The organism is Cerasicoccus maritimus (assembly GCA_031296935.1).
GTDB lineage: Bacteria > Verrucomicrobiota > Verrucomicrobiia > Opitutales > Cerasicoccaceae > Cerasicoccus > Cerasicoccus maritimus.
In genome coordinates, this window is sequence record JAVDPD010000001.1 from 1 (window position 1) to 114421 (window position 114421).

At 57.5% G+C, this 114421-nt stretch carries 104 protein-coding genes; 43 read left to right on the forward strand and 61 right to left on the reverse strand.

From position 1 onward, the window contains the following. The first annotated feature begins 221 nt into the window (after positions 1-221). Positions 222-1217 carry an MDR family NADPH-dependent oxidoreductase gene (locus RBB62_RS00005; protein ID WP_309395772.1) on the forward strand — a complete coding sequence of 332 codons (996 nt, stop codon included), beginning with the start codon at positions 222-224 and terminating at the stop codon, positions 1215-1217. A 104-nt stretch (positions 1218-1321) separates the two neighbouring features. Here RBB62_RS00005 and cheB read toward each other — a convergent pair whose 3' ends face one another. The 8 genes from cheB to RBB62_RS00045 form a co-directional block, all read right to left on the reverse strand. Then, on the reverse strand, positions 1322-2362 hold the full coding sequence (gene cheB, locus RBB62_RS00010; RefSeq protein ID WP_309395774.1) for a chemotaxis response regulator protein-glutamate methylesterase: 1041 nt from the start codon (positions 2360-2362) through the stop codon (positions 1322-1324). Between the two features lie 159 nt (positions 2363-2521). Beyond that, positions 2522-5317: a hybrid sensor histidine kinase/response regulator gene (locus RBB62_RS00015; RefSeq protein WP_309395776.1), complete on the reverse strand. Its 2796-nt coding sequence runs from the start codon at positions 5315-5317 to the stop codon at positions 2522-2524. Continuing rightward, complete coding sequence (locus RBB62_RS00020; protein ID WP_309395778.1) at positions 5314-5907, reverse strand: chemotaxis protein CheW; 594 nt, start codon at positions 5905-5907, stop codon at positions 5314-5316. The genes RBB62_RS00015 and RBB62_RS00020 overlap by 4 nt, the downstream gene beginning before the upstream one ends. Next, positions 5904-7163: a CheR family methyltransferase gene (locus RBB62_RS00025; protein ID WP_309395781.1), complete on the reverse strand. Its 1260-nt coding sequence runs from the start codon at positions 7161-7163 to the stop codon at positions 5904-5906. Before RBB62_RS00025 ends, RBB62_RS00020 begins: the two co-directional genes overlap by 4 nt. Further along, on the reverse strand, positions 7160-7633 hold the full coding sequence (locus tag RBB62_RS00030; RefSeq protein ID WP_309395784.1) for a chemotaxis protein CheW: 474 nt from the start codon (positions 7631-7633) through the stop codon (positions 7160-7162). The genes RBB62_RS00025 and RBB62_RS00030 overlap by 4 nt, the downstream gene beginning before the upstream one ends. 3 nt (positions 7634-7636) lie before the next feature. Beyond that, positions 7637-9955 (reverse strand): methyl-accepting chemotaxis protein, encoded by a 2319-nt coding sequence (locus RBB62_RS00035; RefSeq protein WP_309395786.1) that lies wholly within the window; start codon positions 9953-9955, stop codon positions 7637-7639. Then, positions 9952-12204: a methyl-accepting chemotaxis protein gene (locus RBB62_RS00040; protein ID WP_309395788.1), complete on the reverse strand. Its 2253-nt coding sequence runs from the start codon at positions 12202-12204 to the stop codon at positions 9952-9954. The genes RBB62_RS00035 and RBB62_RS00040 overlap by 4 nt, the downstream gene beginning before the upstream one ends. Before the next feature lie 104 nt (positions 12205-12308). After that, entirely contained in the window at positions 12309-12857 is a 549-nt protein-coding gene (locus tag RBB62_RS00045; protein ID WP_309395790.1) for a hypothetical protein, read from the reverse strand. Between the two features lie 118 nt (positions 12858-12975). Between RBB62_RS00045 and hisC the strand changes: the two genes are divergently transcribed. Together hisC and RBB62_RS00055 are read left to right on the forward strand one after the other, a co-directional pair. Beyond that, positions 12976-14103 (forward strand): histidinol-phosphate transaminase, encoded by a 1128-nt coding sequence (gene hisC / locus RBB62_RS00050; RefSeq protein WP_309395792.1) that lies wholly within the window; start codon positions 12976-12978, stop codon positions 14101-14103. Positions 14104-14105: 2 nt separating this feature from the next. Then, positions 14106-15419 carry a hemolysin family protein gene (locus RBB62_RS00055; protein ID WP_309395794.1) on the forward strand — a complete coding sequence of 438 codons (1314 nt, stop codon included), beginning with the start codon at positions 14106-14108 and terminating at the stop codon, positions 15417-15419. A gap of 120 nt (positions 15420-15539) precedes the next feature. On the opposite strand, the gene RBB62_RS00060 is transcribed toward RBB62_RS00055, so the two are convergent. From RBB62_RS00060 to RBB62_RS00095, 8 genes are all read right to left on the reverse strand, one after another. Next, positions 15540-16664 (reverse strand): SPFH domain-containing protein, encoded by a 1125-nt coding sequence (locus tag RBB62_RS00060; protein ID WP_309395796.1) that lies wholly within the window; start codon positions 16662-16664, stop codon positions 15540-15542. A 31-nt stretch (positions 16665-16695) separates the two neighbouring features. Next, positions 16696-17118 carry a GxxExxY protein gene (locus tag RBB62_RS00065; RefSeq protein WP_309395798.1) on the reverse strand — a complete coding sequence of 141 codons (423 nt, stop codon included), beginning with the start codon at positions 17116-17118 and terminating at the stop codon, positions 16696-16698. Positions 17119-17161: 43 nt separating this feature from the next. Then, positions 17162-18298 (reverse strand): SPFH domain-containing protein, encoded by a 1137-nt coding sequence (locus RBB62_RS00070; RefSeq protein ID WP_309395800.1) that lies wholly within the window; start codon positions 18296-18298, stop codon positions 17162-17164. Between the two features lie 22 nt (positions 18299-18320). After that, positions 18321-19232, reverse strand: a complete 912-nt coding sequence (locus RBB62_RS00075) for a hypothetical protein (RefSeq protein ID WP_309395801.1) — start codon at positions 19230-19232, stop codon at positions 18321-18323. Positions 19233-19338: 106 nt separating this feature from the next. Continuing rightward, positions 19339-21069, reverse strand: a complete 1731-nt coding sequence (gene menD, locus RBB62_RS00080; protein ID WP_309395803.1) for a 2-succinyl-5-enolpyruvyl-6-hydroxy-3-cyclohexene-1-carboxylic-acid synthase — start codon at positions 21067-21069, stop codon at positions 19339-19341. Then, complete coding sequence (locus RBB62_RS00085; protein WP_309395805.1) at positions 21069-22493, reverse strand: isochorismate synthase; 1425 nt, start codon at positions 22491-22493, stop codon at positions 21069-21071. Before RBB62_RS00085 ends, menD begins: the two co-directional genes overlap by 1 nt. A 112-nt stretch (positions 22494-22605) precedes the next feature. After that, positions 22606-24141, reverse strand: coding sequence for a methionine--tRNA ligase (gene metG, locus RBB62_RS00090; RefSeq protein WP_309395807.1), 1536 nt, complete (start codon positions 24139-24141; stop codon positions 22606-22608). Positions 24142-24288: 147 nt separating this feature from the next. Continuing rightward, positions 24289-24543 carry a 2Fe-2S iron-sulfur cluster-binding protein gene (locus RBB62_RS00095; protein WP_309395809.1) on the reverse strand — a complete coding sequence of 85 codons (255 nt, stop codon included), beginning with the start codon at positions 24541-24543 and terminating at the stop codon, positions 24289-24291. Between the two features lie 97 nt (positions 24544-24640). Here RBB62_RS00095 and RBB62_RS00100 point away from each other — a divergent pair, with 97 nt between their 5' ends. Further along, positions 24641-24928 (forward strand): Smr/MutS family protein, encoded by a 288-nt coding sequence (locus RBB62_RS00100; protein WP_309395811.1) that lies wholly within the window; start codon positions 24641-24643, stop codon positions 24926-24928. Between the two features lie 174 nt (positions 24929-25102). Here the strand turns inward: RBB62_RS00100 and RBB62_RS00105 are convergent, their stop codons facing one another. Both RBB62_RS00105 and RBB62_RS00110 read right to left on the reverse strand, forming a co-directional pair. Further along, positions 25103-25549: a hypothetical protein gene (locus RBB62_RS00105; protein ID WP_309395813.1), complete on the reverse strand. Its 447-nt coding sequence runs from the start codon at positions 25547-25549 to the stop codon at positions 25103-25105. A 113-nt stretch (positions 25550-25662) separates the two neighbouring features. Further along, positions 25663-26802 (reverse strand): 5-(carboxyamino)imidazole ribonucleotide synthase, encoded by a 1140-nt coding sequence (locus tag RBB62_RS00110; protein ID WP_309395815.1) that lies wholly within the window; start codon positions 26800-26802, stop codon positions 25663-25665. A 117-nt stretch (positions 26803-26919) separates the two neighbouring features. Between RBB62_RS00110 and RBB62_RS00115 the strand changes: the two genes are divergently transcribed. Then, complete coding sequence (locus RBB62_RS00115; protein ID WP_309395817.1) at positions 26920-27366, forward strand: c-type cytochrome; 447 nt, start codon at positions 26920-26922, stop codon at positions 27364-27366. Positions 27367-27647: 281 nt separating this feature from the next. Here RBB62_RS00115 and RBB62_RS00120 read toward each other — a convergent pair whose 3' ends face one another. Then, the gene (locus RBB62_RS00120; RefSeq protein WP_309395819.1) at positions 27648-28379 is read right to left on the reverse strand and encodes a hypothetical protein; all 732 of its coding nucleotides are present in this window, start codon (positions 28377-28379) and stop codon (positions 27648-27650) included. A gap of 332 nt (positions 28380-28711) precedes the next feature. Here RBB62_RS00120 and RBB62_RS00125 point away from each other — a divergent pair, with 332 nt between their 5' ends. Next, positions 28712-30892, forward strand: coding sequence for a chondroitinase-B domain-containing protein (locus tag RBB62_RS00125; protein ID WP_309395821.1), 2181 nt, complete (start codon positions 28712-28714; stop codon positions 30890-30892). A gap of 128 nt (positions 30893-31020) precedes the next feature. On the opposite strand, the gene RBB62_RS00130 is transcribed toward RBB62_RS00125, so the two are convergent. Beyond that, a complete protein-coding gene (locus RBB62_RS00130; protein WP_309395823.1) occupies positions 31021-31251 on the reverse strand; it encodes a hypothetical protein in 231 nt (76 codons plus the stop codon). Positions 31252-31423: 172 nt separating this feature from the next. On the opposite strand from RBB62_RS00130, the gene fusA reads away from it, so the two are divergent. The 3 genes from fusA to RBB62_RS00145 all read left to right on the forward strand — a co-directional run bounded on the left by fusA (position 31424) and on the right by RBB62_RS00145 (position 34805). Continuing rightward, on the forward strand, positions 31424-33529 hold the full coding sequence (fusA, locus tag RBB62_RS00135) for an elongation factor G (protein WP_309395825.1): 2106 nt from the start codon (positions 31424-31426) through the stop codon (positions 33527-33529). A 169-nt stretch (positions 33530-33698) separates the two neighbouring features. Continuing rightward, complete coding sequence (locus RBB62_RS00140) at positions 33699-34061, forward strand: winged helix-turn-helix transcriptional regulator (protein WP_309395827.1); 363 nt, start codon at positions 33699-33701, stop codon at positions 34059-34061. A gap of 96 nt (positions 34062-34157) precedes the next feature. Continuing rightward, the gene (locus RBB62_RS00145) at positions 34158-34805 is read left to right on the forward strand and encodes an FMN-dependent NADH-azoreductase (RefSeq protein WP_309395829.1); all 648 of its coding nucleotides are present in this window, start codon (positions 34158-34160) and stop codon (positions 34803-34805) included. Here RBB62_RS00145 and RBB62_RS00150 read toward each other — a convergent pair whose 3' ends face one another. From RBB62_RS00150 to RBB62_RS00160, 3 genes are all read right to left on the reverse strand, one after another. Next, positions 34806-35282, reverse strand: a complete 477-nt coding sequence (locus RBB62_RS00150; protein WP_309395831.1) for a DUF6882 domain-containing protein — start codon at positions 35280-35282, stop codon at positions 34806-34808. Between the two features lie 280 nt (positions 35283-35562). Beyond that, positions 35563-36153, reverse strand: a complete 591-nt coding sequence (locus tag RBB62_RS00155) for a uridine kinase family protein (protein ID WP_309395833.1) — start codon at positions 36151-36153, stop codon at positions 35563-35565. 318 nt (positions 36154-36471) lie between these two features. Further along, positions 36472-37485 carry an SAM-dependent methyltransferase gene (locus RBB62_RS00160; protein WP_309395835.1) on the reverse strand — a complete coding sequence of 338 codons (1014 nt, stop codon included), beginning with the start codon at positions 37483-37485 and terminating at the stop codon, positions 36472-36474. Between the two features lie 832 nt (positions 37486-38317). On the opposite strand from RBB62_RS00160, the gene RBB62_RS00165 reads away from it, so the two are divergent. After that, positions 38318-38752, forward strand: a complete 435-nt coding sequence (locus tag RBB62_RS00165) for a hypothetical protein (RefSeq protein ID WP_309395837.1) — start codon at positions 38318-38320, stop codon at positions 38750-38752. Positions 38753-38848: 96 nt separating this feature from the next. Beyond that, on the forward strand, positions 38849-41038 hold the full coding sequence (locus RBB62_RS00170; protein WP_309395839.1) for a protein-disulfide reductase DsbD family protein: 2190 nt from the start codon (positions 38849-38851) through the stop codon (positions 41036-41038). A gap of 379 nt (positions 41039-41417) precedes the next feature. On the opposite strand, the gene rlmB is transcribed toward RBB62_RS00170, so the two are convergent. Both rlmB and RBB62_RS00180 read right to left on the reverse strand, forming a co-directional pair. After that, entirely contained in the window at positions 41418-41990 is a 573-nt protein-coding gene (gene rlmB, locus RBB62_RS00175) for a 23S rRNA (guanosine(2251)-2'-O)-methyltransferase RlmB (protein WP_309395840.1), read from the reverse strand. A 221-nt stretch (positions 41991-42211) separates the two neighbouring features. After that, positions 42212-43552: a glycosyltransferase gene (locus tag RBB62_RS00180; RefSeq protein ID WP_309395841.1), complete on the reverse strand. Its 1341-nt coding sequence runs from the start codon at positions 43550-43552 to the stop codon at positions 42212-42214. Positions 43553-43802: 250 nt separating this feature from the next. Between RBB62_RS00180 and RBB62_RS00185 the strand changes: the two genes are divergently transcribed. The 3 genes from RBB62_RS00185 to msrA all read left to right on the forward strand — a co-directional run bounded on the left by RBB62_RS00185 (position 43803) and on the right by msrA (position 46313). Next, entirely contained in the window at positions 43803-44477 is a 675-nt protein-coding gene (locus RBB62_RS00185; RefSeq protein ID WP_309395842.1) for a hypothetical protein, read from the forward strand. Between the two features lie 13 nt (positions 44478-44490). Beyond that, entirely contained in the window at positions 44491-45621 is a 1131-nt protein-coding gene (locus tag RBB62_RS00190; protein WP_309395844.1) for a hypothetical protein, read from the forward strand. 158 nt (positions 45622-45779) lie between these two features. Then, complete coding sequence (msrA, locus tag RBB62_RS00195) at positions 45780-46313, forward strand: peptide-methionine (S)-S-oxide reductase MsrA (RefSeq protein WP_309395846.1); 534 nt, start codon at positions 45780-45782, stop codon at positions 46311-46313. Between the two features lie 22 nt (positions 46314-46335). Here msrA and RBB62_RS00200 read toward each other — a convergent pair whose 3' ends face one another. Further along, entirely contained in the window at positions 46336-46905 is a 570-nt protein-coding gene (locus RBB62_RS00200; RefSeq protein WP_309395848.1) for a hypothetical protein, read from the reverse strand. Positions 46906-47102: 197 nt separating this feature from the next. Between RBB62_RS00200 and RBB62_RS00205 the strand changes: the two genes are divergently transcribed. The 3 genes from RBB62_RS00205 to RBB62_RS00215 all read left to right on the forward strand — a co-directional run bounded on the left by RBB62_RS00205 (position 47103) and on the right by RBB62_RS00215 (position 51573). Beyond that, positions 47103-50153, forward strand: coding sequence for a PEP-CTERM sorting domain-containing protein (locus RBB62_RS00205; RefSeq protein WP_309395850.1), 3051 nt, complete (start codon positions 47103-47105; stop codon positions 50151-50153). A gap of 138 nt (positions 50154-50291) precedes the next feature. After that, positions 50292-50483: a hypothetical protein gene (locus tag RBB62_RS00210; RefSeq protein ID WP_309395852.1), complete on the forward strand. Its 192-nt coding sequence runs from the start codon at positions 50292-50294 to the stop codon at positions 50481-50483. A 10-nt stretch (positions 50484-50493) separates the two neighbouring features. Then, positions 50494-51573 (forward strand): sulfotransferase family protein, encoded by a 1080-nt coding sequence (locus tag RBB62_RS00215; protein WP_309395854.1) that lies wholly within the window; start codon positions 50494-50496, stop codon positions 51571-51573. Positions 51574-51585: 12 nt separating this feature from the next. Here the strand turns inward: RBB62_RS00215 and RBB62_RS00220 are convergent, their stop codons facing one another. From RBB62_RS00220 to RBB62_RS00245, 6 genes are read right to left on the reverse strand one after another with little or no spacing between them, the layout of a single operon-like run. Further along, on the reverse strand, positions 51586-52302 hold the full coding sequence (locus RBB62_RS00220; RefSeq protein WP_309395856.1) for a hypothetical protein: 717 nt from the start codon (positions 52300-52302) through the stop codon (positions 51586-51588). A gap of 24 nt (positions 52303-52326) precedes the next feature. Continuing rightward, entirely contained in the window at positions 52327-53064 is a 738-nt protein-coding gene (locus RBB62_RS00225) for a DUF2059 domain-containing protein (RefSeq protein WP_309395858.1), read from the reverse strand. 9 nt (positions 53065-53073) lie between these two features. Continuing rightward, positions 53074-54096, reverse strand: a complete 1023-nt coding sequence (floA, locus tag RBB62_RS00230; protein ID WP_309395860.1) for a flotillin-like protein FloA — start codon at positions 54094-54096, stop codon at positions 53074-53076. Positions 54097-54141: 45 nt separating this feature from the next. Further along, positions 54142-54624, reverse strand: coding sequence for an NfeD family protein (locus RBB62_RS00235; protein ID WP_309395861.1), 483 nt, complete (start codon positions 54622-54624; stop codon positions 54142-54144). A 13-nt stretch (positions 54625-54637) separates the two neighbouring features. Further along, positions 54638-55051, reverse strand: coding sequence for a hypothetical protein (locus RBB62_RS00240; RefSeq protein ID WP_309395862.1), 414 nt, complete (start codon positions 55049-55051; stop codon positions 54638-54640). 10 nt (positions 55052-55061) lie between these two features. Further along, positions 55062-56612, reverse strand: a complete 1551-nt coding sequence (locus tag RBB62_RS00245; protein ID WP_309395863.1) for an NfeD family protein — start codon at positions 56610-56612, stop codon at positions 55062-55064. 261 nt (positions 56613-56873) lie between these two features. Here RBB62_RS00245 and RBB62_RS00250 point away from each other — a divergent pair, with 261 nt between their 5' ends. Next, positions 56874-57794: an aldose epimerase family protein gene (locus RBB62_RS00250; protein WP_309395865.1), complete on the forward strand. Its 921-nt coding sequence runs from the start codon at positions 56874-56876 to the stop codon at positions 57792-57794. 184 nt (positions 57795-57978) lie between these two features. Here RBB62_RS00250 and RBB62_RS00255 read toward each other — a convergent pair whose 3' ends face one another. Next, positions 57979-58230, reverse strand: a complete 252-nt coding sequence (locus RBB62_RS00255; RefSeq protein ID WP_309395867.1) for a hypothetical protein — start codon at positions 58228-58230, stop codon at positions 57979-57981. A 440-nt stretch (positions 58231-58670) separates the two neighbouring features. Here RBB62_RS00255 and RBB62_RS00260 point away from each other — a divergent pair, with 440 nt between their 5' ends. Then, positions 58671-59414 (forward strand): glycerophosphodiester phosphodiesterase, encoded by a 744-nt coding sequence (locus tag RBB62_RS00260; protein WP_309395869.1) that lies wholly within the window; start codon positions 58671-58673, stop codon positions 59412-59414. Positions 59415-59588: 174 nt separating this feature from the next. Here the strand turns inward: RBB62_RS00260 and RBB62_RS00265 are convergent, their stop codons facing one another. Then, entirely contained in the window at positions 59589-60545 is a 957-nt protein-coding gene (locus RBB62_RS00265) for a dTDP-4-dehydrorhamnose reductase family protein (RefSeq protein WP_309395870.1), read from the reverse strand. A gap of 176 nt (positions 60546-60721) precedes the next feature. Then, a complete protein-coding gene (gene fabV, locus RBB62_RS00270) occupies positions 60722-61906 on the reverse strand; it encodes an enoyl-ACP reductase FabV (RefSeq protein WP_309395872.1) in 1185 nt (394 codons plus the stop codon). Between the two features lie 454 nt (positions 61907-62360). Here fabV and ppnP point away from each other — a divergent pair, with 454 nt between their 5' ends. After that, positions 62361-62681, forward strand: coding sequence for a pyrimidine/purine nucleoside phosphorylase (gene ppnP, locus RBB62_RS00275; protein ID WP_343219057.1), 321 nt, complete (start codon positions 62361-62363; stop codon positions 62679-62681). 122 nt (positions 62682-62803) lie between these two features. On the opposite strand, the gene RBB62_RS00280 is transcribed toward ppnP, so the two are convergent. Then, entirely contained in the window at positions 62804-63049 is a 246-nt protein-coding gene (locus RBB62_RS00280; protein WP_309395876.1) for a ferredoxin, read from the reverse strand. Further along, on the reverse strand, positions 63046-64317 hold the full coding sequence (locus RBB62_RS00285) for a peptidase U32 family protein (RefSeq protein ID WP_309395878.1): 1272 nt from the start codon (positions 64315-64317) through the stop codon (positions 63046-63048). The genes RBB62_RS00280 and RBB62_RS00285 overlap by 4 nt, the downstream gene beginning before the upstream one ends. A gap of 78 nt (positions 64318-64395) precedes the next feature. Here RBB62_RS00285 and RBB62_RS00290 point away from each other — a divergent pair, with 78 nt between their 5' ends. Next, the gene (locus tag RBB62_RS00290; protein ID WP_309395880.1) at positions 64396-64554 is read left to right on the forward strand and encodes a hypothetical protein; all 159 of its coding nucleotides are present in this window, start codon (positions 64396-64398) and stop codon (positions 64552-64554) included. A 72-nt stretch (positions 64555-64626) separates the two neighbouring features. On the opposite strand, the gene RBB62_RS00295 is transcribed toward RBB62_RS00290, so the two are convergent. The 6 genes from RBB62_RS00295 to RBB62_RS00320 all read right to left on the reverse strand — a co-directional run bounded on the left by RBB62_RS00295 (position 64627) and on the right by RBB62_RS00320 (position 69687). Beyond that, a complete protein-coding gene (locus RBB62_RS00295; RefSeq protein ID WP_309395882.1) occupies positions 64627-65181 on the reverse strand; it encodes a transglycosylase SLT domain-containing protein in 555 nt (184 codons plus the stop codon). 97 nt (positions 65182-65278) lie between these two features. Further along, positions 65279-66328 carry an N-acetylneuraminate synthase family protein gene (locus RBB62_RS00300; RefSeq protein WP_309395884.1) on the reverse strand — a complete coding sequence of 350 codons (1050 nt, stop codon included), beginning with the start codon at positions 66326-66328 and terminating at the stop codon, positions 65279-65281. 115 nt (positions 66329-66443) lie between these two features. Then, positions 66444-67841, reverse strand: a complete 1398-nt coding sequence (locus RBB62_RS00305) for a PDZ domain-containing protein (RefSeq protein WP_309395886.1) — start codon at positions 67839-67841, stop codon at positions 66444-66446. A 210-nt stretch (positions 67842-68051) separates the two neighbouring features. After that, positions 68052-68327 (reverse strand): hypothetical protein, encoded by a 276-nt coding sequence (locus RBB62_RS00310; protein ID WP_309395888.1) that lies wholly within the window; start codon positions 68325-68327, stop codon positions 68052-68054. Between the two features lie 6 nt (positions 68328-68333). Continuing rightward, complete coding sequence (locus tag RBB62_RS00315; protein WP_309395890.1) at positions 68334-68732, reverse strand: hypothetical protein; 399 nt, start codon at positions 68730-68732, stop codon at positions 68334-68336. 82 nt (positions 68733-68814) lie between these two features. Further along, complete coding sequence (locus tag RBB62_RS00320; protein ID WP_309395891.1) at positions 68815-69687, reverse strand: GNAT family N-acetyltransferase; 873 nt, start codon at positions 69685-69687, stop codon at positions 68815-68817. Positions 69688-69832: 145 nt separating this feature from the next. On the opposite strand from RBB62_RS00320, the gene RBB62_RS00325 reads away from it, so the two are divergent. Continuing rightward, the gene (locus RBB62_RS00325) at positions 69833-71449 is read left to right on the forward strand and encodes a Na/Pi cotransporter family protein (protein WP_309395893.1); all 1617 of its coding nucleotides are present in this window, start codon (positions 69833-69835) and stop codon (positions 71447-71449) included. Positions 71450-71557: 108 nt separating this feature from the next. On the opposite strand, the gene RBB62_RS00330 is transcribed toward RBB62_RS00325, so the two are convergent. The 3 genes from RBB62_RS00330 to RBB62_RS00340 all read right to left on the reverse strand — a co-directional run bounded on the left by RBB62_RS00330 (position 71558) and on the right by RBB62_RS00340 (position 74953). Beyond that, positions 71558-73096 carry a pyridoxal-phosphate dependent enzyme gene (locus tag RBB62_RS00330; protein ID WP_309395895.1) on the reverse strand — a complete coding sequence of 513 codons (1539 nt, stop codon included), beginning with the start codon at positions 73094-73096 and terminating at the stop codon, positions 71558-71560. A 338-nt stretch (positions 73097-73434) separates the two neighbouring features. After that, positions 73435-73782 (reverse strand): phenylpyruvate tautomerase MIF-related protein, encoded by a 348-nt coding sequence (locus RBB62_RS00335; RefSeq protein WP_309395897.1) that lies wholly within the window; start codon positions 73780-73782, stop codon positions 73435-73437. 43 nt (positions 73783-73825) lie between these two features. Continuing rightward, positions 73826-74953: a hypothetical protein gene (locus tag RBB62_RS00340; RefSeq protein ID WP_309395898.1), complete on the reverse strand. Its 1128-nt coding sequence runs from the start codon at positions 74951-74953 to the stop codon at positions 73826-73828. A 186-nt stretch (positions 74954-75139) separates the two neighbouring features. Between RBB62_RS00340 and RBB62_RS00345 the strand changes: the two genes are divergently transcribed. Beyond that, entirely contained in the window at positions 75140-75862 is a 723-nt protein-coding gene (locus tag RBB62_RS00345) for a cytidylate kinase-like family protein (RefSeq protein ID WP_309395900.1), read from the forward strand. A 1-nt stretch (position 75863) separates the two neighbouring features. Here RBB62_RS00345 and RBB62_RS00350 read toward each other — a convergent pair whose 3' ends face one another. After that, on the reverse strand, positions 75864-76301 hold the full coding sequence (locus RBB62_RS00350) for a DUF5069 domain-containing protein (RefSeq protein ID WP_309395902.1): 438 nt from the start codon (positions 76299-76301) through the stop codon (positions 75864-75866). 117 nt (positions 76302-76418) lie between these two features. On the opposite strand from RBB62_RS00350, the gene RBB62_RS00355 reads away from it, so the two are divergent. Next, positions 76419-77048 carry a hypothetical protein gene (locus RBB62_RS00355; RefSeq protein WP_309395903.1) on the forward strand — a complete coding sequence of 210 codons (630 nt, stop codon included), beginning with the start codon at positions 76419-76421 and terminating at the stop codon, positions 77046-77048. 71 nt (positions 77049-77119) lie between these two features. Next, positions 77120-78937: a site-2 protease family protein gene (locus RBB62_RS00360; RefSeq protein ID WP_309395904.1), complete on the forward strand. Its 1818-nt coding sequence runs from the start codon at positions 77120-77122 to the stop codon at positions 78935-78937. Positions 78938-79102: 165 nt separating this feature from the next. Here RBB62_RS00360 and purB read toward each other — a convergent pair whose 3' ends face one another. From purB to RBB62_RS00375, 3 genes are all read right to left on the reverse strand, one after another. Beyond that, a complete protein-coding gene (purB, locus tag RBB62_RS00365) occupies positions 79103-80530 on the reverse strand; it encodes an adenylosuccinate lyase (protein ID WP_309395905.1) in 1428 nt (475 codons plus the stop codon). 236 nt (positions 80531-80766) lie between these two features. Next, positions 80767-81219: a gamma-glutamylcyclotransferase family protein gene (locus tag RBB62_RS00370; RefSeq protein ID WP_309395906.1), complete on the reverse strand. Its 453-nt coding sequence runs from the start codon at positions 81217-81219 to the stop codon at positions 80767-80769. Positions 81220-81323: 104 nt separating this feature from the next. Next, positions 81324-82112, reverse strand: coding sequence for a secretin N-terminal domain-containing protein (locus tag RBB62_RS00375; RefSeq protein ID WP_309395908.1), 789 nt, complete (start codon positions 82110-82112; stop codon positions 81324-81326). 460 nt (positions 82113-82572) lie between these two features. Here RBB62_RS00375 and miaB point away from each other — a divergent pair, with 460 nt between their 5' ends. Then, positions 82573-83940: a tRNA (N6-isopentenyl adenosine(37)-C2)-methylthiotransferase MiaB gene (gene miaB / locus RBB62_RS00380; protein WP_309395909.1), complete on the forward strand. Its 1368-nt coding sequence runs from the start codon at positions 82573-82575 to the stop codon at positions 83938-83940. A 104-nt stretch (positions 83941-84044) separates the two neighbouring features. Here miaB and RBB62_RS00385 read toward each other — a convergent pair whose 3' ends face one another. The 4 genes from RBB62_RS00385 to RBB62_RS00400 form a co-directional block, all read right to left on the reverse strand. Beyond that, complete coding sequence (locus RBB62_RS00385) at positions 84045-84506, reverse strand: carboxypeptidase-like regulatory domain-containing protein (protein ID WP_309395910.1); 462 nt, start codon at positions 84504-84506, stop codon at positions 84045-84047. Positions 84507-84589: 83 nt separating this feature from the next. Then, positions 84590-85048 carry a hypothetical protein gene (locus RBB62_RS00390; RefSeq protein WP_309395912.1) on the reverse strand — a complete coding sequence of 153 codons (459 nt, stop codon included), beginning with the start codon at positions 85046-85048 and terminating at the stop codon, positions 84590-84592. Between the two features lie 952 nt (positions 85049-86000). Then, entirely contained in the window at positions 86001-86690 is a 690-nt protein-coding gene (locus tag RBB62_RS00395; RefSeq protein WP_309395914.1) for a thioredoxin family protein, read from the reverse strand. 132 nt (positions 86691-86822) lie between these two features. After that, positions 86823-87299: a hypothetical protein gene (locus RBB62_RS00400; RefSeq protein WP_309395916.1), complete on the reverse strand. Its 477-nt coding sequence runs from the start codon at positions 87297-87299 to the stop codon at positions 86823-86825. Positions 87300-87517: 218 nt separating this feature from the next. Here RBB62_RS00400 and RBB62_RS00405 point away from each other — a divergent pair, with 218 nt between their 5' ends. The 5 genes from RBB62_RS00405 (at position 87518) to RBB62_RS00425 (ending at position 94685) form a co-directional block, all read left to right on the forward strand. Beyond that, positions 87518-89032: a sulfatase gene (locus tag RBB62_RS00405; RefSeq protein WP_309395918.1), complete on the forward strand. Its 1515-nt coding sequence runs from the start codon at positions 87518-87520 to the stop codon at positions 89030-89032. 108 nt (positions 89033-89140) lie between these two features. Continuing rightward, positions 89141-89428: a hypothetical protein gene (locus RBB62_RS00410; protein WP_309395921.1), complete on the forward strand. Its 288-nt coding sequence runs from the start codon at positions 89141-89143 to the stop codon at positions 89426-89428. A gap of 15 nt (positions 89429-89443) precedes the next feature. Next, the gene (locus tag RBB62_RS00415) at positions 89444-91204 is read left to right on the forward strand and encodes an SGNH/GDSL hydrolase family protein (RefSeq protein WP_309395923.1); all 1761 of its coding nucleotides are present in this window, start codon (positions 89444-89446) and stop codon (positions 91202-91204) included. Then, on the forward strand, positions 91201-92331 hold the full coding sequence (locus RBB62_RS00420) for a glycoside hydrolase family 5 protein (protein WP_309395924.1): 1131 nt from the start codon (positions 91201-91203) through the stop codon (positions 92329-92331). Before RBB62_RS00415 ends, RBB62_RS00420 begins: the two co-directional genes overlap by 4 nt. Before the next feature lie 149 nt (positions 92332-92480). Beyond that, the gene (locus RBB62_RS00425; protein WP_309395926.1) at positions 92481-94685 is read left to right on the forward strand and encodes a glycoside hydrolase family 5 protein; all 2205 of its coding nucleotides are present in this window, start codon (positions 92481-92483) and stop codon (positions 94683-94685) included. Between the two features lie 304 nt (positions 94686-94989). Here RBB62_RS00425 and RBB62_RS00430 read toward each other — a convergent pair whose 3' ends face one another. Beyond that, positions 94990-97644, reverse strand: coding sequence for a glycoside hydrolase family 5 protein (locus RBB62_RS00430; RefSeq protein ID WP_309395928.1), 2655 nt, complete (start codon positions 97642-97644; stop codon positions 94990-94992). A 368-nt stretch (positions 97645-98012) separates the two neighbouring features. On the opposite strand from RBB62_RS00430, the gene RBB62_RS00435 reads away from it, so the two are divergent. The 3 genes from RBB62_RS00435 (at position 98013) to RBB62_RS00445 (ending at position 101923) form a co-directional block, all read left to right on the forward strand. Beyond that, positions 98013-99044, forward strand: a complete 1032-nt coding sequence (locus RBB62_RS00435; protein ID WP_309395930.1) for a hypothetical protein — start codon at positions 98013-98015, stop codon at positions 99042-99044. A gap of 386 nt (positions 99045-99430) precedes the next feature. Further along, positions 99431-100501 carry a LacI family DNA-binding transcriptional regulator gene (locus RBB62_RS00440; protein WP_309395932.1) on the forward strand — a complete coding sequence of 357 codons (1071 nt, stop codon included), beginning with the start codon at positions 99431-99433 and terminating at the stop codon, positions 100499-100501. A gap of 216 nt (positions 100502-100717) precedes the next feature. After that, the gene (locus RBB62_RS00445; protein ID WP_309395934.1) at positions 100718-101923 is read left to right on the forward strand and encodes a PEP-CTERM sorting domain-containing protein; all 1206 of its coding nucleotides are present in this window, start codon (positions 100718-100720) and stop codon (positions 101921-101923) included. Between the two features lie 150 nt (positions 101924-102073). On the opposite strand, the gene RBB62_RS00450 is transcribed toward RBB62_RS00445, so the two are convergent. Both RBB62_RS00450 and RBB62_RS00455 read right to left on the reverse strand, forming a co-directional pair. After that, positions 102074-102835 carry an SDR family oxidoreductase gene (locus RBB62_RS00450; protein ID WP_309395936.1) on the reverse strand — a complete coding sequence of 254 codons (762 nt, stop codon included), beginning with the start codon at positions 102833-102835 and terminating at the stop codon, positions 102074-102076. Positions 102836-102942: 107 nt separating this feature from the next. Next, on the reverse strand, positions 102943-103497 hold the full coding sequence (locus RBB62_RS00455; RefSeq protein ID WP_309395938.1) for a 5-formyltetrahydrofolate cyclo-ligase: 555 nt from the start codon (positions 103495-103497) through the stop codon (positions 102943-102945). A gap of 52 nt (positions 103498-103549) precedes the next feature. On the opposite strand from RBB62_RS00455, the gene RBB62_RS00460 reads away from it, so the two are divergent. Beyond that, complete coding sequence (locus tag RBB62_RS00460; protein WP_309395940.1) at positions 103550-104089, forward strand: adenine phosphoribosyltransferase; 540 nt, start codon at positions 103550-103552, stop codon at positions 104087-104089. A gap of 104 nt (positions 104090-104193) precedes the next feature. Then, positions 104194-104727, forward strand: a complete 534-nt coding sequence (orn, locus tag RBB62_RS00465) for an oligoribonuclease (protein ID WP_309395942.1) — start codon at positions 104194-104196, stop codon at positions 104725-104727. Positions 104728-105244: 517 nt separating this feature from the next. Here orn and RBB62_RS00470 read toward each other — a convergent pair. Both RBB62_RS00470 and RBB62_RS00475 read right to left on the reverse strand, forming a co-directional pair. Continuing rightward, entirely contained in the window at positions 105245-105745 is a 501-nt protein-coding gene (locus RBB62_RS00470) for a hypothetical protein (protein WP_309395944.1), read from the reverse strand. Between the two features lie 116 nt (positions 105746-105861). Beyond that, the gene (locus RBB62_RS00475; protein ID WP_309395946.1) at positions 105862-106500 is read right to left on the reverse strand and encodes a hypothetical protein; all 639 of its coding nucleotides are present in this window, start codon (positions 106498-106500) and stop codon (positions 105862-105864) included. A gap of 146 nt (positions 106501-106646) precedes the next feature. On the opposite strand from RBB62_RS00475, the gene RBB62_RS00480 reads away from it, so the two are divergent. Together RBB62_RS00480 and RBB62_RS00485 are read left to right on the forward strand one after the other, a co-directional pair. Continuing rightward, positions 106647-106856 carry a hypothetical protein gene (locus RBB62_RS00480; RefSeq protein WP_309395948.1) on the forward strand — a complete coding sequence of 70 codons (210 nt, stop codon included), beginning with the start codon at positions 106647-106649 and terminating at the stop codon, positions 106854-106856. A 105-nt stretch (positions 106857-106961) separates the two neighbouring features. Beyond that, a complete protein-coding gene (locus RBB62_RS00485; RefSeq protein ID WP_309395949.1) occupies positions 106962-107387 on the forward strand; it encodes a helix-turn-helix domain-containing protein in 426 nt (141 codons plus the stop codon). Here RBB62_RS00485 and RBB62_RS00490 read toward each other — a convergent pair. Next, the gene (locus tag RBB62_RS00490) at positions 107338-107751 is read right to left on the reverse strand and encodes a response regulator (protein ID WP_309395951.1); all 414 of its coding nucleotides are present in this window, start codon (positions 107749-107751) and stop codon (positions 107338-107340) included. The two genes, RBB62_RS00485 and RBB62_RS00490, sit on opposite strands and share 50 nt — an antisense overlap. 163 nt (positions 107752-107914) lie before the next feature. Here RBB62_RS00490 and panC point away from each other — a divergent pair, with 163 nt between their 5' ends. The 3 genes from panC to RBB62_RS00505 are packed head-to-tail and all read left to right on the forward strand — an operon-like array spanning position 107915 to position 110318. Continuing rightward, positions 107915-108757, forward strand: a complete 843-nt coding sequence (gene panC / locus RBB62_RS00495; RefSeq protein ID WP_309395953.1) for a pantoate--beta-alanine ligase — start codon at positions 107915-107917, stop codon at positions 108755-108757. Positions 108758-108769: 12 nt separating this feature from the next. Continuing rightward, positions 108770-109273: a hypothetical protein gene (locus RBB62_RS00500; protein WP_309395955.1), complete on the forward strand. Its 504-nt coding sequence runs from the start codon at positions 108770-108772 to the stop codon at positions 109271-109273. A 10-nt stretch (positions 109274-109283) separates the two neighbouring features. Further along, positions 109284-110318 carry a M23 family metallopeptidase gene (locus RBB62_RS00505; RefSeq protein WP_309395956.1) on the forward strand — a complete coding sequence of 345 codons (1035 nt, stop codon included), beginning with the start codon at positions 109284-109286 and terminating at the stop codon, positions 110316-110318. Positions 110319-110445: 127 nt separating this feature from the next. Here the strand turns inward: RBB62_RS00505 and RBB62_RS00510 are convergent, their stop codons facing one another. Beyond that, positions 110446-111033, reverse strand: a complete 588-nt coding sequence (locus tag RBB62_RS00510) for a sigma-70 family RNA polymerase sigma factor (protein ID WP_309395957.1) — start codon at positions 111031-111033, stop codon at positions 110446-110448. 107 nt (positions 111034-111140) lie between these two features. Here RBB62_RS00510 and RBB62_RS00515 point away from each other — a divergent pair, with 107 nt between their 5' ends. Continuing rightward, positions 111141-113822 carry an MGH1-like glycoside hydrolase domain-containing protein gene (locus RBB62_RS00515; protein WP_309395958.1) on the forward strand — a complete coding sequence of 894 codons (2682 nt, stop codon included), beginning with the start codon at positions 111141-111143 and terminating at the stop codon, positions 113820-113822. Between the two features lie 48 nt (positions 113823-113870). Continuing rightward, a complete protein-coding gene (locus RBB62_RS00520) occupies positions 113871-114290 on the forward strand; it encodes a DoxX family protein (RefSeq protein ID WP_309395959.1) in 420 nt (139 codons plus the stop codon). The last annotated feature ends 131 nt before the right edge of the window (positions 114291-114421 follow it).

Consider the following 114421-nt stretch of genomic DNA (forward strand, 5'->3'; position numbering starts at 1 on the left):
CCAATAGACCACGCAGCGACCAACTCCTCGACAGACAAAGCTTTTTTAGGAAACTCTTAAAGCCGACAGGCTGCTAGGGCTTGCATAAGTTTAGCTGTCGGTAGGCTGGTGAGGGGCGATTGGCCGGATGTCAGCTTCTAGCGGGTAACATTCACGTTAATAGGCGGGGGTTTTTGCATTTCATTTTTGCATTCCAGGGTGGCGCATGTTTAGCTGTGCTTATGGAAATTAAAGCCCTGCGATATCATGAAACCGGTAAGCCCGCTGATGTGCTCCAGCTTGACACCTTGGAGCTTGGTCAGCCTGGGCCGGGAGAGGCGCTTGTCGCTCTGCGCGCAGCTGTGCTGCACCCATCCGATCTCGGCATGATCGGTGGCAGCTATGGCCGCTTACGCGATCTGCCAGCAGTTGCCGGCCGCGAAGGCGTGGGTGAAGTCCTGGCCGTGGGCGAAGGTGTGAAGCGTCTGAGCATCGGCGACCGTGTGAGGATGCCAGAGGAAAGCGTGCTCGTGGACGCGCTTTGCGCCAATGCCGATGATTTTGAAAAAGCTCCGGCCGATCTACCCGTGGAGCAGGCCTGCATGGCGTTCATCAACCCGCCGACCGCTTACCGCATCCTGAAGGACTTTGTCGACCTCAAGCCTGGTGACTGGATCATCCAGAACGCAGCGAACTCCGCCGTTGGCCAATGCGCCATCGGCCTGGCCAAGGAGCTCGGTCTGCACTCGATTAACCTCGTGCGCGATGTGGCGAAATGGGAAGGTCCGCTCAAGGCAATGGGCGCGGATGTAGTGCTCGCAGATGGCGAGGACTTCTTTAAGCAGTTTGGTGCGCTTACTGGCGGCGCAAAGCCCAAGCTGGGCCTCAACTCGATCGGTGGCGACAGCGTGATCAAAATGATTCGCTGCATGGCCGAGAGTGGTGTGGTCGTCACCTTTGGCGGTATGGTGGGCGACAAGGTTCGCTTCCCCACGCGTAACCTGATCTTCGACGATGTTTCGCTGCGGGGCTTCTGGATGGACCGCTGGGGCCGCAACGCCACCGCCGAACAACGCGGCGAAATGCAGCACGAGATCCACGAGCTGATTCGCAAGGGTGTGTTCAACATGACGATTGCCGGTAAGTATGCCCTGGCCGATGGTAAGCAAGCCTTCGAAGCCGCTCAAGCGGGCAGTCGTGACGGCAAGGTTATCGTTACCGGTGACTTCACGCTTTAATTTTCGCTGGTAGTGGCCAGCGCTTCCTTTGCTGGCCGCTCCTTTTCGCGATCTGGAATGGCCTCTCCGCCATGCGGGAATCCGGCTGCTGTGCAGTCCGCAGCTCAGTGGTCGCTCATTTGAGCTAGGCGGTTGAGGGCGGTGGGGCCGATCAAGTCGATGGGGAGAGTTTCGTGGGCGGCGTCGATCTCGACTGCGGCTTTAGGCATGCCGTAGACCACGCTACTTTCCTGGTCCTGTGCGATGGTGCGCCAGCCGCGTTCTCGGAGCATTTTGAGGCCTTCCGCGCCGTCGCGCCCCATGCCAGTGAGGATCATGGCCACGCCGGGTTTGGGCCAATGTGAGGCCAGACTTTTGAAAAAGACATCGACCGACGGGCGGTTGACGAGGTGCGTGGGCTCGACGGTAAATTCGAAAACGCCTCCCGTCCGAATGCGCATGTGTGCGTCGTGCCCGGCCATGTAGACATTGCCCGGTTCGGGGTGTTGGCCGTGTTGAGCCAGTTGGACATTTAGTGCGCATCGTGCGTTGAGCCACTCGGCCATGCCGGGCGCAAACTGTGGGTCCACATGCTGGACGATGCCGATAACGCCGGGAAAATCTGCGTCGAAATGGCTGAGCACATTGGCCAGAGCTTGTGGGCCGCCGGTCGAGGAGCCAATCGCGATGAAAGGCGGTCGGTCAAAGGCGCTTTTGCGGTTGATCGGAAAGGCCGGGCGCGTGAGGCCGGTGCTGTAGCTGGGCTGGGTTTTACCGGAGATGAGGCCGAGGCGCTGGATTTTCTCGAGTAGTGGCTGGGCGCCGTCGAGATTGCCGCCAGGCCCAAGGGTGGGCGTCACCGTGGCGTCTAGTGCGCCGTAGCCCATTGCTTCGTAAACGAGGTCGCCATTGGTTCCCATCGAGGCCGTGACGACGAGGATTGGCACCGGGGTGGCGGCCATGATTTCGTGGGTTGCTTCGGCGCCGTTCATGATCGGCATCACGAGGTCCATCAACACTAGGTCGGGCAAATCCGCCTGGCAATAATCCACGGCTTGCTGTCCGTTTTCCGCCGTCCACGCCACCGTGTGTTCACCGCTGGACTCCACCACCCGGCGTAAACACTCGAGGGCGAGATTCATATCGTTGACGAGGCCGATGCGCATGAGCAGGAAATACTACGACCATTTGTATCAACGACTTAACGGCGGGCGAACTTTTATTCGGGGAAAAATTGGCAGGCGGAAACAGGCCAGAAATTACCTTGCGCGGTTCGCGAAAGTTAGCAGCGGTATGACGAGGAATATCAGGGAAGGGCTCTTGGGCTAATCAATTAGGTCGCGGACGGCCTGGATGAAGGTGTCGTCCTGGAAGGAACTCTTCGTCAGGTAGTAATCGGCACCGGCTTCGAGGCCCTTCAGGCGGTCTTCTTCGCGGTCTTTATAAGAGACGACGATTACGGGCAAATTCTCCAGACGGTTGTCACCGCGAATCTTGGAAACGAACTCATAGCCGTTCATGCGCGGCATGTCGATGTCGCTCACGACGAGGTCGAACTCGCCCAGGCGGACGGCGTTCCAGCCATCGGCGCCATCCACGGCGACCTCCACGGCGTAGCCCGCATTTTCGAGGAGTTGGCGCTCGGTCTCGCGCACGGTAATGGAGTCGTCAACCACGAGGATACGCTTGCGGTTGCTGGCGTTGGCCACGGCTTCGCCGCGCTTGGTTTCGAGGCGCGCGCCGCCGGAGAGCAGTTTGTCGATGGAGGCAATGAGGTCCTCCACATCGAGGATTAAAATCGGCTCGCCGTTTTCCATCAGCGAAGCGGAGCTGACGCCCGGCACCTTGCCGAGACGCTTGTCCAACGGGCGGACTACAAGGTCGGCCTCGCCAATAAGGCGGTCCACCTCGATGCCATAGGGCTGGTTGCGGTCGTTGACAACGACTATATCCAAGTCCGGCGTAGTGGTGTTGATCGCGCCGGCAAAACCGAGAGCTGAGCGCGCCGGGGCCAGGCCGACGTTGTGCCCCTCCATCTCGAAATACTGGCGGTTCTCGACCATCTTGAGATCCTTGTAATCCATGCGCAGCGTGCGCGCAATGCGGCTCAGCGGGAAGGCGTAGGGCTCGCCATCGATCTCGGCCAACAGCGCGCGAATGACGGACCGCGTGATCGGCACTTGCAGGTGGAACGTCGTGCCGACGCCGACCTGCGTGTGGATGCGCGCCTGCCCGCCGATCTGCTGCATCAGGTTTTGGACGACGTCCAAGCCAACGCCGCGACCGGAAATTTCGGTGACCTTGCCCGCGGTCGAGAAACCGGGGAGGAACAGGAATTCCAGCACCTCTTCCTCGCTCATTTGGGCGACCATTTCCTGGGTGGCAAAATGCTTTTCGACGACCTTTTGGCGCAGCTTATCGCAGTCGATGCCGCGGCCGTTGTCTTTGACTTCGACGACGAGCATGCCGGCGCTGTGGCGGGCGCTGAGAGTCAGCGAGCCGGTCGGGTCTTTGCCCGCGGCGGTGCGGTCCTCGGGCATTTCGAGGCCGTGGTCGCAGGCGTTGCGGAGGATGTGGTTGAGGGGCGCTTCGAGGCGTTCGAGGATGTCGCGGTCGACCGGCGTGTCCTTGCCCTCGATGTCAAAACGCACCTGCTTGCCGAGCGTCCGCGCGACGTCGCGCACCATGCGGGGGAAGCCCTGCACACCGTCGTTAAACGGGCGCATGCGGCTGGCGAGCACCTCGCGGTAAAGCCGGTCGGAGAGCAGCGTGTTGCGGCGGGCAAAGGCGTCGAAATGCTCCAGCTGTTCGCGAACCAGGCCTAGCGCTCGCTCGCCGGATTGGCGAACCTGCTCGAAGTGCACGCGGGACTCGGGGTCGAGCTCCATGCGGTCCAGGATGCGCTCGCTGGCGTCGATGCGGTTACTCAGCTCGCTCTGTGCTTCCTTGAGGCGAAGCAGGGTATCGCGAAAATTTTCCAGCTGGCTCGTCTCGACAACGGTTTCCGCAGCGAGTCCCATTAGGCGGTTTAGGCTGTCGGCGGATACGCGGACCACGCTGTCGGTCTTTTTCTCGGGCTCAGCAGTGGCTGGCTTCGTGCGTTCGTGGCGAGCAGGCTTGCTGGGAGCAGGTGTTGCTGGAGCGACTGTCGGCTCAGGTGAGGCGGGGGGGGGCGGCGCAGGCTCGGGCTCGGGCTCAGGGGCGGCGGAGAGCAGTGTTTCGCCCGCGAGCGTGCGCTGTAGGTCGTCCATGATCGCCGAATAATCCTCGGCGTGCTTTTCCGGCCAGTCAGCCAAGGCTTCATCGGCGGCGGCTGAAAACTCCGTCAGGAAAGTCGCGGCGCGGGTAAAGTTTTCAATGTGCTCGGGGGCGAGTTTGATGTCGCCCTTCATCGCGGCGTTGAACGCGTCTTCGATGCCCTTGGCGATTTCGACAGCAGCCATGAGGCCGACGATCCTCGCGGCGCCTTTCATCGAGTGGGCAGCGCGCATGAGCGGCTCCATGTCGGACTCCTGAGCGGAGGCTGTATCGAAGCTGTCGAGGCCGTTTTTCAGCTCGCCCACTTGCTGCTCTGCCTCCATGCGGTAGAGATCGATCATGGAAAGATCGGGCGTCTGCTTGGGCGGTTTGATGACCTTGGCCGGCTTTGCGGTGGGCTTGGGCGCTGGTGCGTCCACGGCTGTTGTGGTCGAGGCTGGAGGTGCTTCAGCGACTCCGCCCTCGGCCTGAATTTTTGCGAGACCCTTGCAAACTTCGTCCGCCCAGGCGGCGTTGTCCTTGAGCCAATCAGCCATTTTATCCTCCGACTGCGATCCGGATTCGACGAGGATGTCCACAGCGTTGAAGAGCCAGTCGAGCTGGTCAGCGCCGAGGGTGACCTCGCCTTTGCCGGCGGCGACCATCAAGTCTTCGAGCTGGTGTGCGACTTTGCCCACGAGGTCGAGGCCCACGATTCGCGCGGCGCCCTTAAGCGAGTGCGCGGCGCGCATGAGGCCATCGATGTCGGCCGAGGCGGGGTCGGACTCCCACGCGACGAGCCCTTCGTTGAGCGCAGCGCCTTGCGTTTCGACCTCTTGCTGGTAGAGGTCGAGCATCGGGAAGCTCTGGGATTCGTCGCTCACAGGTATTTGGTTTTCAGGCTGTGGAAGATGAGTTCGTGGTCGAGCAGGCCGACTTTTTGTTCGCGCAAAATGAAGAGGCCGCGGGTAAAGGTGGCCATGGCTTTGCTGATTGTTACGGGGGAGTCCTGCAGGTTGCATTTCTCCAGCGCGTGGACGCCGTAGGCCTCGTCGGCGCGGAAAACAAACGGCCCGTCCGGCCCCTGGATCACGATCATGCGCGGGTGCACGCGGCGGGAGAGAATGTTTTCGCCACCGGTGTTTTCCAGTGTGAGCAGGGCGTGCAACGAGACGCAGAGCTGCAGCTCACCGCGGACATTCACGAGGCCGCGCAGGACGTCGTTCGTGCGCTGCGGAATGCGGTGGATCGTGGCGTCGGCAGTGATCTCCTTGACGATGCCAGCTTCCAGCGCGAGCCATTCGTCGAACAGGCGGAAGACCAGCACACCCTGGGTTTCGCGCTCTTGCTCGTCTTCCTTATCACGAAGGCGGTTTTGCCAGTCGGCCAGGTAGCCTTCGGGCGGCTCGCGGTCGAGCAGGCGGAGCATGGCTTCACGGTCTTGCTCGTCCATTTCGAAATCATCTTCGCTCATGCTTTCACCTCCTTGGGCTTGTCGGCGTTGCGGGCGCGCTTGCGCAGGCGCTCGGCGCCGGTGTGGTCTCCGCGTCGCTCAGCGAGCAGCGCCAAGTGAAAGAGCGACTGTGCATGACGGGCGTCGAGGTAAACCGCGCGGCGGAGCAGTGGTTCGGCTTTTTTGTAATCGCGCAGGCCGATGTAAATTTCCCCCAGCGTGCAAAATGCGTCGGCGACAGGTGGGGTTTGGCCAATGAGTTCGCTGGCAATCTTTTCCGCTTCCTGGAGGCGCCCGCTGTTGGCGAGTGTGCGGACCTGCACCCACTGGTCTTCAGGGGTCGCCTTGGACGGCGCTTGGGTGGCTGGCTCGGCCTGTTTCCGCGGGGCGGGTTTGCGGGCTGTGGCTTTGCGCGTTACATCGAGGTTGGCCAGCACGGAACCACGGGCGCCGGGAGCGCGCTTGACCGCGGGCTCGACCGGGCGACGCTCGAAACAGAACGCGCCGGTGGGGCCGACAGGCTTCATGTCCTGCGTGATCGCGCCCAGAGCGTCGGCATGCCCGGCAAAGATTACCCCACCGGGCGCGAGGCCGCGCATGAGGCCAGCCACGGCGCGGGCGCGGGACTGCGCGCAGAAATAAATCAGCACATTGCGGCAGAAAATGACGTCAAACGGGCGCTCGCCCATGAGGAAGTCCGGCGCCAGCAAGTTGCGCTGGCGGAAATTGACGTGCTCGCGGACTTCGCTTTTGACGCGGCGTCGGCCTTCGTCGGCGTCTTCAAAATAATGGGCGTATTGGTCGGCCAAACCACCGCGGAAGGCCATAGGACGAAACTCGCCGCGCCGCGCGTCTTCGAGGAAGCGCAGGCTCAAGTCGCCCGCTTCGATGCGGAAACTTTGCGGTGCAAAGCCAGCATCGAGTAGTGAGATGGCGATGGAGTAGGGCTCCTGGCCGGTCGCACAAGGCACGCTGAGGATGCGTAGTTGCTCGCCGGGGTTTTTCGGGCGCCACGTTTTGCGAGCCCATTCGGTGAGGAATTGGAAGGGCTTGCCGTCACGGAAGAACCAGGACTCGGGCACGAGCAGCTCGTCGGCAAAGGCGAGGAATTCTTCATGTGAGCGCAGCAGGTGCGAAAAGTATTCTTCCAACTCGAAGATGCCGGTGGCCTCCATGCGCTGACGCACGACGCTGTTTAGGCTCCCGCCGCGGAACACGCTTTCGTCGAGTCCGAATTGTTCGCGCAGATCCTGCGTTATGCGGTGGGGCAATTTCACGGAGCGGGCGTGGTGGAGTTGTCGTTAAAGAGAAGGTCGCGCACCTCGGCGGACAGGATGTCGGCAGGCTCGATGCATTGGACGATTTGGCCGTCTTTGGCGGTAAAGATGCGGCCGAGGTATTGGGCGTCGGGCGGGGTGACGCCGCTCTCGGCGAGGAAGTCGTCCGGCACTTCGAGGGTCTCGGTGACGCGTTCGGCCCAGAGGCCTAACAGCGCCGTATCGCCGTTTTTCTTGGGATATGAAATGAGCAAATACCGCGAGCTGAGGCCAGGTGAAATCGGCTGCTTGAGGATGAGCTGCCCTAGATCAATAACGGGGATGACTCGCCCGCGATACTCAAAGCGACCACCCACGTAGGCCGGCGCGCCGGGCACTGGCTTGAGCGGTAGGGCGGGGATCACGATTTCCACGCGCTCGGCGTCGATCGCAAAACACTGGTCGCCCAGATGGAACATCACGTTGAGCATGGGTTACTTCTTATCCTCCTTTCGCGGGGGGAAGGGGGCGCGGCCGGGGAACGGCGCCTTGGTGAGGATTGGCTTGCGCTCGGGCGCGGGCTTGCCCTCGGTGGTTGATGGCGGAAATGGGCTGCGGGCGGCTGAGGCCGCGGCGGCGCGCATCGGGAAGGGCATGTTGGTCATACCACTGGACGACTTTTCCTTCACCTTAAAGCGGGAGACTTCGCGGCGCAGGCCGTTGACCGCGGTGTGGAGCGCACGGGTGGCTTCGTCAAATTCCTTGAGGGATTCGGCAGTGCGAGCGGCGCCGTCGCGCAGGCTCGTCATGGCTTCGCTGATTTGCTGCGCGCCCTGGGTCTGCGCCTCCATGCCTTCGCTCACGGAGGCAAAGCGCGGCGCAATGCTCTGCACGCCGGTGATGATCTCGTCGAGACGTTCGCCGAGGTCGCCCACTTCTTCCACGCCGTGGCGGACGGACTCGTTGAACTTATCCATCTCCATGACGCCGGAGCTGACCGCGGCCTGCATCTCGTTGACCATCGAATCGATGTTGACCGTGGCGTTGGCAGTCTGGTGGGCGAGGCGGCGGATTTCGCGGGCGACGACGGAGAAGCCCTGTCCGTGTTCGCCAGCCTTCTCGGCCTCGATCGCGGCATTGAGCGAGAGCAGGTTCGTCTGCTCGGAAACTTTGCCAATGGTCGTGACGACCTTGGTGATGTTGTTGGCCTTCTCGCTGATCACGGCGAGTTTGGCCGCAATGGAGCTCGTGGCCGAGGACAGGTTGTCCATCGAGGCGGACATATCCATGAGCTGGCGGCGGCCGTCTTCGGCGATGGAGCCAGTGTCACTGGCGGAGCCGGCGACGTCGCGCATGGTGTCGAGCAGCTCACGCGAGGTGGCGGAAATCTGATTCACCGCTGAAGCGATTTGCTGGGTGGAGGCTCCGAAATCCTGAATCGTGACCTCCTGGCTTTTGGAGGCGCCGCTGATGCGCGTGGCCGTCGAGACGAGTTGAATCGTGGAGTTTTTGACCTGCAACAGGAGCTGATTCAGGTTGTCGACCATGAGCTCAATGGCTTTGAGGAGTTGGCCAGTTTCGTCGTTGGTGAGGACTTCTACTTCGTGCGTGAGGTTGCCCTCGGCGACGGCTTGAGCGAGGTCGTTGGCCTGCTGGATGCGCGCGCTGAAGCGGTTGGCGAAAATGACGATGACCAGCAGCACCGTGAGGACGCCGATCAAGCCCACGATGATGGCGCGCTTGATGTCTTCCCAAGTCGGGCCGGTGACCACGCTTTCGGGGACGGTCATGGCGATGCGCCAGCCACCAGTGGGAATGAAGGCGCTGGTAAGGAAGGACTGCTTGCCGGTTAATGGGTCGTCGAAAATGATAGACGGGCTATCCTGCCGGGTTTGCGAAATGCGGTCGAAGAGTGTGCGGTAAACTTGGTCGACACCCTCGTCCTGGAGGCGGATGCCGCGTTCGCTGTTAAACTCTAGCTTGCCGTCGGGGCTTTTCTCGAAGAGGTCGAGCATCACGCGGCCGTTGTCCTTGCCGCGTTGCACGTAAAAGCGATCGATGGGCATGGTGCGATATTGGTCACCGAGGGTGGTGGCAATGATGCGACCTCGGCTGCTGATCAGGTAGAGCTCGGCTCCCTGGTAGGGCTTGAGGTCTTCGAGCGTGTCGCTAAGGGTGTCCAGCGCACGGTCGATGCCAACGACACCCTGAAAGCGGCCATCGATGACGATGGGCGCCATCTGCTCGACGATCAGGTTGAGGTCATTGTAAATGTAGGGTTCGGTGACCAGGTATTTTAGGTCGGGGTTTTTGGTGAGCGCTTGACGCACGCCCTGGTAGTAAAGGCTGCTGTCCATTTCCACAAGGATCTCGGACTTGATGCGTCCGCCGTCGGTGAGGTCGCGGAACCAGTAAGGGATGAAGCGCCCGTCTTCGCCGATCCAGTTGGGAGGGTGTTCGAAGCTGGCGAGAAACTCGGCGTCATTCCCGTCGGCGTTTGGTTCATAGCCAATGGAGACGCCGACGAATGCAGGGTTGGCTTCGAGGACACGGCGCAGCAGAGCCACGGATTCGTTGCGCAGGCCAAACATGCCGCTCTCCTGAGCATTGGCGATGGTGCGAGAGACGGTGACGGCCTTAAGATTGGCTTGCTCGATGCGCAGGGCGATTTGCGCGATGTCGTCCGTCATCAGTTGTTGGTCCTTCTCGAGCATGCGCGTGTGGCCGCGGTAGATGTTATAGACCGCCACACTGCCAGCCGTCAGGATGACCGGCAGCAGCACGTAAACGAGGATCTTCGTGCGTAGGCTCATGATGGTTTGGCGTTGGATTCAGGGGCGTTGCCCTGATCGTCTTCGGTTTTAAATCGGGCGATGCCGCCATTGACGGCAGTGACCGCTAAATTGAGTTTGCCCGCGGCGCCCTGGAAGCCCTCCAGCGCAACCTTGGTTTGTTGCGCGGCGGCATTAAGTGAGGCGATGGCGTCGGAAATTTGCTCAGCGCCCTGGGTCTGCGCTTCCATGCCTTCCTGTACGGATTCGAAGCGTGGCGTGAGCGCCTCGACTTCGATGATGATGTTTTCCATCTGCCCGCTGAGGCGGTTGACGGTTTCCACGCCGGTGCGGACGGCTTCGTTAAACTTGTCCATCTCCATGACGCCGGCATTCACGCTGGATTGCATCTCCTTGACCATTTGCTCGATGTCGAGCGTGGCCACGGCCGTCTGGTCAGCCAGGCGGCGGATCTCCCGCGCGACAACGGCAAATCCGAGGCCAAACTCGCCCGCCTTTTCGGCCTCGATGGCCGCATTGAGCGAGAGCAGATTGGTCTGGTCGGCGACCTTGGCGATCGTAGTGACGACGTTGTTGATGTTGTTGGCCTTCTCGGCGATGATCGACAACTTGCCCGAGACCGACTGCGTGGCCACGGAGAGATCTGTGACGCCGTCGCGCATGCCGTCGAGGTGGCTGCGGCCTTCGCCGGCGACTTCCGCAGTTTGGCGGGCGCTGGTCGTGGCCTTTTTCATGGTCTGCGTGAGCTCGACCGAAGTGGTGGAAATTTCCCGCACGGCGGCCGCGATCTGTGTGCTGGAGGAACTGAAGTCTTGCGCGGCGCTGACCTGCTGTTGGGCGTTGGTATTGATATCTTCGGCAGAGCTGGTCAGCTGGCCAGAGGCACCCTTCATTTCAACGACGAGTTGCTGGAGGTTGCCAATCATACGCTGGATTGCCCGAAAGAGATCGCCGGTTTCATCACGGGCCTTGGACAGGTCGCGTCGGCTTTGGCAGCAATCGTTCATTTCCTGCTGGGCGTCGGCCAGTTCGCCGTCGGCCACGTGTCGGGCAATGCTGGTGAGGAATGAGATGGGCCGGGCAATGATGCCGCCCATCCAAGTGGCCATGAAGAAGATAAAAATGAGCAGGACGATTGCTCCAAAGAGTGTCGCGAAAAATATCTCGTCGAAGACTTTGGCGATCTGCTTATGCGGCTCTGAGAAGTCCTCGGCGAGCGCGGTAACGCCGAGCACCCAGTCCCACGGTTTGAAGTAAACATATTTGATCTCGAGCTTGTGTTCCTTGCCCTGAACGTCCTCCCACATGACGGATTTGGAGCCGGTGGCACCGCTGCGTTGCTCCGCCTTGGCAAGCGCGTCTTCGCGGATCTGTTCGAAGAAGCGCTGACCCTTGGCGTCGATGATGTCATTAATATTTTTGCCATGAGGGAAGGCTTCGCCAGTTAAAATAAACTCGCCAGCGCGGGCCTGGTCTTTGCCATACATGACCCAGCTGTAACCGTTGGGACCGATCTCGGCGTCGTAAATGGCTTTCTTGAGCGAGGCGGCTTCATCGCGGCGGACGCCCACATAAAGCATGCCGACGACGTAGCCGCTGTCATCAAAAATCGGGCGGTAAGCGGTGAGATACCAGCGGTTGACGACGTAGGCCGGGCCTTCGTAAACGGCGCGCTCGTTGACGACGCGGTGGATGACGGGGTTGGGCTCGCCGTCGGTGTTGATGGCCGGGATGTAGGTGCCCACAGCGCGGTGGGCGTTGGCGTTTTCCACATTGGTCGCCACGCGGAGCATGTCGCCCTCGGCGTTGATGCGCTGGAAGATCGTGCAGGTGCCGCCCACGAGGTCCTTCACTTGATCCACGACGGGGGAGGGCTCGGAAAAACTGGTGTTGGGTGTGATCGGAGTATCGCCGACGAACATCTGCGGCAGGCCGACCGCCTTGGTTTCCTGCGTGTATTGGTTGGTGGCCTGCCAAATGATTTTCTCGTCGCCAAAGTGGAGGCCGCCATTGTCCTCGAGGACGAAATCTGCGACGCCGAGCGTGCGGTTTACCTGAAGCTGGATGAGGTTATTCGCCACGCGACACAGGCCGTAAATATCTATGACGGCGTGGTTCAGGTTGTTGCTGATGATCGCGTCGATTTCGGCCTCGATGGTGCGCGTGCTCTTCTTATCCTGCGCAGCAATAAGGATAGCCAGGCCTAGCACTGGCAAGAGGGCCGAAAAGATCGCCAGACCCGCAACCTTTTGTCGCAAAAGTAGCTTCATCAAATAGTGAGATGGTAAAGTGACCGCCAATCCTGAGGCTCTTGCAAACTATTGGCAAGGCGAGAGTTGGGGAGAACTGGACGGCTTGGAGATGCCTATCGAGACTAGTGCGTGAGCAAATCGCCGCCAATGAGCTTCATTGTAATGGGGCGGGTTTTGGCGGAGAACGGACGTCCATCGGATCGTCGTACGCCATGAAGGGGGAATTGAATCGTTACCTCATCGCCAAGGTGCTTGAGCCAAGACTCCGGTGGGTAAAAAGTCAGGAGTCCTATACTGTCCATCTGTGGAACGATTTTGTAGCCGCATTCGCTTTCGTTGTTCTCGGTCCAAGTGCTGGCCGTGAGTAGGATGAATTGCTGGGGGTCTGGAAATTCGGGATAGGCGGTGGTTGGCTTTTCTCCCTCGAAATCATAGCTGAAACTTTGTTCGCCTACCTGAAGGAATAAGTCATCAGCGTAAAAATTAACTAGTGTGATAGTAAAATGAGGCCTACCCAATTCGTCGCGTCTCAATTCGAACTCTGGACCATTCATGATGTGCAATCCCTTCACGGGCTTCTCTTGCTCATAGCACAGCGGCATTTCAATTGGCTCGGCCTGAAGACTAATGTTGAGGAGGAGGATTAATGTTATCGGGGCTAGGAAGCGCATGGTCTATGATGATACGTATTAGAGTGACCGGGGGCGGTATGCAAGTTTGCAGGCTCAAGTAAGTCATCACTGCGCGCTTGCGTGCGTCTTAAAAATGGGCACTTTAGGCGCTTTCCCCATGAAATACTCAGATCTAGTTCGTCCAGACGTGCTCAAACAGCCAGTTTATGAGCCGGGCAGACCCATTGAAGACGTGGCACGAGAGTTCGGCCTCGAAGCAGCGTCGATCCTCAAGCTCGCGTCGAATGAAAATCCGCTGGGTCCATCACCAATGGGCATGGAGGCTGCGGAAAAAGCCTTGCGCGAAGCCCATCTCTACCCAGATGGCGGGTGTTGGAGGCTGCGCGAGGCGCTGTCCACGAAGTTTGATTTGGCGACCGACCAATTTATCATCACCAACGGTTCCAATGAGTTTGTGACGCTGCTTTGCCAGGCTTTTTGCGGGCCAGGTGATGAAGCCGTGATGGGCGCGCAGAGCTTTATTGCGTTCAAGATCGGTGTGCTGCTGGCGGGCGCGAAGCCTGTCGAAGTCCCGATGCCCGATATGCGGCACGACCTCGACGCGATGCTGGCGGCGGTTAACGACAAGACGAAGCTCGTTTACATCCCGTGCCCGAACAACCCCACTGGCGATTGCCTGACCCAGGAAGCGCTGGAGGCGTTTGTCGACCAGCTGCCGGACCACGTGATCTTCTGCTTTGATGAAGCTTACGCCGAATATTCCGACGACGCGCCGGACCTGCGTCCGCTCATTGCCAAGGGCAAGAAAGTCGTCTGCTGCCGCACGTTTTCCAAGATCTACGGCTTGGCCGCATTCCGCATTGGTTATGCTTACGGGGATGCCGAGCTGATCTCGCTGATCAATCGCCTGCGCGCGCCATTTAACGTGAATGCGATTGCCCAGGCCGCCGCGACGGCCGCGCTGAGAGACCACGATCACGTGGCCCGCGCCAAGCAGGTCAACGACGCCGGACTGAAGCAGCTAGTAGCAGGATTTGAGGCGCTGGGCTTGGAATACCGCGCTGAAGGTGGGAATTTCGTGTTGTTAAAGGTTGAAAATCCGGGGCAAATATTCGAAACCTTGCAGCAGGAAGGAATTATTGTTCGTCCGTTGAAACCATATCTGCTAACTCAACACATCCGGATAACTGTCGGCACGGAGACGCAAAACGCGCGTCTGCTAACGTGTTTGCAGGCTGTTCTAGAGGGGGAAGAATCGGGCGACTCCGCGAGTGAGCGCCCATAGAGGTGAAGACGACTTTAACGGAATTTCTCGCTCTTGGCGGCGGCTTGATTTGCCTGCTGTTTGTCAACGCATTGCTGGTCGCATGTGAGATCAGCCTCATCAAGCTGCGTTATGCGGACCCGGATGAGTTCGACCTTGAGCAACTGCGTTCGCGCAAACGCGTAGCCTACTTGCTGAACCAGACGGACTGGGCGGCTCCGGTCATGCGCTTTGGCATCATGGCTGTCACGGTGGCGCTCGGCCTCGTGCTGTTCCCGATGATCGGCTTTGCGATGCAGGAGATCACGTATTTCCAGGGGCAGCCTGGGGCGTCGATTAAAGCGATCATTGCATTCCTTGTGGCCGCGTCGGTGGTCAGCGTGTGCGGGTATTTGATCCCGCGCGCTTTCGCGCTTTCCAATCCGATGGGCGCGCTGCGGATGTCGTCCTGGTTCGTGATTGGCGCGGTGGCAGTCGTGCTACCCTGGTTCAAACTGCTGCGCGCAGTGGCCCGCCGCATCGTGACGCTGATGGGCTTCAACTTCGAGCACGACTTCAACGTGTTGGACTTCGAGGTGCAGATCCGCGCCCTCGCCGAAGACGAAGAACCGCCGTCGGCCTACCAGCGCAAGCTCCTCCGCAACAGCCTGCGTCTGCGTGACCTGGAGGTGTCCGACGTCATCTTGCCGCGCAATCAAGTGCAGCTGTTTTCGCTCGATAACTCACTGAATGAAAACCTCGCGCTCGCCCGCGAGACCGGGCACACGCGTTTCCCGCTTTGCGATGGCGACCTCGACCGCTGCGTTGGCCTGATCCACATCAAGGACATCTTCCGTTTCCCTGGCGACTTAAAGACCGTTAATCTCCGCAACATCGTCCGCAAGATCGAGCGCTTTAGTGCGGATACCAAGCTCGAAGAAGCACTCCAGCGCATGCTCGCGCAAAAGATTCACATGGCCCTCGTGAGCGATGAGTTTGGTGGTGCCCTTGGTGTGGTGACGCTGGAGACTATTTTGGAAGAACTCGTGGGCGACATCGAAGACGAGTTTGATATCCCCGAGACGGATGACTTCACCCAGACCGGCCCGGACGAATACCTCGTCGACGGCCTCATGGCGATTCACGATCTCGAAGAAGAGCTCGATGTGCAGATCGACACGGACGACGTTTCTACCGTCGGCGGTCTCATTACGAATGAACTGGGCCGCATCGCGGAAACCAACGAGACGCTCACGCTCGACGAATACGGCTTGGAAATCACCGTGAAGGAAGTCGACGAGCGCCGCGTGCTCTCGGCCGCCGTAAAGAAAATCCCCGTCGTGGAAGACGAGGATTGATTTAAACTTTGCATCGCAAAGTAAGAGCCCGCGAAATCACGCTTTGTATCGCAAAGTTAGTTTGCTAACTCGGCGAACGTCGCGCTCCTTCGCGGGCGATGACTATACTCTACACCTGAATTAATTGCTGCCCTGTGCAGCGCCCATCTGGTTGACCATCTGGTCCACATCGAGCAGCGGCACGGCGAGCGTGGAGATCGTCATGTCGCCAAGGTTCAGGTTGCCGATGGCTTCCAGGGCGACGAGGTTCTTGCCTCCGCTGCCTTGGACGGCTGCAGCGCGCAGACGTTCGCCTTCGGCTTGGGCTTCGCGCTCAAGTAGCATGCCTTTGGCGAGTAACTCTTGGGCGTAGAGATCGGCATCGGCTTGAGTGCGCGCGACCGTTACTTCGGCCTCGGCGCGAATGGTGGCGACTTCCTTGTCGGTCTCGGCTTTGAGGCGTAGCTGCTCGGCCTTTTTCTCTTCTTCAATCACGCGAACCATGGCTTCGGTCTCGGCGATGATTTTATTCGTCTCGCCTTTCTTTTCTTCGGCAATGGCGCGGGATTTATTGAGCTCCACATCCTGGTCGGCGAGCTTCTTATCGAGGATTTTGCGCTCGTAAGATTTATCAAAGGAGATGTCGCGGACAAGCAATGCAATGAGCTCAATGTGATTGCGGTCGAGTTCTTCCTGTAGGGCGACTTCCACGCTCTCGGTTTTTTCGCGGCGCACATCGGGCAGGTAAAACTCTTCCGTGCGCATGGTGCCGAAGACGTTGCGCAGCGTGTTTTGCACTTGGTCACGGACAATGCCCTTGTAGCGCATTTCGGTGTTAAAGGCCTTGTAAAGCTCATGCACTTCCCCTGGCTTGGGGCGATACTTCACCGTTACGTCGAGTTGGATCGTATAGCCGTCCTTCAGCTTGAGCTCGATGCGCTCTGGGCCGTCGGGCGGAAGCGTAGAGCTGCTCAGACGAAACAGCGAGTAGCGCACGCGCTGTTCCTGGCGCTCCTCCTGGGTAGTGAACTCGGTGGTCTGCACAGTGGAGTCGAAGACGTTCCAATTGTCGAGCATGGGCAGGTTGCGGTGCCAGCCGGCACCGTAGTCCACCGGCTGCACGCCCTTCTTGCCGAGCACGGCGTATTGCTGCGTGCGCACGCCGACTTCGCCCGGCTCGAGTTTGATCATAAACAAGGCGAACAACACGAACACCCCGAGCATGGCGATGATCACGCCGACTGATCCGATTTTGATGAATTTCATGATAAAAAGATGGTTGGGAATTTTGGGTTAACTACGAATGGCGCGAATGAGCGCGAATCCGTGAGGATGAATCATTAACAAAGCGCTCGTACTCTAATTTTTCCGACTGCCCGAAGTTGACGAGGAGGCCTAAAGTATAGCCGGTCGCTTTTAAGTAATTCAGAATTTGGGCGCGGTGTTCATCGGCCAGTGTTTTGGCTGCTTTGATTTCTATAATGATTTTTTCAAAGCATACAAAGTCGGCTTCATAGTGCTGTGTTAGTGACTGACCGCGGAAGGCTAATCTTAGTTTTTGCTTTGCGGTAAAGGGAATTCCGAGTCGTTCGAACTCTATTGTCAGACACTCCTGATAGACACTTTCCAGGAAACCGCTTCCCATTTCGTTGTGCACATTGAAACACGCGCCAACGATTTGGTAGCTTTCGTCTTTTAGTTCTATTGATTTCGTCGCCATAGATTCGCGCCCATTCGAGCCATTCGTAGTTTAAAAACACGTATTACTGGTTTTTATCCTTCTTGGCCTTGGTTGCGGCGGCGGCTTCATCCACGGTGGCGAAGCGTTCGGTTTCGCCGCTGATGGTGAAAGGCTGGCCGGTTAGGCTCATGCCTTGCAGGCGTTCAGCGTAGGCCATCTTGACGAGGTTGCGGCCGCCTTCGCCTTCCAGCGCATTGGCCATGACTTCGGTTGCCTGCGCCTGAGCTTTACCCTGCGCGAGGATTGCCTTGGCGTTTTGCTCCTGCGTGTAGAACTTCGCATCGGCACCACGCTCGGTTTCGATGGCGTAAGCTTCGGCGCCTTTGATGGCCTTGTTGGCTTCGGCTTCTGCTTGCACGATCAGCTGGCGCATTTGGCCCTCGAAAGTGGCGATAAGCACGTCCTTCTTCTTCGTGGCTTCCACGGTGCGGAAGATTTGATTTTGCTTCGCGGCGTTGGCTTTGGACATCTGTTCTTCCACTTCCTGGTCCGCGAGTTTCTTCGAGCGAATCTTCTCTTCGTACTCCGAGTGGAAGCGGAACTTCTCTGCAATGACGCGGGTGACTTCGAGGCCGAATGGCTTGAGCAGCTCGTTCATTTCCTGTTCGGTCTTGAGCGCTTTTTCATTACGTACGGAGGCGTCGTAAAACTGCTCTGTGGTCATCTCGCCAAAGACGGTGCGGCTGACGGAGCGTGCGTAGTCGCGCACCCACTTGACTTTATAGGCGTCACCGAGGCCGCTGGTTTCAACGACTTCTTCGATCTTGTCGCGACGGATTTGGTAGTTGATCGTCAGGTCGAGGAAGACGTCGCTGCCGTCGATGGTTTTAATGCGCAGGTCGTCGCGGGTGTCGCGCGCGCCGCGGGTGGCGTCGGCCGTCATCTCCAGTCGCTGCACGGTGGTGTCGAGCAGGAAGAAGCTGTTGAGAAAGCCGTTGTAGATGTAGGTGCCGGACTCGGGGATGACGGTGATGCCGCCGGTGAGGTTGTTAACCTTCACGCCGATTTCTGTGCCGCCGACTTTATCGACGCGCACGGTGAAGAGCAGCGCGATGGCGACCATGAATATCGCCACGAGCACAAGGATGATCGTGCCGCTAAAGTGCCGCAGGACGCTAGGCCGGCGCTGGCGCAGTGGAGGTGGTGTTTGGTAGGACATAGCTTGGTTGGGTTTATTGAAATTACGCGAGCTGCTTCGGCTCGATGACTTCCTGTGCCGTGAGAATTTTCCAGGTCGCGGCGGCGGCAATGCCGATGCCCAGCAACAAGAGGAAAAAGAAGTGAATGCGCAGAATAAAAGCTGCGGCGAGGCTGCCCAGCGCAATGGCAATCCAGGCCAGGAGCATCTTCATGATCTTGACTTCGAATTCGTCGCGTCGCGATGAAGGGTAACGGCGGATGGCTTCGTCGTTAGCGTGGTAGGCTTCGGCCGAGTATTGGATTTGTGGGAAGCGATAGCTGTATTGGCCGCCGGTTTCCTCCAGCACACAATACTTGGCCTTGGCCAGATACTTGAGCTTGTTTTTGACTTGGCCCAAGGTGAGGCGCGAGTGCCCGGCGACTTCCGCGAGGCGCACTGGGCCGTTGACCCCGGCGGTTACGTAAAGCAGCTCATGCTGCCACACGGCATTGGCCGGCCAGGCGTCGACTTGGGCGCGGTCGCGGATTTCGGCTTCGAGCCGCTTGCGTGTTTCGGGCGAGAAAATGGCGTCGGCATCGTTGAGCTCTTCGCCGGTGTAAATGTCTTTGCCGCCGATGGGCTCATCACTTTTTTCGCCAATCAGTTCGAAGAACTCATAAACGTTCAGGCCGTCGATACCGCCATGAAAAACGACTTGGCGGTCGACCATGCCGTCCATCACTTCGGTGACCATTTCCAGGGAAACGGGCAGGTAGGTGAGGACTTCGTTGGCGGTCACCCAGCCGCTGTTGCGGGCGGCAAGACGCTCGGCAAGGTTCTCCACGATGGCGGTGAGGAGTGGCATGGTTTTGGCGATTGAGCCTAGGCCCTCGCCATCGTCCCGCAAGCGTGGAGTCTCGATATTAGCATTCAGCATTTGAGCCAAACAGGTCTTAATAAGCAGTGTGTTCATTGGATTATCTCCAAAGACAGCTTACTCTTGCGGGCCATGCCGCGCCATTACAAGCGGAGGCGTTGATTATAATGAACGTAATCTCTGCCTAATGACTCTAACTATTTTACGCGGGTCCGAGCAACTCGCCTCGTTGGCGCATGTCGGCCTTGCGGTTGGTTTTCAGCTCAATGATCTGGATGCCGCTTTTGGGCAGCTTGCGCGCGAGGGTCTTGACGTCGTCCCAATTCTTCGGCGTGTGGTGGACAATGCCGTGCGCTGCGGCAAGTTTGGCGAAGTCGATGTTTTGCGGCGTCGCGAAAAAGCGTTCGAACGGTGGCTCGAATTCCGAGATTGGCAGCTTTTCAAAAATGCCGCCACCGTTGTTGTTGACTAAAAATATCGTCAGCGATCCCTTGAATTCCGGGTTCGTTAGCAGGCCGTTTGAGTCGTGCAAAAATGCGAGGTCGCCGGTGATCAGTACGCCGGGTTTGTCCGAGGCCTGCGCCATGCCGAGTGCCGTGGACAGCGTGCCATCGATGCCGTTGGCGCCGCGGTTGACCACAAACTCGAACGCCTTTTTGTTCGCGGGCCAGAAGAATTCGATGTCGCGAATTGGCATGCTGCTGGCCACGCAAATTGGTGTGCCGGCGGGCAGTGATCCGGCGAGCACGGGCGTGAGCTTGCTTTCGAAAAGCTCCGTGCAGTCGCGGAAGAATTTTTTGAAGAACCGCTGCTGTGCGTTTTCCATGACGACCCATTTGCCGACAAACTCAGTCTGCGGTTTTACTTTGTCTGGCAAAGTAAGTTGCGACGGGCGGATGGGAATCGTTTGCACCGGCGCGTAGCTGGCGTTGAGGTTGAGCTTGCTGGGGCTCAGGCGCCAACTGGGCAGCAGACTGCATTCGCGCAGGAAGCTGCGGAGTACTTTGCTGGTGGGCAACTGGCCAATGAAGAGCAGCGCGCCGGGGCGCAACTCGTGGCGCTTCATGGTGTCGCGCAGAATGGCGTCGTAGGCGGCGATGATGGTCTCGCATTCGCTGGTCAGTCCGCGTAGGCCAGTGGCGCCATCGCAAACGAGCGGCCAAGATTTTGCATTGCAAAGTTTAACAATGGCCTGGCGGTCTTCGTCGGTGTAGCGCGTCTCCGGCGGGCCAACGACCACGAGCACATCGTCTCGTTCGGCGAAGGGCAGGTCATCCGCAGCAAACTTCGACTCCAGCGGCGTAACCGGCGGCTCGGAAAACGGAAGCTTCTTTAAATCGATGGCGGGGAAGGGAGCGCCGAGCGGTCCTTCGACGGGTGCGAGCGGTTCGCGGAAAGGGATGTTCAGGTGGACGGGGCCGGGCTGCAGGTGCGTGGCCACTGCGCAGGTATGCTGCACCATGCGCACGAGGTAGGCGTGGCGCTCGTCGAGCTGGCGCTTCATCGGCGGCAGGCCGAGCTCGTGGTAGTAGTGCGCGTATTCGCCGAAGAGTTTGACTTGGTCGATGGCTTGGCCAGCAGCGCAGTCGCGTAGCTCGGGTGGGCGGTCGGCGGTCAGCACGATGAGCGGCGCGCCGCTGTAGTGCGCCTCGATGATGGCGGGCAAATAATTGGCGGGGGCGGTGCCGGAGGTGCACACGAGGGCCACAGGCTCGCCGGATTGTTTGGCGCAACCGAGAGCGAAAAACGCGGCGCTGCGCTCGTCGAGAATCGGGGTCGACTCAATGCGGTTATCCAGCGCGAAAGCGAGGGTGAGTGGGGTGGAGCGGGAGCCTGGGCTGATGATCGCTCGACGCAAGCCACAGCGGACCAGAGATTCCACGATGAGTCCGGCCCAGACGGTGTTGCGATTGGCGCGCAGTAGAGGGTGCATTACTGAAGAGAATCAAGCAACGGCTTCAATTTCAAATCTGTTTCTTGCGTTTCGATCTCCGGATCGGAGCCAGCGACGATGCCGCAGCCCGCGTAAAGGCGCGCGCGCTGGCCGTCGATGAGCGCGGAGCGGATGGCGACGACGAACTCGCCGTCGCCATGATAGTCGAACCAGCCAAGGCAACCGGCGTAGAGGCCACGGTCAAAGTTTTCGATGCGCGCAATGTCAGCGCGGGCGGCTTCGCGTGGCTGGCCGCCGACGGCGGGTGTCGGGTGGAGCTTGGAAGCGATGGCCAGGATGTCCTGATCTTGCGTCAGGTCGGTGCTGATCGGCGACCACAGGTGCTGCACGTTGGGCAGCTTGAGCAGGCGCGGATTGCTCGGCGGCTTCACGACCAGATCGACTTCGCCGAGGCGCTTGATGATGGCCTCGACGACGCACTGGTGCTCGTGCAAATCCTTCTCGCTGTTCATGAGCGCCGAGGAGTGGCGCGCGTCGTCGCGGACATTTTCACCGCGCGGCGCGGAGCCCGCGAGGGCCTCGGTGAACAAGCGGCCGGACTCGACACGGAGCAGGCGCTCGGGCGTGGCGCCGATGAAGCTCTGGCCTTCGCCGTTGGCAAAAGAAAACGCGTAGCACGACGGGAAACGGTCGCGCAGCTGCGCCAGCGTTTCGAGCGGGCGGAACGGTTGGTCGGCCTTCAGTTCGACCGCGCGGGCGAGCACGATCTTGCGGTAAACATTGATGTCGATGTTTTGCAGGGCATGGTCCACGGCGGAGGCAAACCAGCCTTCACCGCCGACGTCTTCGCGGTCCACGACGGAGGGCGGCGGGTTGTCGTCGCCGGACATTTCGTCGTAATCAAAGCGGCCGAACTTCGCGTGCGCGGCCAATACTTTGCGAGACAAAGTTGCGATGTCACTCTCGGGCTCGATGATCAGATTTGCCGTCGCGACATACTCGCCTAAGCGGCGCGCCACCTGCCACCGCGGGATGAAAATCGTGGCGGGCGCGAAGTAGGCGTCGTCTCCCTCCGCGTCGTCGCAGAAGGTGAAGGCGGTGAAGAAATGCGGGCCGGCGAAGGGGGCATCGAGGTCGCCGATGGCCACGGTGTTGTCCAATATGTGGTCGGCAAACTTGCGGACGATGGCGAAGCGGTCGGGCCCGGAGATTTCTTCTTCAAGCAATGCCTCGGCGCCGGCGATGGCTTCTTCCGTCTGTGGTCGCTCCAGGTAGAAGTGGCGCTCGGTCGGCTCGTAGATCGACTGCAACACCGCGAGCGGATCGAGGTGCTTCGCGCGCAGGGAAATACTCGCCAGCTGCGGATGCTGCTTCTGGCGCGCGCGCTCGCGCACGTGAAGCAAAAACTCCGCGAGCGCTTTCGGGTCGCGTTGCGAGAATTTATCCGGCGAGACGAGTTCCATCAGGCAAAGAGGTAGGGACGGTTGCCCTCAACCGTCCTTGTTTCAATTCGTTGGCCAATCTTATGTGGCGGACGGTTGAGGGCAACCGTCCCTACCTTTGGCGAAGTCATGCTTAGCCCTCGATGCGCGGGAAGAGAATCGTTTTCTCGCCGAGGCTGCGGCCTTCGAGCGTGCCGACATTAAACGTCAGGTTGCCTTCGTAGGCGGTTACCGAATCGGCGCCGACGAGCTCCAGAATCTGGGCGCTGATCGTTGGCATGACCGGGGTGAGCAGCGTGGCGGCGAGGCGCAGGGACTCAGCCACGTAAGCCAGCGAGGTGAGCACGCGCTCCTTGTCGGTCGCGTCTTCACTTTTGGCGAGCTTCCACGGTTGGCGCACTTCCAGATAGCGGTTGCACGCGCGGATGCAGACCCACGCGGTGTCGAGGCCGCGGTGGAATTGGAAACCTTCGTATTGCTCGATGACGGTCGCGGTGTTTTCGTCCCAGACCTTCTTGAGCTCCTGCTCGGGCTCTTCGTCGATGGTGGCTGCAGGGACCTTGCCGTCGGCGTAGCGTCCGCCCATGTTGAGCTGGCGCGAAACGAGGTTGCCGAGGTCGTTGCCGAGGTCGGTTTTGTAACGCGTGAGGAGGAGGTCAGCGGAGAAATCGCTGTCCTGCCCGACATTCATTTCGCGGATAAAGAAGTAGCGAACGGCGTCCGGGCCAACCTGGTCAGCGAGCTGAATCGGGTCGACGACGTTGCCGAGCGTCTTGGACATTTTCTCGCCGGAGATATTCCACCAGCCGTGCACCAGGAGCTGCTTCGGGATGGGGATGCCGGCGGCGTGCAGCATGATGGGCCAGTAAACGGCGTGCGGCGGCACAAGGATGTCCTTGCCGATCACGTGGAAGTTGGCGGGCCACTTTTCCGCAAAGCCGTCCTGGCCGTAGCCGACGGCGGAGATGTAGTTGGTCAGCGCGTCGAACCACACGTAGCACACGAAGTCTTCGTCGAACGGCAGCGGGATGCCCCACTCGAGGCGTTCCTTCGGGCGCGAAATGCAGAGGTCGTTCAGCGGCTCCTTGAGGAATTCCAGCACCTGCTTTTGGCGAAAGCGCGGGAAGACGAAGTCCTCATTGGTCTTGAGAAAATCGATGAGCCAGTCCTGATATTGGCTGAGCTTAAAGAAGTAGGCAGGCTCGGAGAACTCCTCGACTTCGCCGAAGATTTCCGGCCACTCGCCGTCGACCTTGTCCTTCTCCTGAAGGAACTGCTCCTGGCGCTTGCTGTAGAAGCCCTTGTAGTCGGCGCGGTAGATCTCGCCCTTGTCAAAGAGGTCCTGCAGGATCTGGCGGACGACATCCTTGTGCCGCGCCTGTGTGGTGCGGATGAAGTCGTCGTTGGAAATATTGAGCGTGGAGCAGAGGCCCTGGAATTTCTCGGCGATTGCGTCGCAGTATTCCTGCGGGGCGATGCCCTCCTTGTTGGCGGTCATTTGGACCTTTTGCCCATGTTCATCGAGGCCGGTCAGGAAGTACACGGCGTCTCCGCTCAATCGCCGGTGGCGGGCGATCACGTCGGTGAGCACTTTCTCATACGCGTGGCCGATGTGAGGCGAGCCATTGGCGTAATCGATTGCGGTGGTGATGTAGAATTGCTTGCTCATGGTTAATTCGGGCAAAGGAACCACTCAATCCGCTTGAGCGCGAAGCTCAACGGTAAAATATCGGGTAGGGACGGTTGCCCTCAACCGTCCTTTACGGGGAAATTTCCCAAAATACTCGTGGACGGTTGAGGCAACCGTCCCTACCGCCTAGGCGTCGATGACCACGTCGGTTTTTGGCGTGGAGCAGCACAGGAGAATGTTGCCTTCGTCGGGGTCGGCGGCGTGGCCAAAGGGGTAGTCGACCTCGCCGGACACGAGTTTGTGTTGGCACATGGTGCAATTGCCCGCGCGGCAGCCAAAATCCAAGTCGAGGCCCTGGGATTCCCCCAGTTCCAACAGGCTGTCTTCGACGGCGTCCCAGTCCGTGGTGACGCCACTTTTTTGAAAAGTGACTTTTGGCATGGGTGTAATAAAACCTATTAAAAACCGGATTACAAGCCTGTGTTGCAATTTGCTCGAGCAGGCTTGCGGTTGCTGCTTGGTGTGATTGAATTGCGAAATGGATGAGCCCGATTTCGATGACCCCATCGAGCTGCCGATCGACGGCGTGCTGGACTTGCACACGTTTTCTCCGCGCGATGTGAAGGAGCTGTTGCCAGCCTACTTTGAGGAATGCCTGGCGCGCGACATATTCCAAGTGCGCGTGATCCACGGCAAGGGCACGGGCGCGCTGCGAGAGCTGGTCCACGCGCAACTGCGCAAGAACGACATGGTCGCGAGCTTCCAGTTGGCTGGGGAATCCGGCGGCGGCTGGGGCGCAACGATCGTGGAGCTGAAGCGCGGCTAGGTAGACGCGGCAATTGGATGCGTGTTTTTTAACCGCTGAGAACGCAGAGGACGCGGAGATCGCAGAGCGTTAAACTTGGAATTCTATTTAAAGAATCCCTCCGTGCTCTCTGCGTTCTCCGCGTCCTCCGCGGTTAAAAATGTTTCAGGCTGACGGATATCCGTCAGGTTTTAGCTACTCCTTCGGCCAGACTTGGCCGCCCATGTCGAGCTTGGCCTGGATGTCTGCTTGGCTGTCGATGAAGGTGACGCCTTCCATGTCAGGGCCGATCTTTTTACCGATCACGTAGTATTCCGGGGAAATGTCGGGCAGCGTGAGCTTCACTTCGTCGCTGATCGGCGTGATGACTTGTGCGGCCATGCCTTCGGGTGCGGTCAGCTTGGAGATGACCCAAATTTCTTCGCCCACGACCCAGACGGAGTCGATCTTGATCGCGTAGCCGGCGGTCGGCGCTTGGAGCTCGATCTTGTAAGTGCGCTCGGTCACTTCGACGTCGCCGGATTGGTTGGCGGGTTTGGTGTCGGCGGGCAGTTCAATGAAAGGCTTTTCTTCCTTGGGCTCGCCACAGGCGGCCAGGAACAGGCTCGAGGTAATCATTGCGGGGATAAAGTATTTGCGCATGACAGTAAATTGAGCGCCTGAACGTCGGGAGGCAATCGGGAATTTAACCACCGAGGACGCGGAGAACTCAGAGATGTCGATTATTAGGCTCTGCGTCCTCTGCGGTTAATGTTCTAAATCAGCTTCGCAAAGAGCGCGTCCGCCGTGGCGATGGCTTCTTCGATGGTGTCCTTGAGGACCGTGAAGTGGCCCATTTTGCGGCCGGGGCGGGGCTCGCCCTTGTCGTAGAGGTGGAGCTTTACATCGGGGTCGGCCAAGAGTTCGGACCAATCCGGGTCGCCGTCATGCCAGACATCGCCGAGCAAATTGACCATCACCGTCGGGCGCAGGAGGCGGGTGTTGCCGAGCGGCAGGCCGGTGATCGCGCGGATGTGCTGCTCGAACTGGCTGGTCTGGCAGGCGTCGATGGAGTAGTGGCCGCTGTTGTGTGGGCGCGGTGCCATCTCGTTGACAATGACCTTGCCGCTGCCGCAGACAAACAACTCCACCGCCAATAGGCCGACCACGTCGATGGCCTCAGCCACGCGGAGCGCGAGCTCCACAGACGCAGTCAGCGTCAGTTCGTCGAGGCGGGCGGGCACGATGCTTTCGTGCAAAATATGGTTGCGGTGAATGTTCTCGGCGACGGGGAAACAGCTGGCCTGGCCGTCGGGGCCGCGGGCGACGATCACCGAGCACTCAGCCTCGAAGGGCACCCAGGCTTCGACGACGCCCAGCGGCATGTCGAGGCCCTGCCAGATCGCGGCGAAGTCGGCGTCGAGCTCGGTAATTTTCACCTGGCCCTTGCCGTCGTAGCCGAAGTCGGCGGTCTTTAAAACACAGGGCACGCCGAGTTCTTGCGCGGCTTGGGCGAGCTCCTCGGCGCTGGCGACGACGCGAAACGCCGCGCAGGGAATGTCGTTGGCCTTGAGGAATTCTTTTTCGCGGCGGCGGTTCTGGCAAATGTGCAGCACGTTCGCGCCGGGGCGGACGGGCGGGCCGGCGTTGGACACCGTGTCCACGGCCTCGCGGGCGACGTTTTCAAACTCAAGCGTCACGACATCGCAGGCTTCGGCAAATTCTTTGAGCGCTGCCTCGTCGTCGTAGGTAGAGTTGACCTCGCTGTCGGCGACCATTGCTGCGGCCCCGCCGGCCTTGGGCTCGAACACGCGGAAGCGGTAGCCCATTGCGCGGCCAGCCAGGATGCTCATGCGCCCCAGCTGTCCACCGCCCAGCATGCCGATCGTTGCGCCTGGCTGATAAATGTCGCTCATGACCCCAACAAGGTTTTCGCCCACGCCCGAAAGGCAAACGAATTTTTTCCAATCGGTAGGGCGGACGGGCAACGTATTCTGCTTGGCCTCGGGTGAGGCTGTGTTTCAATTGGCGGCATGAAATTGGCGGCATGTGCTTTGGTATTTGGGGTAGCAGGGGTGCTCGCGGGTTGCGGAGATTCGCCTTCGGGCGGCTCGAAGAAGGCTGCGCCGCCGCCGAAGCCGCTCACGCTGGACCAAGTCGAGCGCAATGGCGCGCAGCTATATGGGCTGCATTGCAAGGCCTGCCATGCGGATAAGGGGCAAGGCGTGCCGGGGATTTTTCCGCCGCTGGCTGGCAGCGCGCGTTTGGCATCGCCGCAGCATTTTGTCAATGGCCTGCTCTTTGGCTTTCCGCCGGTTGGGGAGCCGGGTACATCGCCGTGGATGGGCGAAATGCCGAAGTTCTCCCAGCTGAAAGACGAAGACATCGCCAAGCTCGCCACCTATGTGCGGCAAACGTGGGGTAATGCCACGGACGAAATTACGCCGGGGCAAGTTGCGCTGGAGCGGACGAATCGCTAGGGAGTGTTTTCAAATTAAAACTGCTGATGGAACGAATAAAAATGAATGCCGCGCCAGGCGGCTTGAACGAAGTGCACTGCAAGTGCGTGAGTGAAAAGCCAACGCTGCGACCTTTCATTTTGACCGTTCAGGCCCCGGATGGCTTTTTCCCATCAGCTTCGTTATCTTTCGGCCGAAAGGCTTCCAGCCTATTCAACCTCAGATGCCTCGCTGATTGGAAAAAATCCATGCCGCCATCAACAGCTTTAATTTGAAAACACTACCTGGGGCTAACGCCGCAATCAGTGGCGGCGACGCAAGATGGCCAGCGTGAGCATGCCGAGGCCAGCAATCGCTGCGTAGGTGCGTGGCTCGGGGATGGTCTCGACGGTCAGGACTGGAGCATAGCCGGGGGTGGTATTGTCTGCCGAGGCAAAGGCCGGTGGGTTGTTCGTGGGGCCTGATGGCGTGAGGCGGATGAAGGCATAGTCGCCTGCCGTGGCACCTCCGTCGTATTGATCCTGTAGCCAGCTCGCGAGCGAAATGCTGCCTGCGGCGCTGGTGTTGACAGCTTCGTCGCCAGGGAAAGGTTGGTTGGTTGTAAAGGTGTAGTAGTCGGATTGGATTAAGTCGCCATTACCTGGCGATGTGCCAAAGCCGTAGTCGGTCAGTTCCACAGCGTTGCTAGCGCTGGTGCGCATGCCGTAGATGGCGATGTCGTAAGGGTAGCCGCCGTCCGGCTGCAAATAGCCGCCATTGGTCAACTGGGTGTAGAGATTGGCGGTGCTGATTGCTTGCCCACCTAGATCGGGCAGCTCAAACACCAAGACGCCGACCAAGTCGCCTTGGTTGAATTGAAAGTTATCGTTAGCGAGCGAAAGGTTGGTCTGCGTGACAGACCGAAACACGGGTGCAAGAGAATCATTGAGCCCGATTCCGCGGTCTGAGGGGTCGCCGGTGACGTTGAACACGGCGGCATGGGTGGAGAGTGCGGCGCCTAACGCCAGTGTGGTGATTGGATATACAGATTTCATGCGGGGGTATTAGTATTTGATCTCATTTTGCGCGGTGCGGCTAATTGAGTCAAGAGGATAATACATCGATTGATTCGATTCTTGCCTCTGCTCATAAATGTGCCTTGGGCGAGGCACCGGTTTCGTTTACGGCGGAGGGTGGCGATCCGGCGCGAAGGGGATAGGCCTTGTGATCAACGTTTGCCTGTCGCTTAATAAATATTAAAATGGGCATTGACATGCCTGATGCGAAACGATTGCTTGTTGCTGGCTGGAAATTGCTCATTTCGCTGCTTTTGCTGCTGACCCCTGGCGCGCTGGCAGATGCTTCACCCCTAACTCCCTGAAAGAATATGAAGAACATGTTGACCCCGCATTGGCGCTTGGTGGCGCTTGGCGTAGGCCGATTGAAAGGCCACTCTCTACTCTCTTCCGCTGCTCAATTGAGTGGTTTTGCCCTGTTGACCATGACTTTTCTGACGCCGTTGCATGGCGCGACTTACACCGTTGATTCCGCGGCAGACGTTGCTGCGCTGATGACTGGTGTTGGCGCTCCGCAAGCAGTTTCAGGCGATGAAATCGTATGGGAAAATGGTGTGTATGACTCTGAATCCGTTACGCTTGCTGGCGTTGACGGCATCACGCTGCGAGCGGAAACGCCCGGCCAGGTCGTTTTTACGGGCAGCAGCTTCATCAACATCGGCAGCGATGACAGCACGGTGAGCGGTTTTGAAATTCAAATACCCGACGACATCGATCCTGCGCTGCCAGATGATTTCTACAACAAAAGCAACGTCTTCCAGTTCCGGGCGGGCGATAACGACGACCACGCGCACAACTCCCGAATCAGCAACTGCCGCATCCGCGACTTGCGCACCGGCGCCTCGTATTTGGGCGGGCACAGCTGGGTTGTTTTTTACGGTCGTGGCAACACTGTCGATAACTGCAACTTTGAAGGAAAACGCAGCGAAAGGTCGTTAATAATTATTTATTTTTACACCGAAACTGGCGGATCAGACCGCGGAGGCGAGCATTCGATCCTCAATAATCACTTTGTCGATCGCCCCATTGCGAACCCGGCGGACGATGATGGCAATGAGTGGGAAATCATCCGCATCGGCGACAGCAGCGCCGTTTGCATCGATGCCGGCATCCTGGTGGCGGACAACCTGTTCGAGCAGTGTGACGGCGAGATCGAGGTTGTTTCGAATAAGAACAGCGCAAACCTGTTCTTAAACAACACCTTCCGGGATTGCGATGGGCAGCTGACGATTCGTCAGGGCAGCGATTGTCTGATCGAGGGCAATTATTTTATTGGCACGGGCAGCACAAAGGAGGGCGGTATCCGCGTGACCGGCGAGGATCACGTGATCGTCAATAACTACTTTGAAGATCTGCAAGGCACGGGCCATCGCTCGGCGATTTCCGTGATGGCGGGGCAGCTGGATTGGGATCCGGGCAACGATTGCATTTCAGTGGGCGGTTACCGTCCGGTGGATGATGTGCTTATTGCCCACAATACGATGGTGGATTGCAAACGTCCCTTCGAGTTCGGCTCGGGGAGCAACAGCACACGCGATCAAGCCCCGGATAACGTGACCTTGGCCAATAACGCGGTTCACAGCTCCAGCTCGCATTCCTTGCTGACTTACACGATGGCGGCATCGGGCGTCAGCTACTCCGGCAATGTTTTCTACCACACCTCTGGCGTTGGTGAGCTCTTCTCCGGTGCCACGCCGAGCTACACTAGCGCGGACATATTATTTGACGACCCCGAGCTCTCGCCGGACGCCACACTTGGATTTTATCGGCCTAGCGGTAGCAGCCCAGTGCTCAATGCTGCGGTGGTCAACTATGCCGAGGCCGGTCAGGATATTCTGGGCAATGGCCGGCCGTCGACGGGGCGGGACGTTGGCGCGGAAGAAGTCTCAGGCGCCACGGTTACCGGCGCAAACCTGCGTCCGCTCGTCGCGACGGATGTCGGCTGCACCTGGGGGGACACGCCTGGTCCGGGCCCGGTTGTGTCGCAGACGGTGACCATCAACCCGGTGGACGACGCCTATGTGCGCGGGGGCATTCATGCGGACACCACCTTCGGTGCCACGGATTCCCAATCGCTCAAGGTTGAACTCTCCACCTCTAGTGATTACGACAAGCGCGCGTTCCTGAAGTTTGACCTCAGCGGCGTGACCGGCACGGTGACGAGCGCAACCGTCCGTCTGAAAATTGAGAGCATGAATACGGGCGTGAAAAACAACCTGCGCCCGGTCACTGACGACAGCTGGGGCGAGTGGTCCATCACCTGGAACAACAAGCCGGGCTACGGTAGCTCCTTCGGTACCTACACGCTGCCGGGTGCCGATCAGTGGATCGAGTGGGACGTGACTGATTTCATTAACGCGGAAGCGAGCGGCGATGGCGTGGCTTCATTTTGCGTGCTGCCGCATTCCTCCACGGTTTACCTGGATGCAGCTTACTACTCGGCGGAATGCGGCAGTGGCGACCGCCCGGAATTGGTGGTCACCTACGAGTAGGCTGGCTTTGCTTTGAAAACACTCCCTAGCACGTCGCCTGGGCTCGAGGGCTTCCGCCAGTTGGAGGCCCCGGGCCCGGGTTTTCATTGTCTCGGAGGCGGGAAAGTTATCCGCTTGACGGGTAGGCGTTAGTTGCCGATGGCGCCTTCCATCTGCTCTTCCTCATACTGGTTGAGCAAGCCACCCTCTTCCATGCCTTCGACGTCGTTGGATTGGCGTTGGCCAAGCTCTTTGGTGATGGCACCGGTGCTTTCGCTCATTGGCTCCTGTGAGAGCACTGCCTTCTCGCTGGCGTCTTCGTAAGATTTGCAGCCGACAATAAGCGCAAGGAGGGGCAAAATTAACAGAATGTGCTTCATGGGCGAGAGATTGACGACCCTGAACGCCTGGACAATGGAAAAATGCGCTCAGCGCCGAAAAAATGCCCCAAATGCGCGGCTTTAAGAGTTATGCTTGTCAAGCGCGCAAATTTTTGCTCCTTGGAGCGTTCTTTTGGCTCCATTAGCCGCGAAATCCAAACAGTAAACCACCGTGACAGATCTATCCATATACCGAAACATCGGCATCTTCGCCCACGTTGACGCCGGTAAAACGACGACGACCGAACGTATCCTGAAGCTCACCGGCAAAATTCACAAGCTGGGTGAAGTTCACGATGGCGCGGCGACGACTGACTTCATGGAGCAGGAACAGGAGCGCGGCATCACCATTCAGTCCGCCGCCACGACTTGCTTCTGGCCCGGCAGCACCCAGCAGTGGGAGCCGCATCGCTTTAACATTATCGACACCCCTGGGCACGTTGACTTCACCATCGAAGTTTACCGCTCCCTGAAGGTTCTCGACGGCGGTATCGGCGTGTTCTGTGGTTCTGGCGGTGTTGAGCCTCAGTCGGAAACCAACTGGCGCTACGCCAACGACTCCAAGGTCGCCCGCGTGATCTACGTCAACAAGCTCGACCGTATCGGTGCGAACTTCTACAACGTGGTCAAGCAGGTGAAGGAAGTCCTCGGCGCGAAGCCGCTCGTCATGGTTCTGCCGATTGGTGAAGAAAGCAAGTTCACCGGTGTGGTTGACCTGCTGACCCGCAAGGCTTGGGTTTGGGACGACTCCGGAGATCCAATGAACTACGAGCTTCAGGATGTTCCGGCCGACATGGTCGACGACGTCGAGAAGTACCGCGAAGAGCTCATCGAAACTGCTGTTGAGCAGGACGACGACATCATGGAGAAATACCTCGGTGGTGATGAGCCGACGATCGAAGAGATCAAGAAGTGCATCCGCAAGGGCACCATCGCGCTCGACTTCTTCCCGACTTACTGCGGTTCCTCCTTCAAGAACAAGGGCGTGCAAAACGTGCTCGATGGCGTGGTTGAGTTCCTGCCGAACCCGACCGAAGTTCCGCCTCAGCCGGAAATGGACCTCGAAGGTAATGAAACCGGTAAGGTCGCCACGGTTGCTGTCGACAAGCCTTTCCGCGCTCTCGCGTTCAAGATCATGGACGACAAGTATGGCGCCCTGACCTTTACCCGCATTTACTCCGGTAGCATCAAGAAGGGCGACACCGTTCTGAACACCTTCACCAAGAAGACGGAGCGCATCGGCCGCATTATCGAAATGCACGCTGACGAGCGCAACGAAGTCGACGGCGCACAGGCTGGCGACATCGTGGCTCTGCTCGGTATGAAGAACACTCAGACCGGTCACACCCTCGCCGATCAGGACGATCCTGGCACGCTTGAGCCGATGGTCTTCCCGGATCCCGTTATCAGCATCGCTATTGCTCCGAAGGACAAGGGTGCCGCTGAAAAGATGGGCATCGCCATCGGTAAGATGGTCGCTGAAGACCCGTCCTTCCGCGTTGAAACCGACGAAGACTCCGGCGAAACCATCCTTAAGGGCATGGGCGAGCTTCACCTGGACATTAAGGTAGACATCCTCAAGCGCACCTACGGTGTCGAGGCTACCGTTGGTAAACCGCAGGTCGCCTACCGCGAGTCCATCCAGAGCCCCGTCAACGACAGCTACACCCACAAGAAGCAGTCCGGTGGTTCCGGTCAGTTCGCTAAGATTGACTACACCATCGAGCCGGCTGAGCCGGGTGAAGGTTACTCCTTCGAGTCCAAGGTTGTTGGTGGTAACGTGCCGAAGGAATTCTGGCCGGCCGTTGACAAGGGCTTCAAGAGCTCGATCGAAAAGGGTGTCCTCGCTGGCTACCCGCTCGTCGACGTGAAGTTCACCTTGAACGATGGTGCCTTCCACGCGGTTGACTCCTCGGCGATTGCGTTCGAAGTGGCTGCCAAGGCCGCTTACCGTCAGTCGATCCCGAAGGCTGGTCCGCAGATCCTTGAGCCGATCATGAAGCTCGACGTGTTCGTGCCGGAAGACTACATCGGTGATGCCATTGGTGACCTCAACCGTCGCCGCGGTATGATCAAGTCTCAGGAGCCGACCAACACCGGTATCCGCATCAAGGCTGACGCGCCGCTCGGTGAAATGTTCGGTTACATCGGTGACCTGCGTGGCATGACCTCCGGTCGTGGTCAGTTCTCCATGGAGTTCTCGCACTACGCACCGGCTCCGCGCAACATCGCAGACGTTGTCATCGCCGAAGCCGCCAAGCGCAACGAGAAGAAGTAGCAACCTACGGTTGCATCCAATCATTTTCGCATTGCGAAAATCTATGGGTGCAGCGGCACGCTGCAGTTACTTTGTAAAACAAAGCTCCCGGTTAATTGCGGGAGCTTTTTGTTTTGGACGGCTTGGTCGTGAGCTTGCGTTGACGCCGAGGTGTGGTATCAGTGGGAGTATGAAAGGGCAGCCCAGTGGTCGACCGAAAGCGCCGGAGGTCGTTGACCCACTACAGGAGCAATGTGGTGTGCGTGCGGCTTTGGATGTCATCCGCGGGCGTTGGAAACCCTTCATTTTATACGAGCTGCATTTGCGCCGTTGCCGGTATTCGGAGCTACAGGCGGCAATGCCGCAAGTTTCTGCGCAAGCCCTAAGTAAGCAACTACGCGAGCTTGAGCGCGATGGCATTGTTGCGCGGCGGGTAACGGAGGACTCCCCTCCGCGCACCGTTTACGAATTGACCGAGTATGGCTGGACCTTGGGTGAGCTCATGGATCGTTTGGAAGAATGGGGAAACGACTTCCTTAAGCGTCGCGGCTAAGATAAAAAACACTCCCTAAGGCGTAACTCACAAAAGTGTGAGTAGCTCACATTTTTGGGACTACACCATGCCCGTGGGTTTGGTTATACTGGGTGCATGGAAACACTACTCGTCATTCAATCCAGCGGACGGCATACGCGGTCCATCACGCGGCGTCTCACTGGACGCTTCATAGAGCAATGGCGCGCCGCGCACCCCCAAGGCGTGGTCGTCGAGCGCGACGTTACGGACAACCCGCCGCCTGTGGTAAACGAAAGCTGGATCGCCGGCGCTTACTGTGCACCTGAAGAGCGCACCGGCGCCATGCGTGAGGCTTTGGCCGTGAGTGATGAGGTCGTCTCTGAAGTTCAGCGCGCGGACACCATCGTCATTGGAGCGCCAATTTATAATTTCGGTTTGCCTGCTCAGCTCAAGGCGTGGGTGGATCAGCTGGTGCGCGTCGGCGCTACCTTTCGCATCGACCCAACACAGCAACCCGCCTATCAGCCGCTGCTGGTAGCCAAGCCAGTGAAGGTGATCGTCTCTGCGGGAGACGCCGCGCTGCACCCTGGTGGCGAGCTTTGGGCAATGAATCACCTGGAGCCCTATTTGCAGACGGTGCTGGGATTTGTGGGGCTGACTGATGTTGAGTTCCTCCGCGTGGGTAACGCCGAGTTCCGCGACGACGCCATGCGTGCCTCCATCGAAGCGGTCGAGAACCGCATTACCAAAATCTGTCAGCCTGGAGACGCGTTGGCTGTCTAATTAACCCTCGGTCTGCACTGCCGCTTTTTCCACGATGCGGTAGTCGCCAAAAGTCATGAAGAGCACCAAGTTGCCCGTGGGGGCGCTGTAGGCGCCTTGGGCGTCGGCAAGCCCACAGGCCAGCGCGGTGAACTCCCAGCACTGCGCCTCGTCGTCAATTTTCACCTCAGCGGTCGTCAGCTCCGCAATGCCTTTTTCCTGACCATAGGCGCGGACTTTGTCGGCGTCTTCGGTCAGCGGCGGGCGCACGGTGTTGTTATCCCACGACCACTGCCAGACTTTTTCCGTCGGAAAATACGCGCCGATGATCTGCACCGGCGCGGAGATGAGCATGTCGTTGGGCGACTCAAAGCCGATTTGCCCTTCGACTTGGTCGAGGACAAATTTGGACTCGTTGAGGCCCCAGGCGATCTCGTGCGCCTGAGATTTTACCTGAAGATCCTCCAGGCACTGGGCGATGAATGCTTGATGCGTCATGACGCCCACCGTGCAGCTTATCCCGTGCCCCGACGCGCGGTAGGTAAATTCATAAGCGCGGGCAATGACGTCGAGAAGCGAGAGGGCGCGCGCTAATTCTGGTAAGTTCGCCCTTCGTCTAAAAGGTAGCGCAGGCGCGTTTCGCGCCGCACCCCATGCTGACGGCAAAGGTAGGGCACAGTCTCCAGACAAGCCGCCCGTTGTAGTGGCATTTTCGCAGTGCGAAAAGCAATCGGTCCAGCAGGATGCTGGCGGCTTGTCTGGAGACTGCGCCCTACCTTTAGTCGGCCAGCAACGCCCGCACCCGCGCGACCACCTGCGCCAGCGCGTCATCCCACTCCATCCCGTCGACGACTAAATCCGCCAACGCTTTTTGCGGCGCCACGTATTTTTCGTGCATCGGGCGGACGGAGGTCAGGTATTGCTCGACGACGTCATCCACATCGCGCCCGCGCTCATTGATGTCGCGCACCAGGCGCCGGGCCAGGCGAATATCGTTCGGGCAATCGACATACACGCTGAAGTCCAGCCGCTCGCGAATCGCAGGCCAATGCAGGGGGAACAGCCCTTCGATAATCAGCAACTCGAAGTCCGCGGAAAACGTCTCATACCCCGCGCGCGAATGCGTGTGGTAGTCATAAATCGGGACCTCCACATCGCGGCCGTTGGCCAGCGCCTCCACCACGGGCAGCAACAGCTCTTCCTCCAGCGCCTCGGGCGCATCCCAGCTTTTCACGGGCGGCCCGCGATAAAACCGGTCAATGCCCAGCTCGGCCACCTTCACATCCGTCAACGACTTCACCAGCCGCCGCGTCAGCGTGGACTTGCCACTGGCGGTCCCGCCACAAATGCCGATGATGCGCGGTTTCATTAAGCAGTGATTATTAATCTTTGCCGCGTGGTATGCGAGTTCATTTCATGCCAAAGGCAGCGCCCGTTATCCTTAGCGGGCACAGCGTTGCCTCAATGAGGTAGCGCGGAGCGTCCCCGCTCCGCAAGCAGCGCCAAGGATGTAGCATCAGTTCGTGTCGGCGGCTGGGTGCAACCCGCTATCATCGGAACCTTCGAACGCTTGCCTCAATCCTTGCGGAGCGGGGACGCTCCGCGCTACCTTTGCCAGATAGACGAAAGCTCCCTTGTATGGATCTGCCCGTTAAGGATAACGGGCGCTACCTTTTGAGGCATCACTTCACGCCCGCTGCTGTTCCAGCGTCTGGAAGGCGCCGCCGGCGGCGAAAGGGTCGGCGAGAAAGGCGAGGGCGGGGTCGAGTTTGGCGCGGGTCTCGGCGTCGGGGAGCCAGTGGTTGAGGAAGCCCGCTTGCGGCAGCAGAGAAACGGTCGTCCAGCCGAGCTGCTCGCCCCAGCGCTGGAGGTCGGCAAAATTCACGTCGCAGGTCAGGTCTTGCTGGCCGGCGTGGGCGTAGATTTCGGCACCGTCGATGCCTTGCTGGTTGCGGTAGGCGCGGACCTCGCTCGCGGGGTAGGCGGCACCGTAGTCAATGGTCAGCAGGCGGCCGCGGCGCCAGTCGGCGAGCTCGGTTTCGAGCCACGCGTGGTAGCTGGGGTGAATGAAAATGCGCTGGCCCTGACGCGGCTTGGCGGGGGCATCGGCGTCGACCGGGTCGTTGAATGGCAGCAGGCCTTCGACGAGCTCGCCGTCGACGAGGCGCAGGCCGACTTCGCGCCAGTCCTCGCCGTCCCAACAGAGTTGGCGGGCTGGAAAGGCGTCGACGAGTTCATTGCTAAAAATAATGGCGCGGCCCTCGGCGGCGGCGAGGGCGTCGGGGATGCCGTCGCGCACGGTGAAGCCCAGCTCCGCTGCCTGCGGCGCGAGCGCTTCGCGGAGCCCGGGCGAGGTCTCCACGGCGGAGTAGGGGACCTCGGGTACGCCAATTTTTCGCCACGCGGTCAGCACGGATTTCGCCAGCGCGCCCACGCCGGCACCGACCTCGACGAGGTGGAATTCGTTGTCGGGGAAATCTTCTTTTGCCCGCGCGAGCGCCCAGCGGGCAATGGCTTCGCCGAAGGCCGGGCAGAGTGTGGCGGAGGTGGAAAAATCGCCCGATTTACCTACTTGGCGGACGGACGCGCCGTAGTAGCCGTGGGCGCGGTCGTAGAGGGCGAAGCCCATGAACTGCGCGAAGGTTATCGCGCCGCCTGCGCGGTTGATGATGTCTGCGAGCCAGGGTTCACATTTGGGCATGAGGGCAGGGTGGAGGCGGGCGTTGGCGGGTGCAATGGAAACCTTCGGGTGTGGGTGGGTAGCGTGGGTGAGACGTTGTTTTTTTAAACAGGAAGATCGGGAAGCTTGGGAGGCGAAAAGAGTAGTGGGGATTTTTAACTACAGATATCGCAGATAAGCGCAGATGCGGTGGGGCAGGTTTTTTTGAACAGAAGGCAGCAAAGGTCGCAAAGTGGTGAGGCAAGACTGAGGGGCAAAATGTGTGGGAGGGTGTTCGGCGAGGCTGAGAGGGAATATATTGGACGCCTTAAAAATATCCGCATGTTCACTTTTTTTGTTGTAGTGTGTCTAAAAATTCACATAATCGAATTTTCACTTATTTACCGCCATGAAAACATCTCCCAGCCATCAGCAAAACCCGCCTTAGCGTGCGGGTAGTCGAGTCAATGTGCGTGAACGCATTCGTGTTCGCGTGGTGTTTGAACCGACTGGCAGCGCCTTAAAACGCTGCCGACAACGGGGCTCATTCGACACGCCGCAGGTGACAGCTGCCGCGCTGGCCGACGCCCCCAGGTTTTAATCCGCCCCATCCGGGCGGCAGACGCCGCGTGAGCTTATGCCAGCTTGCGCCCGCAATCCGCATAGTCATTTCGCGTGGATTGCCTTTCGCCGCATTGACGTTAACGCAGCCGACCCAACGGGCTGCGCGCCCTCCTGCATTGCGCTGCAATGATCGGGCGGGCTGCCTGATGTTCCTTGAAAGTTAAAATCGCTGATTTACCCCCCCCCCCGCCCCCTGGGTAGGCTGCGGATTCGATTCGCCTATTGCGAAAAATGCGCTAGGCTGGCGCTCATGATTCGTTGGATGATTGTTTTGAGCGCCGCGTTGATGCTGTGGGGCTGCGGCTACGATGTGTATTACACGCCGCTGAATAATCCAGTGACGCCAGCGGGCGAGGCCATCGCGGAAGGTGTGGTCGCGCGTGGGCCGATCAGCCCGGACGAGGTGACGCTCTTCCTGGTCCAACGACCGGAGAAGCGCTACCGCGAGCTTGGTATCATCACGATTCCGACCTTTCAAAGTATACCGGATCAGCAGGCGCTGTTTCAGCTATATCGCGCCAAGGCGGCCGAGATCGGCGCGGACGGCGTTATCATGATGGAGCCGCAAACGACGCTCGATACCTACACTTCGCCGACTTACGTTGCGGACTGGGGCATTATCTACCAAGACACGGTGCGCTCGCGGTCGATTTTTCGCGGCATGGCAATCCAGTTTTTGGAATGACCGGGCGGTGGCTTTTGACGGGGGCATTCGACAAGCATCGAACAATGTGTTAAGAATCTTGTCAGGATGCCAAACGCTCTGCGACGTAATGGACTCATGATGAAATTTTTGCGATTGTTCGCCTTCTGGCTGCTTGGCCTGGGTTGCTTAAACGCGGTGCCTCAGCGCAGCCAGCATGTCGAGGCCGAGCTGGTCTCCTACGTGTCGAGCGTGCAGCCGGGCGCAAGCTTCTGGATCGCCCTGCGGATGAAGATGGACCCGCATTGGCACGTGTATTGGGAGAACCCTGGCGACGCCGGCATCAAGACGACGGTCGCCTGGCAAGACGTGACCGAGGGCGTGACCATTGGCGACATTCACTGGCCGACGCCCAAGGTTTTCGACCAGGCGGGCATCATCAACTACGTGTATGAAGACGAGGTCTTCCTGATGATGCAGGTCAAGGTGTCGCCGGACTTTTCCGGCCGATCGCTCGACCTGAAGGCGCGTGCGGACTGGCTGGAATGCGACGACCAGATGTGTGTGCCCGGCGGCGTGGATTTGGCGCTGAGCCTGACGGTCTCGAGCCGGAGCCCCGAGCTTTCGCAGTGGGCCAAGGCCCTCGATGAAACCCGCGAAAACGCGTGGCCCAAAGCCTTGCCCGATGCGTGGACCGTGACTGCCAGCGAGGCCGGTGACTCGGTCACCGTGACGCTGACACCGCAGGGTAAAGCCATTGGCTTCGATCCCGGCGCGCTGACGTTTTTCTCCGTCAACGCCTACATCGATGCGGCCGCCGAGCAGAAAGTCGAGCGCAGCGCCGAGGGCGTCATCACGATTGGCCTGACCAAGAGCGAATTTTTCGGTGGCGGCGCGCAAGCGACCTTGCCCGCTGTGATCAAGGCGGCCAACGGTTGGCTTCCGGGCAGCGAAGCGACAGGGCTTTCGGTCGATCCGTCCTTGTCCGAAGACGCGGTGCCTGCACCCGCGCCAACTGGTGATGCCGGCAGCGATGTCGCGGCGGACTCTGGCGGCTCCTGGGTGGCGTTGATCCCGTTGGCTTTTATTGGTGGGATGATCCTGAATTTGATGCCCTGCGTGTTCCCGGTGATCGGGCTCAAAGTGATGGGCTTTGTCAGCCAAGCGGGCGAATCGCACCGCAAGGTGATTATCCACGGGCTGGTTTATACGCTGGGCGTGTTGGTGAGCTTTTGGGCGATCGGGCTGCTCTTCGAGCCGGTGCACCAGACGTTTGTGGCCTCGGGCGATATCTCGGGGGGCTGGGCTTCCTGGCTGACGCCGAAGTTTGTGACCTTCCTGATCATCCTGGTTTTCGTGTTCAGCCTCAGCCTGAGCGGGTTGTTCGAGATCGGCGTGACTGCGGTTGGTCTGGGCTCGCAATGGAGCTCGCGCGCGGGCTTGGCGGGCACGTTTGCTTCGGGCTTGTTTGCGGTGGCTGTGGGCGCTCCGTGCGCCGCGCCGTTCCTGGCCCCGGTGCTTGGCGCGCTCGTAAAGACCTCATTTGTGCAGCGCGAACTGCTGTTGACGGTCATCGGGCTCGGGTTGGCATTCCCGTATTTGCTGTTTTCCTTTTTCCCGCAACTCACCCGCAAGCTGCCGAAGCCGGGTCCGTGGATGGAGACGTTTAAGCAGGGCATGGCGTTCCTGCTCTACGCGACCGTCGCGGCGCTGGTGTGGGTGCTGGCCGACCAAGTCGAGCCCTACACGCTGCTCGCGGTGCTGTTCGGGCTGGTGCTCGCGGCGATGGGCTGCTGGGTGTTCGGCCGCTGGGGCACGCTGCTGAAAAGCAAGGGCGTGCGCATGACGGCAACGGTGGTTGCCCTGGTGCTGGTCGTTGGGCCGCTAGCGTTTGCCTGGTCGAAGATCAGCGAGGACGAGCGCCGCGCGGCGTTGATCGAACAGGCCAAGGCTTCGGGCGAGCAACTGGACTTCCTGGTCTGGGAAAAATGGTCGCCGGAAACCGTGGAAAAACTCCTCGCCGAGGGCCGCCCGGTTTACATCGACTTCACCGCCCGTTGGTGCGCCACCTGCCAAGTCAACAAGCGCGTTTACAACGATGTCGCTCTGGTGCGCGAATTTCAAAAAGACAACGTGGCGACGCTCAAGGCGGACTGGACGGATCACAACCCGGAGATTGCCCGCGCGTTGTCGGAGTTCGACCGTAGCGCCGTGCCGTTTAATATTTTATACATCCCGGGGCGCGACAAACCTTTAATATTGCCTGAATTGCTGACCGACGCGAATGTCCGTGCTGCTCTAGCGGAGATTGATGGCTCAGCGCGCTAAATTTGTTCCAGAGCAGTTTTTACTTATTGCTTGGGGCGAAATTTCCTGAGTCGAATGGATTTTACCAGTTTGATAATGCTGTTTAGAAGCTTTTCTGAAAAATACCTCTAAAAAAAGATAAATTTGGGCTAAAGCATTTATTCTTTGGGACGATTATTCCAACATTAGAGAATTTTCTCGGGCGCAAGCCCGACGGAATGATAACACAGTAGAGATGGCGGGAGGTCCCCCTTGGGAGAGGGGGGCCTCTATTTTTGCCCTACTGAAAAACTGTCCGGAGGATAGGCCGCTGGGCTATTGGGGGAAGGTGACTCGGCATAAGAGCTTACGCTTGAAGCACTCTCGGACGAAGATTGACCAGAGCCGTGAAATGCCCGCCTTAAATGCGTTGGCGGACGGCTTCAAACAAGCACACGCCAGTGGCCACGGAGACATTGAGGCAATCGACCATGCCAAGCATCGGGATCTTGACCAAGTGGTCGCACAGGCGTGCGGTCTTGCTGCGGATGCCGGAATCTTCCGAGCCCATCACGAGGCACAGGGGGCCGTCGAGGTTTACGTTGTAAATCAGCTCGCTCTCTTCGTCGCCAGTGCCGACGATCCAGATGCCCAATTCCTTAAAGCGCTCCAGCGTGCGGCCAAGGTTGACGACTTGCACGTAGGGAATCTCGTCTGCGGCGCCCACGGATACACGGCGCACGGTGTCGGTCAGGCCGACAGTGCGGTGCTGCGGCGCGATGACGGCGTGTGCGCCGGCGGCTTCAGCGGAGCGCAGGCAAGCGCCGAGGTTATGCGGGTCCTGCACCTGGTCGAGTGCAAGAATGAAGGGATCTTCGTCCAAGGCTTCCAGGCGCTCGATGAGCTCGTCTTCGTCGATACGATCGATGATTTGGCGCTCGGACACGTGTGCGTTGGCGCGTGCTTTGACTTGTTTGGCTCGGCGGCGTGGCATGATGAAAGGAGGGGATATTAGGGCGTTGCCTACCCGGATGACAAGCCGCAAGCTGGTGCCAGCGAGGCGTAGTTTTTTAACAGGAAGATCGGGAAGAACGGGAAGTTCGAGCTAAGACTCTGTCGAAACTGATTCTAAAAGATTCCGGAGTGGCTCTTTGCGCTTTTGTGAGAGACATTAATCCTGCCTCTCCGTTCATCTCCGATCCAACGGGACGTTGGCTAGTGGTCGCGTGAGACCTTGGCCTTGATTGAGTCTTTAAGGCGGGTGGCGAGGGAGGCGGCGTTGACCTGGTTGTCGTAGTTTTCCAAGACCCAGGCGCGAGCATTGGTGCGAATGCGGTGGAAGGCCTCGTCGTTGTTTTGCAGGGTAGAGAGTGCTATTTTCCAGGCGTCGTAGTCGTCGTTTTCGGCGATGTAGCCAGTCTCGTCGTGGTGGATGGCCTCGATGGTGCCGGAGACGGGGGAGGTGACCACCGGCAGGCCCATGGCCATGGCTTCGGGGATCACATTGGGCAGGCCGTCGCGGTCGCCGTCGGGCGCCACAATGCCGGTAAAGATCAGGACGTCCGCCCAGGCGTAGTGCTTCTGGACTTCGTTGAATGGTCGGCGGCCCACGAGGTCCACGCAGTCATGCAAGTCGAGCTCGGCGTGGCGCTGGCGAAGGCTGTCCTCGAGGCGTCCACCGCCCACGATGCGCGCTTCGAACTGGAAACCATTGTCGGCGAGCTGGCGGAAAATCTCCAATTGGCGGTGGTAGCCCTTTTTGGGAACGAGACGGCCAACACTCAGGATGCGGAGGGGGCGTCGTTCAGCACGCGGCGTTTTGCAGGGTGGAAATTCGTCCAGACCGCGGCGAATGAGGAGCACCTTGTCCTTGTCGGCACCTTTGGCAATCAGGTGTTTGCGGGCGGCGTTGGTGGTGGTGTGGACGATGAGCGCGGACTTGAGCTTGGGCGTCAAAATCCAGTCTCCCTCTTTCTTGAAAACGTCGTAAGCGTGGGCACCCATGGTGTAGGGGACGCCGGTGAGCTTGCTCAGGACCCAGCCGGTGGTGGCGGGCATGGTGGCCCAGACGCAGTGAAATACATCAGGCTTGTTGCGCTTAAATTCGTCGGCAAGAACGATGGCGCAGCCGATGCCGCGCATGGTTTCGCCGAGGTTGAGCAGCGACGGCATGTTGTATTTGAGCAGGAGCTCGGCGAGTTCGCGGAAAACATCCGGGCGCTGAATGAAATGTTTGGGCAGCAAGTAGAGGAGCTTGAAGAGCCAGCGGTGGCGGAATTTTTTGATGGGGATGCCTTCCCATTGGGTTTCACCCAGCCAGAGTGAGTGAATATCAACTTGGACGCCCTGAGAGGCCATTACCCGGACTTCGCGTTGGAGGAAGGTTTCCGAGGTAACAGGGAAAGTGGTGAACAGGTAAGCGATCTTGAGTTGCTCTGCGGGAGTTGCCCGCCCGCTGGATACCACGAGCGGCGCGTCCAGCGGTGGCTGCTCGATGGGGGCGGTCGTTTGATTAACAACCTTATGGGAGACTGGTGCTAGGGTGGTTCCGCTCACTCTAAGTGGTCCGACGATGTAGTTGGCAGAATTCGGTAGTGCTTTTTATACCAGCAGGAGTTGGGCATTCCGGCAAGCCGGAAACGCGCTGATTGGAGTAGGATGTAAGGTATTCTACTGAGCAGGAAGTGGGCCGGGATTTGACCAGATTTTGACGACACTTCATCGTTGGCTTTTCGGCGGCGGCGCCCATAATCTCCAAACACAATAGCCTGTGGCTGCACGCTTTGCAGCTTAAGACTCTGCCATCATGCCCAAAAAAAAGAAAAAGAAAGAAGCCAGTGAAGGTAATTTCATGACTGCGCTGGTCATGGGTATCATCACCGCGGTGTTCGGGATGGTGCTGGGAATTGCATCGCTGGCCGTTGAGCCCGCCGCCGAGGTGCGGAATATGCCTGAGCCCGATAAAATCGAGCCGAAGACGGTTTATTATGTGATTGGCAAAGACAACGGCAGCTACAAGGGCCTGCTGCGCGCCTTTCTGGAGCAGAAGCCAGGCACCATCAAACTTAGCGAAGAAGACCTCAATCGCTGGGCTGCCGATAACTTTAAGTTCAGTAACAACAAGGCGGGGGAGGATGACGCCGGCCTGGTAACCCTTAAGCCCACGACACCTAACTTCCATATTGCAAACGGCATCATGACGATTGGCATGTCCGTGGAAGTCTCAGTGTTTGGGAAGAAGCAAAAGATGCGCTTCCAGACCTCGGGCTATTTTGCGCCTTCTGGCAGTGGTTTCAGTTTTCAATCTATTGACAGCTATTTGGGCTCGGCGCATTTGCCGCCGGTGGCCGTTTATCCGGCGGTCTCGAACACCCTTTATAGCGTGTTTGAAAACACTGAGCAGTACCCCGGTCTCAATCTGTCCTGGGTAACCCTGTCCAACGTCGCATTGGATGGGGATGCGCTGCTGCTCACCCGCTAGCAGTCATTGGGGCATGGGCACATTTCACCGCTCGCTATTGCTAGTCTTTGGCCTATTGCTGCTTTGCCTGAAGCCTGTGCATGGGCAGGATATCCTTGAGCGCACTAGCCGCAACGGCCTGTTTCAGGTAATCGGTTTGAGCTTTGACGGTACGCAAACTGTAGGCGCTATGGCGGACCAGATGGAGCGCATTGGCCTGCGTTATTTTCCTGAAATTCGCCAGATTCCGCTGCCTATCCGTGTGACGCTGATGTCTGACGCCAATTATAATGCGCCCTACATCATCAAGCAGCAGCCCAACGGAAATTACTACGTTTACATTGCTTGGAATGAGGACACCCGTTTTGGCGATGTTTGTCAGGCCCTGGCCAGTTCATTGGTACGTCGCGCCGCGGTTTGGCGCTACGGGAAGTCGGCCGGGGAGACTGCTCCGCAGTGGCTGGAGTTGGCGCTCGGGCAACTCCTGGAGGCGGCAATTCGTCCAGGCTATGCCGATGTGCAGCGCGAAAAAGCACTCAAGCGTCCACCGATGGGCCTCGATCAGTTGCTCAATGCAGAGGGCCCCTTTGGCTTGGAGCAAGAAAAGGTAGCATTGAACGCGGTCTGGTTCTTTCGGCTCCTGGAAAACCGTATTCCTGAGCGCACCTTGTTCCGCAAGGTCTTGGCGGCTTTTTTAAACGACCTCAACCCGAACTATGTGATGGTCAAGGCATTCCCAAATGCCTTTGAGAACCAGCAACAGTTGGAAATGTGGTGGGCGGTGGGCTTTCAGGCAATGGCGCGTAGCCGCGAAACGCCGTTTTTTACAATGGGGCAATCCCGTGACATGATCCGCGACTTGGCCATTCTCACCGTGTCAATCAAGGGTGTGGATCACCGCATGGCGGGCATGAGTCTGTGGCAAAATCGCGCCTTGCCCGAAGTGCAAAGCGCTCTACAGATGCGCCATCGCGAAGTGAAGCTGGAGCTCCAGCGGACCAACCCCGTGTACTACAACGCGATTCTCTCGTTGGGACTATTTTTCGAAGTGGCGATGAACTCGGAGGAGGCACCGCCCGTTGAGGCAGCGAATGCGCGCTTCCTTAGTGATTACCGGGACGCCCAGGAGCTGGAACTCGAGATTAAGCGCCTGCTGCGCTGGTAAAAATCTGTCAGGTTTCGCCGCTGGCTGCGACTGAACCCACCATGAAGTTAAAGCATCCCCGTCTTCGCAAATCGCTGACCGCGATTGCAGTCACCGCGATTTTGGCTTTTCTTTTAGGGTGTTCCGAGGGAACTGCCGAACCTAGATCCAACGCTGATATGCCTACACCGAATCCCGAAAATCTCGAAGTCGCCACCTTTGGCGCTGGTTGTTTCTGGTGCACGGAAGCCGTCATGCAGCGCCTGCCCGGCGTCGCAAGCGTGGAGTCCGGCTACATGGGCGGCGGTGTCGATAACCCGACTTATCAAGAGGTGTGCACTGGCCAGACCGGGCATGCCGAAGTGATTCAGGTGAAGTTTGACCCGGACATCATTCGCTACGATCAACTGCTCGATGTGTTCTGGAAAATGCACGATCCGACCACGCTCAACCGCCAAGGTGCCGACGTGGGCACGCAGTACCGCTCCGCCATTTTCACGCACAGTGACGAGCAGGCCGAAATTGCCCAAAAATCCAAGGCGGTTGCTCAGGAGAAGATCGACGATTTAATCGTCACTGAGATCACGCCGGCAGAGAAGTTTTACGTGGCCGAGGGCTACCACCAGGATTATTACGATAACAACAAAAGCGCCGGCTACTGCCGCTTCGTCATCCTGCCCAAGCTCGATAAACTCGGCTTGGACAACGAGTAGCCCGGTCAAATCCGACAGGCTGCTAGTCGCCGATTTTAACGGTGGACTGACCGGAGCCGCTGGATGATTGCGGGGCGGGGGCGGTCTTCTTTTTGCTCACTTGGACGCCAGCGTTGACGGATTCAATTTTTTCGATGAGCGATGAAACCTTCACTTGGGCGTTGTCGATGACTATGCTGAAGATCAGCGCCTTGTCAGCTTTGATTGGTAGGCCTTGCACGCGGGCGTCTTCTTCAATGTCCACAAAAACTTTGGCTGACTGCTTATCATCGGCGATCTGCGCTTTCACGCCTTTAAAATTGTAGGCATAGTATTCGGTGTTGGCGAAAGACTCTTTGAGAAAAGGCACATACTGCGGCAGGCGCATGCTACGGGTGCCAGCGGGCCCTTCCACCACGGATGAAATGAGCGTAACCGAGATGTCTGGGGCTGCTTGTTGGATGAGCACGGCGGGGTCACCGGATAGGTAGGCGCCGCGGCGGGCATTGAGGAAATCCACGACGACTTGCTTATCGATTGCATCGATTGCGTTCGCGGTCAGCGTGGATAGCATCACGGTGCCTAAGGCCAGAACTCGGAGAAAAGTTTTCATGGCGAGAGCATCAATGCATTGGGCGGAAATGACAAGGTTTTGCGGCGTGAGGGATTTTGCCGTGTTCATTCACAAAGACTACCTACTGTGCGTTTTTTTGTGGTACGTCTTCGATCTTAAGTAAGCGTTAATCTGCGTTTTGATAGCTTGCCGCCCCGTCAGCCTTGGGCTGGCGCTTTTCACATATCAAAATGCACATGGATTGCCAATACACTACCACACTAAGCCTCCGTGGCACCTACTTGGGTGCCGCAGTTTTGGCTTTGGCTCCGATCTCTACCAACGCGACTATAGTGGTCACCGGTGCTTACTCACCAACTGAGCCCTTCTGGTCGGACGGTGGCGACGCTGGAACTGATGGCGTCATTGCGGCCTATGCCGACGGAGGGCTGACTGTGAGTGGCGGCTCCCTGCTGGAGTTGGCTAGCGGCGGCATCGGTGGAACATCGGGCAACACCGGCACGGCGCTTGTAACTGGCAGTGGTTCGCAGCTAAATGCTGAAGAATTGGCCATCGGCGTGGAAGGCATCGGCTATTTATCTGTCAGTGACAGTGCCGTTGTTTCGTTAGACTACGACACGGTGCTGGGCTACGCATCGTCGTCTGCGGGCTATCTGACGGTGGATTCCAACGCCCAACTGAGCACAGGCGACACGCTACTGGTCGGTTATGAGGGCTATGGTGAATTGACGATTTCCAGCGGTGGCAATGTCAGCGCTAGTTTTGCTAATGTGGGCGTCTATGATGAGGCGGAAGGCTTGGTTAATGTGACGGGTTCAGGCTCGGAGCTTGAATTAGTCACCGTCGATGGCGAAAACGATACGGGCGAGTTATACGTAGGTCGTAGCGGAGTGGGCACCCTGGAAATCTACGATGGCGGTCTGGTGACGGCGGAGTTTGTTGATTTCGGCTACAACGTGGGCTCCGAAGGATACCTTAAGGTGGATGGTACGGATTCGACCCTCGACTCGGAGGGCGACATAATTTTCGCCGATTTTGGCTATAGCGAGGCCGTCATCAGCGATGGTGGTAAGGTTTATGGCGACGTCTTGTTGTTCGGTTGGGAATCCGTTGGCGAGGCGAAGGTCGTGATCACCGGCGCTGGCTCGCTTCTGGAAAGCGCAGACTCGATGTTATTGGGCCTCTTCGGCTCGGGCACGATAACGGTGTCCAATGGCGGCGCGCTCAAGAGTGGCAATGATATTTATATTGGCTCCGAGGCTGACTCCGAAGGCTACCTGACGGTGACTGGAGCCGACAGCACGCTCACCGTTGTAGATAATATTTACCTTGGCGATTACGGCTACGGCGAGTTGACGATCAGTGATGGCGCTTATGCCAGCATCGACGATTTTTACCTTGGCGATGAGACAACGGGCGACGGGCATGCCCTGATCACTGGCGCTGACACAGTGGTCGACATTGCGGACGATTTAGGTGTGGCTGACGAAGGTTCGGGGGATCTGCATGTCAGCGCGAGCGCAGAGCTCAATGTTGGAGACGATTTAATCGTGGGTGACGCGAGTGGATCCGAGGGAGAGGTAACGTTGACCGGGACAGGCACGGCGGTTAACGTATCGGAAGACTTTGTGGTCGGGCTTAGTGGAGCCGGTGACGCGTTGATTGATGATGGCGCCACAATCAGCAGCTTTTATAGCCTCATTGGCGCTAACCAGAATAGCTTTGGCAGTGTCCTCATTGACAATGGCGGCAGTTGGACCACGAGCAAAATTTTCTATGTTGGTTTTGAAGGAGAAGCCTATTTGACCGTGCAAAATGGCAGTTCGCTGAGCGCCGATGATCTCCTCATCAGCGCAACGAACACGAGCTATGGTGAGGTGACAATTTCTGGAACTGAGACGAAGCTGATAGTGGGTGATGAAATTTCCGTTGGTCGCTATGCGACCGGTTTCATGCTGATGGACGAAGGCGCGACAGGTACGGCTGCGCGCCTGCGGATTGGCCATATGGACACGGGCGATGGCGATTTGACGCTGTCTGGCGGCGCCAGCTTGACGCTCAGCGCGCAGGCAGAAATCGGCTTTTACGGCGAGGGTGATTTACTGGTGGAGGACAGTGCAACATTCATTAGTGACTCTGCGTCGATTGGTGTGGAGACGGATGGCATTGGCCGTGTCACGGTGCAGAGCAACGGCTCGTGGACGATTACGGATACCCTGGAGATTAGCGGTGGGGGTAAAGGCTACCTAACGGTCGATAGCGGTGGTTCGGTTAACGCGGACAGAGTTGCTATGGCCTATTCCGAGGGCGGCTATGGCGAGTTGACCGTGCAAGGTGGCGGCGTCTTCACCTCGACTGGCGATATCTCCGTAGGTGAAGGTGGTTCGGGCGTGTTGAACATCCTCGATGGCGGCGTGGTGAATACCGGCGCTGAGGCTTACGTGGGTAATGGCGAAACCGGTGTCGGCGTGGTCACCGTGCAGGGCTCTGGCTCGCAATGGAACGGTAGCCAAAGCTTGACGATTAGTAACTTGGGGCAGGGTGAAGTGACTGTAGCCGATGGCGGGCAATTGAATTTCGACCGCGACGTGGTGATCAAGGCGAGCGGCACGTTGAATGTCGTTGTCAGCGGCGATGATATGGTCAACACCGGGCTTGGGGGTGAAGAAAGCTGGGGTGAGTTTCTGAATTTTGGCTTAGTCAATTTCATTGCAGATTCCGCGTTGGAGGCCGGGACCTATGAGCCGATTAACATTGGTGGCTTCGGCTTTTACACCAACGAAGGCACGGTAACGGCGGTGGGCGGCATTTGGGACGACGTAACGTTGCAATTTACGGTCAGCGCAGTGGTGTCGTCGGACGCGGCACCGAGCGACCTGAGTGGCCAGCGCGTGAGTTATTTTGAAGACGATCTGGTGGTGGGCTTCGGTAGCGACGTCGGCGAGCAGAGCTTTACCGTGACAGAGGTGGCGGTCTCGGAATTGAACGGCCACGAAGTGCTCGGTGCCTATCATTTTGACACCGACATGACGGGTGCCACGTCGCTCTCGTTCGCGGTGGGCGAGGGGCTGGACGAGTCTACGATCAGCTTGTGGTATCTGGCCGACGGCGAGACGGAATGGGTCATCTACGACTCCGCCTTGTTCGAATACGCCAGCGGCATTGTGACGATCACGGTGGATAGCTTTAGCAGCTACGCGGTGGCCGTGCCGGAGCCAGCAACCTACGCGCTTTTTGCGGGCTCGGTGTTCTTTATCTGCGCACTACTACGCCGTCGGCGCAATTAGGGAGTGTTTTCAAATTAAAACTGCTGATGGAACGAGTAAAAATGAATGCAGCGCCAGGCGGCTTGAACGAAGCGCACTGCAAGTGCGTGAGTGAAAAGCCAACGCAGCGACCTTTCATTTTGACCGTTTAGGCCCCGGATGGCTTTTTCCCATCAGCTTCGTTATCTTTCGGCCGAAAGGCTTCCAGCCTATTCAACCTCAGATGCCTCGCTGATTGAAAAAATCCATGCCGCCATCAACAGCTTTAATTTGAAAACACTCCCTCGCGTCGGCGGTCCCTGCCGGGGCTGGTGGTTATTGGGCTTGAAAGCCGGTGGGGCGGCGGCATAAACCCAAAGCGATGACGAGTGAACCCGCGCCCAGCCCAACGCCTGCCTATCGTTTTACGCAGGAGTTGTTCATCGGTGGCTCACCCAAGTCGGGCACCACGCTCCTGCTCGCCTTGCTGGACAACCACCCGGAACTCGTTGTTTTTCCGGTCGAGATCGCCTTGTTCAACGAGACGCTCAGCCGACTAAAGGACCCGACCTTGGCGGCGATTACGGACTACACCCTGGCGCATTCGGAGGTGACTTACATGGCTCGTAGCGCCCGCCCCGGAGCGGACGCCACGCCTGAGCAGCGGGTGGACTTTTCGCAATTTGACTTCGCCGCCTTCGAACGCGCGCTGAAGCAATACCGCTACCCGGGGGACAACGCCTGCCAGCAACTGCTGCGCAACCTGGGCCTGGCCTATGCGGAGACGCGGCAGCCGCCGGTGGCGCCAGGCGACTACACGCTCGTCGAAAAAACACCGGCCAACGACTACAACTCTGACAAGCTTTTCGAGCACTTTCCCGAGGCCAAGCTCTTGCACATTGTGCGCGACCCGCGGGCGGTGTTCGCCTCGCGTCGCCGCCGGTTTATCAAGGGTGGTGGCAAGTATTCCAAGGCCTTCCGACTGCTCAATGAGTGGAATCGCAGCGCGTGGCAAGTGACCCGCTATCAAGACCAGCCCGAGCGCTTTCTGTCGATCCGCTATGAGGACTTGGTCAGTGATGCGTCGGCGGTCATGCGGCGAGTGGCGGACTTTTTGGGTATTGCCTACACTGACACTTTGGAAAGGCCGTCTCGCAACGGTGATTCGTGGGAAGGCAACTCCAGCTACGATTCGCGCTTTGGCGGCATCAGCAGTGATCAGCTAGATCGTTGGCGCGGTGAATTATCACTCGGAGAAATTTGGTGGGTGGAGCAGCATTGCGGCAAGCTCATGCGCGCCTGCGGTTACGATTTGGACAACCCCGAAGCACCGGATGCACTGCATTTGGGGCGGTGGCTCAAGCCATTGCCCGGCGAGTCGTTCTCCGGCTATTTGCGTGCACGACGTGGGTCGCTGGGCGCGCGCTTTAATCCCGAAAAATATTGGCGGCCAGACCGCTGAGGAGAGACGCGCTTAGCTTTCCCAACTGCGCTTGATCGCGCCGTCTTTGCGTTGGCCGACGGGCGTGCCCAGAATTTCCATGTAAAGGAAGGCGTCGCGGGCGGCATCAGCATTGCGCAGATTGCGCTTGATGCGGCGGGTTGATTTGCCGCGACTTGAAAGCGTTTTTTGACGTGAGCTGGAGCCAATTTCCTGGTTCGTCATGGCGTCACCCATTTGTGCCTGTGCCTTGCGCCGGGCCTCATCGGCGCGGCGCTTGGACTCCTCGATACGGCGACGTTGCTCGGCAAGCTCAGCCTCGTAATCGCGCATAGGCGGCGGCGCTTCATAAGCTGGCTGCTGCGGAATGGGCGGTGGCGAGGACTCTCCCGGGCGACCGTAGTCGAGCTGCTTGCGTTGGTATTGCGGCTGCTCCTTAATCGGCGGCGGACCGGGCTGCTGTTGAGGTGGAGGAGGCGGTGCACTTTGAGGCGCGGGTTGCTCTCCACGTCGTTCGGCGATTTTTCGGCGAATTTCCTCCTGAATGCGGCGCGTGCGCTCCTCGTCACTGACGGGCTGTGGCTGGCGCTGATATTCCTGACCGCGCTGTTGTTGCTGCGGTGGCGGAGCGGCGTGGCGTGGGCCCGGGGGGGGCACCTCGTCCTTTTCCTTTTTGGCCCCGACGATTTGCCCGATCAGCCATACCACAAAGACGATGACTGGGACGATGATTTCACCTAAGTTTTCCATTATCTGTCTCGTGGTTCGTCGTGTTTATTCTTCCGTCTCTTGGCGTTCGGTGTGAAAGGTCTGCATCTTTTCTTGCATTGCAGCGGAAGCTTTCATGATTTCAGGCATCATGACTTCAACGGTCTTGGCTTGAAGCTGAGGAGCTTTGTCGATGGTGGCTTGGCCTAGGGGCGTGCTATAGAACTCATTCATCCAGCGAAGCTCCTCGACGGTGAAAATTTCGGCATAGGCTTTTTCGATGCCAGCTTGCATGGACTTCCAATCCACTTCTTTAAACATCTCGGCCATAGCCTTTTCCTGAAAGGCGAGTGTCTCTTCGTCGGCATTACCTGCAGCCATCATTTGTTGGCGCATGTTCTTGCTCATGACTTCCATTTGGGAGTCCATAAGCTTGCCGAGGGTTTCTTCGAAGCGGATGTTCTTAAAGAGCAATGCGGCTTCTTGCCTCGCCTCTTCTTCGGCGGTTGGGCCCGTGGTTGCGGTCATGGTGCCGAGGCCGACAATGTATTCCTGGCCGTCTTTACTCACAGTTAGCGTCCTGTTTTCACGCTGGTAGCTGACGATCTCAAAGCCCTGAAATTCCTCGCCCAGTTTGCTCCAGTGGGTGGTTTGCCCGCCGGGAGTGCTGAGGGAAAAGTTCACGGAGTCACCCAAGTCGAGGACGCCGCGCAGCACGATGTCGTTCGTGTATTGCGGGTCCTTGGCTTGGAGCGGCGCTACGCTTATCGCGAGGACGGCGCTGATGATCGCGAGGGCTTTCATGGCTCAAGCTTACTGGTTGCCCTGATTGCCGGAGCTTTGCTCGGGCTTGGCGATGGAGTCGCGCATGTCGGTGTCGGCCTGGATGTTTTCGAGGCGATAGTAGTCCATGACACCGAGCTTGCCGGTGCGGAGGGCTTCGGCGAGGGCCAGCGGCACCTGGGCCTCAGCTTCGACCACCTTAGCCTGCATCTCTTGCACCTTGGCCTTCATTTCCTGCTCCAGAGCAACGGCGGCCGCGCGGCGGATTTCCGCTTGGGCTTGGGCCATGTTCTTGTTGGCGATAGCCTGCTCTTCTTGCAGTTTCGCGCCGATGTTCGCGCCGACATCCACGTCGGCAATGTCGACGGATAAAATTTCAAACGCCGTGCCGGTGTCGAGGCCGCGCTCGAGCACGACCTTGGAAATACGGTCCGGGTTTTCTAAGACAAATTTGTAGCTCTCGGAGGAACCAATCGTGGTCACGATGCCTTCACCCACACGGGCGATGATGGTTTCTTCGAGCGCACTGCCGACGTATTGGTCGAGGTTGGAACGCACGGTCACGCGGGCGCGGGCCTTGACCTGAATACCGTCCTTGGCGACGCCGTCGATGGTAGTGCGGCCGGATTCGCGGGCCGGGCAGTCGATGACCTTCGGGTTGATCGAGGTGCGCACCGCTTCAAGCACGCTCTTGTTGGTGCCCTTGGTGGCGAGGTCGATCGCGCAGGCACGTTCCCAGTTCAGGGTGATGCCGGCCTTGTCCGCAGCGATGATTGCCTGAACGGTCTGGATGACGTTACCCTCGGCCAGGTAGTGGGCTTCGAGGAGGTCGGAATCTAGTGATATTCCGGCCTTAACAGCAGTGATACGCGCTTCAACGATGAGCTTGTATGGAACGCCTCTAAGACGCATGGCTACAAGTGTGGGAATCCCCACTGTCGCGCCTGATAAATATGATCTCAGGAACGTCATGAAGAAAGAAGCAACCAGGAAAAGCAACCCGATTAAGATGATGCCCAAGACGATGAGGGGAATGGTCCAGTGATTATCCATAATGATGTTACCTTAGTTAAGGATTATTATATGCTTTGAATAGTTCTAAATTTTTTTGACGACAACTCGGAACGCATCACGGGCGACTACTTCCACCTGCGCTCCCTTATTGAGGTAGCCGCTTTGTGAAAACCCTTCATAGCTTTTTCCGCTAATAATGATGCGGCCGCTGGGAGCCATCGTGGTCAGGGCTTCACCTTGCTGCCCGATCAGCGATTCCTCTGCCGGTCCATCGTCTGTCCGTGCACCATAGCGGATACGACTGCCGCTGGTGTTAAATAAAAACAGCTTTCGGCCAAATTCAGTTTTGGGCAACATGCGGTACTCCAAAATGACGATTGCCATAATGATGACCAGGGAGCATATGAACGTAAAAATTGCTCCGAACAGGCCATACTCGCTGAAAGCGACATAGACTGCGCCCAGCACTGCGCCCACGCCCAGCAGGCCGAGGATGCCGCCGGGCACCACAATCTCGAACGAGATCAGGATGAGGCCGGCGATGATGAGTCCGATGATGAGAACCATGATTTCAGAAAGTTTACGCGTGCGTGCGCGACATGTCTTTTACGTCAGCGGGCGCGGTGATTAAATAAATGGGCATGAATTGCAGCACCATGATTAGACTTACTACAAAAAACAAATCCAGCTGCGGGGTAAACAAAAACAGGCCATAAAAGCTGATCGACTCCGCCATCGCCAAACCGATGATCGACGTGACCAACTGCTGCGGCAGCTGCTTTTGCTTCGGGATTACGACCCAGCGACACACGATTGCAATAGCAGCCGGCACAAGGAGGAACGGCCACATCATCACTGCCGGCATTGAATTACTCTCGCCGACAACCCCCGGCAGGAACACCCGATAAACTACCACCGACCACGACAGCGCTGCCCAGATCGCCCAAAAGACGATCTTCTTCGGTGGGGCAGGTTGCATGGCGTGAGTGGTCATGGGAGAAAATTTACACCGCGCGGACGACGAGTGAGAAGTCGCGGGCTTCGACGACTTCGACTTCGTCGCCGGTTTCGATGGAGCCGATGAGGACGCTGGCTTGGTAGCGCTTGCCGTTGATCTCGACTTGGCCGCCGGGGTGGAGGTCGGTCGTGGCGACGCCGCGGTCGCCCGGTTGCGGCACATTGCTGGCCACGCCGTCGATGGAGCGCCCGCCACCGTGGTCCACTGAGCGGCCAGAGACTTCCGTGCCCAGCACGATGGCGCGCTTGAGCGGTGACTCCGGCAAATACTTAATCATCGCCAGTGCGCCGAGGAATGCGATGCCCAGGCCGAGGATGACTTGGCCGATTGGCTCGTAGAAAACTGCGGCGTCGAGCTGGTAGTCCTTGGCGCCTTCGGGCCAGATGTCGGCCAGCGCCCAGATAAGCGAGCTGAGCACGCAGGCGCCGCCAATCATGCCCGCGACGAGGGTCCCGGGAACGAAGAAGATCTCCACGCCCAAGAGCACAATGCCAATCAGGAAGAGCAGCATGGGTTCGTTGCCCGCCATGCCGGCAAAGTATTGGCTCGCAAAGACCAGAAGCAGCAGGGTGATGCCGCCGACGCCAAACACGCCGAAGCCCGGCGTTTTGATTTCCATGATGAGCAGCAGCACGCCAGCGCTGATCAGGAAAGGCGAAATCGTGGTGAACCACTTGGCGAATTCCTCGCTCCAGGTAACTTCAAAGGTGCGGACGTTGTAATTGCCGTCGCCGAACTTTTGCGTGAGCAGGTCGTCGATGTCGGTGGCGATGCCTTGGGCGAGCAGCGGCTGGGGCGGGGCACCAAAGAGCTCTACGGCTTCGTCGGCGGTCACGGTGAGCAACTCGCCTTCTTCTTTGATGACCTTGCCGTCAATTTCGAGGCGGTAATCGATGTCCATCATCGCGCGTTGGACATCGGCGCGGTAGCGGTATTCTTTGGAAAAGGCGCGAACGCGGGCGCGGAGGTAGCTGTCGATCTTGGACTTGAGCGTCTCATTGAGGTCCTGCCCTTGACCAGTTATGACTGCGGCTGCACCCATGACGCCACCCGGGGCAAACCAGATGTCTTCCGTGGCGATGGAGATGTAGGAGCCGGCGGAGATGGCCTCGTCGTCGACGAAGGTCATGGTCGTGCCTTCAAAGTATTTCAGCGCCTCCATCATTTCGAGGGTCACATCGAGGCGGCCGCCGGGAGTGTCCATGTCGAGCAGGATGACTTCCACGTCGTTCGCAATGGCCTCTTTGAGCGCGCGGCGGAGGATGTAAAGCTGCGGCGGCGTGATGGCGTCTTTGATCGGGACCACGTAAACATCCCAGCCGCCTTCGGGCGTTTCGGGGATCTCGCGGGGGAGGTCGGCCACGGTTTTGGCTTCTGGTGCCGGGGCAGCTTCATCGGGCGCGGCGTCTTTGTTGGCCGCCGACTTTTCCACTGCGGGAGCATTGGGATCGACGCGGGAGCCCGAGGCTGGCATGGCCAGCGACAGCGCGATCAGTAAAACGCCCAGTAGGGCAAACCATGGATAATGGCGGTTCATTATTTATATCTATTTTATCGCAAGCGGCCTAGACGAGACAATTACAATGCGCGCAACGTTTTGGAATGGACTGAGTGACGGAAAGGCTGGTTTTGAATACAGATAGCGCAGATGGACGCAGATGCTTTTATGCCTTCATTAAACAAGCGGTCAGTTGGATCTGTGTTCATCTGTGCCATCTGTAGTTCAAAAAAAAATCGTATTCGTTTAGGGATTAGCACTGGCAATCCACCCGGTAAGAAACACACTTTCGCAATGAGCATGGAAACGATCGAACTGCAAGGCCACCTAATTCGTAAATGGACCATCGGCGCCTCCACCTTTCTCGCCTATCCCGAGGCGGGCGCGCGCCTGATGAACTGGCACCTCGCCATGGCCGACGGCTCGTTTCGCGACGTGATTCACTGGCCGGAAGACGCCGACCTGGACAACATTGCCAAGGTCCGTGGCGGCAACCCCGTGCTGTTCCCATTCTCCGCGCGCACCTTCTGCGAGGGCGAAATCGGCTTCTGGAAAACGCCCGAAGGCGAGCGGCTGCCCATGGCGATGCACGGCTATGCGCGCCAAGGCAAGTTCCGCATCGAGTCGATTCACGACAAGGGCTTTCTGGCCATCCTCGAGCCGTCCGACGAGTGCCGCGAGGCCTACCCGTATGACTTCGAGTTCGCCGTGCGTTACCGCTTCGAGCAGCTGTCTTTCTACGTCGATTACGAGCTCAAGAACAACGGCGACAAACCGATTCCGTGGTCCGCCGGGCATCATTTTTACTTCTCCATGCCGTGGCATGAAGACCTTTCACGCAAGGACTACATGATCACCACCGGTGCCAAGAAAGCGTTCCACCAGAAGGATGATGGCAAGCTGGAGCCTGTTAAAAATTTTCCTGATCCCGCCAGCTTCGGCGATGACGCCATCTGCGACCTGATCCGCACCAAGCTCAAGACCAATGAAGTGCGCTTCGGCCCGAAGGGCGGCGAGGAAGACATCGTCATGCGGTTCAATGACAGCGCCAAGCCCGACCCGTGGAATGCGCTCGTTACCTGGACTATGGCTGACGATAGCCCGTTCTACTGCGTTGAGCCGTGGATGGGCCCGCCCAATGCGCCCGAGATCAAAAACGGCCTGCACTTCGTCAACCCCGGCAAAAGCGAAGTCTTCAGCGTCCAAGTCTCCCTCGGCTAACCAGCCTCCGGCTGGACCGGCGGATGCTTCGCATCCGGATTTGGCAACGTGCCGTTGCATCCGGATTTGCCATTGGGCAAATGGCTTATTGAACTGAATGAGGTAGGGCGACGCTTACCATTCGACTTGGCACATGTCAGGCAAGCGAGCCGCACGCTGCCTCACGTCTATCCGTTAGTGTTTCTCAGAGAATGCCGAACCATTTGTAGATGACAAAGGCGTAGTCGCGAAGTGGTTCGAACAACGGTGTGTCTTCAATGCATTTCATTGGCTTGTAAAAGGATACCAGAACACCCACACTCCAGCCCATTTTCGTGAAGAGCACGAATAAAAACGGCATAATCAGCACATAAACCACCGGCACGGCTATGATCAGCGCAATCGTCGTCGGCCCTTCTTTGGACCAGTTGGCGTCGTCGGATGCTTGGTCGGACATGGCGGAGTTGTCTGCGATTTTTGGCAAATGCTGCGGGCAGCCTTGGGCTCTGGTTACAAAGGGACTTTGAGCCAGTGGAACATTTTTTCATAATACCATATCAGCGGTTTTACGATTGCGGTATCTTCGATAGGAGAAAACACCCACTCCAATGGTTTGTAGAATATCTCTAGGGATGCTTCAGTGCCCCCCGCGGCGAGCCATACTTTGGCCACGAAGGGAACCGATAACACGTAGAGCACAAATCCCAATGATACCGCAGTGATGGATACGACGGCGAAGTTACTGTTATTGCTCTCTGTGGATGAATCGGGCACGGCTGTTTATTATCGTTAATATCACATCCTATGGAGGTCAATGGTTCTTCGATGAAGTAAAGATGAGGTGAAAATTCGATTTCCTTACTGACAACATTAGCGATTCGTGGATGATCCGGGCCAATGCGCATCATTGCCCACCGTGGAGCCTCGGGCTCGGCTCCGGAAAACACCTTGGCCGCGATCAACCGTGCTTGGGAGATTGGCGCTGACGGCGTTGAGGTGGATGTCCACCTGACCAAGGACCACGTGCCTGTCGTGATTCACGACTCGGACACCAAGCGCGTGGCGGGCCGGAAACTAATCATCAAGCAGACGACCTATGCTGAGCTTTGCGAACTGGATGTCGGCTCGTGGAAAGGCCCGGAGTTTGCGGGCGAGCGCATTCCGCGGCTTGACGAGGTGCTGGCCTCGATGCCGGCGCGTAAGAACTTCTTTGTCGAAATTAAGGATGTGTCGGGCAATGACCTCGCCCGCGCGCTGGAGCCGATTTTCCGCGACAACCCGCAGTTTGTCACTGAGCGCCAGGTTTTCCTGATGAGCTTTTATCCGGACGCACTTTGGCCGATGGCGGCGCGGTTTCCCGATCTGACTTTGCTGCTGCTCGTTGACAAGCTGAACCGTATTCCGCGTCAATTGCCAGACAAGCTGCCGCATGACTCGCTGCCCGTGCATGGGCTTGGCTTTTCGCACAAGCTGAAGCTCGATGACGAGCGCCGGGAGAAGTTGCTGTCCGCCGGAGCGATCATGAATGTATGGACTGTCAATGAACCGTCGGAGCGGGAAAAGTGGGAGGCCGCGGGTTTTGATTTCTTAACGACCGACGTGCCGGAATTGTTTATTCGCCAGCATTCGGCCAAAGGCTGAGGGGCAGGGGGTAGGCAGATGGGGTGCGGCGCGGGGATGCGCCTGCGCTCCTAAGAGTGATGGGTTAAAATTGAGAGGCAGCTTGCGGCTTGTCTGGAGACTGCGCCCTACCTCATTTAGTTGGATAGGCCATTTTTGCAGTGCAAAAATCTCTCCGGTGCAGCGGGACGCTGCCTAGAAGTCGCGGCCTTTGACGAAGCGTTCGCGGGGGGCTTCGGTGGGTTGGCCGGTCATGGTGGCATACCAGGCGCGGCAGAGGGGGGGGACCTCCATGTCGTCGACTTGTTGGTCGTAGCAACGGGAGGGCGTGCGCAGCTTGGAGGCCAGCGGATGCAGGTTCAGGCGCAGGTCGAGGGGGCGGTCGGCCGGGGCCTCGACGGCCTCGATTAAATCTTCCGGCAGGCCAAAGCGCTCGATGATGCGCTTGCCCATTTCGTAACGGGAAATTTCGTCCGGGCCAGCCCAGTGGAAAATGCCATGAAGGTTGGGGCGCTCGCAGAGCTCGGCCAGGACGTCGGCCAGGTTATCCACGCTGAGCGGCTGGCGGATTTCGTTGGTAAAGAGGGGGGTGCGCTTGCCCTCGGCCCACTGCTTGAAGAGCTTTTCGTGGACGGAGCGTTCGCCGCCGGGGCTGTTGCCGGTGAGGATCGCGATGCGGAGAACGGTCGCGAACTCCTTGCCAAACTTGAGGACCTCGCGCTCGGCGAGCATCTTCGTTTGGCCGTAAAGGTTGCGCGGGTTGGGGGCGTCGGTCGTTTGAAACGGGCCTTCCTCGCCGTCGAATACCATATCCGTCGACAAGTGATAAAACCGCGCCGACAGGTGGTTGGACAGCATGGCGAGGTGGCGGGGGAGGGCGACGTTGATCTTCTCCGCTAGCTCGGGATTGGCGTCAACGCTGGCGGGGTTGGAAATGGCCGCGCAGTTGACGATGATGTCTGGAAACTCCTCCAGGATCAGCGCCTCGATCTCCTCCAGCGACGAGAGGTCCATCTGCCGCCCCACGGTCTGGGGGGGGAGGGGGGCTTCGCGCGTATTGGACACCGCAATGATGTCATGCTTGCGCCGCGCGGCTTCCCGAAGGAACGCTGCGCCGGTGAGTCCACTGGCTCCGGTGACGATGATTTTCATGCTGATTTGAATGGGATTGCGGAATGCGGAAGGGGGGGAGGGTTACGGATTTTTTTAACTACGAATGTCGCGAATGGACGCGAATCCAGCAGCGTGTGTTCCCTAAAAGTATAACTTAAGGATCGCGTATTTCTGGATTCGCGAAAATTCGCGCGATTCGTAGTTAACCTCGCGTCCTACCCGATGCTGGGGATGGGGACTTCGATTTCGACTTCGGCGTCGTAGTCCACGCCGTCGAGGCCGAAGCCGAATAGCTTCAGGAACTCGCTTTGGTAGAATTCGAAGTCGGTGTCGCTCTTGAGGTTGTCCGTGGAGATCGTTGGCCAGATGGCGGTGGCGGCTTCCTGGACGTCTTCGCGCATTTCCCAGTCGTCGACGCGGATCAGGTCCTTTTCGTCGGTCACGACGCCGCTTGCGCCGTAAATCTTTTCGCGGAACATGCGGTCCATCTGCTCGATGCAGCCTTCGTGGATGCCCTTTTCGCGCATGACCTTGTAAAGGATCGAAATGTAAAGCGGGACCACCGGGATCGCCGAGCTGGCCTGGGTGACGAGCGCCTTGTTGACGGATACATACGCGTCGTAGCCAGCGATGCGGAGTTCGCCCGCGGTGGACTCAAGGTGTTCCTTGGCCTTGCCGATGGTGCCTTCGCGGTAGATCGGGTAAGTGAGGACGGGCCCGATGTAGCTGTAGGCCACGGCCTTGGCGCCAGGGGCCAGGGCGTCGGCTTCGCGCAGGGCGTTCATCCACAGAGTCCAGTCTTCGCCGCCCATGACCTTCTGGGTGTTGGCGATGTCTTCCTCGGTCGCGGGGGGGAGGGAGGCTTCGGTGATCAGCTCCTTGTCGGTGTCGACGCTCTTGGCGGTGAACTCTTCGCCGATCGGCTTGAGCACGCTCTTGTATTTCTCGCCCGTGGCCGGATCGACGCGGACGGGGGAGGCCAGCGAGTAAACGACGAGGTCTACCTGGCCGAGGTCGGCCTTGAGGGTGTCGATGGTTTGCTGGCGGATTTCGTTGGAAAAGGCGTCGCCGTTGATGCTCTTGGCGTAGAGGCCGGCCTCGGTGGCGTATTGCTCGAAGGCGGCGGAGTTATACCAGCCAGCGGAGGCGGGGCGGCCCTTGTCGCTGGGGCGCTCGAAGAAAACGCCGAGCGTGTCGGCGCCGCAGCCAAAGGCGGCGGTGATGCGGGTGGAGAGGCCATAGCCGGTCGAGGCACCGATGATGAGCACCTTCTTGGGGCCGCCTTCGATCGGGCCATTGCCCTTCACGTAGTCGATTTGTTCCTGCACGTGCTTGGCGCAGCCGGTGGGGTGGGAGGTCACGCAGATGAAGCCGCGGACGCGAGGTTTAACAGTCGTCATAGTCATGATGTTTGCTGGGAGATTAGGTTGGGAGGAAAAAGATTAAAGGAAAAAGGAAAAAGTCTGGCTAATGTGTTGCTGGGCTTGGTTTGCTGATTTCGGAGGTAATTATAGCAGGTTTTTGGAATTCGCCAATGACTCGGCTGGCTACACAGGCTGCGTGGGCTATATTGGCTGCGTGGGGCACTTTTTTTATATTATGTCTAGTTTTCGGCGCCACTGAGTGGCTTTCAGTAGCTCTGACTAATAGTGAGTAGCTCTCACTCGTGCTCACTGGAGATAACATGAAGTTGCCGTATGAGCAAACCGGGTTTCGCTTAATCTGGGGCGCATGCTCCGTCTATCATTTTGTCTGGGTTGGCTCACCATGTGGCAGATTACGAACGTAGTTTTGCCAAAAATGGCTAGAAAAAATGGCGTTGCTATTTCCGGGCGGCGTGCCGAGATAGGGCGCATGTTCGAAACCTTTGACAACGTTCAGATCCTCAAGAAAGCCAATGTTTACTTCGACGGCAAGGTGACCAGCCGCACCGTCGTGTTTGCCGATGGCACGAAGAAGACGCTCGGCTTCATGCAAGCCGGTGATTACGAGTTTGGCACTGAAGCGCCCGAGCTCATGGAAATGCTGGGCGGCGAGATGGAAGTCCGCCTCGACGGCTCCGAAGAGTGGAAGACCTACACCGCTGGTGATTCCTTCGATGTGCCCGGCAGCTCGAAGTTCTTCCTCAAGGTGAAGGACGGCGGCGCCGACTACTGCTGCTCTTACCTGAGCTAAGTCGCACCCAAAGAATTTTGCAAAAGCCCTGCTGGCAACGGCAGGGCTTTTTTGTGGAGTCAGGTAGGGCGCAGTCTCCAGACAAGCCGCGGCATCGGAGTGGCATTTGCCCAATGGGCAAATCAATCGGTCGAGCAGGATGCTCGCTGGCGGATGATGTTGACGGGGCAGCCGGCTTCGGCTTCTTCGAGCGCGGCCTGGTCTTCGGGGAAGCCCTCGCTGTATTCGAAAACTTTGTCGCGGCGGATGACGTTGATCAGCTGCGCCTCGCCGTTTTCGTCCATCTGAAAATAGCCGGGCGCGACCTCTGCGCACAGCATGCAGCCGATGCACTCGGGCTTTTTGTGCGCGATGGAAATCATCTTCATTGAGCGGTGGCGGGCTGAGGTTGGGCGACGGGAACCATCAGGTAGCACTTGTCATTGGGGCGCACGCGCTCGGGAACTTTGATGCTGAAGACATCGCCGGACTTCACTTTTTCCACGGGACCGGCATCGAGGTGAATGGCCTCCACCTTGCCTTCGACGACGCCGCTCGTTTCGCCGATAATGACAAATTCGTCGCCGACTTTGACTTCGCGGATGGCCTTGATTTCCGCCACGCCGATCTTCGCGTAGTAATGCGTCACGTGGCCAGCCATGAGCTTCTGGTGAGTCGCCTTGGAGCCATAGGCGTTCGACCAGCCTTGCTGGCGGCCGAGGTAATAACCGCTCGAATGATCGCGGTTGTAAACCTTTTTGAGGTCGCCCTGAAGCTGCTCGACAAACTGCGGGTTATACGCGCCAGCGTGAATCGCATCGACTGCTCGGCGGTAGGCGCGGATGACGAGCTTTACGTATTCGGGTGAGCGCGCGCGGCCTTCGATCTTTAGCGTGTGGACGCCGGCGTCGATGACTTGGTCGAGAAATTCAATCGTGGAAATATCGCTCGGCGACATGACGAAGTTGTTGTCCACTTCGAGCTGCTGGCCGGTTTCCTTGTCGGTAACGATGTATTCCTTGCGGCAGTTTTGGATGCACGCGCCGCGGTTGGCCGAGGCGTTGTCCGTGTAAAGCGACATGCCGCAGCGGCCCGACACCGCGATGCACAACGCGCCGTGAGCAAAGGCTTCGATCTCCACAATGCGGCCGCTCGGTCCACGCAAATCCGCGGCGACGACCTGCTGCCGAATCTTGCGAATCAGCGACAGGTTGAGCTCGCGCGCCAGCACGATGCGGTCGGCAAACTGCGCGTAAAATTTAAACGACTCGAAATTGGAAACGGACAGCTGCGTGGACAAGTGAACTTCCAAACCGAGCTCGCGGGCCTTCAGGATGCATGCCATGTCGGCCGCGATGACCGCGTGGACGCCTTCTTTTTGCGCGACTTCGAGCAGCTCGAAACAGAGCTTCAAGTCGTGGTCGTAGAGCAGCGTGTTGAGCGTCAGGTAGCCGCGGATGTTGGCCTCGCGGCAGCGGCGCATGATCTCCGGCAAGTCCTCAAGGTGAAACGAACGACGCGCGCGGGCGCGCATGTTGAGCTGCGCCAGGCCGAAGTAAACGGCGTCGGCGCCAGCGTCGATGGCGGCTTGCAGCGAAGCATAATCCCCGGCGGGCGCGAGGATCTCAACGTGGTTCTCTCGAAGATTGTTTTTCATGAGGAGAACCTAACATCGGGTAAGCTTTCGCGGGCGGGGTCAAGGCTGGAACGCTGGCCTGCGTTCCTCCGTAGCCGCTTGAGCTTGGATTACGCGTTGACGGTGAGTAGCTTGGCGCTGCCGGCTTCGATGGTTAATTTTCCGCCGTCCGGCGCGCACGTCGTCAATGCCGGTGTCGATTGCGGCGTTCGTCGTTTGCTCGCAGACTTGCTTGGTCGTATTGGCGTTGACGGATGAGAGAGTCAGCCAACCGGTATCAAGAATGATCTCGCCCGCTTCAAATTTGCAGGGCCAGTAATGTAGAAACGCTTATTGCGCGGGGGCTTGCGGGATTTCCACGGGGTCGGTCACGCCGGCAAACAGTTGCTGGTAAATCAGGTTGTGCGGCTTGTCGAGGCGGCTCGGGCGGAAGTCGGCATCCTTCAGCGCATAGGGGCCGTAGCGGTAGCTCGCGGCGAGGTTAGAGTAGCTGAAGGCGTTGTTTTCGTTGAGGAAATCCTTGAGGTGGTTGAGATACGCCACACCGACTTCGAGGTTCGCCTTTGGGTTGTAAGCCTGTGAGTAGGGGCGTTTGCTGACCTCTTTCCAGGCGACTTTGCTGAGCTGCATAAGGCCCTTGGCATAGCCACTGTTGGCGCGCGGATCGAGGGTGCTTTCGGCCACGCAGATCGCGTAAACGAAGTTTGGGTCGAGGTCGCCGGCTTTGGCCGCTTGTTCGATGTCGACCCAGATTTGGTATTTCCCCTCGGGGCTTTTGATCTGCGAAAACCCCGGCCGCGCCAACGAAAAGAACACCGCAAAGATCACCACCGCAGCGATGGACAGCATGTACTCAGGTTGTTGCAGCTGGCGTAAATTCGGCATGAGGGGAGGCTAGCTACTTCGCTAAAGGCGAACCAGCAAAAACTGGCAATGCGTGTTTTAAAACAGGAAGACCGGAAAGCCAGCGAGACGTTATCCTTTAACCCGCTGGCGCGTTGTATTTGCGGCGTAGTTCCCAGACCTTGGCGGCGTCTTCAAAGAGCGTTTTGCAGACGTCGGGTGTGATGGACTGCTTGGGGTCGTCGCCGATGCCGTGACTCGGGTCAATGTGTGCTTCCACGACTACGCCGTCCGCGCCGTAAGCCATCGCAGCGAGCGCGGCACCGGGCACGTAACGCGCGCGACCCACCGAGTGCGACGGGTCGACCACGACCGCTGCCCAGGTCTTTTCCTTGAGGAGTTGCGTGATGCATTCGTCGGGGTGGTTGCGGTAGCCGTTCATCGCCGGCAGGGTGCCGCGTGGGCAAAGGAGGATGTTGGGGTTGCCGGCGGCGGCAATGTATTCGGCGGCGGCCAGGAATTCGTCGACCGGCGCCATGGGGCGTCCGCGCTTGAGCAGCACGGCGGTCTGCGTACCGGCGGTGGCGGCACCGATCTTGCGCAGGAGCGGGTAGTTGAGCGCGTTGCGGGCGCCGATTTGAATCATGTCTACCTTGGCCTTGGTGACGAGCTGGAGCTGCTCGTTGTCCATGACTTCGGTGTTGATTGGCAGGCCGGTGCGTTCACGCGCTTCGAGCAGAATTTCGAGCGCCTTCTGGTCGCCCTGGTAAGAGTAGGGCATGGTGCGGGGCTTCCATACGCCGCCGCGCAACATGTGGGCACCGGCTTCCTTGAGGGCCTCGGCGGTTTCGTAAAAGAGGTTAGGCTGCTTGGGATCGATCGTGCAATGACCGGCAATGAACAAAGGCTGGCGGCCGACGCTGACGCCGGTGATAAAGAACTCGCCATTGGCCAGCTCGGAATGGATATCCATGAGCCGGTAGGGCGAGTCGATCTGGTCCACGCGGTCGACGTATTCCAAGCCGAGGATGCGGTTGATCATCGTCTCGTGACGCTCGTCGCCAAGGATGGCGTAGATGCTGCGCTTGGCGCCGACGATGGGCTGAATCGTGCAGCCGAATTCTGCAACGATGGCATGGACTTCGGCCAACTGGGCCTCGGTCAGCTTCGGTTCATTGGGGATGATCATGGATGGAAATGATGAATTATGAATTCAGAATTATGAAACATGCGTGTCCCTGGCAAGCTGTGTCAGTTTACGCGATGGCTTTCATCATTCATAATTCTGAATTCAACATTTTTTATTACTTCAGTTTAGCGCGGAGAACTTTGGTCTCGTTGTTGCGCTCGATGAGGAGGAGCAGCTCTTCGCGGGCGGTGTCGTTGTTGGCTGCTTCGAGCGCGGCGATGGCAGCCGCATAGCTGTCCACGGCTTGGCCATCGACTTCCTTTATCCAGTCGCCGGGCTGGAGCTCAGCGGATTGGACGGGGCTGTTCGGCTTGATGAAGTCCACGATGGCGGCGTCGATATCGGCGCGGAGTTCGCGCTTGGAGAGGGCGTCGACGAGGGTAAACTCACGGGCGGACATGCCGAGGTTGTCGAAGTATTCGCGCTTGGCTTCCTTGAGGTTGATCGGCTGTTCGCCAATGACGATTTCGATCTCCTTGCCGTTGTTGCCACTGATGACGTCGAGCGTGACCTTCTCACCGACCTCGGTTTCCAGGATGGCTTTTTCAAACCACTGGGTCGTCACGAAGTCGGGGGAGAACTTGGGCAGCTTTTCGCCGTTGATGCCGATCACGATGTCGCGCGACTTGAGGCCAGCATTCGCAGCAGGGCTGTTTTCCACAACATCGCTCACGCTGAGCGCGCCTTGGTCGGTGAGGCCCATTATTTCGGCGACTTCGCGGTCGAGCGCCTGCATGCCGGAAACGCCGAGCCACGGGCGCTTTTCGCCGCTGACCACGGTGGGGATCATAGCGGCGTATTTCATGAAGACTTCAGCCGTGATGAAGGCGTTGGATTCGCGGACCATTTGCACGGCGGCGTTGAACTTACGGCCGTTCATGTAGAGGATTTTTTCGTCGGTGGTGGGCGGGCCTCCCCAGCCAGCAAACTGCCCTTGCGCGTCGAAGACGATGGAGCCGGGCGAGGTGACGGGCCGGTCGCCGAAGCCCACCAGCCAGGGCAGCGGCTTTTGTGCGCTCACACGGGCGCTGAGGAAGTAGGGCGTGAAGTTCCAGCTGTCTCCCATCACCGCGATCCCCCACACAAAGGAGCCAGTCTTGAGCTTGGCTTGGCCGAAGTCCTGGATTGGCTTCAGCTCCTGCATCGCGGCTTCATCCACCTTCAGGTAGTGCCAGGTGCTGATGTAGTTTTGGCCGACGTAAGTCGCGTCCCAGCCGTCTCCGTCTTCGCCGAGGACCTTGACCTTGAAGTCTTTAAAACGTTCGGGCGGCACCCAGCCTGGGACTGAGCCATCAAGCAGGATGATGTGCCCCTGGTCATCGAAAACGATGCCGATGGCAGTCATCGGCGTGCGGTCGATGTCGTTCTGGATGAAATATTCCACCGCGACGACGCTTTTGCTGCGCTCGTCGAACTGCTGTTCGAAGTCCCCCGGAATGGACTCAGCGCGCGCGCCGGTAGCGGCCAGCGCAGTTAAGACGACTAGTAAGAGTGAGCGAAGTGGGTAACTCATGACGGCGCAGTCAAGCGGGTCATTGTCCCCTAGGCAACCCTGTAAAAACAAAGCCGGCCGGTTCGTGGGGCGAACCGACCGGTCATCAGGGGTGATGAGGAGAACAAGCTATCGGGTATTTACGTAATCCGTTATTTGCTCGCTTGGCAAGCGAAACTTACACTAATTTAGCAAATTATTTATGCTAATGCTGGGGCGGCGTTGCGACAGTTAGAACGTTGCCCATAATGCGCCGGTCGAAACCAGTAAAAGCGCCGCGCCGATCAGGAAGCTTTGGCGCGCCTCGGGGTCGAGTTTCCAGCGATGAAAAGCGGCGATGGCGGCTGCTAGACCAGTCCAAGCCAAGACGACATCGAATAGGGAACCGCTCTTGTTAGCGGCCAAGTCACGCTCGGTTTGCTGGGCATGAAAGGTGAGTAGTCCAGCCATCAGCATCGCCCCGCCGATTGCTGCCGCCAAAGCGAGAAGGATGCGGAGGATGACCAATTTAGCTCAGGGATTAGTCTTGCGAAGGCGTGAGCGGCGCAATCGATACGCACAAACTCCGAGCAGCGCGACTAGCGGTAGCCAGAAAGCCAAAGGCTCGGGCACACTTGCCCATGGTATTTGATCGTTGATGGAGATGAAGTCGTTATTGTAGGTCGTTCCACCGTAGAAAGGCACATCCACGTGCGTCCACGTGCTAGAGCCCAAAACGAGCAGCGTGCCCAAGTCGTCTCCGAACAAGGTGCCCGAGTCGTCTTCGACCAAGGTGCTAAAGTCCAGTGGGAGGCTAGTGACGTTGCTCAAGTCGTAAATCTCTAGATTCAGCTGTGCATCGTATACCACTCCCCCGCCAGCGTTTTCAATTGTAACGCTAGAGGCTGAAAAACTACTGTAGCCGAGGGACATGGTTTCTATGGCAACAGCGTCGCATAGCGTTGTCCAGTGTTAAATGGATACAAAAAATGCTTAGCAGTTCTTTTGTGCCTGATTAGCCAAGCTCAAACGTCGTGATGCCGTAGATGTTCGCCCAGGGGAGCGTGGGCGCGGGGCCGTAATACATGCGGGCGCAGCCGAAGACTTCCTGCATGCCGTTGGCCTCGGCGAGGGCGAGGGCGGCAGGGTTGTTCTCGGGGGTGTCGAGGAAGAGTGGCTCGCCGCAGGCGCGGTCGCTGAGGGCGGCAAAGAGGTCGGCGGCGGTCTGGGCGTCGTCAGCGAACAGGGGGCCAATTTTGTAGCCTTCCTGGCAGGCGCGGACCACGCCCATGCCGGCGAGCTGGCCGTCCTTTACGGCGCCGAGCGCGAGGCCTTCCGCGGGGTTGATCCAGCGGCGGAGAAACTCCTCGCGGGCAAAGCCAAAGTGCTTCGTGTCGTAGGCCAGGACGTCGCTAAACGGCGCATCGGAGAGCTCCAGCATCTTGCCCTTGGGCTGCCCGGCCTTGCCGACGCCGGCCATGCGCAGGTTGCGATGGGTAAATTGGAAACCGCCCTTGGCATACCAGTCCTGCATGTCGAACACGCCATCCATGGCGATCGCGGCGCCGGGCTGGAGCTTGCCCTTGAGCGTGTCGCGGCGCCAGAACCAGAACTTCGTGCCGAGGCCCTTGTTGCGTAGGTCGGGCCGCATGATGAAGAAGCCCATGAAGCCGAACGCGCCGCCGTAGTTGACGATGGAGCCTGTGCCGACGACTTCGCCATCGAGGCAAGCCGCGACGAAGCCCTCGGGGTCCGTGGCCCAGAAAATATCGGCGTCGTGCTTGCCGGGGTTCCAGCCTTCGCGGGCGGCCCATTGGACGGCGATATCGAGCTCTTCGCGGCTCATCGTGCGGAAGGTCAGTTGGTCAGCGAGGGCGTCGTGGTGCATGGCGCGATGCTGGGATTTTCGTGCGGAGCAGGCAACAAATTTCACCTCGCCGTCACAGGTAGGGGCGACATTCCGTTGACGTGTGGCCCTAAGTGGTTGGACTTGAACGTATGCGAGATCTCGCTAAGGCTCCGCTGCGAACCAAATGACCAAGCAACTGCTCTACATCCTGGCCGGTCTGGGCCTTTTTTTTGTTGGCATTAAAATGCTCAACAAAAATTTGCGCGTCATGGCCAGTGGACCGTTTAGGCGGTTGGCGCGCAAGATGAGCGCCAATGTCGTCGTGGCGGCGTTTTGGGGTGCGGTGTCGGGCTTTGCCACGCAGAGTGGGCGCACGACTTCGCTGATTCTCGCCAGCCTGGTGCAGGGGCGGATCGTGGAGGTGCGTTCGGCGACGCCGCTCGTACTTTGGGCGAACCTCGGTTGCACGCTGATTGTCTTCGCGGCGGTATTTCCCTTTGATTATTTTGTGCTGTTCGTGCTCGGTGTGAGTGGCATTTGCACGGCCTTTGAAATACCGAAGAAATGGAAGACAGGCGTCACCGCGGTCTTTGGCTTGTCATTGATGTTATTTGGCCTCGCGGAAATCTCGGCGGCCGCGCGTGAGTTTACGCACTACGGCTGGTTTGAGGATTCGATGGAGCTGATTAACCAGTCGTTCATCTTCGCATTTGTCATCGGGCTGGCGCTGACGGTGATCTGCCAGTCGCACATGGCGATCATTCTGATTACATTGGCTATGGCCAGCAGCGGTTTCTTTGACTTCGAGCACGCAGTGATGGTGATCTACGGCACGCATGTTGGCTCAAGCGTGATCACTTACCTAACGGGCGCGCATTTCAAGGGGCGCGCTCAGCAACTGGTTTGGGCGCAGATTCTTTATAACCTCGTGGCAGTGGCGCTGTTTCTGGCCCTGTTTTTCGTGGAGCAAATTTCCGACAAGCACTTGCTGCATGACTTGGCCAAGTCTCTGGCTGACGAAGTAGAAGTGCAGGCGGCGATTGTCGCGCTGTTGATGAACTTGGTGACGCCGCTGTTGCTAACGCTGAGCATTGGGCGCTTCATTTCGGCCTGCGAACGCATGTCGCCGCCCTCGGAAACGGAGGAGCTCTCGCAGCCGGAATACCTACAGGACGGCATGGCGAGCAGTCCGGTGGCGGGCCTGATGCTTTGCGAGAAAGAGCAATTTCGCCTGCTCCAGCGTCTGCCCCAATACCTGGCCAGCCTGCGCAAAGGCGAAGCGGCGCCGACGGTTGCGCCCGCTGCGTATCACCAGGCCTATGCGGAGATTTCCCGCCACATTTTGCATTTCCAAAGTTCGCTCATTTCGCATTCGCTCTCGGCGGAAGACACGGAGTGGCTGATCAATTTGCAGAACCGGCAGGAGCTGTTGACCACGATTGAAAATGCGTGCTTTAGCCTTTGCGAAGAACTGAGCAGCGCACAAACCAATGCGGACGTGCAGATGCTCGGGCAGCAAATCATCGAAGCGCTCGACACGATGATCCTCACCGCGATTGCCGCGCTGGAAGACAACGATCCCGCTGAGTGCGCATTGCTCGAAACCATGACCGCTGAGCGAGGCGAATCGATGGAGCAAATCCGCAAGCGCTATCTGGCGTCAGCGGATCTCCTGTCCGCGAACGGCCGAAATCAAGTCATGCTCATCACGAACATCTTCGAGCGCGCAAGTTGGTCCTTGGGCCGCCTTGGCAAACTCATCGCCAACAGCGACCGCAACAACATCGTGGAGGAAGATTAACTCGCGTATTCATGGCTTCGCTTTGGCTGGTCACGCCTCGCTGGCAACAATTCGTTGCCTCACATTTTGCGCAGCAAAATCTATGGGTGCAGCGGCACGCTGCCTGCGTTAGATGAGGCGGGCGGTGACGGAGTCCGGGAGCGGCTGGCAACTACGGTAGCCCTTGCCGCTGGTAGGGAGCCATTCCAGAAATGCACTGCGCTGCGCTGCTGCGGCAAACTCGAGGCCAATGAGGGCGCGGCCGATGCGTTCGCCGGTGTAGCGATAGTTGAAATAACAGAAGTTTGCGCGTCCGCGAATCGTCTCGGACAGGAAGTCGTGGAGGGCTCCCGGGCGCTCATAAAACTCGAGCTTGAGAAACACCGGGTGCTCCAAGAGCGGGCCGTTGCAAGCGATGGCGCGGAACTCGATGTCTTCGCTGCCGGAGACGTCTTCCCAGCGGTAGCCGCCGTCGTTGAGGCGCTGTTGAATTTCGGCAAGCTGCGTGGCGTCGCAATCGAGGCCAAAGATCGGCCAGGCTTGCTGGGCGTCGGTCTTGCCGTAGAGGAAGTCGTTGATGCTGACTCCGGCCAGGACACCGTCGAGCAGCTTGAGCATCGCGCCCGGTATTTCGGGGATGTTGATGCGCAGAAATTGACGTGGCTGCTGCGCTGAGCCGGTGCTTTCGGCGATGAGCGCAAGCTTGTTAAAATCCAGATTCGCCCCGCACAAAACCGTCAACACGCGTTTGCCCGCAAGCGAAGCTTTGCATTGCAAAGCTCCCGCCAGGCCCATCGCTCCAGCTGGCTCAGGGATGGCGCGCAGGCCGTCCCACATGATGCGGATGGCTTCGGAAACTTCGCGGTTGGTGACCGTGATGATGTCATCGAGCACCTCACGGCAAATTTCAAATGGCAGGTCGCCGGCTTGGCGGACAGCCGAGCCGTCGCAGAAGATATCGATGTGGTCGAGGCGCGTGGGTTTACCCGCGGCAAGCGCAGCCTTCATCGAGGCCTGATCGACGCCTTCAACGCCAATCAGCTTGATGTCGGGCCAAAACATTTTCAGCCAAGTGGCGACGCCGGACGCCATGCCGCCACCGCCGATTTGGAGAAAGGCGACGTCGAACGGACCCTTTCCAGACATGATGACCTCGTCCGCCAGGGAGCCCTGGCCCGCCATTACGTGGAGGTCGTCATAGGCATGGACGATGGTTCCCTTACTTTGCGATGCAAAGTCTTTGGCTGCCTGGACTGATTCATCATAGGCGTCGCCAACAAGGTGGATCGTTACTTGGTCTCCGCCGAGGCGCTTCACGGCGTTTTGCTTCACCGAGGGTGTGGTGCCGGGCATGAAGATATCCGCCTTCACCCCGAGCAGACCCGCGGCAAGGGCAACGCCTTGCGCGTGGTTACCGGCCGAGGCAGTGACTACGCCTGCCGCCGACTCTTCAGGCGTGAGCACGGCCATGCGGTTAAACGCACCACGCCACTTGTAGGCCTTAATGGCCGAGACGTCCTCGCGCTTGACCCAGATTTCGCCGTTGAAGTCGGGCAGCGGCAGCTGCTCCAGGGGCGTGGGTAAACCGGCCCGGTAAACACGTTGTCGGGCAAAGAGGATTTCCTGCCGCAGACGTCGCAGCAAGGGCATGGCTTCATCGGATTCCATGAGGCTACAATGCGGAGGGCATACGCCGGGCGCAAGTATGGGATTGCGACTGGTTTATCCGTTTAAAACACCCTGTCTGTCTTCCAATGGTTGCGCAATCTCGTATCATGTGAGGTTAATCGAAGGGCCCTCTAGTTGCGGTTTCCACAGATTCATGCAATGGGGAGAAAGGTGCTGCTATGAAGTTTTTTGAGTCAAGCACGGTGTTTGCTATGAAGTCCTCTCTGGGTTATTCGGGCTGGTAGCGCACCAAGTGTCAGGCGTATTCGACCAGCTTGGCGCGCGTGCTCGGATTGCCGGGCTGAGCATTTGCTGGACCCGGCAACTTCATGTTATCTCTAGCCAAACATGTTGCCCTTCCAGCCCCACATTGAGCGTTGGACGTCGTTGAATTTCACGTAAACGCGCTCGGGTGGGATGTCGGCGACGGAGTTCAACAGCGCGCAAAGCTGTTTGCAGATTTCCTTGGTTTTGCCGGCGGGGATGCCGAGGGAATTTACTTCCAGGAAAGCGGTTGGGGCGGGCTTGCCGCCGAACAGCATCGGCGTGTCGTCCTGAATGGAGACCATCATGTAGTCTTCGCTTTTGCCGAGCGCGCTAGCGACTAGCTGGGAGCTTTCGCTGAGTAACTTCTCCTGCGCTTCGGGGCTGAGCGCTTGATTCGTTTGGATGTTTAAGTAGGGCATGCTTCTTACTTAAACCGCACTGGCGGAAAAGTCCAGCGAGGGGTCAAAAGCCGGGTACGGCGATGATGACCGCATTGCCCTCGGTGCTGTTTTGAGCGGTGTCGCTAAAGTCGTCGAACGGATGGAAATTCCAAATCCATTCGACCGGCCAATCCGCTGGATTGCTCATGATTTCAAAGGGCGAGTCCGGGCCAGCCGCGCTGAGGGTGCGTTGATGGCTGCTCAGCGATCGCAAGAGAAAGGCCGGGTCTATACCGTCCTTGAGGCGAAAAGTATAGCCGAAATTCGCCTCTGACCATTGATAGGAGCCGCTTGTCGAGCGCCTATATTGCTCGCCGGTAAGCTCGATGGTGAAGCCTTCGAATGAAAGGTCATCGATGACCATAATGGGGTCGTTGAAATCCGGGGCCAAGCTGGCATTGGCGTCACTGTACTCAAAGATTTTTACGCTTAAAACTGCGGGTTCGACCACTATCTGAATTTGGTCCGATCTGTTTACCTCGACGGTTGAGGGGCTGGTCCTCCCGCTGAGATCGCGGCTCAATCCTCGCGGGATCACTTCGGGGTCCGGCTCATGGGCAAAGAAGACATTGCCCGCAGGTAATGTGGTCGATCGCATGTCCACCCATGCCCATATCTTCGCTCGATCGGCAGAGTTGAGCTCGGTGGAGAAGTTGTCCATGTCCACTGCGAGCGCTTCTCCGCTGGTTAGGTTGGTAATGGTCGCTGGCGGCAGCCCGTCGACGCGAATGGCGTAGATGCGGCTGTCTTCGGATTGGCTCACGATGTCCACCGGGGTCGGGTTCCAGATCTCTGTGCGGATCGCAAAGCGTAGTTGGTGCCGGGCAAACGACTCGACGAAGAAGATGCCAATGGGTAGCGAAAACTCAGTCAGCACGACCGGCAGCCGGACTGAGGGCAGCTCATTGACTTGGAAAAACGCGGGGGGAGTCAGGTCCGGCAACGGGTGGATCTGCGTCTCACCGTCGGAAAGTGAAACTGCGGCCAATGACCAGTCTTCCAGATCGCTGCATTGCTCCAGTATCATTGCATTGCCGGCCTCGGCTTGGTGGCTCAGCTGCCAGGTGCTGCCCGCCGTTTCCTCGATCGATAATCCAGACACAGGCTTGATCGAGGCCATCAGGCAAAGTGCGGCGAGGAGGAACTTCATGTGTTGGATTTTCAGATAATCGATTACAGGTAGGCAAGGTGTATTTTAGTGACGACTTGGTGAAGCAAGCGCAGGGCTTCGGAATCGGTAAATTGCTTGGCTCCGCCCATATTGGCTCTGAAATACCATTTTGCTCTTGAACGAATGGGCATGCTGGCTTATCTTACAGCTAACCAAGGAAACCCCATGTCCGATACCCGCTTGTTTGAAAAATGCCGGGCTTATGTTACGAGCTCGGCGGACTCCCGTGGCCAAGTGCATGCCTCCTCCATGCCGTTGCCAGCGATCACGCTTTCGCGGCAAGTTGGAGCCCGCGGAACGACCATTGCGAAGCTTCTGGTCCAACATCTGGAGCAGGAAGATCCCAATAACGACCCACCCTGGACGCTGTTTGACAAAAACCTCATCCAGCGCGTCCTCGACGATCACCACATGCCTCGCTATCTGGAGAAATTCATGACCGAGGCGCGTGTCAGTGAGCTACAGTCGACCATTAATGAAATCGTGGGCCTGCATCCCTCCATGTGGGAGCTTCACGAGAAGGTGGGCGACACAATCGTCCGCCTGCTCGGCCGAGGCCACGTGATCATTGTCGGGCGTGGCGCTTGTGTGGTTGGTGCCGGGATGCGCAACGTGCTCAATGTGAGGCTGGTTGGCACCGTGAAGCAGCGTCTCCTGCACCTGGAGAACTCGTTTGATCTTTGCGAAAAAGAGGCGGCTGACCGCTTGCTAAAGGACGACCGCAACCGCCGGGAATTCTTCCGGACGCGTTTTGGCCGAGACATTGAAGACCCCGAGCTCTATCACCTGGTGATCAACACCGACATGCTGAACGAGGATGAAATCGTACGCATCATTGCGGCGACTGCCCTTCAGCGTTCTTATCAGTCGGCTGCGCTGGCGCTGTAAATTACTCCAACACGTTTTTGTGAAACGCCGTCCAGTCGTCGAGGTTGTTGAGCATCTCGGCGGTCAGGAGGGTGGGGTCATCGGCGATGCCCGCAGCGTCCAGGATTTGGGCGCGGGTTTCGGCTTCGTGCTGGTAGTTGCTGACGAGGCGGTTGTGCGCGGCAATCTTGCGCGGGCTTAGCTTCGGGCCTTGGGTTTTAATGATCCAGGCTTCGAGCTCGATGTAGCTGGGGCGCTCTTGGGCAATGAAGCTTTCAAACGCTTCCTGTTGAATGCCAAGGGCTTCAAGCGTCAGCCGGTCAAAGCCGGGGCCGATTGCGTGGTAGTCGTCTTGTAGTTTATCCTGCGTGCGGAGCGAGACTTTCAGCCAAAGCCGGGGGAGGTGCTTGACGCCCAGTGGTCCGCAAGCCGACGACGGGATCAGGGGTACTTGCTTCATAGTAGTCCTATTTATAAAGAGCGCGAAGCATAGCGTCAATTCGATATAATTTGCGATGAGATGATGGATTGCGTTTGCCATCTTTCTGCTGCTGTGGCTTGTTTCGCCTGACCTCAGATGGATGATGCCTTTCCCAGCCTTTCTTTTCAATGTCCGCTAAAATGGAGCGCGATGGAGGGGCGTGAAGGTCGGCGCTATTGCGAGCAGTGCCAGCACCACATCACCAATATTTCGCTGCTGACGACCGAGGAGCGCCAGCAACTGATTAATGAGGCGAAAGGCGAGCGCTTGTGCGTGGCCTACTATGTCGGGCTCGATGGAAAGCCGATCACCGCCGAGCAATTGGGGCCACTGGCGAAGGTGCTGAAAACGGCATCGAAGGTCGGCCTGGCGACTTTGCCCGCGCTGCTTGCCGCATGTAGCTCCACTCAGCCCGTTGAGCAACAGCCGGAAGCCGTCAATTGCGGCATCCCGCTGGATGAAAAGTACACGCTCTACATCATTGATAAACCTACAGCGCCAGCTGATGCTGAGTCCGAAGAAGTCGTTCAGGGAGATGGTTCTGAACAGGATGATAACCGCCAGTATCTGATTGGCTACAGCGAGCCAGCTGACAAAGAAACGCTAGCCCGATGCTCTCCCATTGTGGGAAAGATAGCCATTCCTCAGAATGAAGCGAATCCGAACACCCAGATTAAGCCGTCGGGCTTTAATGACGATAAGCCAAGTTACTCCGATCAGCAGTAATCTGACTATATGTCGCATTGAACATTTCTTCGGCATTGCGGTCTGACACCGAAACATCTACTTTTGCGAGAATGGGCGAACCCACCATATTTGACATGCTGTTTAGCAGCGCGTGGGGCATCTTTTGGGTGCTCCTGATTTTTAATGGCTCCATCGTGGTCCACGAGCTGGGCCACTACCTTGCCGCGCGCTGGCGCGGGCTCAAAGTGGAGCGCTTCTCCCTGTTTGGCCTTGGGCCCAAGCTGATCAGCTGGCATGGCAAGGACGGCGTGGAATATTGCATCTGCGCGATCCCCTTTGGTGCCTACGTGGCGCTGCCGCAGCTCGCCGAAATGAAGGCGCTGGAAGGCGGCGCTGAGCCCAAGGAAAAGCTCCCGCCCATCGGCTACGCTGACAAAATGTATGTCGCCTTCGCCGGTCCGTTTTTCAACCTTTGCCTGGCAGTTGTCATCGCCTGTATTGGCTGGTATACCGGATATCCGTCTAATTCCAGCGGCGAGACAAACGTCGTTGGCTACGTGGGCGAGACGGTGAATGTGGACGAGGATACCGTGGTCGACGGCCCGGCCTGGAAGGCTGGTTTGCGCCCGGGAGACGAAATTATCGCCATCGACGGCGAGCCGATTGCCAGTTTCAAAGAGGTTAAGGAGCACATTACCCTCGGGACTGGACGCAATGACGCCGGTGAGCCCAGCGCCGTCTTGAGCGTGAAGCGCGGTGACGAAGTGCTCGACCTGACCGTTAATCCGGTCCTGAAGTTAGACAATTCCAAGTCTGGCGACCGTATGCGCTTTGTGGGCATTGGCCCGGCTGAGACACTGACGGTGGACCGTGTGCTGGAGAATTCTCCCGAGGCCCAAGCCGGCATTGAGGTGGGCGATGTGATTGTAAATGTCGATGGCACGCCGGTTTTTGGCGGTGGCCAATACCTGGACCAGCTTTCCGCTAATGTCGGCCAACCGACGCCTTTGGTCGTCCAGCGCGGTGATGAGCAAGTGACGCTCACCATGACGCCGCAGGAAATTCCCTACAACCGGCCCGATGCGCACATCGCTCTGAATGCCGACGGCCCCACGGCATTCTGGATCATCCCTAAATACACGCAGGGCGAAACCGGCGATCTCGCCGCCACCACCACGGCCTCGAAGCTGGCGGTGTATAGTCTCGATCCCGGCGAAGGCTTTTTGAAGAGCGATGGCAACTGGTTTGTCGCGTCCGTGAACGGTGAATCGATGGGTTCGCTCCAGCAATTTTTGGACTACACCCAAGCGCACCAGGGCGAGGAGTTAACCTTCGCACTGACCAATGCCGACGGGGCCACGATCACCCGCATGCTGCCAGCAGCGGCCACGGTTTCGCTGAACCAACCCGTCAGCACGGCTCACGCTGGCTTTCAGACGAAGTCTGACGTGATCTTTATCAAGCAAAATCCGCTGGTGCAGTTTAAGGAGCACATCCAGCGCACTTTCCGCACGCTGGGCAGCTTGATCAGCCCGAAGTCCGACATTGGCCTGCGTCACCTTTCCGGCCCGGTGGGCATCACGACCAACCTCTACCGCATCGCCCAGTTTGACTGGCGCCTGGCCTTCTGGTTCGGCGTGCTGCTGAACATCAACCTGGCCGTGCTGAACCTCCTGCCGATCCCCGTCCTCGACGGTGGGCACATGGTTTTTGCCACGATCAGCAAGCTCACTGGTAAGCCGCTGCCGATCAACTTCATCGCCAGCGTGCAAGGTGCCTTTATGTTCCTGCTGCTCGGCGTGATGTTCTACGTGCTGTATTTCGACTCGATGCGCGAAGTCGGTTATCACGAGGAAAGGCGGGCTTGGGAGCTGGAGCTTCAGCGCCGCATTCCGCTCGAATTCCGCCCCGACCGGTCGACGAATTAGCCGACGCGCGGCTGCGCGTCGGAGTTGAAAGATTAAAGGAAAAAGGAAAAGTCTCAGTGAGGCTGATTGGTGGATGAATTTCAGGCAACAAATGCCCGGCGTCCTCACTCCTCAATCAACCCGTCCGAAACTTTTTCCTTTAATCGCCCGCGCCAGCGGCGCGGGCTACAGAATCTTGCCCGGCTGTAGGGCCTTGGCCTTCGGGTAAGCGTCGCCCCACTTGCTGGCTAGCTTGATGAAGGTTTCAACCTGTGGGTGAGCGGCACCCGTGGCGTTGCCTGCCGATTCGTAAATGTGCTGGAGATACTCGGGGGTGAGGCCGAGGCGCTCGTCTTTGCCGAGGCGGTCAAAGAGGTTGTTCTCCGAAATCTTGCAGCTGCGCAGATCCATAGCGGTCGCCACGGCGTGCTCCTTGATGACCTCGTGTGCTGTCTCGCGGCCCACGCCTTTTTTCACGGCGGCCATGAGCACGGTGGTGGTCAGCAGGAAGGGCAGGTAGCGGCGGTTTTCCTGTTCGATCATGCTGGGATTCGCGCCCATGTTGTTCAGGACGGTGAGCAGGGTTTCGAACATGCCGTCGATCGCAAAGAAGGCGTCGGGCAGCATCACGCGACGGACGACGGAGCAGGACACATCGCCTTCGTTCCACTGGTCGCCGGCGAGGCCGGTTGCCATTTCCAGGTAGCCGCGAAGGATGACGTGGAAGCCGTTGACGCGTTCGCAGGAGCGGCTGTTCATCTTGTGCGGCATCGCAGAGGAGCCGACTTGGCCGGGCAGGAAGCCTTCGCCTGCGAGCTCGTGGCCTGCCATCAGGCGGAGCGTCTTGGCGAACGAAGAGGGGCCGGAGCCAAGCTGGTAAAGCGCGCTGATGACCTCGAAGTCCATGCTGCGCGGGTAAACCTGGCCAACGTTGTCCAGGCTGCTGGGAATGCCGAGGTGCTTGACGACTTCGTCTTCCAGGCGGGAAACCTGGCTTGCGTTCTGTTCAAAGAGGTTGAGCTGGTCGAGCTGCGTGCCAACGGCGCCCTTGAGCCCGCGTGCCGCATACTGGCGCATGGTTTGCTCGTGGTTTTCCATCGCGCGGAGCATGTCTTCGCCGAACATGGCGAGGCGCTTGCCAAAGGTGGTCGTCTGCGCGGCCACGTTGTGCGTGCGGCCGGTGATCACGAGGCTCTTGTATTCCTCAGCGCGCTTGGCAAAGGCCAGCAGGACGGCGGTCGCCTTGGTCGCGACGAGCTCCATGGAGCGCCAGACTTGCAACTGCTCGACGTTCTCGGTGAGGTCGCGGCTGGTCATGCCCTTGTGGATGTGCTCCACGCCGGCGAGGTCGTTAAACTCCTCAATGCGCGCCTTCACGTCGTGCTTGGTCACGGCTTCACGCTCGCGAATGGAGTCGGCGTTGACGTCGTTCTTGACCTTTTCGTAGGCCGCGATGGCTTCCGCGGGGATGTTTAGCCCGAGGCCGCGTTGGGCCTTCATCACGGCAATCCAGAACTCGCGTTCCAGCACGATGCGGCCCTCGGCGGACCAGATGTCCTGCATCGAGGGAGATGCGTAACGATCAGCTAAAATATTGGGAATGGCTGCGCTCATTAGCCCCACGATTCACGGATATCTTTCCTGAATCAAATTCTTTTACCTGTTCTGGCGTTTTTTACCGGTTTTTCGGTCATAAAGACCCTATCAGGGGCGGTCGGGTGTCGGTGCTCTGAGATCGGAGGTCGGAGGTCAGTGGTCGGAGGACGGTAAACCGGATGACTGATCTCCGATTACTGACATCCGTCTTCCGACTTCCGATATCTGACTTCCGATATCCGATCTCCGTGCCATCAGCATAGCGACGGCAGCGTGTCCGGGTCGTCGACGTCCCAGTCGCCATTGGCGATGATGACGCCTTGGTGGCTGTTGATGCGGTCGATGTCCATGACGTAGGTCCAGGCGGCACCGATGTCCTCACCGTCTTCCAGGTAAACATTGACCTCCACGCGCTGGTATTCGTTTTCCGACGGGCAGCGGCCAGGTTCGTAATCTTCGAGGGTGTCGAAGCCCTTTAAAACGGCTTCATCGTGGAGTGTGAGCAGGTAGCCATGCGCCCAGCCGTCGCCAGGAGCCATGGCGGGGTAGCCCATTGGGAGGGCATACAGGTTCCCCTTCACCTTTGCTTTGACGAACTGGGAAACCCGGCCCTCGCAAAAGCGATGCCAATAGTAACCCCCAGGCTTCAGAGTGCCGTAAACAAAGACTCGGGGTTGTGTTTTTTTTCCCATATGCTGCGGTAGCATTTCTACATTAGTAGGTTATATCGTTCACTTGGTCAATCCATATTCCATTCATGTGGCGTCGCGTGAATTGCTCATAAGAATAGCAGAAGTTACTGAAAAAGCCATTACTTAAAGTCGTCTTGTTTGTAATCATCTGTTTGTGCGTGCAGGAGCACGATGCGCTGCATGGCGCGTTGGCCCGAGCGTTCCAGACCGAGCGGGATGATGGGGATGGCGGCCTGGCGGCGGGCGTCTTCCGATTCGTTAAAGGTAAACATTAGTGCGCCACCATCGGGGATGGTGCTCGTGGCGAAGATGCTGCCCTGGCCTTGCCCCTTGCCTCCAACCAGCGACGCGGATGCATGGGCGAGCTTGAGCTCGATGTTGTCGCCCTGCGAGCGTGGGGTCACGTTGACGTAGTTCGTCGCGCTGCGGCGGGGCTTGTCGGGTGCAGTGTAGGAGGGGCCTGATTGAAGAGAAATCTGCGCGGGCAAATTGTTCTTTGTGACAACGCGTTGCTGGCTACCCAACACCGCCTGCTTGCTCTCGATGAGTAACGGCAGCACGAGCTGGTAATCCTTGGGGCTCAGTCCATTACGCCCGCTGATGCCGAGCTGGACGAGATACGCGGTTTCGACGTCTAGCGTGGTCACCTCGACGACGATGTTGGGCTCCGCGCGGTCGAGCTGCTGCATGATCGTGTGCAGGTTCTCCTTCATCTCGGCGGGGTAGGAGACGATCAGGCTGTTGGTGCGGGGGTCGGCGGTAACGCGTGACTCCGGCCCGAGCGCGCTGGCAATGACGGGCACGAGGGACTCCGCATCGCGGTTTTGCAGCTCGAATACTTCCATCTTCGTCGCCGCAAACGCCATGCCAGGCCCGAGTAGGACCAGCAATATGAGGGGGATGCGCATCACTAGTTTTTAATTAGCATAATTTGGACCGATAGCGAGGAACAATTATTCACAGTCTCTAGGACTTACTGGCTGAGGGCCTCCCGGTACAGCATGCCCGTAAACCCCTTGGTGCTCGGAAGGGACGGTTTACCAGCCGATTGCCCATGAATGTATGCCGCGATGCTGAGCCCAATCTTGACCCCGGCCTGCGGAGCGTTCACAGTGCACGATTCTTTTCGCTTTCTTGGATTATTCACGAAGGTTATAAGTGATGAGCTGCAAGGCGGATGCTGAGTCGCTGAGCGAGTGGGCTGCGGCCCATGACCGAAGTGATTTTAAGCGCTAACGCCGCAGATCGTGCTTATGGCCGAGAAAAATCGGCGAAAAGAAAAACCGACCAGCTTTGCCAGCCGTCGAGCCAACCAAAATACCAACAGACTCAACCTTTGCCTTCGCCGATTTTGGTGAATGATTCAAGATGAACCGCGTGCACATCAAAACCTACGGGTGCCAAATGAACGAGCGTGACTCCGATGCCGTCGCGGCGATGCTGCGTGGGCGCGGTTATAGCATCGTGGCGGACGAGGCCGACGCCGACATCGTCCTGCTCAACACCTGCTCCGTGCGCGAGCTTGCCGAGCAAAAGGCTCTCGGCAAAGCTGGGCACCTGCGTAAGCGCCGCAAGAAGAACCCGAATTTCATGATCGGCATCATGGGCTGCATGGCCCAAAACCGCGGCGAAAACGTTCTCGATCGCCTGCCGGATCTCGACCTGCTCGTGGGCACGCAAAAGTTCCACGCCGTCCCCGACCACCTCGATGCGCTCATTGCGACGCGCCAGGGGCAGGGGCCGCGCCCGAATACCATTATCGACCTCGAGGCCGAGGAGGGCAGCCAAAACACCATTCGCTCCCATAGCAGCGAACGCCAGGTCAGCGCCTTCGTGAGCATCATGCAGGGCTGCAACATGAAGTGCAGCTACTGCATCGTCCCGAAGACCCGCGGCGAAGAGCGCGCCCGCCCAATGGACCACATCGTCGCCGAGATCGAAGAGCTCGCCGCCAACGGCACGAAGGAGGTCACCTTACTCGGCCAGATCGTCAACCAATACGGCGTGCGCGAGTTCCCCTTCGTCGACGGCAAGAGCCCCTTCGTCCAACTGCTGGAGCGCGTCAACGCGATCGACGGCATTGAGCGCATTCGCTTCACCAGCCCGCATCCGGTCGGCTTCCGCGAAGACCTGATCAACTGCTACGGCCGCCTGGAAAAGCTCTGCGAATACATCCACTTCCCGCTACAAAGCGGCAGCGACGGCATCCTCAAAGCGATGCGCCGCCCCTACACCGTGGAGCGCTTCAAGCGGATCATCACCGCGCTGCGCGAACGCTGCCCGGACATGTGCATTTCCACGGACGTCATTGTCGGCTTCCCCGGCGAGACGGAGGAAGACTTCGAGCTCACCCGCCAGGCCTTTGCGGACATCCGCTTCGACATGGCCTTTATCTTCAAATACAGCGTCCGCCCCGGCACGACCGCCGAGCCGCTGGGCGACCCGATCAGCGACGAGGTCAAAGCCGAGCGCAACCAGCTCCTACTCGACCAACTCGGCGAATACTCCCTGGCGCGCAACGAATCCATGATCGGAACGGTGCAGGAAATCCTGATCGAAGGCCCGGCCAAGCGCGGCGAAAACATGTTCGTCGGCCGCAACCGTGGCTACCGCAAAATCATCGTTCCTGCGAGCGAGCGCCTGGTCGGCGAGCTGGTCAAAGTCAAGGTCACCGAAGCCAGCGCCACCACCGTCCTCGGCGAGCTGCTGCTCGAAGGCGTGGAAGCGGGTGTGTAGTTTGACGCCAAGGCTCTGAGCAAGAAGGCAATTACCTAAAATTAGCGTTCAACGTCAAAGCACAGGGGATGGCTGCGCTAGCAGCCATTCTCTGCTGCTACTTGTTAGGGCTTTTGGGCAACGCTCTCTTTGAGTCTTACAGTGATCCCATCTAGGTAACTAAAATCATACCAACCAGTCGATGGATTAGTTGCTTCAGCTTCTTTGTGCCGAGGAGAGGATGGGAAACCTAAATCAAATTCCTGAAATTGGTCGAAACCCTCAGCGGTGACTGTGAGAACGGCTCTTGGATAGTAGGCTTCCTGAGGCACGATATATATCCATGTCACCTTCTGAGGGGGAATCTCAAATCTTCCATCGCTGTTGGTGGTGGTTTGAAACTGCTTATGAAAAATGCCAGATTCCGCTTGGCTTCGGACGATGACTTTTGCACCCGCGATGGGTTCACCTGTGGCTTCTTCTATGACAATACCGCTGACCGGCGGTGCAACAGTGTATCGATGCGGAATGATGCATCCGGAAAGGAACAGTGCCGTGAGGGTCAAAGCGAAGAGAAATGGTCTCATTATTGTGTGCCCTAACGTGGAGGACACTCATGATCACCGGCACGGTGAATCATTGAGTGCTCCGACTTGTTAGCATTTCTAATTTAATACGCGAGAACGAATCCATCAGGGCATCCAAACAAGATTTCTATCTCTCGATTCCTTCCGTATTTATCTTCACACTCAATTGTGTTCTCTAAACCCGTCCGATTGGTTTCTTTTACCCGATTGAAGAATTCGACAATACTGGAGCCATTACCAGAGATACTCACTTGTCTGTCGTGTTTCGAACATCTGATAATATTCAACGTATCGTCTTTTTTAATTCTGAGAGATTCGTATTCTAGTAAGTCATCGCGTGGCTGTGGGGCAGGATCATCTTTATTGCAGGGGCTTCCTTGTGGCTGACGCGATGCAGAAATCGCCAAATCGCTTCCACTCAACACATACTGCGCAATCTCATCGACTTTCTCGGGATTGAAGCTCACGTAGAAGATTGGATTTTCTGAATCACTTTCAGATTTATAATTCCACACGGCGACTTTCCAGTTGGTTTTTTTCATCTCGGGCTAACTAACGTTGAAGGTATATGCGAAAAAACGCCACGTTTTTTCGTCATATATCCTGACTTGTTGTGTCTTTAGTTGTGGAGATTCTATGAGCTAAAGATGTTCCGTCGGGAAGGCCACCCCATGATGCGCCGGACCAAATCCACAAATCCTTTAGGGAATATTCTCCTTCTGGGCCAAACGAGGGTAATTCCTGAAGCCCTCCGTATTCATATAGCACATTTCTAGTCCTGACCTTCGCAGTTATAAAGCCCTGTTCAATCCGCTCAACAGACAATACAATAACCTCGCGCTTCACGTTTTTTGCGACGAATCGAGTTAGTTTGGCTCCCACGCGGTATTTTCTCTTTAGGAACCAGACTCTGACTTTATGCACCATTCCTGACACAACAGTAGTTTTTAAGCGACGCGAACGTTCATTGAACAAGGGCGTCTTGTTTCGAGTGAGACAGTTACAATAAAAGCGGCGTCATGGATCGCGAGGTTCGTGGTATGCAGGTTGCCGGACGGGAGGGTGAGAGACCGCTCCATCTAACGTGGTAAAGTACTTTACTGTCGCTTCCGGCAAAGATGACAAGAGCTAAGTATGATTATCCACATTAAATTAAGCTAGGGGAACACTGCTTGGGGTGCTTGGTGTGTTATGAACGCCTCGCCCATAGTCCTGACCAAACACGCCCTTAACCCACACTAACATACGCCCGTCTCTCACACCAACATAGGCCCCTATGTCATAGTAACCCGAGTGCTTGTATCGGTCGAAGCGTCGGCGACGCTCCGGGGAAGTGTCGGCGATACTTCGGCCACTCTGGGGGCTGCTGATCGCGCGACTTTTCATGCTGAAATCATGTCCGAAAATCCGAGCGAAGGCAATGCGTGATCTATTAAATCTCGTCAATTACCATGCCGCAGAATGAACATACATGGCGTCTGAGAGACGACATGCTTACTCGAGAATCTTCTCGATCTTCGCGACGTATTCTTCGGGGGACCAGTTGCTGTAGCCGCCGATTTTGCCTAGCTTTTCGCCGTCAGCGCCGACGATCCAGACGGTGGGATAGCCGCGCACGCCAAACTCCGATTTGAGCTTTTTGTTCTGCTCCGCGATACTGCGCTTTTGCTTATTCTGGGGAAAATCCAACAGGAGAAGCACCAGGTTTTTATCAGCGTATTTTTCGAACTCCCGCTCAGTCAGCACCTGGTCGTGCAGGCGGATGCAGTAGCCGCACCAATCGGAGCCGGTGAAGAGATACAGGATGGGCAAGTCGTATTCTTTGGACTCGGCCAGGGCATCATCCAAGTCCTCGGTCCAGCGGGCTTTGCGCTTGGCGAGCTTGGCGGCCCTTTGTTCGGCCTGCACTTTGGTTTTTATCTCGGCCAGATACGTTTGGTCGGCCTCGGACAAGTCGCTGATGTTGTAGTCGTAGTAGCGGCCGTTGCTGGCGAGCTTGATCTTGATCTGGCTGTCGCTGATAAACTCGACCAACTCGGCGTCAATGGATTGGCCTTTGTTGTTTTCCCAAATGCGCCCAAATGCGCTGGATGAGACGATTAGGGCGAGTAGTAAAAATAGGCGGTACATGGTGTCGGTGATGACGGTTGTTGGAAAAGTATAAGTCTTTAGGAAATGGGACAACTTGCGTTCGGTCAACTTTATGCTGCAAGATATTTCATCGCAAAGGTCCTATGCTTTGAAGCGGCTCTCGGATGGTTGTTGATTTCGAGAAAATCCATGCCGCCATCAACAGCTTTAAATGGATAATACTACCTAGTGATGATGCGCGTGGACGTGGATGCCCCATGCCCAGCGTTTGCCTGACCAGAGGGTCTCGTCTCCGGATTGGATCTTTAGCTTGATCTTATAATGCTTGTATGGATCAAGTGGTGCGAGCGAGGGCCCGTAAATGGGAAAACCTTCATGCAAGGTGAGGTCCTCTTCGCCAAAGCTGCCTGCGATGTGAATCGTTGAGTCAGGCGGCAGCGCGGGCGTCACGGCGACGGCCAGATGGTTGTCGGCCCAGCCAAGCTCAAGGCGATGCGTTTGGTCGCCAATGCGTATTTCGTAAGTCGCTCCCTGAAAATCGCCGCGGACGGCGTCATGGGCCTGGTCTTCCTGCCAGTTTTCGTAAAGTGGAAACGAAGCTGCGGCGCCAATCATCAACAGGCCCGCGAGAATGGCCAACAACAATCGGTAGTTGATGCCCGTGGGCTGGATGAGGTTGGGTTCGTCGGAGAAATGGGGCATGGTTATTAATTGCAGCGCTTTTGCAATAGTTGTCGCGAGGTTGGTGCAGTCAAGGGTATTCAATTTGCTGTGGAGAGCGGCCGTGGATATTGTTTAACTTGTTTGCGTTCGGTGAGCGACAAATTCCCCTTGCGTCACATGGATGGCCTTTGGAGAATTGGCGGTGTCCACCGTGTTGGGGTGATCGCCTTCGCCCGAAGTCAACGTTTTCCCGCTTTATGAACCCCCTTTTCAAAACGCTTCTTTGCCTTTCGCTTTGCTGGATGGGCAGCTTGTCTGCCGCCGAGCGCCCCAACGTGATCTTTATCGCGGTTGATGATTTAAAGCCCGACATCGGTGCCTATGGTTTCAATGCGCCAACGCCAAACATCGATCGGCTGGCGGGCGAGGGCACCACGTTCCTCAACGCGCATTGCCAGCAGGCGGTGTGTGCGCCTTCGCGCGCGAGCTTACTCACCGGGCGTTCGCCGGACTACACGCAGGTGTGGGATTTGAAAACGAAGATCCGCGACAAGCGACCGGACGTAGTGACGCTGCCGCAGTACTTCAAGCAGAACGGCTATGAGACGATTGGCGTGGGTAAAATCTATGACTATCGCAGTGTGGATAAGGGGCAGGATACGGTGTCCTGGAGCCAGCCGTTTGTACCAACGTGGTCACTGAAGTTTTCCCCCGAACGCCCGAGTTTACATTATCAGGACCCGAAAATTAAAGCGCTGGCTGCGGAGGCCGAAGCTAAAGGCCTCAAAGGCTGGGGGCCGCAAAGCAAGTTCTTGAATAAAAATGGAGGCTGGCCGTCCGTCGAGTGTCAGGATGTGCCGGACAATGCCTACGACGACGGTGCGATGGGTGACTTTGCCGCAGAAACTATCCGCAAGCACGCGGGTGATGCTAAGCCGTTTTTCTTTGCCGTTGGTTTTAAAAAGCCGCACCTGCCGTTTGTCGCGCCGAAGAAATATTGGGACATGATCAAGCCGGATATGATTCAGCTTGCGCCTTTTCAAGAACGCGCGGAGGGCAGCCCGGACATGGCTTACCACAACTTCGGCGAGCTGCGCTCGTATTCCGACATCGCGCAACGTGGGCCGGTGTCCGCCGCCAAGCAACGCGAATTGATTCATGGTTACCTGGCTTGCGTGGCTTACGTGGATGCGCAGGTGGGCAAGATTCTGGATGCATTGAAGGAGGCCGGTATCGCCGACAACACGGTTATCGTCTTCTGGGGGGACCACGGTTGGCATCTCGGGGACCACGGCTTGTGGTGCAAGCATTCGAACTTCGAGCAAGCCACACGGGTGCCTCTAATTTTTGCCGCGCCCGGTGGTGTGCCCGGCCAGAAGGACTCTGCGCCCGTGGAATTCCTCGATGTCTTTCCGACGCTTTGCGCGCTGACCGGTTTGCCGATTCCCTCGGACTTGGAGGGGGATAACCTCGCGCCGGTCATCGAAGACGGTGCGCCCAACCCAAGCGACTACGCGATGAGCCAGTTTCCGCGAGGCAAGGTGATGGGCTATGCCCTGCGCGACGACCGCTACCGCTACGTTGCCTGGTTTGAGCCGACCAACGGCACGGCCGCTGCGGCGGATGACCCGATCCTCGCCGTCGAACTTTACGACTACGAGACCGACCCGCTGGAAACCCGCAACCTCGCTGTAGACTCAGCTAATGGCCACCTCATCGCTGAGCGCGAACAGGCATTGCGCGCTCGCTTGGCCGGGCAATCAGCACAGTAGGGCCAGGATCTGTATCCACACGGGCGATTGAAAGGAGTCGCATTGATACTACAATAACTTCGGTGTTGCAGATCAGTCTACGGCGACGCCTTTTGGTTCACCCAATCAATGTGGCTATCTGGATGGTGGCTCTTCTTTTATTCGCATCGATTCCAGCTTCAGCTTGATGACTTGGAGCTTCGATATGCTCTAGCCAGACTGATGTCATTTGGTTCCGCGCTGTTGCTCGGCTTGCTGCGGCGCAAGTCAGCCAAGCACTCATTCGTTAATCGGCGCGGAGTCTTTTTCATGCGGGCATTGAATGATTTCGTGCCCGCATTTTTTCGCCGTCCACGCAATAAGTTGCGTGCGGTATATATCGGCGCATGGGAAGCGATCCCTAAACTGAAAATCTAGCAGTTTCATAACCCCATGATTAAGCATATTTTCTTTTCGTTGCGTGCGCTGGTCTTGCTCGGCGCGTTAGTTTTACAAGCCCTGGCCACGACGGCTTCAGCGGTGGAGCCCGTACGCGTGGTAGGCACCAACAGCTGGATCAGCACCAATCGCTGGTCGCCGGGCACCAAGTATCCTGGCAAGACGGCTTTCTGGCACCGCACGAAGCATCAGTTGGGCGGTCCAGTGGCGGAGATCGACCTCGCCTTCATGAACTGGACTTCCTACAGCAGTGGTGAGTTGGTCAACGCCAGCACCGTTTCTTTTAATTATGTTTGGTTGGAGCGCGAAAGTGATGGGCAAGTTGTTCCGGTGACATTTAGTGGCGCGCGTAGCTTAGTCATGACGGGTGGCGTTTCGCAGGCCTACTACATGGCTGACCCCATCGACTCCAGTGTCTGGACTGGCGGTACGCCACAGCGTGACGAAATTTTCTGGCTTCAGATTAAGGGCAACATTGATGCCGATGAAGACCATATTCCTGTCGGTGCACACACGACGATGAGCGGCTCGCTGATGGCGATTTACCCGCCTGCAGATGATCCGGGCACTTATGATTTCGTTGGAAAGCCGACCCTTACGAATTCGACTGCAAACTATTGGGGCTTGCCCGTCATGTTTGGCGGCCGCTTCACCGAGGCGGGCCACTTGTCGGTTATTGGACTCGGCGACAGTATTCTTTATGGCTCGGGTGACACGCGCCAGCCGGTGGTGGCGGGGAGCAGTTTTCTTTCGCGCGCCACTGTCGATGACGATGGCTTGAACACGGTGGCGATGTTTAACATGGCGCGTCACGCGGAGTCAGCCGGTGGCTTCATCAGTCACCACGACTTGCGGGGTGAGTTTCTACAGTTTGCCAATGTGGTCGTAGAAGAATATGGAACGAATGATCTTGGCACCAATGGCACGGGTGATCCCGACACGATGTATTCGAGAGTTCAAACGATCTGGCAACTCGCTAGAGATGCAGGCGTGGAGACTATTATTCGGACTAAGCTCCTGCCACGTACGAGCTCGTCTGATTCGTGGCAAACGATGGAAAACCAGACGGTCAATAATGGCTGGGGAGACGGCGAAAAACGCGACACGTTCAACGCCTATTTAGAGACCGCATTGAGCGAAGGGAAAATTGATATGCTGGTGGATACATTGAGTGCGGTTTCCGATCCCTCGGATTCTCATTACTGGGTCACCAATGGCGCTTCCAAATACGCAACTGGTGATGGCACCCACCTAAGTGGAGGCGGCAATGCCCTGGCTGCCGTGCCGCTACGCGCCGCGTTTGAGCAGCTGCTGGCCGCGAATGAAACCTTTAGCTACAACGACTGGGTGGACAGCTATGACTGGGGTGGCAAAGACTCCAGCCCCACGGCGGACGCCAGCGCGGATGGCGTGCTGAACTTGCTCGCCTACGGCTTGAAACTCGATCCGTTGGACAATAACGCTGGCAAGACATCTACGGTAGCCTACGATGTGTCCACACCGGGTGGCCCGTGGATCACCTTGGATTTTCGTAAGAACCAGGTAGCGACCGATCTTCAGTTTGCGGTGCTTTACAGCATTGATCTCGCCGTGGATGGTTGGACTACACTATCGCCCGATGATTCCACGATCTTTGAAGAAACTGTCGACGCAGATCCCGATGGCGACGGCGAGGCGGAAGTCGTTCGCTGGCGCGTTAAGATGCCCGACGACAGCCCTTGTTTCCTGAAACTTGATATTTCCCAATCGTCATGATGCGACCACTCAGCTTAGCCCTTATTCTGTTAACCATTGCTTCCAGCCTGGTCGCCCGTGACCCGAAAAAGGTTGACCGAAATTATCCGACAAATCCGCCTGCCGAGGCGCCGCAGCCGGGCAACTGGCCCGCGGAGCTCAAGGTAACGGGCAACCGCCTGACCGACCCGGAGGGCAACGAAGTCTGGTTGCAAGGCGTGGCGATTCCCGGTTTGGAGATCACGCCCAACGGCCACGGCGTGACCAACTCCGCCATCGTAGCGATTGAAGATTGGAACGCCAATGTCATTCGCGTGCCGATCAAGGACGAGTTCTGGTATGGTCGCGGGAAGGGCCAAACCGATGGCGGCCTTGCTTACCGCGCCAAGGTGGATTCCGTAGTGCAGGCAGTCGCCAATCGCGGCGCTTACATCGTGCTCGATCACCACCGATTTCGCGCGTTGAAGCAGCAGGAGCTGCCCTTCTGGCAGGAGCTGGCCACGCTTTACAAAAACCACCCGGCGGTGATCTTCGACATCATCAACGAGCCGCATGGCATCAGCTGGGAAGTTTGGCGCAATGGCGGTTGGGTTGACGACCCAAATGCGAAGATCAACGAAGCGGGTTTTCTCGACGAAGCGACGTTGAAGGCCAATCGCGGTTTTGAATCGCCTGGCATGCAAAAGCTGGTCGACGCCGTTCGCGCGACGGGCGCGAAAAACATCATCATTGCTGGTGGTTTGCAGTGGTCTTACGATCTCTCGGGCATCCTCGATGGCTATGCGCTCGATGATCCCGAGGGCCACGGCATCATGTATGCCACGCACATTTATAATTGGAAAACCGGCTGGCAAAAAGCCTTCCTCGACACCGCTGAGAAGCACCCGATTTTTGTGGGTGAAGTTGGCGCTGATGTGCTCAAGATGGACTTCATCCCGTACGAAGATCAGGAAGATCCATACACTTGGGTGCCCGATATGTTGGGCGTCATTCAAAAGTATCGCCTCAACTGGACGGGCTGGTCGTTCCATACTTGGGCCACGCCCGTCATGCTCAGCAATTGGCAATACGAGCCCAGCCCTTTCTGGGGCGCCTACGCCAAGCGCGCGCTGGCTGGTGAGCGGTTTGAAGTGAAGCGCCTGCGTTGATGGAACCTCAGCAAAGCGAATATTTACCAACATAGTTTGTCGCAATCTTTTGCGTCCGGCGAACCTTGCGAACGGAACAATCGGCGCGTTGATTTATCTAAAATATAGCCTATCGTTAATGGGCCTCGCGCCCCATCCCCCCGAATCCCATGAAGAAAAATTTATCTCATTCCCTGCGCTTCATATTGGCGCTGTGCGCCCTGTGCGCAGCCCAAGTATTTGCTCAAGCGCCCGTAGCCGCACCACAACCTTTGGTGGGCAACAGTAGTTTTGAAATCGATGCCGACGGAGACAACTGGCCTGATGGTTGGGCGCAGCCAAAAATCGGTGGAAGCTGGCAGGAAGAGGCAGGCAGCCGCTTCATTCGCATGGAGAGCCCGGCGCCCGGTGAGATGGTGATGCTCTATCAGGAAATTGAAATTCCTGAAGGCGTTGAAGCTATCGAAATGACTTGGAAGCAGCGCATCAGCAATCTTAAGCGCGGCGAGAAATCCTGGTTCGATGCGCGTATCATGATGGAATTCATGGATGCCAACCGCAGTAAGGTTCCTGGCAAGCCACGTGCGCCGGCCACGAACAAGAACACCGACGGCTGGGTCGAAAAAAAGACTACTTTTCTGGTCCCCGAGGGGGCGAAGATTTTGAAGTTCATGCCGTGTTTGTTCAACGTGGCATCGGGTACGTATGATATCGATGACCTGGTGCTGATGCCAACGGATCCTACTCCTTTGCGCGCCGCAGCGGAACAAGCCCGCATCGAGCGTGATGAAAAGAAGGCCAAGGAAATGGCCAAGACCAGTGCCAAGGCCGAAAAGCTGTTGGCTGATACGGGTTCGTATATAGTCGGCGGTGATTTCGAAGGCCGCTTTGCCAAGAAGAAAAACGTCGTTGAAGAAGGTGGTAACCACTACCTGCGTCTCGTGAGCACCGAGCCGGGGGAGATGGTTATGGATTACCGCGAGGTCAACATCCCCTCTGGCATCGAAGCCCTGGAGCTCAGCTGGACGCAGCGCGTGACCGGCCTTAAGAAAGGCGAGAAGCCGTGGTTTGACGCCCGCATCATGATGGAGTGGAAGGATGCTACTGGCAAGAAGCTCAAGAGTAAGCCATCGCCATCTTATACTCAGCGCGACACCAAGGGATGGGTCGATAAGACCAAGGCTTTCCTCGTGCCGGAAGACGCCGCTACACTCATCATAATGACGACGTTGTTCAACGTGAAGGCCGGTACATACGAAGTCGATAACTTTGTGTTGAAGCCTACCGACCCGGGGCCGATCAAGGAAAGGGCTGCCGCGCGTGCGCGTCAGAAGGCCGCGAAATTTGTTCCGGCTGAAGAACCGAAGCCGGAGAACTGGCCGAAGATGCTCAAGGTCGTTGGCAACCGACTGCACGATACGGATGGCAATGAAGTATGGCTACAAGGTGTGAACGCAGGTGGCTTGGAAACTTTGCCTATGGACGAGCAACCAGTGAAGTCGCTTGTTGTTGGCATCGATGAATGGAACTCTAACTGCATCCGCGTGCCGATCAAGGAATCGTTCTGGTGGGGCGAGAGCCCTTATCAAAAGGACGGCGGTAAGGGCTACCGCGAAATCATCGATAAGATGATCACCCTCGCGGCCAACCGTGGCGCCTACATTGTGATCGACCTCCACCGCTACCGAGCACCCAAGGAAGTGCACGCAAAATTCTGGCGCGAATTTGCCGCGCTTTACAAAGACCACCCTGCTGTTTTGTTCGACATCATGAATGAGCCGCATGGCATCAGCTGGGAAATCTGGCGCAATGGCGGCTGGGTAGGCAACAAGTCTGGTACGGACGAGTCTGCGTTCCTCACTGCCGAAGAGAAAAAGAAGAACCAGGGCTTTGAATCCATCGGCATGCAAGGGCTCGTGGACGCCGTTCGCTCGACTGGCGCGAAGAACATCATCATCGCCGGTGGCGTGGAGTGGTGCAACGACCTCTCAGGCGTAGTCAACGGCTATGCGTTGGATGACCCAAGCGGCAATGGCATCATGTATTCCTGGCACACGTACCATTGGCACAAAGGTTGGGCGACCAAGCTTATGCCCGCTGCCGAAAAGTATCCAATCTTCCTCGGTGAAGTTGGCGCGGACGTTAAAAAGATGGGCTTCATTCCGGATGAAATTCAGGAAGACCCCGCGACCTTCGTGCCAGACATGCTTGGCTTTATTCAGAAGTATAAAATCAATTGGACGGGCTGGTGCTTCCATCCTTACGCCACACCGCGCATGCTGGTGGATTGGGATTACACGCCGACTCCTTTCTGGGGCGTCCCGGCCAAGGAAGCTCTGGCCGGTAAACAATTTGAGCTAAAAAAGCTTCGCTAGATACTTGGTATAGTCTTCTAGTAAAATCACAAGGGGTAAGCGCCCCGTCGGTTTTCCGACGGGGCGCTTTGTGCTGTGGTTGGGTAGGACTAGGGCATCTTTCATTTAACTTTGCGATGCAGAGTTATGGCATGCTTTGCGATGCAGAGTTGAAGTAGCTTTGCATTGAAGAGTCGGCTTGGTGTGAGCTCTTTAAAAGGCGGAACGGAGCGTCCCCGCGACACCTCTTTGCTCTTGGGTTCATGTAAAAAGCCGCCGTCATGATGACGGCGGCTTTGGGGGATGTTGCGAAGGGAGTTCGTAGTTAGAATGTATAGTTCTCCAAGACTTCCATTGGGATAGCGTCTGTTGCGTAATTGTTGGTTGGCGAGATGTCTAGCGCGTAGCTGTTCCAGTTCTCACCGCCTGCCCAGTAGGTGCTGCTGACACCGTAGGCCGTGATGTGGCCGAGGAATTCATTGAGCAACACGTTCCAGCGAGCATCATTATTGGGCACGCCATACTCGCCGATGAAGCCTCGGTAGCCCTTCTCCTGCAGCCAGAGGAGGAAGGGATGGACCAGGCGTAGGCCGCGGTCGTCGGCAGGGCTCTCAGTGTCGAATGACGCATAGCTACCATCACCAGCGGGCCAGCTTTGGTCGAAGTAGATGTGTGCTTCGTACATCGTTTTGCCGTAGGCGTCGACTACGTCGAGGTTGGGGTTGGTCATGCGCCAAGTGGAAGCGCTGCTGTAATTTTCCCCGCTTACGATGATCCAGGTATTCGTGTCCACACTGCGAATGCCGTCGGCGGCAGCTTGAGCGGCGGCGGGCCAGAGACCACCAGTGCTGTAGGGCTCGTTCATGATACCGTAGCCATAGATGGCTGTTTCATTTTTATAGTGATCAGCGATCTTTTGCCAGACATCGGCAAACGCCGCGTTCGGCATTTCAGTTGTGCCGATCACGTAGCCGCTGCGTCGGGCGTAGTTGTGCATATCGAGAACGACTTTCATGCCGCGTGCGTTGGCGAGAGCTACGATGTTGTCCAGGTTGGTGAAGTCTACCGAGCCGTACAGTGTGGGTTGAATGCGCTCCCACTTGAATGGAATGCGGATTAGGTCGAGACTTTTGCTGTGGTAGTAATCCCACTCCAGCGGATTGTCCTGCCAGAATTCGTAGCCACTGAATTCTGCGCCCGCGAGATTCACGCCCGCCATCTGCACGAAGCCGTCGGGACCACTGTGGTCGTAGGTCGGCTCGGAGGCGTAAACGGCATGAGCCTTGATGTCCTGCACACGCAGTCGGCCAGAAAGTGTGGAGGAACTTGGGCTAACGTTGGTTATGACAATGGCGGTGTTCGCGTCGGCTATGACATCTGTCAGATCCGTGGTGCTTGTAGTGATGTCAACCACCGTGCTTTGGGTAGCGCCATCGGCGATCCACGAGAGGTGAATTTGCTCGTCGCCATCAACTTCACGCCAGCGAATCGTGTCAATTTGCCAGGCATGGTTGGCGGTGACGCTGATCGCTTCACCAATGTTGAAGCGCCCGACAGTGGTTTCACTGACGCCGAATCCAGTTGGCTCGAAGCCAAATACACTCGGTGATGCAGCAGCGAAGTCTGGGGCGCTTGGTGTGGTGACGTCAACGCCGGTATAGGCGAGGAAGTCGTAATCAATGGTCACGCCGCCATTTTCAGGGCTCCACAGTGCGCCTTCAATGGTAGCGTCTCCGCCCACTCCGTTCCACGGCCACTGGTCCCACTGCATGAGTAGGATAGTGGCGCCGTTGTTGTCGCCCGTAACTGGCGTTGGTGTGGAAAGGAAGGCGAGATCAATGTAATTAACACGCAGTCGGCCGGCGGAGTTTGCCGTGCTGTCGCTAACATTAGTGATTTCGACTGAGGTGTTAGCGTCAGCTATGATGCCATCGAGCTCGGTCTCGGTGTAAAATGCGCCTGCGGGAAAGTCGAGCACCATACTCATTGGGACGCCATTACTTTGCCATGCAAAGTGCAGTCGCTCGTCGCCTGTGTATTCCGCCCAGCGAATACTTTGTAATGCAAAGCTTTCAACGGCCTGAATGACGAAGCTTTCGCCGGTATTGAAGCGTCCGGTTGTGGAGTCGCCCACACCGAACCCGGTGCCTTCCACGCCGAAGTAGGAGCTGCTCGCTCCGGAGAAATCCGGTGTGTAAGGGTCGGTGACATCCGTACCGGTGATTGGATCGAGGAAAGACACCAGCACATCGCCGAGAGTGGTGTCACTGATCAAGCCCGAGAAGGAGGTGGCGCCCGAGGTCAAGCTCCAGGGGGCGCTGGTCCAGCTTTGTAGTCGGTGGGTTTCGCCAATTTCCGGTGCTACGTAGGCATCGATCAGCTCTACGTAGATTTGGTTGATGCGTAGTCGGCCATTGGCTCCTGCTGAGGAGTCACTGACGTTGGTTATGGTGACGGCAGTGTTGGCGTCGATCGTGATGCCACTGAGGTTCGTTGTTGTGTAGAAGGAGCCTGCGGTTAAATTGATGACTTGGCTCATGCTAACGCCAGCGTAAGTCCAACTGATGTGGAGCGATTCGTCGCCTTGATATTCGGCCCAGCGAATGCCATTGAGTTGGAAGGCATGATCAGCGCTGAGGGTGAAGCTTTCGCCGCGATCAAAGCGGCCTACGGTGCTTTCGTTGACGCCGAAGCCGGTTCCTTCGACACCAAATATGCTGGTCGATGCTGAGGCGTTGTCGGGGGCAGCGGGATCAGTGATGTCTACGCCACTCAGCGGGGTGGCGAAGGTGAAGTCGGCGCTTGTGCCGCCGTCGTAAACCGGATCGGTCAGATTTGCAACGAATGACGTATCACCGCCAGTGAGGGACCAGGGGGTACTGGACCAGCTTTCCAGGGTAATGGAGGCGTGGCAACTAATTGTGCTAATCAGGAGTCCACACGCCGCCATGCATTGCGAGGCAGGGTGTAATTTTCGCATGGTAGGGTGTTATTGGGTTTGGGAGACCCAGCGCATTGTGCTGGGTGAGCAGGCGCAGAGAGCACTATGCCATCAGCGCATGCAGAGATTTTAAGAAAACAGAGAGCAGACTCAGGGGGATTGGTAGGGATGCGTATAAGATTCGCCAAGTGTCCGTCTGGAAGCTCTGACCATCCCCGGGAAGCGACCTCGGGATCAAAATTTCATTTCTTGGCGCTGCGAGATTAGAAAAACATGGCCGATGGATTCTCAATGTCTTCAGCGTGCAACTAGTTGCAAACAGGTTGCGTTGCTGCAGACCGGGGGCACGGTGCAATTTAGATCAAACATCGAAAGGCACATGAACCAATTTCTTACCCCTTCTAATTATGCAAAACCCTAATGGATTTATGTTGGGCGTGGCGGCTCGCTACACCGAGCTGACCGACCGGGACTTTAACCTGATGCAAGACGTCGGGATCAACTTGTTGCGCTTTGGTGACTTCCAATTTGACGCTGCGGCGTTCGTGGAAGGCCGTGAGCAGCCGGAGGCATTTTTTGCCGCTAGCAAGCGCCTTCGTGAACTCCGCGCTGCCGGTTTCCAGCTGATCGGCATCACGCCCGGTCCACGCGAAATCAGTAAGACCGGGATTGAGCCTGGCAGCCCGGCTTACTTCGAAGCTTATGACAAGGTGAGTCGCTTTTTCGCCAAAGAGTTCGGAGACCTCATCACCTATTGGCAAGTCGCCAACGAGCTAGATATCTGGATCTTCCGCGACACGCTCGACATGGATCAGTCCGTCGAGTTTCTTAAGGTCGGCATCCGCGCGATGAAGGAAGAGGCGCCGCATCTCAAGGTGGGAATTAACATCACTTTGATTCCAGATATGCCGGGCATCATCGATGGCAACACCGAAGCCTCGGAGGGGCTCGCCTTGGCCAAGGGCATCTACCACGATGAAACCCTGCCAGTGGACTTTGCCGGCTACGATAGCTACCCGGGCAGTTGGCGTGAGGGTGGTCCTGAGATTTGGGCGGAATACCTCGAAGAATTTTACGCACTCACGAAAAAGCCAGTCATCATCATGGAGTTTGGCTATGCTTCGGCGGGTGGCGTGATGACATCGGAAGAAGCGGCGGCCGGTCATTATCCCTGCGATATCAAGAAGTGGAAATTTGCCTGGCGCGGCGAGCACAGCCAGCAGGCTCAGGCAGACTACCTGCGCATCGCAATGCGCATCTTTCGCGAGCGGCCTTATGTGCATGGTGCCATTTATTACAACTGGCGTGATGCGATTCACTGTTGGCAATGTAAGCAGGAAGACTGCCCGGCGGAAACTGCCTGGGGTTTGTTGGACAAGCATGGCGAGCCCAAGCTGTCCTACGAAGCCATGCGTGAGTGCGCATTGACGACGGCCTAACCTTCTCCACTTCTCCTTCTCATGAGTCTTGCTCTACGTGTCTTTTTCGGGGCGATAGCTACCTTGCTGTGCTTATTGGTCAATGCGAATGCTTTATCCATGCTGTCGATTTTTTCTGATCACATGGTGTTGCAGCAGCAAGTGTCAATGGAGAGTTCCATGTGGACGCCGCAGAAATTGTCGGCAATACAGTCATTGTAACTTGTGGCGATGTGCTGGCCCCGCAGTCTGTCCGTTATGCCTGGAGCACTGCTCCGCAGGCGAATCTCTATGATGGGGAGGGGTTGCCTGCGGCACCATTTGAGTAGGTTGTCGAGTAGGTGTGTGGTGGGGAGAGTTGCTTTCCACTTGCTGAGTGTGACGTTGTTGGTTTAATTCACGTGATCGTGAGCGTAAGTGACCCCAATGAAATGCGTAATCAGCGCGTAACGATGAAGGACATCGCTGACAAATGTGGCGTTTCTTCATCAACTGTTTGTCGTGCGTTGAATTCCAACCCGCAAATTCCCGAGTCCACGCGTAAGCGCATCAAGCAGATTGCTGAGTCGATGGGCTACCGGCCTGATCCGTTGCTGTCTGCATTTGCATCACGTCGTCGTGGACGAGGCCGTGATTCGGACATCACCACCATTGCTTATCTGTCTAATTTTTCAACGCGTGACGAGTGGCGAAGTAACCCTTTTTACAAGCGTTGCCATGAAGGCGCGCAAGCTCGCCTTGAAGGGATGGGTTACAAGCTGGAGCATTTTTGGCTTGGGGAAAAAGACATGACTGCGGCGCGGCTGAGTACCATTCTCTACAGTCGTGGCATACTGGGCCTGTTCGTGGCGCCCATTCAAGAGGTGCATCAACACATCGATATGGACTGGAGTCTCTTTAGTTCGATCACTGTTGGTTATTCCTTCCTTCAGCCTAATCTACACCGTACTGCACCGCATCACTTTCATGGTATTAAGGAAGCCCTGCGCCAGCTCTATCTTTTGGGCTACCGGCGCGTTGGGCTTTGCCTGTTTTCAGAGACGAGTCGTCGTGTGGAAGAGCTCTGGTTTTCCGGTGCATTGGTGGCTGCAAACAATCGCATGGAAATCGCCGATGGCTTGATCTCTAATTTGGTCGTGAAGCATTTTTTCTTTAACGATGATACGCTTGGGAGCGTGTCCCAATGGTGTCAGAAGAACCAGTTGGAAGTCGTGATCAGCGACAATCTGGATGTGAAGCATGCGTTGGAAAAGGCAGGTGTTTCCGTGCCGGGGGACGTTGATTTCGCTACGCTCAATTGGCTGTCGGATGCTCCCGAGATCGCTGGCATCGACCAACGCCCGGCGCAGATTGGTTCGGCGGCGATGGATATGATGATTGGTGCGATTCAGCGCGGTGAGCGCGGCGTGCCGGATGTCCCTCAAACGGTCATGGTCGAAGGGCAGTGGAAGCCAGGCGCGAGCCTGAGCCGTTGCTGAGTGTGGCTGTTTAACGATTTCGAATCCTGGTTCCTTGCCTAAGAGGGCGTCTAAAAACTCAAGTGGTCTAGACGTCCTCTTAATTGTGCACGCAACAAGTTGCGCTGTGAGCTGCTTGTTAGATTGGGGCATTTGGGCGACTATAAGGGCGCTTTCGATTCCGCCCCGGAATTTTTATACCCACCCATACAACCCTTATTTCAGCAAAAACCTAACATGAAGTTATCGAAATCTATCCTCTACTTTGGAATCTTCCTATCACTCGGTGGCTCACTGTCCGCACAAACGCTTTATTGGGATACCAATGGCGCGACTGCGGGCGCAGGCAATCCTGCCGACGGCACTTGGGACCTGGATGCCACGGCAAACTGGACCACTGACTCAACCGGCTCAATCGCAACTTCGATTTACAGTGCTGGCGCAGACGTGATTTTTTCCGCCGGCTCTGATGCGGCCACTGCCAACATCACCGTATCCGGCACGCAGGATGTCTCCAGCATGACCTTTAAAAACGGCAACGTTACTCTCAGCGGTAGTAGCATTGATGAGCTTAGTGGCTCTGTGACCGTTACAGTAGATAGCGGCGCCACGGCTACCTTTAATAATACGAATACCTTTAACGGTAACTTTGTCGTTAACGGTACGTTGAACGCTCATATTTTCAACGCCGGCGGCCCCATGACCAAGAGCGGCACAGGTACGATGACGATCAATCGCATGGATGCGACATTGACCGTCAACGAAGGCACCGTGATTTATACGGGCACTTCTGGCGCGAAGCTGAAAAACACTACCATCAACGACACTGGCACGCTCCGTATTACGGGCACAGCGCTAGAAAGCGGACGTAGCTTGGTCGTGAATTCTGGTGGCGTCTTTGAGATTGCAACCGGCGTAAGCCAAACCATCAACGGCTACACGATGTCGGGCACGACGGTTAGTGAATCTGGCGCCACGTTGACCGTGAATGGAACGGGTGCCATCAGCGGTTCGATTGAAGGTGAGTTGAACTTCATATCCGGTGGCACCTCGACAAAAAGCTTCACGGATACTTCCAGCATGGAGTTCACCATCGGCGCCAACGGCGTCAATAACTCCATACTTGGTGACGGCACGAATAACACTACCACAAACCTCGATGGCACGTTTACCTTCGACCTCTCGGGCGCTGACCTGAGTGATGGCAACAGCTGGTTGATCGTCGATGTTGACGCCCTTGATGAAACCTTCGGCGCAACCTTTAACATCGCCAGCTTCACCGATGGAGGCAGCGATGTTTGGACCTACGACAGCGATACAAATCTTTCGTTCAGCGAAGCCACCGGCTACCTGAGCTACACGGTTATCCCCGAGCCCGGCACCTACGCTGCGTTGTTTGGCGCGGTTGCCGGCCTCCTGATTATCCGCCGTCACCGCCGTTAGGGCGCAGAGCTGTTACTCGCCTAAGCAATCCAAGCCATGTGGGTACGCCTGCATGGCTTTTTTGTGCTCTAGTGATAACATTAAGTTGCCCCTTCGCCATTTGCGCCACGCGCAAATCTAAATCTATGGATGCAACGGCACGTTGCGCTGCTAAGGGTAGTCTTGGCGGGTGGGGCGGACGGTGATGTTGCTGATGTGCACGTGGGGCGGCAGGGAGACGACGTGGAGGATCGCTTCGGCAATATCCTTGCCCACGAGCATAGGCGCAAATTTCTCTTCGAACGTGTTGAGAATATCCTCGCCGTAGCCAGCGACTTCCTGGAAGCCACTGATGACGATGCCGGGGGCTAAGGTCGTTACGCGGACGCCGAGCGGGCCGACCTCACGGCGCAAGCCTTCGGCCATGGAGTGGACGGCAAACTTCGATCCGCCGTAAACTGCGCTGAATGGCGAGACCTGCCGGCCAACCACCGAGCCAATCACCACGATGTCCGCCGCCTTCTTGGGGAAATTCGTTTTTTGCGACTCAGCCATCTTCTGCGCGGCTTTTTGCATGAGGCGGATGGCGCCCGTCACGTTGATGCGCATCATGTCTTCAAACTCGGTTAGGTCGGCGTCTTTCACCGAGCCGCCCAACCCGCGTCCGGCATTGACGACGACGATGTCGGGATCGCCGCCAAATTTTTCATTGGTCAACGTGAAGAGCGCGTCGATGGTTTCTTGGGCGGCGCCGTCGCCAGCGTACCCGGCGAATGCGGCACCGAGCTCGGTTTCAAGGGCCTCCAGCTTGCTGGCAGTACGCCCGGTGCCCACGACGGCGTAGCCGGCGGCGACAAATTCTTTTGCGGTGGCTTCGCCAATGCCGGACGTAGCGCCGGTGACGATTGCGATGCGGGGATAATCAGTTGCCATAAACGATAGGGTAGCGCCGCACGCCATAAACGCAACCCGTGTCGATCGCTTGTCGCAGGAAAATGACACTTCCTAATGCCAATGGACAGCTTGGCTGACGTGCTCGCTTAACGCAGATCCAGCACGCGCTCGTTGGTGATCAAAATGTCGACGGGAATATCGTGTTCTTCGTTGGGTACGGTGTCGACGATTTGGCGGTCGTAAGCCAGGCCGATTTTCAGGGCATTCACACTGGAAAGCAGGCGGTCGTAATAGCCTTTGCCGTAGCCGATGCGGTGGCCGCGCAGGTCGAAGGCCGCACCGGGGACGAGGATGACTTCGACGCTGTCGGTGGCGACTTCGGGGAGCGTCGCGACAGGCTCCAGAATGCCGAAGGCACCAGGCTTGAGCTCGTCGAGCGAATTCAGCTCATGCACATGTAAGGAGTCGCCATTGACGCGGGGGGCGAGCACATCTTTGCCACCGAAGCTGCGGTTCATCAAATCGTGGGTGTCCACCTCACTGCCAAAGGATACATAAAACAGCACGCGGCTTGCCTGGGTAAAGTCCGGCAGCGCAAAGAGCTTTTGCATGATGTGCTGGTTGCGTGTTTGCCGTTCTTCGGGGGGGAGGGAGCTGCGGCGGGCAAGCGCCAGATGACGAAGAGCGGCTTTGTTGGACATTATGCGGAAAGGTCTTGAGCGGGGAGTGGATTTAAGCGTTGATGCTGCCAGTATGAAAGCTGAACGCATCAAAGCAAGCATTCGCACCATCAAGGATTGGCCCAAGGAAGGCATCAACTTCCGTGATGTGACCACGCTCTTCGAAGACCCCGACGCTTACCGCGCCGTGCTCAACCGCCTCGCTGGATGGGCCACCGAAGAAGAGTTCGACCTTGTCGTCGGCATTGACGCCCGCGGCTTCATTTTGGCCGGCGCCCTGGCCTATCAACAGCACAAGCCGCTCGTGCTCGTGCGCAAAAAAGGCAAGCTGCCCTTCGACACGATCAGCGAGGACTACCAGCTCGAGTACGGCGAAGCCACCATCGAGACGCACAACTCGCCGCTCGTCGACGGCAAGCGCGTGCTCATCGTGGACGACCTGCTGGCCACTGGAGGCACCGCTCTGGCCGCCGCCCGCCTGATGAAGCGCCTCGGCGCCGCCCACATCGGCTTCGCGGCGATCATCGACCTCGTCGAGCTGCCCGGCCGCCAGGCCCTCGCCAAGGAAGGCATCGACGCCTTCACCGTCATCGACTTTACCGAGGACGAGTAGGCTTAAATTGATCTTAGTTTATCCCGTAGAGGCGCGGAGACGCTGAGAAGAAGCGAAGATGAATCCTCAGCGCCTCCGCGCCTCTGCGGGAAATCACGTTACCCATGTCTGAATCAAAACAACCTGCCTGGTGCTGGCTCGACCTCGAAATGACCGGCCTCGATCCGGTCAATGACCGCATACTGGAGGCCGCGCTGATCGTCACCTCCGCCGATTTTAACGAAGTCCTTGCGGAGTGGGAGACGGCCGTCTTTCAGACGCCTGAGGTCCTCGCCAGTATGAATGACTGGTGCCAGAAAACGCACAAGGAAAGCGGTCTCGTGGACCGCGTGCCCGGCGGCGTGACCGAGCAGGCGCTCGACGAAATGCTCGTCAAAACCGTGGAGCCGTATTGGGGCGAACAGCCGATTATCTTGAGCGGCAACTCTATCGGACAGGACCGCAAGTTTGTGGACCGCTACTTGCCGAAGTTTGCGAGCAAGCTTCACTACCGCATGCTCGACGTGAGCAGCTTCAAGGTGGTTTTTCAGGAGCGCTATGATTTACGGTTCCCAAAGCAGGGGACGCACCGCGCGCTGGATGACATCTGCGAATCTATCGGCGAGCTGAAGTTCTATCTTGAGCGCGTGCAGGCGTAGCGCGGTGGCGTGGAAAGGGTAGGGCGCAGTCTCCAGACAAGCCTTTGAGCAGCCTCTCAGCTCGACCGATCACATCGGGTAGTGCCCGTTATCATTAACGGGCGCTGATTTTGCCCCTGAGTCAGAATTTGCTAAGGCTCAGTCTATGTCTGGATGAAACTGCCCGTTAAGGATAACGGGCTCTACCTTAGCTTGGTAAATTAAGCGCGGTGACGTAGGGGGCGGCTCGCTTGTAAGCGTCGCCCTACCTTAGAGGGCGTCTAAAAACTCAAGCGGTCTTCGCCGGAGAGCGTCTTCGAGGTCAAAATATCATTTCTTCATCTCGACGAAACTGGTTTCGCCTCGATTCAGAAGCCGGAATTTTGCCTCTCGAATACATCTCGCCGACTCGATCAGACTTTTTAGACGCCCTACCTTAGAGAGTTGGATTAAACGCGGTGAGCCAGCGTTGCTGACTCTCGCGAAGGCTGCTGATTTAGTGATGACTACTCAGCGTTTCAATCAGGTAGCTCATCGGTTAGCTATCTCTTTCAAATGCCAATCCATGAATTTCAATGATATCACCAATGAGATCAAATCGTTCGATGCTATAGATCTTATATCTTCCACGATTGCCTGCATCGATTATCTCGAAAAACAATTCCTCTGCGAATGTTTCGATTCCAAGATATTCGATGCATTCAAGTAGAGTATCTTGTTTAGATTTAACGAAATCGATCACGCTGGGTTTTCCAGACTCAACGTATTTGCAAACGAGTGGAAAGATTTCAAATGAGTCTATGTTGGCCTCAACTTCCTCTTTCTGAATGCCGCCCCGAAAAAGGCCGTCCAGCTTTTCAGTCCACTCTGCACATGGAGCTGATGCCACGTAGTCGACAGAGCGTGCATTAGCGTGTGGGATTTCACCAAGGAACTGAGGAGAGACTTCAAATAAATTAGGCGACACTACATCGCCCTGGATATGAAAATTCATTTTTGGGCGAACCGCTTTAATCGCTGACGTATCATTGATTTTCACTCTGATAAATTGAAAAATCCCCGCTCAAGCTTTGTGCCTTCGTGCCTTGGTGAGAGATAAAGTTCTTTGCCTCTCCGCATCTGCGGTCATCTGCGCCATTCGTAGTTCAGAAAAAGCTACGCTCCGGCTTTCTCCGCGATTTCGCGGATGACTGCGCCAACGTTGTCCGGTATTGCGATCGGGATGTCTTGCTGGGCAAAGGTTTCGCGGACGTGTTTGTCGAAGTTCTTTAAATACGGCACGCAGAGCACAACCGCGTCGATTTGCGGCATGCTGTTGAGGATGATTGCCTGGCCAAGCGTGACCGTGTAGCGCCCGCGGAGGTTGTGCTTACACTCCAGGGCGATGCGAATGGTGCGGTCGGTCTTTTCGCAGACGTGCTGGACCAGGAAGTCCGTGCGGAGATTGCCTACGGCGGAGTAGCGCGTGTAGCAGATGTCATCGGCGCGGAGAATTTCCTCGATGTCGTCCTCGAAGTCAATGGAGGCCGCCTTGGCGGCGGAGTAGTCGCTACCTTGGTCGATAGCGTGTTGGAGGTTGAAGTCCTGCTGCGGGGCTGGCGTGGGCGCGGACGCAGGGGGGGCGGGCTGAGAGAGGAGTTGCGAGGGGTGGCCATTGAGCTCGGCTTCGACGCAGAGTGTTACGTAGCGGCTGAAGGAGAGGCCAAGCTCTCGGGAGCGCTCACTGGCGCGTTCACGGAGTTCCGGGTGGAAGGAAACGCCGACGGTTTTGTGCTTTTTATCGTCTTCGGGCATGGTCTTTTCGTTTTTTGAAAGAGTTATCTCATTAAGGGTTTCTAACTCATTGATACTCAACGCGGGTTATTAGCCAATAATAAAATGAACAAAAATAGTAAAAAGTTGTTGCGGTATGGAGAATAATTTCTGAGAATTCGTTCACTATGAAAACACTGAACAACACCACTGTCAATCTATCGATTTCCATTACGCCCATTCTCCGGGATGCTGCTCGCCAGGCGGCTTCCGAGGACCAGCGTTCGCTTTCCAGCCTGATTGCGTCGTTGCTCAAGGAGCACCTGTGCGCTGAGGGGTACCTGACCGCCACGCTGGAGCGCAAAGATCGCTCTTTCCGCCGTACCAGCCGCCTCTAGCCGCGTACAGCGCTTCGCCTGATCCATTCTGATTCACTGCATTCGAATCTTCCACACTCCGAATTTTTCACACTTAAATCCTTCGACCTCCCCCCCCCCTCCACCATGAAAAACCAAGCTACAACACCACACTTTGATTCATTGCTCGCTCCGGGCAAGATCTGGTACAACACCAAGGAAGCCGCAGAGCTGCTGGGCCGCTCGACCCAGTTTATTCGGGACTGCTGCGATACCGGGCGCCTGCACGGCCATCGGTTGACGAGTTACAACGCCAGCGGCAAAGAGCGGCACGCTTACCAGTTTCACCGCGATGCGCTGCAACTGTTTTTGCTGGAGACGGCGACTTATCAGACAGATGACTTCGTAGACCGACTGGCTGCTTTACTAAAAGAGCGCAGTGTTGAGGAGACGAAGGCGATTTTCCGTCGGGCAGGCGTGTTGTTGGCCGTGAGCGCTCCCGATTTGAGGGCCAGCGGGCGTGCTAGCCCTCCCCCCCCTCCGGAGCGGTTGCGGGCGACAGGAACTTGTTAATGGCCGCGCGCACCTGGGCAACAGTGGCCGGTTTGGGCAGAAAGAAGTTTGCCCCTGCGGTTAGGCAGCGATCGGCATCGGTCTGGTCTGCATAGCCGGAGATGACAATGATCGGGATATCCCGCGTGCGCCAGTTGAGCCGCAGCAGGCGCAGGTCGGTATAGCCGTCGATGTCGGGCATCAGGATATCAAGCAGAATCAAGTCAGGCCGATGTTTTTTGGCCTGATCAAAGGCGTCTTTACCGTTGTCTACCAATATGGCGTGATGGCCTAGCTTCTGTGTGGCGGCTTTGAGAAATGTCCGTGTAGCCAGATCGTCATCGGCGATTAGCACGACTTTATTGTTAGCTTGGACTTCACTCATTCGTTGGCAGTAGTGGATCGCGTCAGCACCATGCTGAGAATTTCCACTAGATAGTGCATAATGCCCGAATTGTAAAATGAAAATAATAGATCACAGAATTTGCAACTTCGTCGCCACGTTTTAGCGTGTGTTTCTGACGCCGTCCTTTAAATTACCACATAGCATGCAGATAATTAGTTCAGTTGAAGAAATGCAGTCCTACGTTACGCGCCTGCGCGGCAAGGGCCAGTTGATCGGCTTGGCGCCGACGATGGGTGCCCTGCACGAGGGCCATCTGTCACTGATTGATATGATCCGTGAGAAGTCAGACGTGGTCATCGTGTCAATCTTTGTCAATCCCACGCAGTTTGGGCCCAATGAGGATTACGACCGTTATCCGCGTCAGATGGAAGCAGACCTCGCAGCCTGCGAAGCCCGAGGCGCGGACATTGTTTTCATGCCTGATCGCGAAGACATCCTCCCCCCCGACTTTTCGACGTATATTGAGGAGAACGAGTATTCGCAGGGGCTGTGCGGCATTTCGAGACCAGGGCATTTTCGCGGTGTAGCGACCATTGTGGCGATATTATTTAATGTATGCCGCCCGGACTTTGCGGTATTTGGGCAGAAGGATGCGCAGCAGGCCGCCGTGTTGCAGAAGATGGTCAAAGACCTTTATTTCCCGGTGGAGATACTGGTCGCGCCGATCGTTCGAGAGGGCGATGGCTTAGCCAAGAGTTCGCGCAACCGCTACCTGGAAGTCGGCGAGCGCACCGACGCTGTACGCCTTTCGCAGGCTTTGAATATCGGCAAGGATATTGTTGCTCATGGTAACTTGAGCGTCGACCGCATTAAGGCGGAAGTCACCCACCATTTGAGCCAAAGCCGCCGCATCCGCATCATCTACGTCGAAATTGTCGACAAGGACACGATGAAGCCTGAGCGCGAAGTGCGCCCTGGGCAAAGCCTCTTGACCCTGGCCGTCTGGTTGGATCAGACTCGTCTGATTGATAACATGATACTCTAATCATCTCTTTCTATGCCTAAATACATTTCTCTTTTCCTGACTATTCTGGCGGCCTTGCTGCTGACCGCATGTGGTGATGACGATGATACGGTCAAGCCCATGCGCTTCTACCTCGAATCCAGTGCGGGAGGCTCCGCCGGTGATATTGGCAAGACTTTGTCACTCCCGCAAAGCGGTTTATCCTACAACGTTTATGGCACGCCGGTCTTCACAGAAGTCGACATCACCAATGTGCAGATGGTACAAGTTGCGTCCGGAGATTACGCCTTGCTCTTTCACCTGAATGAGCCCGCTGCCCGCAAGCTTTACCGCACTTCGGTATCGAACAATGGACGGGTAATTATCTTCGAATATGGTGGTAGGCCAGTGGGCGCTCGACAGCTCGATGGCGCAATCAAGGATGGTCGTTACTACACCTTTGTCGAAATGCCTAAGGAGGATATCGAAAAAATGGTCCTCGAAATGCAGGGCGACACCAAGAAGATGAATGAAGCCACGCGCGAAGCTCGCTTCTAGAATACAGTTTATGCCTACCCGCCAGCGATCCGTCGCCGCTTTTCTGATCTGCCTGCTGGGGGCGGCGTTGCTGGCCGTTGGCACCCCCCCCCTGTATTGGCCCACGCCGAATCCGGCTTTTTTCGAGGGTGCTGATTGGGAGGAGATTACGCAGCCAACGGCATCTGGCAAGCCGGAGTCCGCTTTGTTTGGTTGCGTGCGTAACGGCGGGAGCCGCTTTCATGAAGGGCTGGACCTGAAGCCAATCGGCCGTGACCGCAATCACGAGGCCACGGATGCGATTTACGCCGTGATGCCTGGTCGCGTGGCCTACATCAACAAGATTGCGGGCAACAGCTCCTACGGTCGTTACATCGTGCTGGAGCACCCCGAGGCCGAGGTGCCGGTGTACACCCTTTACGCGCACTTGGCGTCCATCGAGAAAGGTTTGCACGTGGGCGCTTTAATTGAAGGTGGCCAACGCATCGGTACGATGGGCCGCTCTGCGGGCGGTTACAGCATCCCCCGACAGCGCGCACACCTACATTTCGAAATTGGCCTGCGTAAGAGCAGCGACTTCGACCAGTATTACAAAGCGGCGGGATTCTCTGGTAAAAATCATCATGGCGACTACAGCGGCCTGAACTTGATTGGCGCAGATCCGGTTCATTTCTGGGACGCGGTTCGTACTCAGAAATTTAAGAACTTCCGCGAGTATTTTCATGGTCTGCCCACGGCTTTTACACTGCGCATTGGCACGGCCAGCGTCCCGGAGTTTATTAACCGTTACCCAAGCCTGCTGACCAAACCCATTCCTGTGAATGGTGTGAGCGGTTGGGACATTGAATACACTTGGTACGGCTTGCCTAAAAAGTGGACGCCGCTCGGGCCTGAAGCTTTCCCTTATGGCGCGAAAGAGGGCGACCTTGCCTTGTTGAGTTTTGATCCCGAAGCGTTTAAGGGCCAGTGCCGCGACACACTCTCGTTTAAATCCAGCGACCCGCAAGGCACCGTCAAGCCGGGTAAGAACTTGAAGAGCGACTTGAAGATGCTCTTCGGATTTTAGAGATAACATGAAGTTGCCGGGTTGAGCAAGTGCTGGACCCCGGCAACTTCATGTTATCTCTAGCGGTTCCTATGTAGGAGTCAGCATTTGCACAATGTGCAAATCTTCCGGTCCAGCAGGATGCTGGCTAGAAGAAGTTTTTTTCCAGGCACTGGCGCAGGGCCATGCGCGCGCGGTGGAGAATGGTCCACAAATTCTGCGGGGTGATGTCCAGCTCTTCGCAAATTTGATCGCTCTTGATGCCGTCGATTTCGCGCATGATGAACACAGTGCGAATTTTGTCGGGCAGCTTGTCAGCGCAGGCGTAAAATTGCTGCATGAACTCCTTGCGGTCCATTTTCTCGACCTGCGCTGGGTTCCAGTCCTTGGGGATGTTGGGGTTGTCGTAGTTCCAGCTGCCGTCTTCGGAAAAGAGATCGGCTTCCTCACGCTCAAAGAAATTCGCGGTCTCTTGCATGGACTGCGTGCGGTTCTTTTTACGGTAGTAGTCGATGACCTTGTTTTTCAGGATACCGGTGAGCCAGGTCTTCACACTTGCTTTGCCGGAAAAACGCTCCATGCCTTTGATGGCGGCCAGGAACGTCTCTTGCACAAGGTCTTCGGCCAGCGCGGCGTTGTTCACGCGGAAGTAGGCAAACTTGTAAAGCGCATCGCCGTATTCGTCGACCCAGGTGGATGGATCGAGTTCCGGTTTGGCTGACGGGTCTTCGGGCATGGCGGTAGCTTCACAAAATGACGTCTGCGCACTCTCTGCCACAAATGCGCAATCGTCAAGCGCGATAAGGTGTTGTGTATTCGCGCTTAACGCATAAGCTGCTTTTTATGCCACGGAAAAAAGCCCCCGCCCAGTCCACGGCGAATCCCGAAAGGGAGCGCCTCCGCCTTTCTGAGGATCGCAAGGAAAATTGGAAACGTTGGGGGCCATACCTCTCCGAACGACAATGGGGCACCGTGCGCGAAGACTACTCGGAAGACGGCGATGCGTGGCGCTATTTCCCCCATGACCACGCGCGCAGCCGCGCCTATCGCTGGGGCGAAGATGGCCTGCTCGGCTTTACCGACCGCGAGTGCCGCCTCTGCTTTGGCCTGGCGCTGTGGAACGAAGCGGACCCGTTTTTGAAAGAGCGTTTGTTTGGTCTTTCCGGGCATGAGGGCACGCATGGTGAGGACGTGAAAGAGCTCTACTACTACCTCGATGCGACGCCGACCTACAGCTATGTGAAGGCGCTTTATAAATACCCGCAGCGTGAGTTCCCTTACCAATGGATGGTTGACGAAGCTGCCAGCCGTGGCCTCGAAGCCGACGAGTTCGAGTTGCTGGATTCCGGAGCCTTCGATGACAACCGCTACTACGATGTGTATGCGGAATACGCCAAGGCTGGCCCGAACGATATTTTGGTCAAGATCACCATCGCCAATCGTGCGCAGGAGGGCGCGACCGTACATTTGCTGCCGCAACTTTGGTTCCGCAATACATGGATTTGGGGTTGCGATTACGAAGACTGTAGCATGAAGCCCAGTATTCGCAAAGACGGCAAAAGGCTCATTGCCGAGCACGAGACGTTGGGCGAGTTTCATTTCCATGCCGAAGATGCGCCGGACTTTATTTTCACGGAAAACGAAACCAATGTGCAACGTCTCTACGGCGCGGATCATGACTTTGCTCACACGAAGGACGCCTTCCATCGCTTCATCGTGGATGGTGAACTGGGCGCTGTTGCCAACGGGCAGGGCACCAAGGCCGCCGCGCATTACAGCCTCTACATTCCGGGCGGTGAAGAACGGGTCGTGCGCCTGCGTTTGAGCCACGTCGATGAGGCACCCAAGGTGCCGTTTGGCAAAGGCTTTGATGATGTCTTTAAGAAGCGCATGGCTGAGGCTGACATTTTCTACGATGACATTACCGGCAAGAAACTTTGCGATGCAGAGTATCAAGTGCTGCGCCAGTGTTATGCGGGCCTGTTGCAGTCCAAGCAGTTCTACCACTATTCGGTGAAAGACTGGCTCGAGGGCGATCCCAACTTCCCGCCGCCGCCGGAGGGCAGGGGAGAAATTCGCAATGGCGACTGGGGGCACCTGTTTAATCGAGACGTCATTTCCATGCCCGACAAATGGGAATACCCGTGGTTTGCCGCGTGGGATCTGGCCTTCCACATGATCCCGTTTGACAAGATAGATCCTGACTTCGCCAAGCAGCAACTGATGCTCTTTTTGCGCGAGTGGTATCTGCATCCCAATGGACAAATTCCCGCCTACGAATGGAACTTCTCCGATGTCAATCCGCCGGTCCACGCCTGGGCCGTGTGGCGTGTTTACAAAATGACGGCCAAGCGCGGCGAGCGCGATTTAAACTTCCTCGCACAGTGCTTCCACAAGCTGCTCATCAACTTCACCTGGTGGGTGAATCGTAAGGACCCCGAGGGGCGTAACCTCTTCGCGGGCGGCTTCCTTGGCCTTGATAACATTGGCGCTTTCGATCGATCCAAGCCGCTCCCTGGTGGCGCCCAACTGGTGCAGGCGGATGGCACCGCGTGGATGGCGTTTTACTGCGCTACGATGCTGTCGATCTCGTTGGAACTCGCCGCGCACGACGCTTCCTACGAGGGCGTGGCGTCGAAATTCTTCGAGCACTTTGTGGCCATCGGTGAGGCGATCAACACCCTAGGCGGCACGGGTCTGTGGAACGAAGAAGACGGCTTCTACTACGATATGCTGCACACTGGAGATGGGCGCGGCATCCCGATGGCGATCCGCTCGATGGTCGGCCTGTTACCGATCTGCGCAGTGGAGCTCTTGCACAACGAAACCATTGAATCGCTGCCCGGCTTTAAGAAGCGCATGCAGTGGTTCCTCAAGCACAACGAGATTTTTACCGAGCAAGTTTCATGTCTGGACTTCGCCGCCGGCGTGGGCGTGCGCCCGAAGTTCCTACTTGGCCTCGCCGCGCGTGAACGCATGGAAAAAGTGCTGCGCTACCTCTTCGACGAAAACGAATTTCTCTCGCCCTATGGCATTCGTTCGTTGTCCAAGGCGCACGAGGACAACCCCTTCATTTTGAACCTCAACGGCGAGCAGCATTGCGTAGCCTACGAGCCTGGCGAGTCGCGGAGTTACCTCTTTGGCGGTAACTCGAATTGGCGTGGGCCGATCTGGCTGCCGGTCAACTTCCTGATCATCGAAGCGCTTGAAAAGTATTACCACTTTTACGGCGATCGCCTGAAGGTGGAGCTGCCTACCGGCTCCGGCAATTGGGTGACGCTCGAAGAGGCCGCGAAGGACCTCAGCCGCCGCTTGCTCAAGCTTTTCCTTCCCGACGAGAATGGCGACCGCCCCATCAACGGCGACCACCCCGAGTGGTACCGCGACGAGCACTTTAAGGACCACGTTCTGTTCTACGAATACTTCCACGGCGACACCGGCCGCGGCTGCGGCGCCTCCCACCAGACCGGCTGGACGGGCCTCATCGCCAAGCTCCTCGAAGACGTCTGCAAAGAGGAAAAGTAACGTGCCGTGAAACTCGACATTTAGCTAACTCGGCGTCAGCTTGCTCTCATGAAGGAAAAGATCAGCCACTTCGTTAACAGCCCGAACCTGGGGCTGTTCATCATCCGCCTGTTTGCCGGGATTATCTTCGTGGCGGCGGGCATTCCGAAGTTTGCCGGTGGCGCTGATTCCTTAAAAGGTGTGGGCTCGGCCGTGGAAACCTTTGGCATCGACTTTGCGCCGCTGCTCTGGGGCGTGCTGGCCGCAACGGCAGAGCTCGTCGGAGGGCTGCTGATCATCCTTGGCGTGTGCACGCGTATCTCGGCTTTCTTTCTGTTTTGCACGATGGTTGTAGCCAGCGCAGTGAAGATCGACGGTGGCGGCGACATCCTCAAAGACGCTGGCTACCCAATCATGTTGGCGGCGGTTTCGCTCGGTTTACTCTTCACCGGCTCGGGCAACTTCGCCGTGAAGAAGGACTCGATGTAAAATTGCTTCATCGGGTAGGGGCGGTTACCCTCAACCGTCCGGTTTCATCTATAGTCCAACTGACGTGGCGGACGGTTGGGGCAACCGTCCCTACCATTGCGCTTCGCTAACCCTTCGCTGGCACGGGCTCG

Excerpts from the sequence above, each read along its gene's own strand:
- RBB62_RS00420 (WP_309395924.1), top strand. The coding sequence starts at position 91,201 with ATGATGCGACCACTCAGCTTAGCCCTTATTCTGTTAACCATTGCTTCC.
- RBB62_RS00170 (WP_309395839.1), top strand. The coding sequence starts at position 38,849 with ATGATGAAATTTTTGCGATTGTTCGCCTTCTGGCTGCTTGGCCTGGGT.
- RBB62_RS00345 (WP_309395900.1), top strand. The coding sequence starts at position 75,140 with ATGTCCGATACCCGCTTGTTTGAAAAATGCCGGGCTTATGTTACGAGC.
- RBB62_RS00065 (WP_309395798.1), bottom strand. The coding sequence starts at position 17,118 with ATGGCGACGAAATCAATAGAACTAAAAGACGAAAGCTACCAAATCGTT.
- RBB62_RS00150 (WP_309395831.1), bottom strand. The coding sequence starts at position 35,282 with ATGACGCATCAAGCATTCATCGCCCAGTGCCTGGAGGATCTTCAGGTA.
- cheB (WP_309395774.1), bottom strand. The coding sequence starts at position 2,362 with ATGCGCATCGGCCTCGTCAACGATATGAATCTCGCCCTCGAGTGTTTA.
- RBB62_RS00425 (WP_309395926.1), top strand. The coding sequence starts at position 92,481 with ATGAAGAAAAATTTATCTCATTCCCTGCGCTTCATATTGGCGCTGTGC.
- RBB62_RS00045 (WP_309395790.1), bottom strand. The coding sequence starts at position 12,857 with ATGCGCTTCCTAGCCCCGATAACATTAATCCTCCTCCTCAACATTAGT.
- RBB62_RS00060 (WP_309395796.1), bottom strand. The coding sequence starts at position 16,664 with ATGAAATTCATCAAAATCGGATCAGTCGGCGTGATCATCGCCATGCTC.
- RBB62_RS00450 (WP_309395936.1), bottom strand. The coding sequence starts at position 102,835 with ATGGCAACTGATTATCCCCGCATCGCAATCGTCACCGGCGCTACGTCC.
- RBB62_RS00020 (WP_309395778.1), bottom strand. The coding sequence starts at position 5,907 with ATGAGCGAAGATGATTTCGAAATGGACGAGCAAGACCGTGAAGCCATG.
- RBB62_RS00240 (WP_309395862.1), bottom strand. The coding sequence starts at position 55,051 with ATGACCACTCACGCCATGCAACCTGCCCCACCGAAGAAGATCGTCTTT.
- RBB62_RS00160 (WP_309395835.1), bottom strand. The coding sequence starts at position 37,485 with ATGCCCAAATGTGAACCCTGGCTCGCAGACATCATCAACCGCGCAGGC.
- RBB62_RS00300 (WP_309395884.1), bottom strand. The coding sequence starts at position 66,328 with ATGATCATCCCCAATGAACCGAAGCTGACCGAGGCCCAGTTGGCCGAA.
- RBB62_RS00005 (WP_309395772.1), top strand. The coding sequence starts at position 222 with ATGGAAATTAAAGCCCTGCGATATCATGAAACCGGTAAGCCCGCTGAT.
- panC (WP_309395953.1), top strand. The coding sequence starts at position 107,915 with ATGCAGATAATTAGTTCAGTTGAAGAAATGCAGTCCTACGTTACGCGC.
- RBB62_RS00370 (WP_309395906.1), bottom strand. The coding sequence starts at position 81,219 with ATGCTACCGCAGCATATGGGAAAAAAAACACAACCCCGAGTCTTTGTT.
- RBB62_RS00445 (WP_309395934.1), top strand. The coding sequence starts at position 100,718 with ATGAAGTTATCGAAATCTATCCTCTACTTTGGAATCTTCCTATCACTC.
- RBB62_RS00320 (WP_309395891.1), bottom strand. The coding sequence starts at position 69,687 with ATGCACCACGACGCCCTCGCTGACCAACTGACCTTCCGCACGATGAGC.
- RBB62_RS00105 (WP_309395813.1), bottom strand. The coding sequence starts at position 25,549 with ATGCGCAAATACTTTATCCCCGCAATGATTACCTCGAGCCTGTTCCTG.
- RBB62_RS00095 (WP_309395809.1), bottom strand. The coding sequence starts at position 24,543 with ATGCCAAAAGTCACTTTTCAAAAAAGTGGCGTCACCACGGACTGGGAC.
- RBB62_RS00070 (WP_309395800.1), bottom strand. The coding sequence starts at position 18,298 with ATGTCCTACCAAACACCACCTCCACTGCGCCAGCGCCGGCCTAGCGTC.
- RBB62_RS00280 (WP_309395876.1), bottom strand. The coding sequence starts at position 63,049 with ATGAAGATGATTTCCATCGCGCACAAAAAGCCCGAGTGCATCGGCTGC.
- RBB62_RS00330 (WP_309395895.1), bottom strand. The coding sequence starts at position 73,096 with ATGGAATCCGATGAAGCCATGCCCTTGCTGCGACGTCTGCGGCAGGAA.
- RBB62_RS00190 (WP_309395844.1), top strand. The coding sequence starts at position 44,491 with ATGGGCACATTTCACCGCTCGCTATTGCTAGTCTTTGGCCTATTGCTG.
- RBB62_RS00315 (WP_309395890.1), bottom strand. The coding sequence starts at position 68,732 with ATGTCCCTCGGCTACAGTAGTTTTTCAGCCTCTAGCGTTACAATTGAA.
- RBB62_RS00500 (WP_309395955.1), top strand. The coding sequence starts at position 108,770 with ATGCCTAAATACATTTCTCTTTTCCTGACTATTCTGGCGGCCTTGCTG.
- RBB62_RS00385 (WP_309395910.1), bottom strand. The coding sequence starts at position 84,506 with ATGAGACCATTTCTCTTCGCTTTGACCCTCACGGCACTGTTCCTTTCC.
- metG (WP_309395807.1), bottom strand. The coding sequence starts at position 24,141 with ATGAGCAAGCAATTCTACATCACCACCGCAATCGATTACGCCAATGGC.
- RBB62_RS00030 (WP_309395784.1), bottom strand. The coding sequence starts at position 7,633 with ATGCTCAACGTGATGTTCCATCTGGGCGACCAGTGTTTTGCGATCGAC.
- RBB62_RS00265 (WP_309395870.1), bottom strand. The coding sequence starts at position 60,545 with ATGAAAATCATCGTCACCGGAGCCAGTGGACTCACCGGCGCAGCGTTC.
- RBB62_RS00130 (WP_309395823.1), bottom strand. The coding sequence starts at position 31,251 with ATGAAGCACATTCTGTTAATTTTGCCCCTCCTTGCGCTTATTGTCGGC.
- ppnP (WP_343219057.1), top strand. The coding sequence starts at position 62,361 with ATGTTCGAAACCTTTGACAACGTTCAGATCCTCAAGAAAGCCAATGTT.
- RBB62_RS00350 (WP_309395902.1), bottom strand. The coding sequence starts at position 76,301 with ATGAAGCAAGTACCCCTGATCCCGTCGTCGGCTTGCGGACCACTGGGC.
- RBB62_RS00075 (WP_309395801.1), bottom strand. The coding sequence starts at position 19,232 with ATGAACACACTGCTTATTAAGACCTGTTTGGCTCAAATGCTGAATGCT.
- RBB62_RS00120 (WP_309395819.1), bottom strand. The coding sequence starts at position 28,379 with ATGAAATCTGTATATCCAATCACCACACTGGCGTTAGGCGCCGCACTC.
- RBB62_RS00435 (WP_309395930.1), top strand. The coding sequence starts at position 98,013 with ATGCAAAACCCTAATGGATTTATGTTGGGCGTGGCGGCTCGCTACACC.
- RBB62_RS00410 (WP_309395921.1), top strand. The coding sequence starts at position 89,141 with ATGTGGCTATCTGGATGGTGGCTCTTCTTTTATTCGCATCGATTCCAG.
- hisC (WP_309395792.1), top strand. The coding sequence starts at position 12,976 with ATGAAATACTCAGATCTAGTTCGTCCAGACGTGCTCAAACAGCCAGTT.
- RBB62_RS00340 (WP_309395898.1), bottom strand. The coding sequence starts at position 74,953 with ATGAAGTTCCTCCTCGCCGCACTTTGCCTGATGGCCTCGATCAAGCCT.
- RBB62_RS00355 (WP_309395903.1), top strand. The coding sequence starts at position 76,419 with ATGGATGATGCCTTTCCCAGCCTTTCTTTTCAATGTCCGCTAAAATGG.
- RBB62_RS00390 (WP_309395912.1), bottom strand. The coding sequence starts at position 85,048 with ATGAAAAAAACCAACTGGAAAGTCGCCGTGTGGAATTATAAATCTGAA.
- RBB62_RS00225 (WP_309395858.1), bottom strand. The coding sequence starts at position 53,064 with ATGAAAGCCCTCGCGATCATCAGCGCCGTCCTCGCGATAAGCGTAGCG.
- floA (WP_309395860.1), bottom strand. The coding sequence starts at position 54,096 with ATGGATAATCACTGGACCATTCCCCTCATCGTCTTGGGCATCATCTTA.
- RBB62_RS00520 (WP_309395959.1), top strand. The coding sequence starts at position 113,871 with ATGAAGGAAAAGATCAGCCACTTCGTTAACAGCCCGAACCTGGGGCTG.
- miaB (WP_309395909.1), top strand. The coding sequence starts at position 82,573 with ATGAACCGCGTGCACATCAAAACCTACGGGTGCCAAATGAACGAGCGT.
- RBB62_RS00460 (WP_309395940.1), top strand. The coding sequence starts at position 103,550 with ATGAAAGCTGAACGCATCAAAGCAAGCATTCGCACCATCAAGGATTGG.
- RBB62_RS00155 (WP_309395833.1), bottom strand. The coding sequence starts at position 36,153 with ATGAAACCGCGCATCATCGGCATTTGTGGCGGGACCGCCAGTGGCAAG.
- RBB62_RS00205 (WP_309395850.1), top strand. The coding sequence starts at position 47,103 with ATGGATTGCCAATACACTACCACACTAAGCCTCCGTGGCACCTACTTG.
- RBB62_RS00505 (WP_309395956.1), top strand. The coding sequence starts at position 109,284 with ATGCCTACCCGCCAGCGATCCGTCGCCGCTTTTCTGATCTGCCTGCTG.
- RBB62_RS00375 (WP_309395908.1), bottom strand. The coding sequence starts at position 82,112 with ATGCGCATCCCCCTCATATTGCTGGTCCTACTCGGGCCTGGCATGGCG.
- RBB62_RS00515 (WP_309395958.1), top strand. The coding sequence starts at position 111,141 with ATGCCACGGAAAAAAGCCCCCGCCCAGTCCACGGCGAATCCCGAAAGG.
- RBB62_RS00210 (WP_309395852.1), top strand. The coding sequence starts at position 50,292 with ATGGCTTTTTCCCATCAGCTTCGTTATCTTTCGGCCGAAAGGCTTCCA.
- rlmB (WP_309395840.1), bottom strand. The coding sequence starts at position 41,990 with ATGCCACGCCGCCGAGCCAAACAAGTCAAAGCACGCGCCAACGCACAC.
- RBB62_RS00430 (WP_309395928.1), bottom strand. The coding sequence starts at position 97,644 with ATGCGAAAATTACACCCTGCCTCGCAATGCATGGCGGCGTGTGGACTC.
- RBB62_RS00145 (WP_309395829.1), top strand. The coding sequence starts at position 34,158 with ATGGAAACACTACTCGTCATTCAATCCAGCGGACGGCATACGCGGTCC.
- RBB62_RS00360 (WP_309395904.1), top strand. The coding sequence starts at position 77,120 with ATGGGCGAACCCACCATATTTGACATGCTGTTTAGCAGCGCGTGGGGC.
- RBB62_RS00455 (WP_309395938.1), bottom strand. The coding sequence starts at position 103,497 with ATGTCCAACAAAGCCGCTCTTCGTCATCTGGCGCTTGCCCGCCGCAGC.
- RBB62_RS00475 (WP_309395946.1), bottom strand. The coding sequence starts at position 106,500 with ATGCCCGAAGACGATAAAAAGCACAAAACCGTCGGCGTTTCCTTCCAC.
- RBB62_RS00110 (WP_309395815.1), bottom strand. The coding sequence starts at position 26,802 with ATGAGCGACATTTATCAGCCAGGCGCAACGATCGGCATGCTGGGCGGT.
- RBB62_RS00325 (WP_309395893.1), top strand. The coding sequence starts at position 69,833 with ATGACCAAGCAACTGCTCTACATCCTGGCCGGTCTGGGCCTTTTTTTT.
- purB (WP_309395905.1), bottom strand. The coding sequence starts at position 80,530 with ATGAGCGCAGCCATTCCCAATATTTTAGCTGATCGTTACGCATCTCCC.
- RBB62_RS00220 (WP_309395856.1), bottom strand. The coding sequence starts at position 52,302 with ATGGAAAACTTAGGTGAAATCATCGTCCCAGTCATCGTCTTTGTGGTA.
- RBB62_RS00250 (WP_309395865.1), top strand. The coding sequence starts at position 56,874 with ATGGAAACGATCGAACTGCAAGGCCACCTAATTCGTAAATGGACCATC.
- RBB62_RS00400 (WP_309395916.1), bottom strand. The coding sequence starts at position 87,299 with ATGCCCCATTTCTCCGACGAACCCAACCTCATCCAGCCCACGGGCATC.
- menD (WP_309395803.1), bottom strand. The coding sequence starts at position 21,069 with ATGCACCCTCTACTGCGCGCCAATCGCAACACCGTCTGGGCCGGACTC.
- RBB62_RS00415 (WP_309395923.1), top strand. The coding sequence starts at position 89,444 with ATGATTAAGCATATTTTCTTTTCGTTGCGTGCGCTGGTCTTGCTCGGC.
- RBB62_RS00165 (WP_309395837.1), top strand. The coding sequence starts at position 38,318 with ATGATTCGTTGGATGATTGTTTTGAGCGCCGCGTTGATGCTGTGGGGC.
- RBB62_RS00125 (WP_309395821.1), top strand. The coding sequence starts at position 28,712 with ATGAAGAACATGTTGACCCCGCATTGGCGCTTGGTGGCGCTTGGCGTA.
- RBB62_RS00260 (WP_309395869.1), top strand. The coding sequence starts at position 58,671 with ATGCGCATCATTGCCCACCGTGGAGCCTCGGGCTCGGCTCCGGAAAAC.
- RBB62_RS00200 (WP_309395848.1), bottom strand. The coding sequence starts at position 46,905 with ATGAAAACTTTTCTCCGAGTTCTGGCCTTAGGCACCGTGATGCTATCC.
- RBB62_RS00405 (WP_309395918.1), top strand. The coding sequence starts at position 87,518 with ATGAACCCCCTTTTCAAAACGCTTCTTTGCCTTTCGCTTTGCTGGATG.
- fabV (WP_309395872.1), bottom strand. The coding sequence starts at position 61,906 with ATGACGACTGTTAAACCTCGCGTCCGCGGCTTCATCTGCGTGACCTCC.
- RBB62_RS00335 (WP_309395897.1), bottom strand. The coding sequence starts at position 73,782 with ATGCCCTACTTAAACATCCAAACGAATCAAGCGCTCAGCCCCGAAGCG.
- RBB62_RS00245 (WP_309395863.1), bottom strand. The coding sequence starts at position 56,612 with ATGAACCGCCATTATCCATGGTTTGCCCTACTGGGCGTTTTACTGATC.
- RBB62_RS00100 (WP_309395811.1), top strand. The coding sequence starts at position 24,641 with ATGGATGAGCCCGATTTCGATGACCCCATCGAGCTGCCGATCGACGGC.
- msrA (WP_309395846.1), top strand. The coding sequence starts at position 45,780 with ATGCCTACACCGAATCCCGAAAATCTCGAAGTCGCCACCTTTGGCGCT.
- RBB62_RS00485 (WP_309395949.1), top strand. The coding sequence starts at position 106,962 with ATGAAAAACCAAGCTACAACACCACACTTTGATTCATTGCTCGCTCCG.
- RBB62_RS00185 (WP_309395842.1), top strand. The coding sequence starts at position 43,803 with ATGCCCAAAAAAAAGAAAAAGAAAGAAGCCAGTGAAGGTAATTTCATG.
- orn (WP_309395942.1), top strand. The coding sequence starts at position 104,194 with ATGTCTGAATCAAAACAACCTGCCTGGTGCTGGCTCGACCTCGAAATG.
- RBB62_RS00140 (WP_309395827.1), top strand. The coding sequence starts at position 33,699 with ATGAAAGGGCAGCCCAGTGGTCGACCGAAAGCGCCGGAGGTCGTTGAC.
- RBB62_RS00285 (WP_309395878.1), bottom strand. The coding sequence starts at position 64,317 with ATGAAAAACAATCTTCGAGAGAACCACGTTGAGATCCTCGCGCCCGCC.
- RBB62_RS00035 (WP_309395786.1), bottom strand. The coding sequence starts at position 9,955 with ATGAGCCTACGCACGAAGATCCTCGTTTACGTGCTGCTGCCGGTCATC.
- RBB62_RS00215 (WP_309395854.1), top strand. The coding sequence starts at position 50,494 with ATGACGAGTGAACCCGCGCCCAGCCCAACGCCTGCCTATCGTTTTACG.
- RBB62_RS00510 (WP_309395957.1), bottom strand. The coding sequence starts at position 111,033 with ATGCCCGAAGACCCGTCAGCCAAACCGGAACTCGATCCATCCACCTGG.
- RBB62_RS00115 (WP_309395817.1), top strand. The coding sequence starts at position 26,920 with ATGAAATTGGCGGCATGTGCTTTGGTATTTGGGGTAGCAGGGGTGCTC.
- RBB62_RS00305 (WP_309395886.1), bottom strand. The coding sequence starts at position 67,841 with ATGAGTTACCCACTTCGCTCACTCTTACTAGTCGTCTTAACTGCGCTG.
- RBB62_RS00040 (WP_309395788.1), bottom strand. The coding sequence starts at position 12,204 with ATGAAGCTACTTTTGCGACAAAAGGTTGCGGGTCTGGCGATCTTTTCG.
- RBB62_RS00490 (WP_309395951.1), bottom strand. The coding sequence starts at position 107,751 with ATGAGTGAAGTCCAAGCTAACAATAAAGTCGTGCTAATCGCCGATGAC.
- RBB62_RS00295 (WP_309395882.1), bottom strand. The coding sequence starts at position 65,181 with ATGCCGAATTTACGCCAGCTGCAACAACCTGAGTACATGCTGTCCATC.
- RBB62_RS00085 (WP_309395805.1), bottom strand. The coding sequence starts at position 22,493 with ATGGAACTCGTCTCGCCGGATAAATTCTCGCAACGCGACCCGAAAGCG.
- RBB62_RS00480 (WP_309395948.1), top strand. The coding sequence starts at position 106,647 with ATGAAAACACTGAACAACACCACTGTCAATCTATCGATTTCCATTACG.
- RBB62_RS00255 (WP_309395867.1), bottom strand. The coding sequence starts at position 58,230 with ATGTCCGACCAAGCATCCGACGACGCCAACTGGTCCAAAGAAGGGCCG.
- RBB62_RS00235 (WP_309395861.1), bottom strand. The coding sequence starts at position 54,624 with ATGGTTCTCATCATCGGACTCATCATCGCCGGCCTCATCCTGATCTCG.